The sequence below is a fragment of the Sphingomonas sp. RB1R13 genome (assembly GCF_036663775.1).
Lineage (GTDB): Bacteria > Pseudomonadota > Alphaproteobacteria > Sphingomonadales > Sphingomonadaceae > Sphingomicrobium.
Genome location: NZ_JAXOJM010000002.1, coordinates 511122 through 626464 on the forward strand (window position 1 = coordinate 511122; position 115343 = coordinate 626464).

A 115343-nucleotide genomic window follows, 5' to 3' on the forward strand; every position below is an offset into this window, starting at 1 on the left:
CACGCGGCCTTCGCCACCCGTTCGGCGTCGACATCGTCGGCGCTGACCCCAAACGCGATATTCATCGCCATGGTGTCATCAATCAGATAAATCGCCTGCGGAACATGCGCGATTTCCGCCTGCCACGCGGCACGCAGGCAGTCGTCGAGCGGCCGATCATCGATCAGGATCTGCCCCTCACTTGGCTCGAGCAACCCGAGCAATAAGTCCATCAAGGTGCTCTTGCCCGATCCGGTCGTCCCGGCGATACCGATCCGCTCGCCCCGGGCAATGGTGAAGTTGATGTCGTGGAGCACCGGCCCGCCACTTCGATACGTAAAGCCTAAGCGTGCGAAGCGGATCGAACGATTGAACACGCACTCGTCGGCGCCCGGTGGGGGCGACACCCGTTCCTCGAGTTTGAGCAAAGCAACGACATCGAAGACATTCTGGCGGTTGCCGAGAAAATTCGACCAGCCATTGTAGGACTGCTGGAGGAGAGGCAGCAGCCGTTGGGCGCCGAGCGCAAGCGCGCCAAGGATCGGGATTGCTCCGGTCACCCCGCCCGGTTGGCTAGCCAGGTACCAGGCATAAGCGCCAATCATCACCATCCCGACGGTTTCAATCATAATCCGCGGCGCCATGCTGATGAAACTGTTGGAGGCAAGGATTTTTCGAATCAGGTTGGAGGATTGCGCGTACTCGCGCTCGAACACCGCCTGTGACCGATCGAGCAATATGTCACGAATGCCCCCAAGCGCCTCCTGCACGCGTTTGACGCGCAACTCGCCATGGTGGCTGCCGACGATGGAATTGCGGCTCAAAAGGCCTCGCACAATAAGGCTGAACAGCAGATAGGCGCCAATCAAGATCACCCCCGACACTAGCGCGACTAGAGGGTTGAGCAACACTAGTAAGGCGATGAGCAGCACCGCCATAACACTCGAGATGAGCGCTTGGATACCTGACAATAAAACCGTGAAGGTAATCGTGTGGAGCTTCTCGAACTGGCTCAACGCCTCCCCGGAGTGGCGCTCTACATAATAAGGGTAAGGTTGTCGGATGAGCTTGGCGAAACCGATTACGCTAAGGTCGTGCGCGATGTTGAATGTCAGCGCCTGGCTAACCTTGGTCAGAAGCAGCCGGATCAGCCCGCTAAAAATGAATAAGGAGATAAACACCATCGCCGTCAGAGGTACAAGGTGGGTCCTTGGCGGCAGGCTCTGAATGAACCAACCGAGAAGTGGCACGGCGAACAGCCGCCTGGGATCCGTCAGCACCGCCAAGAAGGGCAAGATCGACCCGACCGACATCACTTCGACCAGCGACCCGAGCATCATCAGGCCAATCGTCAGCCACGCCTGGCGGCGGCGCACAGCGGGCAACGTGCGATACAGAATCCGTAATGCGGTCCCGCTGGTCATGACGGGTAAGGAGGCGATTGTACATTCATGATGCGCTGATTAGTCGCCAAACCCGCTTTGTGCACCCTTGTTTCGTAAGGACTTGCAATCTGCCTGAGGAACGACTGTAATCTATTGCCATGCGCTTGTTTCCCGTTCCAAAAATCCTTGCGCGAGCTAGGAAAGTCGTCGGCGTTCAGTGAGCATCAGCGTCGCTATTCCCGAAATAAAAAATTCGCCGGTTCTTAACCGCGACGTGGCATCGATTGTTGGCAATCCAGCACTTGCAAGGGTGCTAATTTACAAAAATGCGTTGATAGAGCTCGTAACTGAATTCGCGCGTCCCAAAGTGAGCCCTAACCCGGGCGTGCGAAATATCGGGTCAACCCGGGCCCGCCATGCTGCGACGCTCCACGCGACTCAGCCGTTCCAACCATACGTCAATGAGAACCACTTCGTCGCCGAGTGCACGCTTTCGCACAGAGTCAACACGGTGATTGCGGACGACCTCGATAAACTTAGCACGGACGTCGTCGCGGTAAGTGTTGATAAACCTGATGGGCGGCCCTTTGCTGCCCGAGCACAGAGGATGTCGGACGCCGCAGCGTTCTTTGGACCTCGATCATTGGCAACTAGCGCCGCGTCCGGAATTCACCGCGACACCTATCTCTCGGTGTTTCAGGGTTCCACCTTTCACCGCTATTCGAACGACGAGTACCTCAACCGTCGAATTTTCTTCGCTGCTCGGCGCATCGGCGCGTCCGAGGTAACCTTTCATTGTCATCTCGCGCCGCGCCGCTGGAGCTGTCAGGAAAAGGCTCTGGGCATCCTAACCTATGCCCAGTTGACTGCGCTGGCGGGTGGTGTTGCGCAGGGCAGCGACAAAGTGCGCATTTGCGGATCGCGCAACCAACTCGCGCAGTCAGTTGCCTTCCCCGCCGTGGCGACCAAGTACCCGAGCGCCCTCGCCGTCTTTCGGCAGGCCGTGTCCGAAGCTCGCCCTTTGCCCATTGCATGGCAATGTTTTTACCTACGCTACCGCGCCGTGTTCGTCGCGGCGCGGCTTGTCCTCGCGCTGCGCCAATGACCGCGACCGCAACCCCGCGCGCCACCCTGCTCATGCTTACCTACAATCAGCAGGAGGTGGTGGCAGACTCGGTTCGCGCCGCGCTGGCGCAGGACTATCCGAACCTTCAAATCATCGTCAGCGATGATTGCTCGTCCGACGCGACTTTTGCGACGGCCGCGCAAATCGGCGGAGACTACCTTGGCAAGCACCAACTGGTCGTGCGGCAACCTCCTCACAACCTCGGTCTCATTCCCCACCTCTACGATGCGGCGAGACTGGCCGAAGGCGAATTGATCATCGTCGCCGCCGGCGACGACATCTCTTATCCCCACCGAGTGAGCCGGCTGATAGGCGCCTGGCAGGACAGCGGCGCGTCGGCGCTGTGTTCGGGGTGGGACGTGTGCGATGCCGTAGGAGCGATCATCGAGCGCGACTGCGTTGGTGGGCGCTCCGATCTACGCTTCAACGCCTATTTTCCGACCCGCTCTTTCACGCAGATCATCGGCGCAACCGCAGCTTACATTCCCGACGTCTTCCGACTCATTCCACAACCACCTCCCGAAGTTTACGCTGAGGACCTGTATTTCTCTTTGGTTCTCGCGTGGCGCGGTCAGACAGTGTTCGAGGTCCCCGAACCACTGCTGGCTTATCGTCAGCACGCTTCGGCGATGACCCATATCGGCACCGAATGGCAGACGGTCGTAGATCAGGAACACCACTTCGCTAGGTCGAGCGCGCGCGTTGCTGCGCTATTAGAGGCGTTCGATCGGGCGACGGCCCAATCCTTCACCTCTGGCTTAGCCGGGCAGCACATCTTGAACCGCGAAGCCCTGCTGGAGGATATCGCCTTTAACCGCTATCGCGCCGGGTGGATCGGGTGTGGACCAATCGCGCGGCTGCGGGCTCTGGCGCGCTTTCGCAGCCCCGCCCACCGCCGGTGGCTTCTTCCGCGCCAATTGGGAATCGCCGCGCTGCGTCGCGGCAAGTCACTTCTCCGCTAATTCTACGCTAAGTGCAGAAGACGACGTCCGAGCTGCGTTCCCGCCGCAGCGTGTGGAGCGCGGCTTATCGGTGTCGGCGCAGACTCGTTCAATGGCTTCCGCCCCGTTCATTATCACTTTCAACGAGTGTGGGCAACCGACTACACGGCATAACTCACTCAGTCTCTGTGCATATCCAGCACGTGCCCTCGACGCCGCTCCCGCTCAACCTGACGTCCTCGTTGGCCAGTGCCTCGTCTCCGCCCTCAAAGCCGCTGCTTCCGGTGTACGACACGCTAAGGCGGCTCGCGCGATTGTTGCGCGGGACGTGGCGCTCGATTTAGACGGGTTCATTGACACCGACGGTTCGAACCCGAGGACGATTACTCCACATTCAGGGTCTTCAAGCGGAAGGCAGTACGAGCAATTCCAACAACTGATGCGGGCTGTCTCTAATGCGTTTACCTGGGGGACGTCGAGCCATATGGCCGCCTATATTGCCCCGGCGCTCGAATCGGCTAGGGAGCGGAAGTGCAAGAAGGCCTCGACTGATGTGTGGAATCGCCGGGATTTGGACGAAGCGCGGGCTCAGCGATCGCTTGATCTCGCGTATGGCTGACAGCCTTGCGCACCGCGGACCCAACGACCGCGGCACTTGGATAGATACTGATGCCGGGCTCGGCTTTGGCCATCGACGACTATCGGTCATAGACATTTCGGCGGCGGGCCACCAGCCGATGATCTCTTCATCCGGTCGCTACGTGCTGACATACAATGGCGAAATCTACAACCACTTGGACATTCGTTGCGCGCTCGAAGCCAAAGGGCACATAGAGTGGCGTGGCCATTCAGACACCGAGACTATCCTTGCGGCGATCGAGCAATGGGGGCTGCCCGCCGCTCTAGAACGGTCGGTAGGCATGTTCGCCTTGGGACTATGGGACCGCGAGAACAGGACGTTGTCACTCGCGCGCGACCGGATGGGCGAGAAGCCTCTTTACTATGGGTGGGTTGGCCGTCAATTCGCCTTCGCATCCGAACTTAAAGCCCTTCGGTTGGTGCCGGGGTTCAACAATGCAGTCGATTCCGGCTCTCTGGATTGCCTAGTTCGTAGTGCTTATGTTCCCGCGCCCCAGTCGATCTACCGCGGGGTATTCAAGCTCGTCCCCGGCGCAATCCTTCAAATGTCGGCCGGCGCCCGCGAAGCCACGTCGTCGACTTTCACCGGATTACCGGGCCAGTTCGAGCATCTTACAATCGAGCGTTTCTGGTCATTATCGGCGCTTGCTACCGAAGCTGCCTCCAATCTTCTCATCGACGAGGAGGAAGCGATTCGCAAGCTCGAGGAACTGCTGATCAAGTCGGTTACTCGCCAGTCGGTCGCAGATGTGCCTGTCGGGACGTTCCTATCGGGTGGCTATGATTCATCCATGATTGCGGCGCTGCAAAAGGCGCACAGCACATCAAGTGTTAAGACCTTCACCATCGGTTTCGACGAGGCAGGCTTCGACGAATCGCCTTATGCTCAGGCAGTTGCCTCTTACCTTGGCACCGACCACCATGAAGTGCGCGTTAGCGCAAGCGACACCTTGGCCGTCATTCCGCGCTTGGCCGAAATCTATGACGAGCCGTTCGCTGACTCATCTCAAATCCCGACGTTCCTTCTGAGCAAGCTGGCGAGGGAGCAGGTCACCGTCGCTTTGTCCGGCGACGGCGGCGACGAACTCTTCGGCGGCTACGGCCGCTATTTAGCGTTCAACCGGAGCCACCGTGCATTGGCGCGAATTCCTCCCGGGGTTCGTAAAGCTATGAGCGGGACCTTGAAACTCATTGGAAGCGACCGCGTCGATTGGCTCGGACGCTTGACCGGCCTGGATCGACGCTTTCCGCAGCCGGGCCACAAAGCGCAGAAACTGGCTAGCCTGATCGAGGCTGGCGGTAACCTCGAAGCGCTCTATCCGTTGTTGCTATCCCAATGGTCCCAAAGCGCCAATCCAGTGGCAAAAGTAGCTTTCCCGTTCCAACATGCGCAGCAAGAGCGTATAGACGGCGTTGGAGATGTCGCGCAGATGATGGCATGGGATTTGCTTGACTATCTTCCCGACGATATTTTGTGCAAGGTCGACCGGGCGTCGATGGCGGTGGGGCTTGAGACTCGAGCGCCGTTCCTTGACTATAGGGTGGTAGAATTCGCTCTCCGAACGCCAGTCTCTATGAAGATCCGTCCCGATGGTGGTAAACATTTGCTGCGGCGGCTCCTTTATTCCTATGTCCCACGGCACCTTCTTGATCGACCCAAGGCCGGTTTCGCCATCCCGCTGGGTCAGTGGCTACGAGGGCCACTACGCGATTGGGCGGAAGCAGGATTTGATAGCAAACGCCTAGCGGAGGGCGGGCACTTCAACCCGGCCGTGATCCAAGCGCAATGGCAAACTCACCTCAGCGGAAGGCGGGATTACTCCACCGCTTTGTGGCCGATCCTGATGTTCCAGTCGTGGCGGGACTCGACCTTGGGCAAAACCGAAACCGACTCCGATGCCTCTCCACTGGTAATCGGCGCGGTTGCTTGAGCGAATCTCCGCACGGAACAACATGGCGTTACTGCCTCCGATGAAGATCCTGATGCTCATTACCGAACTTGGCTACGGCGGAGCTGAGCGAGCCTTTCTCGGGCTTGCCGCTGAGCTGGCGAAGAGGCACGAGGTCGAAATTGTGCTCTACCAGCGCCATTATGCGACTGGAACTTACGCGCAGGAAGAGCAACCTGTGGCGTTGCCTATCCACTTTCTCGATGAAAGAGGCGGCTCCGGTCGGATCGCTCGGTGGCGGCGGCGGCTTACGCGACTTCGAATGATTAAAGATGCATTCCGGCCCGACGTAACCGTAAGCTTTCTTACGGGCCCCAACCTGCTCAATGTACTGACCCGGCGCCGTGACAAGGTGGTTGTGTCGGTGCGCGGCACGCGGCGCTACGATCTGAGTCAGCCGGCCTGCTCGCGGTGGGCGTACGTCTCGACCATTGACCCGCTGATCGTGCGAAGATCCGACCTCGTAGTCTCCGTCAGCGAAAGCCTGACCCGCGAAATTTCGGGTGCGCGGGGTATCAACATACCGGCGAAATTCAAGACTGTAAGCGGCTATGTGAATGCCGCAAAGCTGGTGGGAACCGCCTGCACCCCAGTCGAAACTGAAGTGGAGGCGCTTGCGCAATTTCCGTTGATTGTCGGTGCCGGTCGAATAGCGCCGGACAAAGGTTTTCAGCATCTAATCGCGCGGTTCGCTGCGGTGAAACGGAGCGAGCCGAATGCGAAATTGCTACTTGTCGGTGACGGCCCTGCAATGAAGATGTTGGTAGAGCAGGCCTGCGGCCTCAACCTGTTGGTCGCCGACGGAATAGCTGACGAACTTTCGCAATTCGATGTCATTTTCCTCGGCTTCCGGCCCGACCCCTATCGTTATTATCGGCTTGGGCGGGTATTCGTTTTGGCTTCGATGACTGACGGTTTTCCCAATACGCTGGCTGAAGCGCTGGCCACCGGTGTACCGATTCTGGCTGTCGACGCCCCGTGGGGTGCGCGCGAGGTACTCGGCCTACCCGCCGATCCTTTGAACCGCCCGTTCGCCACGCTCGTCCCCGAGGAGACCGGACTCGGCACGCTGATGCCGCGGATGGACCGGCCAGAGTTTGCCAGAATGTGGGAGGAGGTTCTGCTTGATCGACTACACAATGACCGCCGGTCAGTCGACCAAACGAGCCGCCAGCTTGATCGCTTGCGCCAGCTCGACGCATCACAGGCAGCGACGAAGTGGGAGGCTTTGCTGTTGAAAATGGTTGGTAATGAGTAACGCCCGATCGGTGCTCGTTACGGTTTCGGTGACCAAGGCGCTGGTATCGTCGCACGGCTGGCGGAATTGCTCGCCGAGCAGGTGGCGATATCGCTTGTGCTGCCGCGTGGGCACCCGCGTGTCTTCGAGCAGGCTGAATTCCGCCGCGCGGACCTCCTAATGCTCTGCCAGAGCGACGCTGCGCTGATTGAACACGTGCTGGGCGCCGCCAAAATTCAGGTTGGGGATCAGGAGCAGGATCTTCGAGCTTCGAGCCATTGGCGGCGAGCTTGTCATCTGGCGGGAGACGAAGCAAGGCCAACCCAACGGAGCTCCCGAGTTGCTTGAAGCATTGCCTAAAGACTTGCCTCTGGTGGCCATCCTCGATGGCTCGGTCGATGTCACAGGTGCGCTTAACAGCGCTCGCGGCCAAGCCCGTATGCTTCGCGACGACGCCCGCTTCGTCCTGTTCCTTCCGATCCAGAGCCACGCGATCCACGCCGCCGCCAGCGATTTCGAGGCGGTCGAACGCGTCAGGCTGCCCGAGTTGAAGCGGTCGCTGGGTGGCGTGCTCGGCTATCCGTTCGCCAGCCTCGCGTCGGCGCGGATGCTCGCCAGGCGGCTGCGCGAGCTGGACTGCGAGCGGCTCCAGATTAATGATTTCTACCTGCTGCCGGGGCTACTGACGCGATTGTTCGGCTTTCGCGGGCGGATCGTTACCTGGGTAAGGATCGATCCACGCCGCTATGGCCTAGCCGGAAAAATCTGGCTTTTCGCCGCGCAACGATTTTCGAACTTGATGGTCAGCGTCTCGAAGTACATTAGTGCTTGCTTGCCCCCTTCAGTGAAGACAAAACTGATCTACGACTCGTCACTACTCCGTGCCGTAACCGAGGCAAATCGCGACCCTCAGTCAATGCTATTTGTCGGCAATTATATTTTCGGCAAAGGTCAGCAGGAGGCGATCTCTGCCTTCCAGCTGATTGCCGACCGCTTTCCCTCTGCCACGCTGGTCTTCCACGGCGGCGACATGGGGCTGGGGAAGAACCGCGACTATCTCGCGGGGCTCCGATGCCAGGCAGCAGCGGGTCCGGGTACCGAGCGGATCCTGTTCGGGCCGTTCCTGTCCGACCTTGCTGATGCGCGCGGGCGGGCGGGGATGGCGCTCAACTTCTCGCACTCCGAAAGCTTTTCGCTGACCTGTGTCGAAGCCAGCGCCAACGGGCTCGCGGTGATTGCCACCCGCTGCGGAGGCCCGGAGGAAATTGTCGAGGACGGGGTTACCGGGCTGCTGGTCCCGGTCGGCGACACCGCGGCCATGGCCGAGGCGATGGCTGGGCTGCTTGGCGATCCGGACCGTGCCGCCACGATGGGCGAAGCCGGGTGTTACCTCGTCGCCGAGCGTTTCTCGCCAGCGGCCATACGCAGTTCACTAGTAAAGGCTCTGGGATTAGGCACCATCGGCAAGATTGGCTCGGCCCGCGATCGCTTGAAATAGCTCCACCAGCCGGGGCGCCTGTGATGCCAGCGAATAGGCATCGACCGCTCGGCCGCGCCCGGCGGCGCCCATTGACGAGCGAAGCGCCGGGTCGGCGATCAATCGTTCGAGGGCGGCCTCCCACTCGACCTCGCTGGTTGCCAGCAAGCCGTTGGCGGGATCGACAATCTCGCTGTTGACGCCGACCGGTGAGGCGACGACCGGCAGGCCGCACGCCATATATTGGATCAGCTTGTAACCGCTTTTACCGCGCTGGAACGGCAGGTCGAGCAGCGGCATGATGCCGATGTCCATCGCCTGGACGTCGCTGATCTCGCTTGCCTCGCTCCACGTAACGAGGTCCAGCCCATCGAACCGGTCGCGCTCGGCCTCGGCCCCCGCCCCGACCGCGCGGACGCGCACGCCATGTCGGTCACACATTCGCTGGAGCAGCGGCAGTAGCGGGCGGACATTGGGCCAGGTCGAGGGCGAGCCGATCCACCCAATCGTCAGCGGGCCTTGGTTCGTCCGGGGCGTCGGGACGTAGGCATCGGTATCGACCACTGTCGGGATAACGATGCTTTCTGGGCAGAACTGTTGAGCATACGAACGGAGATAAGGGTTCCCGCAGCAACAGGCCCGCGACCTTCGGAGCAAAGATTCGAGTTTCCTGCCGAGCAGGCGTCGGATCCAAGGACGTTCGGCGCGATCGTACATGTGGAAGATCGCATCGTCGAAATCGTAGATGATGGGTCGCTGCCAAAAGCAACCGAGTAGTTCAAATCCTGCAGGGAGATAAGGGAAAAGCTCGCAATGCACCCACAGAATGTCATAACGGCGCGCTGTTACAAGATCCAACACGCGCCGTGAGTATGATCGCAATATGTTCGCGGGATGCGCACGACGCCCCGCGACCAAGCGGCGAAGATGGGAGTCGTCAAGCAAAGGCGCGTAATCAATTTCAAACCCAGCCTTATTCAGCGCCGGTTCGAACGCGACGAAGCGCTGCCGGGTGCTAGCTGCAAGGCGACCATATTTCGGCAAGGCAAGCACGCGCATTGGATCAGGCTACCTTTATGCCGCAGGCCACCCAAAACGGCGTATCTTCCCGGAAGGCGATCTCGCTCAAACCCGCTTCAGTCATCATCGTCGATATCTGCTCACGCGTGAAGCGCTGCTCCAGACGCGTGCCAAACCGATCGAGCGCGTCGGTCCGCATCGTGTAGAAGCTGTGTTTGCGATAATAGTTTAACGGAAAATTCGAAGTGTCGTACCCTGCTCGCTCGGCGAGAAGCGCGGTACGTGCAAGAGGCCAATAAACAATGCCCGCAATAAAGTTTGTGAGTAGCTTACGAATCCCAAACGGAGCACGGGATATAAGCTTTCGAATGCTGTCACTTGCTCGCCATAATGCCTTGAACCAAGTTGGTTTTCCATCGAGCGCATAATAGATATACAGAAGAAAAGGTGCCCCGACTTTCAGTTTACTGACACAGTCACGAAGCGCTTTGGCTGTATCAGGTATATGATGCAGCACGCCCAGCGAATAGCCGAAATCCTGACTGCCGTCGGGCAATGGTATCAGATCAGCTGAAGCAACATGAAATCTTGCTGCTGGATACCCATCTAGCCGCCGTCTAGCCACCGCAAGCGCCTCGGGCGACGGGTCGATGCAATGAAGCGTACCGACTTTGTCGACCATTCCAGCCGCCCATCTTCCCGATCCACAGCCCAGATCAAATCCTTCAGCATTGCTCGGGAGTTTTTCGATCGGGAAAATCGAAAAATAGGCTTCGAAAAGGGCGCTATGTTCAGCCTCCGACAAAGCGGTTTGATCAAAGGCGGCCCATTCGGCACCGAAGCCATCAACGGTTTTTCGATCGATGTTTGCCTCATGCTGATCCGCAGAGTTGGTCAAATAATTACTCCTGAAGCCGTAGTATCGTGCATTGGCAAAGTTAGAAGGCGAAGATCCGCATCAGGCGGCGACGAGTCGGCGGATGACCTGCTCCAGCGAAGCATCGAAACTGTGCATGGCGCTGCCCCCGTCGCGAAGATATTTGGCCGTGTCGAGAGTGGAATTGCGCGGTCGCGGTGCCTTGGTCGGCCAGTCGGCGCTAGGGATTGGGCGGACTGTGGCGACGGGCTGCCCGAGCGCGCGGAGCCGTTCCATGACCTTGGCAGAAAGTTCGGCCCAGCTGATCGCGTCGGGGCCCGCGAGATGATAGATTTCGCCCTCACCTCCTGCATCGCCGCTGCTCCACCGCGCCGCGAGCGCGAGAATGGCATCGGCGAGGTCGAGCGCCGAGGTCGGGTTGCCATGCTGGTCGTCGACCACACTGACCTCGTCGCGTTCGCCCGCAAGGCGGACCATGGTGCGGACGAAGTTATGACCGAACGGGCTGTAGATCCACGCCGTGCGCACGATCGTCGCTCCCGGCAAGGCAAGGCGGACGGCGACCTCTCCCGCCAGTTTTGATTTGCCATAGACGCTGAGCGGGGCAACCGGGTCATCTTCGCGATACGGCCTGTCCGACGTGCCGTCGAAGACATAATCGGTCGACAGATGGATCAGCCGAGCGCCCGTCGACGCACAGGCGGCGGCGATCTCGCCCGCGGCATCGGCGTTGATGCGATACGCCTCGTCGGGGGAGTCCTCGGCGGCGTCGACCGCCGTGTAGGCGGCGGTATTGATCACGAAATCGGGGCGGACCGCGTCGATCAGCGCTTTGGCGCTGCCCAGAATGGCGAGGTCGAGGTCGGGCCGACCGGCGGTTAGCAGTTCGACCATGGGGAAACACTGCGCCCGCTCGACGAGGCTGGTCGCAACTTGGCCGGTGCGGCCGGTCACGAGAAGCTTCACTTGGCGATTCCCAGTCGCGCCCCGGCATAGCTGCCCTCGCGGATTGGCTGCCACCACCATTGGTTGGCAAGATACCAGTCGATCGTCGCGGCTAGCCCGCTGTCGAAACTCTCGCTCGCTCGCCACCCCAGCTCGCGCTCGATCTTCATCGGATCGATAGCATAGCGGCGGTCGTGCCCCGGGCGATCGGCAACAAAGCGGATTTGCGAGCGCCGCGCTTCGCTAGAGAGCAGCGGTACGCGCTGGTCGAGCAAGTCGCAGATCGCCTCGACCACCTGAAGGTTGCTGCGCTCGGCGCGGCCGCCGACATTATAGCTTTCGCCGACCCGGCCCTTCGTCAGTACCAGTTCCAGCGCGGCGGCATGATCGTCGACAAACAACCAGTCCCGGACATTTTCGCCGTGGCCATAGACGGGCAGTTCCTTCCCCTCGAGCGCGTTGAGAATGACCAGCGGGATCAGCTTCTCGGGAAAATGAAACGGGCCATAATTGTTCGAGCAGTTCGACATCACCACGGGCAGGCCATAGGTCTCATGCCAAGCGCGGACGAAATGGTCAGAGGCGGCTTTTGATGCCGAATAAGGCGACGACGGCGCATAGGGAGTGGTCTCGGTGAACACGCCATGGTCGAACGGCAGGTCGCCGAATACTTCGTCGGTCGACACATGGTGGAAGCGGAAAGATTCGCGCGCCTCGCCGTTGAGAGTCCGCCAATAGGCTAGCGCGGCGTTGAGCAGGCGGAAGGTGCCGACGACATTGGTTTCGACAAACACGCCGGGGCCATCGATCGATCGATCGACATGGCTTTCGGCGGCGAGGTGCATGATGCCGCCGACCCGTTCCTCCGCAAGCAGCGCGGCGATGCGGTCGGTCTCGTTGATGTCGCACTGGACGAAGCGATGGAGCGGAGAATCCGCGATGCTGGCAAGGCTGGCAAGGTTGCCCGAATAGGTCAGGCAGTCGAGTGTGATGACCCGCCGCCCCTGTCCGACCAGCCGGCGAACAACCGCGCTGCCGATGAAGCCGGCGCCGCCAGTGACGAGGATATTCTGCACGTATTTACCTTATCAAAAGCCCGACACGACGTCGGCCAGCAACGGCGCCGCGCGGTCCTTGTCGGACAGGATCAATTTGTCCGCCGCGACCGGCCAGTCGATCGCAATTGCCGGGTCGTCGAATCGTATCGACCGGTCATGATCTGCCGAATAGGGCCGGCTGACCTTATACTGGACCTCGGTGTCGGGCTCCAGCGTCAGGAAGCCGTGAGCAAACCCCTCGGGGATCAGGATCTGGTTCCAACTATCCGCCGAGACGAGAAGCGAGACATATTTGCCAAAGCTTTCCGAGCCCCGTCGAAGATCGACCGCGACGTCGAAGATCGACCCGCGCGTGACCCGGACCAACTTTTCCTGGGCGAACGGCGGCGTCTGGAAATGCAGCCCGCGGAGCACCCCGGCGCGGCGCGAGAGCGAGTGATTCTCCTGCACGAACTGCGTCGCCAGCCCGGCATTAGCCCAGCTGTAGGCGTTCCACACTTCGGAGAAAAAGCCGCGCTCGTCGGCGAAGCGCGTGGTGCGGATCTCGCACACGTCGGCAATATCGAGCGCGCGGACCTCAATCATTAGCGACCTCGTCGGCGCGGCGGCGCAGATAGGAGGCATAGTCGGTCTTGCCAAGCGCGTCGGCGCGGCGGCGGACGTCGTCGGGGGTGAGATAGCCAAGCTCAAGCCCGATCTCCTCGAGGCACATCACCTTGAGACCCTGACGATGCTCGATCGTGCGAACGAATGACGAGGCATCGTGAAGGCTTTCGTGGGTGCCGGTGTCGAGCCAGGCATGGCCGCGGCCGAGGCGGACGACATGTAATTCCCCCATCTCGAGATAGGCGCGATTGACATCGGTGATCTCGAGCTCGCCGCGCTCCGACGGGGCAAGGTCGGCAGCAATCCGGACCACTCGATTATCGTAGAAATAAAGCCCCGTAACTGCCCAGTTCGACTTCGGGGCGGTCGGCTTTTCCTCGATTGACGTCGCCGCGCCGCTGGCCAGGTCGAAGCTGATCACGCCATAGCGTTCGGGATCCTCGACCCGGTACGCGAACACGGTGGCGCCCGAACGTTGATCGGTAGCGGCGCGCAGCCGTTCGGCCAGGCCGGCCCCGTAAAAGATATTGTCGCCTAGGATCAGCGCGACGGGGTCGCTGCCAATGAACGAGGCGCCGATGATGAAGGCTTCGGCCAGCCCGTTCGGCGCAGCTTGCTCGGCATAGCTGAGCGTTATGCCATAGGTTGAACCGTCGCCCAGCAGCGCCTCGAACCGCGGCACGTCCTGCGGGGTCGAGATGATCAATATATCGCGGATGCCCGCCAGCATCAGCGCGCCGAGCGGATAATAGACCATCGGCTTGTCATAGACCGGGAGCAATTGCTTGGAGACCGCGATTGTCGCGGGGAATAGGCGACTTCCTGTCCCTCCTGCCAGAATGATGCCCTTCATGATCTTAACCCCCGAACAACGGATAGACCCGATACGGGATCGATGAGCTAGCGTTGACGCCATAGCCTAGGAACACAATCAGGATCAGCGCTGAATAACCGACGATCAGGATCGTCCACCCCTTAGCGTCGCGTCCATCCTTCGAAAACATCATCGGAAGCCAGCTGAGCGCATAGGTCTGCAGCGGAAACAGATAGAGACCAAAGCGATCGAGCGCGGTCGACGAGGTAACCACGGCAGCAGCGGGCAGGCAGGCGATCGCTAGCCACGACATGTTCGTCCAGAATTTGATCTCATGCTCGCCCAAGACCGGGAACCGCCTTCGAAGGATCAGATAAGGGATCGCCGCCGCCAAATTCATTAGCACCCGATAAATTGTTCCGGAGGACTGAATCTGCTTCGTGCCATAACGGATGGTATAGACGTCAAAAGTCGAGGACAGCACATAATAGCCGACGAGCGCGGTGAGCAGGATGATCAACGCAGCCTGAAATTTGTTGCGACTGAACGACAGGCCTGCAACCCCAAGCATCACGATCGCGCTGGCATGAAAACTGGCAGCCGCAAATAGCCACATGATCGCCGCGACGAGGCGCCGTTCGCGATAGGCAACGATCGACAGATAAAATAATCCGATTGCCGACGCCTGGCGAATGCCGCTCATCGCGATAACGAAGATCAGATAGGGCAAGGCAATGACCACCGTCAGCCACGGATTGGGCATTTCGCGCGCGAACCGGCCGAGCCCGACCATGAAGATGATCGCGCAGATGAGGTTGAGCAGCCACATCTCGACGTCGATCTGATGCAACGCCCAGACGAGGGTGTAGAAGCCGCGATCGATCGCCTCGAGCATCTTGCTCAGACTCAAAAACGTCGTGTTCTTGTAGATCAGCTCATAGCCGTCATAGTCGGCGCCGGTCTGATATCGCATGCCGACGAACAGGGTCAGGCCGCACAACAGGGCAAGCATCACCGGCCCCAGCCGGTGCCGGACCTCAAATCGATGGGAAATCGAACCCAGCGCGAATGGTAAAAACACAAGCCAGTAAGGAAGCATGTCGACCCTGACGTTTGCCCACCGGCACCTGTCTGAACGCGAGCTATAAGGGCCTCCGCCAGCCGATGTCCAGCGCGCCGACATCATCGCGGGGCTTGATTTGCCCAGCAGGAACATCGACATGGCGGATGGTCGCGCTGCGAAAACCCCTTTCGCCACGACCCCGACGGAGCCGAATCCTTGATCTATGAGCGCGCGACATTGTTGATGGAGGCAGAGCTTGGCGACGAGCTGGTCGGGCTCCAGCCAGACGCGGGCCTGTGCTATGGATTCAACGGTGTAGCCAAGCGGGTGTGGCGACTCCTCGATCAGCCGCAATCATTTGAAGCGCTCGAAACGGTTCTGCTCGATGAATATGACGTCGCGCCGGACAAGTGCGCCGCCGAATTGCGTGAATTGCTCGCCGATTTTATCGATAAGAAGTTGATAATCGCTCGTTAATGGACTACTCCCAAGCAAGCCTGTGAACATCGCGCTGGTCACATCCAGCCGTCATTTGAGTAAGGACGCCGTATGACCAAGAAAGTCTGGAACAAGCCCGAGCTCAAGAAGGTTTGGGACAAGCCCACGCTTTCGACCCTGTCGGCGGGTGCTGCCGAAAAAAGCAGCGCCAATAATCGTCCCGATGGCGGCACCAACAAATCCTAACTGGGCCTGCGCTGACATATCCCCACTGCTAGCGTGGCCCTTTTAACGGGTGCGGTCGATTTCGACAGTTCGTTGGACTTGCGCTCGATTTGCGAGCGAATCGATCTTGGTTTTGCAGCCGGAGATCCTCACGTTGAAACGTTTGAATCTGCGTATTTTTCGGCATCTGGCTCCAGCCGCGCACTCCATGGTAACGATCGAGCGCTGATATTGGCTGACGCCCGGCTCGATAACCGGGTTGAAGTCATGCGCGCGCTCGCGATGGACGGTAGTCCATCGGATGCGGAATTGATCCTGGCGGCCTGGAGCCATCTCGGCGCCAAGGCGCTGAACCTAATTGTCGGTGATTTCGCCTTCGCGATTTTCGATCGAGGATCGCGCAAGCTAATCCTGGTTCGCGACGCGGCAGGTCAACGCCCACTTTTCTACCGGTTCGGCGGTCGCGGCGCGGCTTTTAGCTCACTGGCTCACCCTCTGCGCTGGTTGGGCGGGGCGCCGCCCAGCCTGCGATCTCTTGCCGATAGCCTCCTCTTCCTCGGCAGTCCGGACCTGCCGACCTTCTTTAAGGACATATACTGCGTTCCGATCGGGAAAATGGTCGAGATCGACGCGACCGGCTGCCGGTACCATAATTGGTGGGACCCCCGGACCGACAGCGACGACTTTGCAAGAGACTTTCCGGATCCGATAGAAGCCTATCGAGGCATGCTCGACGATGCGGTGCGATGCCGCATGGGTTCGTCGACACCTGTCGCGACGCATCTGAGCTCGGGCTATGACAGTTCCGCCGTCACCGCCACGGCCGCGCGGCTTGCCAAGCACCCTGACGCTGTCCTTGCCTTCACTTCCGTTCCGGCCGCCAATTTCGAAGCGCCCTTCGTCAAAGGCAGGGTAGCCGATGAATTCAGAGTCGCCGCCACCGTCGCCGATCTATACGGAATTCGGCACATTCGCGTCCCGCCAAGACCCAATTTGTTCGATTTCATTCGCGATTACAGTCGGCGAGTTCATCGTCCGGTGTTCGTGCCGATCAACATTAGCTGGTGGACCGACATTCGCGAGCGAGCCGCCGAATTGGGGGCGGCGCATATCTTGACCGGCCAGAATGGTAATCTCAGTGTTAGTGCCGGGGGATATGCTGCCTTTTCCGACTATTTACAGCGACGCGACTGGTCCGGATTGCTCCGGGAGATACGCGCAGGCGTCAGGCGTCAGGACATGACGATGCGCGGGGTATTATTCAACAGCTTCAAACCGTGGATTCCGACCGTCTTTGCGACCCAACTTCGCCAAGCGTTTCTCGGTACCGATCTTGAAAACGAATTTCTGCGTCCTCGATGGCGCGATCCGGCGCGAATAGAAGCGGTCGAACGCCAGTTCCCCAAAACCTATGCCGCAACGCGGGTAGCCGTTTATCGATTGGATGACCCCGCCGTTCTGGCCAAAGAGGCGCTGATCGATCACGGGATCGAGGAAAACGATCCTACTGCTGACCGCCGGTTCGTCGAATTCAGCCTCAGATGGCCACCGGAATTACTGCTCTTTCGCGGCAAGTCTCGCGCCCTTGCTCGCGACGCACTTGCCGATCGTTTGCCCGCCGAGCTTCTCGATTCGCCGGTGCGCGGGTTGCAGTCGGCTGACTGGCACCTTCATGTCAGCCAGGTGCAGGCGCGAGACCTGCTCGCCGAAATGCGCGGCAACACCAATGCCGAGCGGCTGTTCGATCTCGATGTCATGTCGGAAGCGATCGATCGCTGGCCCGATCGCGAACTCGGTGATCCGGCAGTGCAATTTCGCTACGGCGTCCAGCTCGTGTCGGCGCTCATGGCTGGACTTTTCCTCGCCCAGCACTCCTCGCACCCCGACGACAACCGCCCTTCTATGCTCGTTTAGCGTTGCGCCGACATTCGCGACAATCCCCTCACATGATCGAGCAGCGCCGCATTTTCCTCATCTATCGCCGCCACGTCCCACCGCCGTCGCGCGAGGAACACCGGGACCGCCTGGATCAGCTGCAGGCATGACCGCCAGTGGGCTTCCTGCCCGCCGATGACCGCCAGATAGCCGCCGCGATAGCTGTGCGCGAACAGCGCCTGCGCCGCCGCTATCCCGACCAGCGGCTCGACCGCAAACGCGTCGCCCTGCTCAAGGACATAAAGCGCCGCCACCGGCAGCGGCGCATTGGCGCTCTTGGCGGCCGGCACCGCGACGTCAAACTTGTCATAGTCGTCGTCGCCAAAATAACTGCGCGGATGGTCGGCTGCGTCGCGTCCCGACCGCTCGAGCGCGTCGCGCCACAGGCGGTAACGCGGCAGCCCGGGCATCGCCAGCGGCCGTCCGTCCTCCCCGAACCCCACCACGCACACATCGTCCGACAGGATCCGCGCCCCGCGATCGTTCAACCACGCCGCCAGCGTCGACTTCCCCGCCCCGGACTTGCCAAGAAACGCCACCGCGCGGCCGTCGATCTCGATCGCGTTGGCGTGGAGCGGGAGCAACCCGCGCTGATAGATCAGGATCGCCGACGCCGAGCCGAGCAGGAACAGCCGGACATTGGCCTCCGGAGCGTCCGGCAGCGCGTCGATGGTGATCGTCTTACCGCCGACGACATGGAAGCGCGCAACATCAGGCACCTCCAGCGTCGCGCCGTTCCCGGCCACCGCCACGCCGTCGACTGCGCCCGGGCCCGCTGCGGCCACCGCACCACGAGCGATGGTCACGTCGACCGCTTCTCCATCCGGCTCAGCCTCGAATAATTCGGGCAGCTCAATTTCGCTCGCCACCCGCAGTCCGAACAATCGATAGCAGCACAAGCGCGGCGTCACGGGTAGGTCGCAACCGTCATGAAGATATTGTCGTGCTGCTCGCCGATCAGCGCGCGGCCATCGGCCGACACCCAGACGTGTGCCGCCAGCCGGTCGGTCTCGTCCTTGCCGATGGCGTAATGAAGCCGGGCATCGATTCCGCGCCGCCGCACCATCCGCTGGAGCGCCAGTCCCTGCTGGAAGCAGACGGTTCGAAACGGTAGGATCCGTGCTGCCGCCCCGACCGTCCATGACAACTCATCGGCCAGGGCAGTCGCATTTTCGCGCGGCTCGCCTAGCGGCACCGCGCCGAAATTGACCGCACGCCGAAAGGACAAGAAGCGGATCGCGGCGGCGGCGGCGGCCAATGCAGCAATTGCTTCGACCAGCAGCAAATTGCCCGACCAGCCCAGGCTTGCCACATGCCGTATCTGTCGGATCACTTTCATCCCTGTGGCGTTGGCGGCTCGCCACAATCAAGGCAATACAAATAAGCGGGCCAAGTCTAGGCTATTGGCATGGACCGCGCCCCTCCGATCATTGCTTGGACGCCGCCTTCCTTGTCGTCCGAATTTCGCCTACTGGCGCGCTGTTGCCACGCCAATTTCAAAAGTCGGATTACCCCTGGGGCAAGACCCGACCATCAGCTCGACTGGGCGACTTTCCTCGCGCTTGTGACCCGCCACCGGGCCGCGGGCCTTGCTTGGCATGGGCTCAAGTCGCTCGGCATCGAGGCGCCACAGGCAATCGCGGTGAAACTTTCGGCGGCCGCCGCCACGACCGCCGACCATGGCCTTCGTGCCGCCTTGCTAAGCGGTCAGCTGCGCGACGCGTTTGCCGCGCGCGACATCCCCCTGCTGTTCCTCAAGGGACTGGTGGTCGGCGCGCTAGCTTATGGCGACCCGTTTCGGAAAATGGCTTGGGACATCGACATTTTCGTTGCGCCTGACCGGCTGACCGACGCATGCGCGGTGTTGCGCGACATGGGTCATCGCCCGGCTCACCCCGCTGGCAGCGACGACGACATCGTCCGCTGGCACAAACAGTCAAAGGAATCGATTTGGACCAGTGCCGACCGGCGGATGACGGTCGAGCTTCACACCGGGCTGAGCGACCATGCCGCGCTGTTACCGGCGATGGGCATTCCGGCGCAGCCCACGCTGGTCGAGATCCTGCCCGGCTCGTCGCTCGCCACCCTGCCGTCCGACGAGCAATTCGCCTATCTGTGCGTCCATGGCGCGTCGAGCGCCTGGTTCCGGCTGAAATGGATCGCCGATCTCGCCGGAACGATCAGTGGCGCGTCGGAGCTCGAGCTTGGCCGGCTGCTCGTCTCGGCGAAGCGGCTCGGCGCGGGTCGATCGGCGGCGCAGGCCTTGCTCCTCGCCTGTTGGCTGTTCCCGATCCTTGCCGAAGACGCGCCGCTCGCCCGGGCGCTGCGCTCGGATCGCGTCGCGACCTGGCTCGCTGCTCGCTCGCTGGCCCAGCTCTGCGGGCCCGAGCCTAGGTCACGCCGGTTCGGCACCGCGACCATCCACCTGACCCAACTTATGCTCACCCCGCGCGTTGGCGATGGCCTCGCCGAATTTGCCCGGCAGTTGCGCGCGCCGCTCAGACGACGCGCCTTCAGGTTCGACGATTAAACCACCACGTGGCGGGTCGGGCGGAGCTGTTTTTCGCTGTTGGCCGATCGTCTGGGTTGGACCAGCATCGACAGCGCCATGGCGAAACTTGCCGCAATGGCGCTGGTCCGCAGCGGAAAATCGACCAGGCTGTGGACCATGATCATCCCCGCGGCGATCGCACCTGCAACCGCGAACGGATCGCGGCCGGCGCCGCGCCACAACGACACGCACATCATTCCGAACCAGCCGAGGAAGGCGACCACCAACAGCATCCCCGGGATCCCGGTCTCGATCAGCAGTTCGAGATAATCGTCATGGGCATGATTGACGAAGATGGTCGGGTCGATCGCCTGGGGGTTTTCCTTCATCCGATAGACGCGCTCGAAGCTGCCTATACCCGATCCGACCGGCAGATAATCGCGCGCGACCGCCATTCCGGTCGTCAGGAAGGTCTGCCGGGTCGACAGCGACACCGCCGTGTCATGATCGACCTGTCGACCGTCAAGCGGCACCGCGAGTAGCGTGACGAAGGCGAGACACGCGACCAGCGCGCCCGCGCCAATCCCGACGCCAAGCCACTTGGGCGGCTTGACCACGATCAGTGCGCTCAGCAGCACCACCGGGATCGCCAGTCCAAGCCCGGCCAGCGACTTGTTGAGCAACAGCCCGACAAGGACCAGCAGGATACCGGCCACCGAAATCACCAGAGCCGCCTGGCGCCGCTGGGCCGATCGCGCCGATTCGTTCAACCGCGATCGAAGCAGCGCCGCCAGGAACGGCAAATTGGCCAGCAGCAAGGTCGCCATGAAATTGGGATTGGCAAAAAATCCGCTCGCGCCGTTGAGGTCGTATTCGGGCTGGAGGTAAAAACGCCCGGTCGAATTCGCCCCGCTCGTCTGGAGCAGGCCGAGCCCCAGGCCGAGCACCGCGCCGATCAGCAGCGCCACCGCTAGCCCGGTCCGTGTGTAGGCACGCAGCCACAGGATCGCGACGAGCAGCGCGAGCGGCGGCAGCAATGCCCGCCCCGCAGTAATCGTGTCATAGGGCGCCAGCGACAAGGGCTGCCACCCCGGCTGCAGTCCCAATAGTTTCAGTCCGTCGGCTACCGGCTCGCGTCCCGGCAAGGCATTCCACAGTGCCGGCGGCAATGGCACAAGGTGGATCGCGACCAGCACCACCATCGCCCCGGCGAACCACAGCAATTGGCGCACTTCCACGCCGAGTGGCCGCTGCTGCCACTCGACCACTCCCCAGGCAAGAATCGCCAGTGCGGCCAGCTGCAGGATCAGGCCGAGCCACACCGTCTGGGTACTCCCGCCAAGCAGCAGGCACGCCAAAAGATAGGCGGGGGCGACCAGCGCGCGCAGTTTTCCGCCGCTCATGACCATTTTTTATCTTTCAAGGAACACGCCTCAGGTCGATCGGCGACAGCGTTACATCAAGCGTCTCGGGCATTTCGCCCGGGGTAGAGACGAGCGCGACCTGCTGCGCGCGGCAATCGCCAGGCACTTCGATCCGCCCCAGTGCCCCGCCTCGCCCGATCGCGACCGAGCCAATCTTGCGCTGTGTGCCAAGGCAGGTGAACTGCCAGCTCAGGACCGCCGGATCGCCGCTGCCGGGCGACACCTTCTGCGCGAACACATAGGCCCCCGGCGCGAGCAGCGCGGTCTGGGACAATATGCCCACCGCGTCCCCGCCGTAGGAGGTAAGGTGAAGACCTCCCGCCGGGTCGGCAACGGCCTCGCCCGCCGTCCCAATACCGACCGTCCAGCCAAAGGGCGGCGGCAATTCCAGCCTGAAGCCGGGATCGAATATCAGCGGCCGGTTGGCAAGGGCAACTCCATGCGCCGAGGCCCACAAGGCGAACGCGCGATCATATTGGCCCGCGCCGACCAGGCTCGCCGTCATCACCGGCACCCAGTCCTTCGAGCTTTGCGGTGTTCGCAGGCCCATCACATAATCGAGATTGGCGGCGTCGGTCGACAGCGCGCGCATCACATTGTCGCGCAGTTCGGGGTTCTGGGCGACCAGCGCGCGGACCATCCCCGGCCCACCCGCCTGCTTGACGACCTCGGCGATTTTCGGCGCCAGTGCGCCGGCGCTGTTCGGCACGAGATGGATCAGCCGGCCAAGTTCGGTCAGGCTTTGCGTGGGCTGTCCGACTGTCTGATAATGCGCCGACAGAAATAGGTGCGGCGCAGTGGCGCGCGGATCGCGGTCTGCGGCGGCGACCAGCAACGGCCCTGCGGCCGCTTCATGGCCCGATGTCTGAGCCTTAACCGCCGCCACAAGGAACGGTTCGATCCGCAGCGGCGAGCGCCGCACCGCCTCGATTACCGGGTCGGTCAGGGCATCGTCGACCGGGCGCTTCGCTGCGGCCGCCTGCCCAATCGCCGTCATGCGCTCGGCGATAAGCGCGTCGGGATGTCCCGGCCACGCCAACAGCGCCTGCGCCGGGCGGTCGGGCATGCTTGCCCTGACCACGGCGTCACGGATGACGACCAGACCGACTAAGACCAGTCCGGCAAGCGCGAACGCCTGACCCTTGTTCACGATCTGCTCCGACCGGTCAGGCGGGAAGGTCGGCGTTGGCATCGGCATCGGCCGCGCTTGGGAACATCATGATCTCGCGGACCGCCCGTTCCTCGATCGTGGCCTGCTTTTCCTTATAACCATAATAGCCATAGCGACCCATGTCACCGGTTGCCTTGGTCAACACCGCGCCGAGCACATGCGCACCGGTATTGCGCAGCATCGCCAGCGACTCGAGCGCGCCCGCCGTCCGTGTCTTGCCGCTCTCGATCGCGAACAGCACGTTGTTGGCAATTGACGCGAGCAGCAGCGCATCGGCCAGCCCCATCACTGGCGGGGAGTCGACCACGACCATGTCATAGCGCGTTTCCAGCTCGCGCAGCAGCGCTGCCGCCCGGCGCGACGACAAGAGGTCGGCTGGGTTCGGCGGAATCGGTCCGGCGGGCAGGAGGTGGAGGTTTTCGAACTGCGTTTCCGAAATATGGTCGGCCGCGTTGCGTGATTCCCCGGTCAGCAAAAACGTCAGACCGACATCGTCGCTCGCCGCCTTGAACACTGGCTTGCGCAAGTCGGCGTCGATCAGCAGCACACGATAGCCGAGCCGCGCGAGAATTTGCGCAAGCGCAAGGCTGGTCGACGACTTGCCTTCGCTCGGCCTTGTGCTGGTGACCATCATCGTGCGCGGTAGCCCTTCTTCGGTGCTGAACCGAAGCGAGGTAAGCACCGAAGCATAGGCCTCGCTAATTTCCGACCGCTGGTTTTTAAGGCTGTTGGCGAATTCCTTGCTGTCGATCTTCGGAATCGCGCCCAGACACGCCATGTTGAGCTTCACGCGGACATCCTCGCGCGTCTTGACGGTGTCATAGAGCGTCTCGAGCGCAATTGCCGCGCCGATGCCGGCCAGCAATCCGATGATCAGGCCGATCGCCAGGTTCTTGAGCAGGTTAGGCTTGAACGGTCCACCGGGAACTTCGGCATGATCGACGATCGACACTGGCGACGAACCGATCCCGGCGGCGACACCAACCTCCTTGTAGCGCTGGAGAAGCGCATCATAGAGGCTCCGATTGGTGTCGGCCTCGCGCTGGAGAATATTATACTGGATGCTGCGCCCGCGCAGGTTGAGCACCGATCCCTTGAGCGAAGATACTTTGGACTGGAGCGCGCGCTCGGCGGCGGCAGCGCTGCGATATTCACCGAGAAGCGTATTGCTGCGGCTCGACGACACTTGCGACGATTCGCGGGCGATCTGGCGATCAATCTCGTTGATCTGCGCCTGCAGGCTCAGCATGTCGGGGTGGTCGGGCTTCATCAGCGTGCGCTTCTGCTGATATTCCGCCTGAAGCCCGGCACGACTTCCACGGAGGCCCGACGTGCTCGAGGTGACGTCAGACGTCGCGCCGACGGAGGTTCCTTGGCGATAGGCGCTTTCAGCCTCCATCCGCTTGGCCGTGGCCGCACCCAGCGCCGAATTGATCGCGACCAGCGATTCGCCCTGCAGCGAATTGACGTCCCCGGTCGATCCCCCGTTCTTACCGGCGCCACCGGTGTTGATGATGCCTTCGGACTGGGCATAGGCAACCAGGTCTCGCTCGGATTTTTCCAGGTCGCCGCGGGTCTTGGCGATCTGCTGGCTGAGGAATTTTCGTGCATAGGAAGAGGCGTCATAGCGCCGCTGGAGTCCGCTGCTGATGAAGCTGTCGGCAATCTGGTTGGCAACTGCAGCCGCCAGTTGCGGGGATCGCGAAGTGTAGCTGAAGTCGATGAGTTCGCCGGTTTCGGGCGTGCTGACCTTGATCCCCGACGCCACGACATCGGTCGCGCGCTTCAGCCGGTCATTGGCGTCGCCGCCGGTCCCGACCACATCCTTGTTGCCCGCAAGGCCAAGGTCGCGCGCCGCGCGCTCGGCGATCGCGCGGCTCTTCAACAAGCCGATCTGCGTCGCGAGCATGTCGGTGCCATTACCGCCCTGTACAGTCTGGGGCGAATCCTTGCTGTCGGTAATCTGCACCGTCGGCGGATTTACCTCCATCGTGACCGTCGCGCGATACAGCGGAGTCGTCAGCATCGTCGCGACGATCCCCAAGACGATCCCGACCACGGTTGCGCCGGCCACCAGCCAGCGCCAGTGATACAGCGCGCGCGTAATCGCCGCGAGGTCGAGCCCGTTGCCCCCGTCACTGTCCGTATTCACATTCTCGAACGAAGGCGAGCGTTCGGTCCCCTCGTGGGGAACGATCCATTTCCCATCGGGCGATACGGGCATGTTACGGTTCACGACGTCTCACTTGAATGTCTTGTGTACGGGATCAAGTCGCTCGGCCCAAAAAAAGCAAAAGCCCTTCCGGACCAGGCTTAGAAGGGTTTGAAGATCGAGAACAAAGGCAAATTCTGGAAGATCTGCTTTTGCAGCGCCTTGATGCTTGACCCATCGATGATGATGATGTCCCCGGCATAGACCGGCGGATCGACCGCTTCGCCGCGACGGATCGCGACCAGGTCGAACGACGCCGCCTGGCGCTTGCCCCCGACCTGGCGGAAGATTGCGATACGGTGAGGATTGGCATCGGTCGTTGCGCCGCCGGCGGTCGCCACCGCCTGAAGGAGCGTGGTCGGCCCGTTGATCGGGAAGCTCCCGGAATGATTGACCGCGCCGTCGACCGTCAAATTGCGCCGCGTCGATGACTTGATTGCCACGCTGACATCGGGATGCTCGAGATATTTGGCGCCGAGCTTCTGCGCGAGTTTGTCATGAAGCTCGTCGGGGGTGAGGTCGGCGGCGAGAACGCTGCCGATCAAAGGCATCGAGATTTGCCCCATCAGGTCAACTTCATAGTCCCCCGACAGGTCGGGCATTTTAAACACCTTGATCCCCAGCGTATCCATCGGCGCGATCCGATAGGAGGACTCGAGCGGCACGAGCTTGGGCGCATCGGGCGCGCCGAGCGTCACATCATAGGGGATCGGCCCGCCACGCTTGTCGGCACAGGCGCCCAGCATCAGGCACAGCGTTGCTCCGCCAATACCCATTGCGGCGCGGCTCAACATCTTGGTCGAATGGAGATTATTGGTGGTCATGAGCGCTCCCGCAGAACCGTTTCGCAACCGACGATCCGTTCAATTCGGCTCTAAGCATATGAATCCCCTAAAGCAATGCAGCTAGCCGGGCGCCCCGGCCGCTTCGATCAGCCATCGCTTGTCGCCCTCCAGCCCGAGCGCGGTCAGGCGTCCGGTGGCATAGGCGCCCGTGTCGATCCCGATGCGGTTGGGCCGTTCGGCTACTTCGTCAGTAATGGTGTGGCCGTGGACAACAATGAAACCATGGTCGGAGTCGTCGCCAAGGAACGGTTCACGAATCCATCGCAGATCGCTTTGGCGCTGTTCGGCCAGGTCGACCCGCGGCCGGATCCCGGCATGGACAAACAGATAATCGCCGATGCGGATCGTGTCGGACAAGGATCGAAGGAACGCCTGGTGCTCGGGCGGGATCGCCGTGCGGATCAGTTGCATTCCAGCCTCGTCGCTCACTGCCTGCACCGCCTGGGGTTCGACGCCATAGCTTTGCAGGGTCTGGGCCCCGCCATATTTGAGCCAGCTCGGGATCAGCTCATATTCGCCTTCGAGCAGCCGCAGCAGAACCTCTTCGTGATTGCCGCTAAGAATGTGGAGCTCGGTATCGCGATCGGCAAAGCCGCGCAGCCGGTCGATTACCCCGCGCGACTGTGGCCCGCGATCGATGAGGTCACCCAGCATCACGATATGATTTCTGTCGTTGGGCCTGGCGACGATTTCAATGCGGATCTTGGCGAGCAACTCGTCGAGCAGGTCAAGCCGACCGTGAACATCGCCGATCGCATAGGCACGCACGCCGGCCGGGACGCGCGGCGTCGTGGACGAGCTGCGCTCGGCCTGGTCCTCGCGGCGGCGGAACTTCGAGAAAAACATACGTGCGATCACCGGATCATTCCAGTTCAGTCAGAGCCTTAACATAGGCCTGCGCTACGAGTTCCTCGCTGAACCTAAGCTCAACCATTTCCCGCGACCGCTGTCCCATCCGCGCGCGCTCGGCGGGGTTCGTTCGGGCCATCCTGACCATCGCGTCGCGCAAAGACGTCACGCTTCGAACGTCGCACAGCAAGCCATTGATTTCATGGGAGACGACATCCCGGCACCCGGGAACGTCGGTGGCAATCAGCGGTCGCCCCATCGCCGCCGCTTCGAGCAGGGTTCGCGGCAGGCCCTCGCGATACGACGGCAGCACCACCACGCTCGCCGCCGCAACATGGGGTCGAACGTCGCTCGCCTCACCAAGATAGTCGATCACCCCCTCGCCGACCCATTGGTCGAGTTCGGCCTGCGCGATCGCGGTACGATTGCCGTCGTCGATCGGGCCGAGCAGCGCGAACCGGGCATTTGGAAGCACACCTCGCGCCATCCGTGCCGCCGCGACATATTCTCGGATGCCCTTGTCACCGAGCAGCCGCGCGACCAACAGGAAACGCGTGACGTCACCGCTCGGCAAGGGCACCACTGCAAAGTGGGTCACGCTGATCCCCGACCCTGGCAGCAGCCGCGCCTGCTCCGCCCGTACCAACCCCGCATCGAGGAACAGCGCGCGGTCGTCGCCATTCTGAAAGAACACGACATGCGCGCGTCGGAAGGCGGCCTTGTATAGCAGCCGAACAAACCCGCCTAACAGCCGCCCGCCAAGGAAAGCAGTCCCCAACCCGCTGACGTTGAGGATCGCCGGTACCCCCGCCGCGCGCGCCGCCAGCGCGCCATAAAGATTCGGCTTGATCGTCCAGCCGAGGTAGGCGGTGGGGCGAACGGCTCGAAACAGGCGGCGATATGCACGCAGCAGCGTAAAATTTTCGACTGGGCTCATCCCCGACCGATGGATCTGGATCGGCACCACCTGCGCGGGCAGCGCAAAGCGTTCGCACTCGGCCTCGCCGGCAGGCGCCGCGACCACCAGCTCCCATCCCGCGCACGCAAGCGAATTAACCAGGTGAGAACGGAAATTCACGATATTCCATAGCGAGTTGGACGAGAGCAGTAAGCGTCCGCGCACCGGCGAGGAAGCTTTGGTCGGGGTCGAATTGAACGCGAAGTCCGGGTCAAGATGGCGTGGTGGCGTCATCTTCTGGCTCCTACCGTCACGGGAAGGCATGAAGCAATGGAATCAGCAGCGCGCTACAGCCATTCCCAGCCGAAATAATTCGGCGTTGCGCCTTCGGATGCGTCAAGATGCTAGCAGATAGAAATTAGCAGTTTGGATGCGAGCCACATCGTGATAAATAAGCCGCATCAAGCAAGTTTCGGCAAAAATGGTGCGCTGCGGCAGCACTTGGGTGGAACGAGTGGCTGTAATCGGTGTTTCTAGATAGAGATTTAAGGCGTGCGGGCTGGACACACCAACTCACTCTTGATAGTGGCCTGTGTTAGGGAGTTGAATACATGGCTAAAAAGTTAAACAGGTTGACGGCGCTTGTAGCGTTCATGTCGCTGACCTCAATGTCGACCTCTTCGTTTGCGGCCGACAATAGCGCTTCATGGGCAGCCCTCAGCGCGGCCACGACGTCGAGCGAGCAGAGCACTTGTTCCGCACATGTCGATGGCTACCCTGATCCCTGCACGCCCTTCTCTGCTTGGCTCCCGCTCGGCATCATCATCGGTGCCGTAATCCTTGGCATCGTCCTTGCTACCAGCAAGAATGGCCGTGGACGCGGTCGTGGTTTCAGCCCCAGCTGAGACATTCGATCTTTTGATCGGTACGAAACACCCGTCATGGCCCGTCCCTGGCGGGTTTTTTGTGTGCGCCGTTCAGGCGACAAGGATCACGCCGCCGGGCCGATCAGCGCGAAGGTCGGGATCACGACGTCGAACCAGTCACCATCTTCCTTCAGCATCGAATAGGAGCCACTCATGCTCCCGGTCGCAGTCGCCAGTGGGCATCCCGAAACATAATCGAAGCTTTCGCCCGGCGCGATCACCGGCATTTCGCCGACCACGCCCTCGCCGCTGACCAGCTGCACCGCCCCGCGTCCGTCGGTAATACGCCATTCGCGCGCCATCAGCTGCACGGGCTCACGCCCGCCATTCTCGATGCGGATATGATAGGACCAGAACCACCGCCCCGCCGAGGGGTCCGACTGGTCGGCAAGATAGCTGACCGCGACCCGGACGATGATGTCCCCGGTGCTGCTGTGATAGGGAAACAGGATCGCCAGCGAGGCGGTGGTCGGGGAACGGCTCATCGCGAAACGCTAGGCGAGTGCCGCCCACGCGACAACTGCCAGTCGCACACAAGCGCATGATCCCTACCCCGCCGCGCGCTCCATTCGCTCGACCAGCCGAGCCCTCGCCTCGCCGATCGGCGCCGCGCGATCGGTCACCACGTCGCGCATCAGGAAATGCCCGGTTAACGCCAGCCCGTCGATGATATCGGGCAACCCCGCCGCCCCGCCCTCGACCAGGAAGCGCGGCAAGGGCAGCAGCTTGCCCGCGAACGGCGCCGCCTCCGCCCGACTCACCGCCCGCCCCGACCGCGGACTGACCGCGACCAGATCCCCGGCCGCCCCACTCATTGCGCATTGCTCAAGGTCGAGCCCAAACCCCAGTTCGGCCAGCAGCATCAACTCGTACAGCACCAGCGCCGCGCCCCACCCGCTCGCCGCTGGCGCCGCCTCGATTGCCGCCAGCAACCCGTCGAGCGCATCATGGAGTCGCGGATAGGGCTGCCCCTCGGGCAGCGCGGTCGCGGTCAGCGCGCTGACCCATTCTATCGCCGCCGCCGGCAACGGCTCGGCGAGCAGCGGCGCCCGACTGTGGGTCAGCTCGATCTCGGCATGTGCCAGCTGCTCCTCGCTTCGTGCCGACAGCCGCACCTCGACCAGATTGCCCGCGATCAACACCGGCCGCATCCGCCGCCCGCGCGCACCGCGCACATAGGCCGCCTGCAACCCCGCCCCCGGCGTCATCATCCGCACCACAGCGCCATGCTCGCCATGCTGTCGCAGCGACAGGATGATCGCGGGCGTGGTCAGCCGCAATGGCCGCGCCCCTCACGCATTGGGATGGAAATAATCATGCAGCTGGCGCGCCGTGCCCTTGCTGATCCCCGGCGCCCGCTCAAGATCCTCCAGCGCCGCCCCCTTGACCGCTTTCGCCGTCCCGAAATGCATCAGCAGCGCCCGCTTCCGGTTGGGCCCGATCCCCGGCACCTCGTCCAGCGTGCTGGTCGTCAGCGACTTCGCCCGCTTCGCCCGGTGAGTGCCGATGGCAAAGCGGTGCGCCTCGTCGCGTAGCCGCTGCATGTAAAACATCAGCGGCGCATTGGGCGCCAGGCTGATCTCGCGCCCGTCGGGAAAGTGAAAAATCTCGCGCCCGTCGCGACCATGGAACGCCCCCTTGGCGATGCCGATTATCGGCACGTCATGAACGCCCGCGCTCTCCATAATCTCGCACACCGCCGACAATTGCCCCTTGCCACCGTCGATCAGGATGAGATCCGGCCACTCCCCCGTGGACCGATCGGGATCCTCCTTCTCCAGCCGCGCGAACCGCCGCTCCAGCACTTCGCGCATCATCCCAAAATCATCCCCCGGGGTAATGTCCGACTTGATGTTGAACTTGCGGTAGGCATTTGTCCGGAATCCCTCGGGCCCGGCGACGATCATCGCCCCGGTCGCATTGGTCCCCATGATATGGCTGTTGTCATAGACCTCGATCCGCTTGGGGATGTCGGGCAGTTCGAACGTATCGGCCAGTTCGCGCAGCAATTTGCCCTGCGTCGTTCCCTCGGCCAGCCGCCGCTCGAGCGCTTCCTCGGCATTGCGCGTGGCCTGCTCGACGAGCTTCTTGCGGTCCCCGCGCTGGGGCCGCTCGATCGACACCTTGTGCCCCGCCCTCTCGCCCAGCGCATCGGTCAGCAGCTCGGCTTCCTCTAGGTCGCGGTCGACCAACAACCGCTTAGGCGGCGGCATATCTTCGTAAAACTGGACCAGAAATGACGTTAGCACTTCGTCCTCGGGCACTTCGTTGGTGTGCGCCGGGAAGAAGCTACGATGACCCCAATTCTGCCCGCCACGAATGAAAAAGGCCTGGATGCACATCTGCCCGGCACTGCTCGCCAGCGCAAAAATGTCGGCATCGCCCAGTCCTTCGGCATGAACCGTTTGGCTCCCCTGGATATAAGTCAGCGCGCGCAACCGGTCGCGATAGACCGCCGCCAGCTCATAATCCTGCGCCTCGGCGGCCGCGGCCATCGACTTGCCCAGCCGCGCCTGGACCCCGGTCGACTTGCCGCTCAGGAACTGCTTGGCGTCCTCAACCAGCTCGGCATAGGCAGCCTCCTCGATCCGCCCGACGCACGGCGCCGAACAACGCCGGATCTGGTAGAGCAAACACGGTCGCGATCGGTTGGCGAAGAAACTGTCCGAACAGCTCCGCAGCAAAAATAGTTTCTGCAACGCGTTGAGCGTCCGCGTCACCGACCCCGCGCTTGCGAACGGCCCATAATATTGCCCCTTCGCGCGCCGCGCCCCGCGATGTTTCTGGACCCGCGCGAAGGCGTGATCCTCGCGCAGCAGGATGAACGGGAAGCTTTTATCATCGCGCAGCAGCACATTATACGGCGGCCGGAACCGCTTGATCAGCTGCGCCTCCAGCAACAGCGCCTCGGCCTCGGTCCGGGTCGTGACGATCGTCATGCCCCGTGTCTGGGCGATCATCCGTTGCAATCGCTTCGACAGCCGCGCGACCTGGGTATAATTGGTTACCCGTTGCTTTAGCGCACGCGCCTTGCCGACGTAGAGCACGTCGCCGCGCGCATCCTGCATCCGGTACACTCCGGGCCGCGCTGGCAATGTCTTGAGCACATTGCGGATCGCCGCGACCCCGGCCTCGATGTCAGGCGCCTCAGCCCCACCGCGCACAGTACAGGTTGCCTTGTCCTCGTTGAACCTATTCTGATCGCCGGGGTTCGTCACGAAGGCGATCTAGGGACTTCCCCCCTCAACCGCCAGTGGTCAAGTTTTTGTAGCGAAGAACCGTGCCGATCGTACTCTACAAAATCCACTAATTATGCGATTGGCGCGAGCTTCGTGGCCGACATCGTCGGTAAACGCGGCGAGCATTCCCCGGGAAACTCGACCGAGCTGCTCGTCGAGGCACTGACAATAGTAGCCTGAGAAAGCTGGAGCCGGCGACGCTATCCTTGGCGAAGCGAGCGACGCAGGTCGGCGAGCGCTTCGAACAGGGCGTCGCTCGCATCGGGGACTGCATGCGGCGCCGTCCCGGGTACGGGCGGCGCCGGATGCGCCGTCAGATGCGCCGCAATCCGCTCCTGCAACTCACCCGCGGTCGGCACTTCGTCGGCCCCGAACAGGCTCACGACGCGGCGCGCGACTAGATTAATCTCCACCGGCTGGTCCAGGATCAGCACATCGTCGTCGGTGGCTTCGGGTTCCGCGAGCTTGATCGCCTCGAACGCCACCGCGCCAATCGCGAACTCGGGCAGCGCCAGCCGCGCCGTCCCGCCGCCCGCGCCGCGCACGAACAGCCAGCCCAGCACGCCGCCGACCAACGCCACGCCCACCACCACCGGCTGCCGCGCCTCGACCAGCATCGGGGTCGCGATCCATGCTGACACCGCGCCGCCAAGCGCCAGTGCCAGCGCTCCGCCAAGCTCCGCCGCGCGTTCCATTTGCTCTATTGCCGCCCTGCCCATCGCCCTGCCCTAGCGCGCAAAGCTTGGCGGACCGTTAAACTCGCCCCACCAAATCGATCATCGCCGCAGTGAACGCTGCCACATCATCGGGCGATCGGCTGGTCACGATCATCCCGTCGGTCACTGCCGCCTCGTCGACCACTATCCCCCCGGCATTGCGCAAATCGGTCAGGATCGACCGCCACCCCGTGACCCGCCGCCCGCGCAACACATCGGCCTCGACCAGCAACCACGGCCCGTGACAGATCGCCCCGACCGGCTTGCCCGCCGTCACGAACGCCCGGACTAGCGCCACCGCCTTGGCGTCGCCCCGTAGCGCATCGGGGTTGATCACACCGCCGGGCAAGATCAGCGCATCATGCTCCGCCACCACGACATCCCCGATCACCATGTCCGGGCGGATCGTCCGCCCCGGATCGTCAATCACCGTCGCCTGGATCGGCGCCAGTGTCGGCGACGCCAGCGCCACCTTCGCGCCCCGCTCCATCAGGATCGCGCGCGGCCCGAACAGCTCGCTTTCCTCGAACCCGCTGGTCGCCATGATCAAGAAACGCGCTCCGTCGATTGCCGTCACTTGTCGCTCCTCGCCGGCCAGGCGGAACTTCGCCCCTGCCCCGTCATTACGCCCCCGAACCCTATCTCACGCCACACTTTTCAGGAAAGTGCATAAATTGCGCCATTCCAACGCCAGCGCCCCGGGCATCACTCGCAGCAAGCAAAAGCTCGGCTGGGCTTATTACGCCCCCGACGGCACGCGCATCACTGACCGCGAGGAGATTGATCGGCTGAACAAGGTCGCCCTCCCCCCGGCCTACACCGACGCCTGGTACTGCCCCCATCCCGACGGCCATCTGCAAGCCACCGGGATCGACGCCCGCGGCCGCAAGCAATATCGCTATCATGATGATTTTCGCGCCCGCCGCGACAAGTCGAAGTTCGGCACGATGATCGAATTCGGCGCCGCCTTGCCCAAAATTCGCAAGCGCGTCGAGGCGGACCTCAAGCGGCGTGCGCTCGGTCGGGACACCGTCCTCGCCGCCGTCGTCCGCCTGCTCGACACCCAGTATATTCGTATCGGCAACGAACAATACGCCCGCTCGAACAAAAGCTTCGGCGCCACCACCCTGCGCAACCGCCACCTCGTCAAGCAGGGCGGCAAGCTGCGGATGAAGTTCACCGGCAAGCATGGCATCGTCCACGAAGTCGCCGTCACCGACGCCAACCTCAAGCGAATCGTCACCAAGTGCCAGGATCTCCCGGGGCAGAACCTCTTCCAGTACCTCGGCGACGACGGCGAGCCTCACGCCATCACCTCCGCCGACGTCAACGCTTACATTCGCGACGCCTCGGGGGGAGAATATACCGCCAAGAGCTTCCGCACGTGGGGTGCCAGCGTCATTGCCTTCGAACAGATGCTCGACAAGGAGGAAGGCGCCCGCCTGTCGGTCAAGACGATGGTCGAGCCCGTCGCCGAGGCGCTCGGCAATACTGTCGCGATAAGTCGCAAGGCCTATGTCCACCCGCGCTTGATCGAAGCCGTCCAGGCCGATCCGCGCAACGCACTGGCGGGGGCCAAAATCCCGCGCGGTCGCCGCTGGCTGTCGAGCGCAGAAGCCGGACTGATCGCCTATCTGAAGTCGAAACCCAAGCGCCGGAAACCCGCCAAGGCTTGATCCGCTTCGCCGCACCCGCCACACGCCGCCAATGACCTACTTCACGCGAACCTATGACTGGTTCACCGCCAATGCCGACGCGCTGCTGATCGGCGGGATCGTCGCCGCGCTGCTCGTCCTTGCCATGCTGGCCCTGCGCTGGCTCGGCGGCAAGATGGTCGCGCGCGATCCCCGCGGTCACCACTGGAAGGGCGTCGTCGGCCGGGTCCTGTCCAGGACCTCGATCTGGTTCATGGTCGCCGCCGCGCTCGATGTCGTCGCGCGCTATGCCGACATGCCGCCTCGGCCCGAACATCTCTTCTACGCCTTGTTCACCATCGCCGCCGCGCTTCAGGCTGCGGTCTGGGCGCGCGAATTGATCCTTGGCGTCGTCCACCGCAATGCCGGCGAGGATCCCGGCGGCTCGACCCTCGGCAGCGCCACCGCCGTCATCCGCGTGCTGGTTTCGGTCGCGCTGTTCGGGCTCGCGCTGGTCGCCATCCTCGACAATCTCGGGGTCAACGTCACTGCGCTCGTCGCCGGGCTGGGCGTCGGCGGCATCGCCATCGGTCTCGCCGCGCAGGGCATTTTCTCCGACCTGTTTGCCGCGCTCGCCATCCTGTTCGACCGCCCATTCCGGCGCGGCGACACGATCCGTTATGACACGACCACCGGCACCGTCGAGCGCATCGGGCTCAAGACGACGCGCCTCCGCTCCCCCTCGGGCGAGCAGGTTGTCATGGCCAATACCAAGCTGCTCGAGCGCGAAATACACAATCTCGCCGAAGCCCATAGCCGCCGCGTCGCCATTCCCTTCGGCCTCGGCCTGCGCACGCCCCCCGCGCGCCTCGCCGACGTTGCCCCGATCGCCACCGTCGCCCTCGCCAGCGTCCCCGGCTGCACCCTCGTGCGGTGCGTCCTCGTCGGGATCGGCAGCTCCAGCCTGGACCATGAATTGCTCTACGACGACGACAGCCTCGATCCCGACGCCAACGCCGCGCGCAAGGCCAAGGTAATCGCCGCCCTCCTCACCGGCCTCGACAGTGCCGCCCTCCTCCTCGCCACCCCAACCCAGACCGCCTTCAGCGCAGCCCCTGACGGCACCTTGATCCTGCCTTGGGCGCCGACGACCGGACGGGGCGAGGCCTAATCGGCAATCACCATGTCGCCACTGTCGACGAAGCCGTTGGCAAAGGCGCCGCCGCCCGGACGCGCGATTCCGGTGAAGCGCGTCGGCACCCCCTCGCTTCGATCATTGGGCCCGTCCATTCTTTGAAAATGGAGATGCGGGAACAGTGCCGATCCCGACGCTCCAACCCTGGCGATGGCTTCGCCGGTCCTCACCCGCGCGCCGATCTTGGGGACCACGCTTCCCTGCTGGACATGCCCATACATCGAAAAACTGCCGTCATCATGAGCGATGACCACGTAATTGCCGTACATCGCGTTGGGGATGGCGACCGTCGCGACATCGAAATTGCGGTCGTCGGCCTGGTCTTCGCGCAGCGCAACGACGCGGCCGGGGCCAACGCTTCGCACCGGGGCACCGAACGATGTCCAGTTGGCGTTGACGTCCTCGTTGCCGGTTGACCTCCTGCCTTCGGCATCGACCAAGATCAGGTCCATGCTGTAACGTGCCGCGATGCTTGCGAACCCCGCCCCCGCCAGCACTGGGTGAACATAATTCCAGCGCCGATGATGCGATGCAAAATCATGTCCGTCCCATACCAGCGTGCGCCCCTTGAGCGGAAAGGCGAAGCGTCGCACGGGTTCGGCGCGCGGCGTCATACTGACGGGCAGCACCAGCCGCTTTTCTCCTGGCCCCTGGAAGGTCAGCCGGTAATCGAGCCGGGCCGGATGGACGTCCGCAGCAAACCGCGCCAGCGGGTTGAAGATGAGCAGGCTCTTGCCCGCCGCTACAATCCGCTCGGTGACCAGATTGATGCTTGGCGATGTGCCGTTTTGATTAAGCTCCTTGCGCTGGATCAACCGCCCTCTGGGGTCGCGCACGTCTAACGCCAGTTCGACTAATTCCCACGCCGCGTTGCCGCTGTTGCGGATCAGAAGATCGCCATCCACTTCGACCCCGCTCGCGCCAAGCTCGGCATAAGGATGAAGCGGCCGCGGATCGGCGGTGAGCTCCAGGACAGGCGGCGCGGCGGCGACGGCGGCGGCGACAATAAGCAGGAACATCATATCTCCAGACTGTATTGCATCAATAATACACTGCTTCGTGCGACGGTCAACCCGCGCTTCCGTAGCGTCGCCTGCCGGGGGCTTGTCAGGGGCTTTGCGCCGCGCCTAGGACAGCCCATGCCCATCGCCACTCTCGACCAGATCCGCGCAAAAATCGGCACCGACATCGGCACCTCCAACTGGATCACTGTCGACCAGTCGCGCATCCAGGCCTTCGCCGACGCGACCGAGGATCAGCAGTTCATCCATGTCGACCCGGCCGCCGCCGCCCACACCCCGTTCGGCGGCACCATCGCCCACGGCTTCCTCTCGCTATCGTTGCTCAGCCGAATGGCCGCCGACGTCATGATGTCCCCCGACAATCTCAAGATGGCGGTCAATTACGGCCTCGACCGGGTCCGCTTCATCGCCCCGGTCCGTTCAGGCAAGCGCGTGCGCGGTCAGTTCACCCTCGACAGCCTTGACGAAAAAGCCCCCGGCCAAATCCTCACCCGCCACACCGTCACCGTCGAAATCGAAGGCGAGACCAAGCCCGCGCTGACCGCGCAGTGGCTCGGCCTGCTGTTCGTCTGACCACAAGAAATATCAGGAGAGAGAATATGTCCGTTCGTGACGCCGTCATCGTTTCCACCGCCCGCACCCCCATCGGCCGCGCCTATCGCGGCGCGTTCAACGCCACTCCGTCGCCGACCCTCGCCGCCCACGCCATCCGTGCCGCCGTCGAGCGCGCCGGGGTTGCTCCGGCCGATATCGAGGACGTCGTCATGGGCGCCGCGCTGCAACAGGGCGTCCAGACCACCATCGGCCGCACTGCAGCCCTGCGGGCGGGTCTCGGTGTCGGCGTCGCCGGCCTGTCGATCGACCGCCAGTGCGCCAGCGGCCTCGTCGCCATTGCCACTGCTGCCAAGCAGGTCATCGTCGACCGCATGGACGTCTGCGTCGCCGGCGGGGTTGAGAGCATCTCGCTGGTCCAGACCGGCGAAATGCGCGTCGGCGCTGACCCCGAGCTGCTCGCCATGCACAATGGCGTCTATATGCCGATGATCGACACCGCCGAAGTCGTCGGCAACCGCTACGGGGTCAGCCGCGAGCGTTGCGACGAGTATGCCCTGCAATCGCAGCAACGCACCGCCGCCGCGCAGGCCAACGGGACGTTCGCCGACGAGATCATCCCCGTCACCGCCACCATGGGCGTCAAGGACAAGGAAACCGGCGCCGTCTCGATGCACCAGGTGACGATCGAAAAGGACGAGGGCAACCGTCCCTCGACCACGCTCGCCGACCTCCAGAAGCTCCAGCCGGTGCGCGGCACGCCCGAAAACATCATCACCGCCGGTAACGCCAGCCAGCTTTCCGACGGCGCCTCGGCCTGCGTCATCATGACCAGCGCGATGGCCGCCGAGCGCGGGCTTACCCCGCTCGGCCGCTACCTCGGCATGGCCGTCGCCGGAACCGAGCCTGACGAAATGGGCATCGGCCCGGTCTATGCCGTCCCCCGCCTGCTCAAGCGCTTCGGCCTGCAAGTCGCCGACATCGGCTTGTGGGAACTCAACGAGGCGTTCGCGGTCCAGGTCCTCTATTGCGCCGACACGCTCGGCATCCCGATGGACAAGCTCAACGTCAACGGTGGCGCCATCTCGATCGGCCACCCCTACGGTATGTCGGGCGCCCGTCTCACCGGCCACGCCCTCCTCGAAGGCAAGCGCCGCGGCGTGAAGCATGTCGTCGTGACGATGTGCGTCGGCGGCGGCATGGGCGCGGCGGGATTGTTCGAGGTTCTCTAATCCCGGCGGTGAACGGCGATCCTCCGCCCTCGCCGAATCGAGCAGCACGCTTGTTCGGTCCATCGAAAGGCCATGCCCCATGATCGTCGTTCACCACCTTGGAGTTTCGCAGTCCGACCGAATCGTCTGGCTGTGCGAGGAACTCGGCCTCGACTATGAACTGGTTCGCCACGAACGCGATCCGGTCACCCGGCTCGCCCCGCCGTCCTACCGCGCCCTCCATCCCTCGGGGACCGCACCCGTCATCACCGATGGCGATCTGACGCTGGGCGAATCCGCTGCGATCATCGAATATCTGGCGCGCAAATATGGCGGTGGTCGGCTGTTCGTCTCGCCCGACGAGCCCAATTTCGCCGACTTCCTCTACTGGTTCCACTTTGCCAATGGCTCGATGATGCCGTCGGCCATGATGCCGATGGTGGTCAGGATGGTCACCGGGGGCATCGACAAGCCCACGTTCGCGTCAGAGCGTCTGGAACGCAATTACGCCATGCTGGAAGGCCGCCTCGGCGTGGTGCCGTGGCTTGCGGGGGACGACTTCACCGCCGCCGACATCATGATCGCCTTCCCGCTGACGACGATGCGGCTGTTCTCGCCCCGCGACCTTTCGTCTTATCCCAACATTCGCGCCTATCTTGCCCGCATTGCCGCACGCCCGGCATTCACGCGGGCAATGCACCTCGCCGATCCGGATCTGGTCTTGCCGATGGCCTGACCGGCCCCGGCTGCGCACTGGGTTTGCTGCGGGCGATGGGGCGGGAATTGACAATAATGCCCTCGTGGGACCGTGTTAAATTTAGTACAACGTGTATTTGGTAACTAAATGCTGCACCCGGCGTTGAGCCGCCTAGAGTAAGCATTTGATCACCCGCCTTTTCCCTCACATCCCGCAGTTCCTCGTCGCCTGGGGGGTCTTCGTCGCGTGCGGGCTGATCTATTATGTTATCCGCCAGGTCCGCTCGGGGGCCCGCTTCAGTCTCAAATCGCTTTACCACCAGATTATCCCGTTCGACGTCCGATCAGAACGAAGCTTTCACGCCGATATGAAAGTCTATGCGATCGACAGCTTCACGGGGGTGCTTTTTGCTGCCCCCGGATTGTTGTTGACCGGTGCGATCGGCTTGGCGGTCTATCGCCGCATGTCCGATCTGGTCGCACTGCCAACGGCCAGTTTTCCGCTTGTGGCGGCGCCGGCCTGCGCCATGATCATGTTTGTCCTGGCCGAATTGTCGGACTGGTTTTTCCACTATCTCGAACACAAGGTTCCCGAACTGTGGGAGCTTCACAAGCTCCACCACGCTGTCGAGCTGCTCAACCCCTTCACCGCGCGTCGGCTTCACCCGGTGTCGCTGATCCTGAACGGGCTTGCACGCGGCCTGATCAGCGGCGTGCCAGCCGGGCTTCTGATGTTCATCTTCGGTATCACCATCGCCGAGATTTTGGCGCTTTCGCTGGTCGCCTCGAAGATTTTCTCGGTGACATCGCTCAATCCGCTCAAGCATTCACATCACCCGATCAGCTTCGGCCCCTTCGACCGCCTGCTGATAAGCCCCCATATGCACCAGGCGCACCACAGCCGGCTGGACGCGCACATCGACAAGAATTTCGGGACCAACCTGGCAGTTTTCGACTGGCTTTTTGGCACCGCACACCAGCCGCAGCCGGGCGAGTTGATCGAATTTGGACTTAGCGGCTACGACAGCACGCACCTCGAGGAATATTTCAGCCTGCGCGGAGCCTATCTGCAACCCCTGATCAACAGCGCCGCGCTATTCCAACGACGCATGGCCTCGCGCAGATATAGTCGCTCGTAGGACGCCCTGCTTCGCCGCCTGAAGCTGCACCGAATATCCCCCATCGATCGGCAGCATCATCCCAGTCACGAACTCCGCCGCCTCGCTTGCCAGGACACCACCGTCCGGCGCATACGTCCGCAAGACAATTTTTCACAAAAGCCTGTCCTACAGCAACCTGATTATGCTTGGCTTCTTCCATGCCAATTCGCGACATTCCCGGGCAAAGGTCACAGATGGACGGCGAAGGTCACACGCCGATGCCTGCTGTGCGCCCGCTATCCGCCGATCCACAGAGGGGAGCACGCCAAAAGGGCGCAACCCGCGGAATCGCGCCGCATTGTCTAGCGTGTCCAAAACGCCTTTCGCCCGGCGTCGCGACTCGGCAAGTCAGGCAGGTCTCCGCCAGATCACTCCGCTGCCTGAAGCTGCTCAAACTCCTGCGCCGCCAGAAACCGCTCGGCATCCAGCGCCGCCATGCACCCAGTCCCCGCTGCCGTCACCGCTTGCCGATACAGCTTGTCCATCACGTCGCCGCACGCGAATACGCCCTCGACGCTGGTCCGGGTCGACCCTGTCTCGACCGCGATATAACCGTCGCTGTCGAGGTCCAGCTTGCCCGTGAACAGCTCGGTCGCCGGATGATGCCCAATCGCGACGAACGCGCCGTCGACCTCCAACCGCGAGATCGCCCCGGTCCGCACGTCGCGCAAATCGAGCCCGACCAGCGCCTCGGGAGTCCCCCCAGCGACGAACTCGGCAACTTCGCTGTGCCAGATGACCTTGATCCCGGGATGCGCGAACAATCGGTCCTGCAAGATCTTCTCGGCGCGCAAGCTGTCGCGGCGATGGATCAGCGTGACGTCATGGCTGTGGTTGGTCAGGTACAGCGCTTCCTCTACTGCGGTATTGCCGCCGCCGATCACCGCGACCTTCTTGCCTCGATAGAAAAAACCGTCGCAGGTCGCACAGGCCGACGCGCCCTTGCCCTTCATATGCTCTTCGGATGGCAGCCCGAGCCACTTGGCCTGCGCCCCGGTCGCGATGACCAGCGTGTCGCACGTGTAGATCGTCCCGCTGTCCCCCGTCAGCCGGAACGGCCGCTGGCTGAAATCGACGTCCGAAATATGGTCCCACTCGAAGCGCGTACCCACATGCTCGGCCTGCGCCTGCATTTCCTCCATCAGCCACGGCCCCTGGATGACGTCGCGGAAACCGGGATAATTTTCGACATCGGTGGTGGTGGTCAGCTGGCCGCCGGGCTGGATTCCCTGGACGACCACCGGGCTCATCCCCGCGCGCGCAGCATAGATGGCGGCGGTAAGGCCGGCGGGGCCCGATCCGAGGACGAGCAATCGAGTGGAAATGGTCTTGGTCATGGGCGGCATTTAGGGATGGCGTGCGCTCGCCGCAATCGCCAAGCGGAACTTCGCCGCGTGACAATCGCTCGGCCCTGACCATCCCCATCGGAGAACCGCAAATGGCCGAAAAGCAAGCCACCCTCTACCGCATGGTTCTCGATAACCATGAATGCCCGTTCGGCCGCCGCGCCAAGGAAATGCTCGAGGCGGCAGGATATGAAATCGACGAGCATATCCTCGCCATGCGCGAAGACGTCGATGCCTACAAAGCCAAAGAAGGCGTCTCGACCACTCCGCAAGTGTTCATCGACGGTGAGCGCATCGGCGGCAGCGACGCGCTGGAAGCCTATCTGGCAAAACAGGAAGCATAAACGTCACCCCGGACTTGATCCGGGGCCTGCCTTCATCTTTTTGCAAAAAGAAGACGGGTCCCCGGTCAAGCCCGGGATGACGGTTGCGCTACACCACCCGCCGACCGCGAATGAAGTGAAGCACGAGCACGACGATCCCGATCAACAGCAGGATGTGGATCAGCGCCCCGCCGAGATGGACCACGAAAAATCCAAGCAGCCACAGGACAATCAGGATGATGGCAATGGTCGCGAGCATGGGCGCATTCCTTTCGCGTTGATGTACGCCGACAACCGCCGCCCGCTCGAAGCGTTCCGTCGCCCCTTATTCCAGCCGGAAACGAAGGAAGCCCATCGCTCCCGTAGGGTTCCGGCCGCCATAGGCGGCCGCCAGCGCTTGCGGCACGAAATTGACCGACACCAGCCCGCCGATCCCGACGCTGACATGCTCGGCAACCCTGACGTCGCGGATCAGCCCGAGGCTCGCCTTACCGACCGTATAGGCCGGGCCATGCTCGACCGACGCGACCAGCTCGCGGTTCTGGGTCACCTCGCCGCGCCCGAACAGCGTCCAGCCCTGGCGCTTGACCGACGCTTCGGCGGCAAAGGCATCGTCGCTCTTCCCGTCGATCGTCTTGCGACCCCATGCCAGCGTCGTCGCCAGCCTGTATCCCGGCGCAATCTCATCGGCGAACAGCACACTCGCAGACAGCCGTTTCTGGTCGACCCCGGGTTCGAGCTGCTCGGCATCCTTGAACTTTGCCCAGCTCCCCTGCAGCGCCAGCGTCCGCGTCGGATTCCACGACAGCCGCACCGCCGTCGAATCTAGGGGTCCGGTCTCGATATTATACCGAAACTGATCGGGCTCGCGGGCATTGAACCGGCTCACCTCGACCTTGGCCCGCCCCACCACCAGCCCCGCAGTTAGCACCCCGAAACTGATATGGGTCGAATCGAGCCAATGATGGGTGATCGGCGCCTCGGGCGAATCGAGGATCGCCTCGCGGTGCATGAACGCCGGCGGGCCAAACGCCGGCTCCCCGGGCAGCCCGCCATAAAGAAAGACCGACGCCCCCTTCCCGATCGGCTGGGACACGCTGGCCGACAATTCCATGAACAGGTCGTGCGGATGCTGGCGATCGACCAGCCGGTTCATCCCGTCCGCCGTCTCGCCCGACGCCAGCAGCAGCGGATAGCCCGCCTTGCCCATCAATGGATCGGGGCTGAGCATCGCCTTGAACTGCAACATCCCGTTGCCCAGCGGGCGCTGCGCCATTCCCATCACCATCCCCGACACGAACAGCTTGTCGTCCCCGCGAGGGCTCCCCTGGCTGTCCGCGACCAGGTTGATTGTCGAATGCACCATCAGCATCCACGGTCCGGCCTGCCTCATCAGCCCCTGGTGCTGCGACGCATCGGGCTGCCACGCCGTCCCCGACGCCTCGCGCGTCCCCGGATAAGCGCCCAGCGCGCCCGCCATCGAATGCACCATCCCGGACATTGCGCCATGCTCCGCTTCGGGCATTGCGCCATGCTCGGTCGCGGCAGGCATCGCCATCCCCGGCATCACCGAATGATCGACCGGCGCCGCACCAGCGGAGGGCGGCGCGCCATGAACCATCGTGGTCCCGTCGGGCATCACCATCGCCGGCATCGGCTCGACTGGCCTGGCTACCACGCGCCGCCTCGCCACCGTCGCCTTGCGCACCGGCTTCGTGGCGACATCTTTCTTGGCCACGCCCTGTTTCTTGGGCGCGACCTTTTTCACAATCGCCTTCTTCGCGGGCATCGCCATCCCGGGCATTTCCATTCCGGCCATCGACTGGGCGGCGGCTGCGGTCGTGAAGGCAGGCAGCGTCAGCGCGCTTGCCGCCAAAAGCATCTTCAACAATGTAATTCTCCATTATCCACCAAGGCGTGCCGTCGGGCACGCAATTGCAGCGGGTCAGGCGGTTCGTGGAGGACGAAGCTCGATTTGAGGGCGCGCGATCAAAACCAGAACCGGCACGACCCCAACCGGTGTCTCGGGCGCCATCCTGACCGGCTCGGCAACTTCGGCCACTTGGTCGGGCAGCGACGGCATCGCCGATGCACCGCATTGACGCTCGCCGGTGACGTCGTTGTTCGGACCGTCGTGATGCGCCGCCATTGATGCGCAATGCTCGGCGACAACGGGCACCGCCATCGCCGGAGCGACCGGGCCGATCACCAGCGCCAGCAGCGCGAACAGGGCGAGGAACAAGCGCAAGTTCCAGAGATAGGGCTCGAGGCGCCCCATCACAACCGCGTCAGACCAAACGACTCTGCTTCAGTGCCGCGCCGATGAACCCGGCGAACAGCGGATGCGGGTTGAACGGGCGGCTCTTGAGCTCGGGGTGAAACTGCACCCCGATGAACCACGGATGGTCGGGCCGCTCGACAATTTCGGGCAATGTCCCGTCGGGCGACGTCCCCGAAAAGATCAGCCCGCCCTGCTCCAGTGCCTCGCGATAATGAGTGTTGACCTCATAGCGATGGCGGTGCCGCTCGCTGATTTCAGTCGTGCCGTAAATCGACGCGACCTTGCTGTTTCCGCCCAGCGTCGCGGGGTATGCGCCCAGCCGCATCGTGCCGCCAAGGTCACCCCCGGCGGCGCGCTGCTCGAGCCCCTTTTCGCTCATCCACTCGGTGATCAGCCCGACCACCGGTTCGTCGGTCTCGCCGAACTCGGTTGTCGATGCGCCCGATATTCCGGCGGTATTGCGCGCCCCCTCAATGCACGCCATCTGCATCCCCAAGCAGATGCCGAAGAACGGCACGTCGCGTTGGCGCGCGAATTTCACCGATGCAATCTTGCCCTCGCTGCCGCGCTCGCCGAACCCGCCCGGTACCAAAATCCCGTGGACCGACTCCAGCTCGGCGGCAAGCTCGGCGCTGTCGCCCTCGAACAATTCGGCGTCCAGCCAGCGGATATTGACCTTGATCCGGTTGGCCAGCCCGCCATGGACCAGCGCCTCGCGCAGTGACTTGTAGGCATCGGGCAGCCCGACATATTTGCCGACCACGCCGATCGTGACCTCACCCTCATGATGGTCGAGCCGGTCCATAATGTCTTCCCAGCGGCTGACATCGGGCTGCGGCGCCTCGATGCCAAACACCTTGAGGACTGCGTCGTCGAGCCCTTCGGCATGATAACGCAGCGGCACATCATAGATCGACCGCGCGTCGAGCGCGGGGATCACCGCCGACACCGGCACGTTGCAGAACAGCGCAATCTTCTCGCGGTCGCTTTGCGGCAGTGGCCGGTCGCAGCGGCACAGCAGCACATCGGGCTGGATGCCAAGGCTGGTCAGCTCGCGCACCGAATGCTGCGTCGGCTTGGTCTTGAGCTCGCCCGCCGCCGCGATCCACGGCACCAGCGTGGTATGGACCGACACCGTCCGGTCGCGGCCAAGGTCGTTGCGCAGCTGGCGAAGCGCCTCGATGAACGGCAGGCTTTCGATGTCGCCGACCGTGCCGCCGACCTCGCAGATGATGAAGTCGATTCCGTCGGTCTCGCTGAGCGCGAATTCCTTGATCGCGTTGGTGACGTGCGGGATGACCTGCACCGTCGCGCCAAGATAGTCGCCGCGCCGCTCGCGGGTGATGATGTCGCGATAGATTCGCCCGGTGGTGATATTGTCCGACTGCTTGCCGTCGACCCCGGTGAAGCGCTCGTAATGGCCCAGGTCGAGGTCGGTCTCGGCGCCGTCGTCGGTGACGTACACCTCGCCATGCTGATAAGGCGACATCGTCCCCGGATCGACGTTGAGATAAGGATCGAACTTGCGGATGCGAACGGAGAATCCACGCGCCTGGAGAAGCGCGCCGAGCGATGCGGCGAGCAGGCCTTTTCCAAGTGAGGAGACCACGCCGCCGGTGACGAATATATACCGGGTCATGGGAGGATAGCCTTAGGGATAGGGGGGCGCGGGTGGCAAGCGCGCGAATCAGATTTATTCCAAACCGGGCAGCTTAAACTGTCCCTGTTTGCGCGGCCCTCTCGCGATACGATTTTGCTGTCCTACAGCCGGGCAGACCTGTCACAGGGGCGATGCCGATTCGTCGGCAACGTTCTTTTCAAAGATCGATTCAATTTTTCTCCGGGGACTGGCCGAGGAAAACATCGTCACGAGCACGAACATGTGTGAACATTCGCCCGTCTAAATACTGATAAGTTCTTGATTACTGGGTAGGAACCACAGGAACCGAGCCCTTGGCCGGCAACTGGCCCGCCGCCGTCTGCTTGGCATTCGGGACGCCGCCGGTCTCGGCCGGGGGCACGGGCCGCTCGCCGAACGCCGGAGCCGGGCCGGTCGGGATCGTCTGCTGCCTAACCAGCGAGGTATCGACCTTGGTCGGTCCTGCGGTCGCCCCCGCGATCGCCGCGAGCAGAATCGACAGGACGATGAACAGCGCGCCCAGCACCGAGGTCGCCCGGGTCAGGAAATCGGCCGCACCGCGCGCGGTCATGAAGCCCGACGACGACCCTCCGACGCCAAGCCCGCCGCCTTCCGACCGCTGCATCAGGATCGTCGCGACCAAGCTGGCGGCGACGAGCGTCTGGACGATGAGCAGGAACTTGAACATGGAACGGCTTTCAACGGGATGGAGGCGCGCAGATAGCGCCGAGCGCCCGATTGTTCAACGGCCCGACTACTTAACGGATAGTGTCGGACGCCTATCCGCCGCTCACCACCGGCAACGCTACATAGCTCGCCTGTCCCGGCGCGTGATAGACACGCTGGGTCGCCTTCACATAGTCCGCCGGCTTGGCGAAGAAGATGTTGGGGACATAGGTCTGCGGATTGCGGTCGTAGAGCGGGAACCAGCTCGACTGGACCTGGACCATGATCCGGTGACCCGGCAGGAAGACATGGTCGGCGGTCGGCAGGTCCAGCTTATACTCGACCACCTGGTTCGACGGGATCGGACTCGGCCTCGCCGGGTCGTCGCGGTAGCGGCCACGCAAGATGTCCATGCCCACGCCCAGCTCGTAACCGCCCATTTCGGGCTTGAGCGGATACTGGTCGGGATAGACATCGATCAGCTTGACCACCCAGTCGCTGTCGGTCCCGCTGGTCGACGCAAACAGGTGCGCCACCGGCTGGCCGGCGATATGCACCGGGGCTGTCAACACCTCGCTTGTGTAGCTCAGCACATCGGTCCGGCCCGACGCGAAGCGCTGGTCGTCGACAAGCCACTTCGACCAGGTCGATCCTTCGGAATAAGGCGCGGCATTGGGCCGGTTGCGATAAGTTACCGGCTTGGCCGGGTCTGAGACATATTCGTCATATCCAGCGGCGCCCGGTGCGAAAGACAGGGCGGAGTTAGCCGTGAGGTAAAGCGGCTTCAGTCCCTGCGCTAACGGCCAGCTCGAGTAGGTGCGCCAGGCATTGGTCCCGGTCTCGAACACCGACACCGCCGGTGTCGCCACCGCCGGACCATTGTCCTTCAGGTTGGCATCAAGGAACGGGATCATTGTGCCCGTCCGGAACGCCTTGGCGGTATCGAAGCCATAGTCGAGCACGCCCAGCGACGACGCCTCGCGATTGGCCTCGCCATGATACCACGGCCCCATCACGAAATGCGCGTTGGGGCTCGCCTTGACCGCCGCATAGGCCGCCGGCGCGCCATAGATATCCTCCTGGTCCCACTGCGAATCGACGAACAGGGTCGGCACGGTCAGCGGCGAACGGGCAAGGATCTTGTCGACCGCCTGGCCCTGCCAGAAAGCATCGTAAGCGGGATGCTGGGTCAGCCGCTTCCAGAACGGCAGCTGGTCCATGCCCATCGCCGTGCCATAGGCTCCGGCGGATCCGTAATGCATGAAGGTCGCATAATCGTCGCGGCGGTTGCTGAACCACTCTTCGCCGCTGTCGGTCTTGGCGGTCTGGCCGTAGACATAGCTCATCATTTCCTGGCGGAAGGCGCCGTTGTGGAACCAGTCGTCGCCCTTCCACACATCAACCATCGGATTGATCGGCACCGCCGCCTTCAACGCCGGATGCGGGTTGACCAGGCTCATCAGCACCGTGAACCCGTCATAGCTGGTCCCGATCGTGCCCACCCGGCCGTTTGACTCGGGGACGTTCTTCACCAGCCAGTCGATCGTGTCATAGGCGTCGGTCGAATGATCGACCTTCGTATTGTTCAGCGGCCCGACGATTGGCCGGTTCATCACATAGTCGCCCTTGGAACCATACTTCCCGCGGACGTCCTGCGCGACCATGATATATCCGGCATGGGCCAGCTCGGCGTAGCCCGGGAACAGTGCATCCTCCAGCTGAGGCCCGCCGCCGCCGCGCGCCATCAGCTTGCTTGCCGAGTAGGGCGTGCGGTCGAGCATCATCGGCGCGAGCTTCGATCCGCGCGGGATCAGAATCACCGTGTGCAGCTTCACCCCGTCGCGCATCGCGATCATGACGTCGCGTTTCACATAAGAAAAGCTGTCCTTGACCGGCACGAACGTCGCGGGAATGTCACCGCCTTTGGGAAAGACCATGTCCTGGGCAGCGGCGCTGGCGGAGATCAGCGACAGTGCGGTCATCGCGGCGAACAGCTTCAGTCGGGTCAATGTCTTACTCCGCTTGTTACAGTGGCAACCTGTGCGTCGCTGATTGTCGGCTGGCAAGAGCGATCAGGCAGCGGCCGCCGCCTCGACGATCGGCAGGAAATCGGCCGCGGTCAGGCTCGCCCCGCCGACCAGCGCGCCATCGACGTTGGGAATCGCGAAAATCTCCGCCGCATTGCCCGGCTTGACCGACCCGCCATAGAGCAGGCGCACCCGGGCGCCCGCCTCGCCATAAGCCGCCACGAGCCGCTCCCGCAGCGCCGCGTGCATGTCACCAATGTCCTGAAGCGATGGCACCAGTCCCGTTCCGATCGCCCAGATCGGCTCATAGGCGACCGCCGTCGGCGGGATCGGCGTGAGCGAAGCGTCGAGCTGGGCCGAGACCGTGACGACCGCCCTCCCCGCCTCGCGCACGTCGCGGGTCTCGCCGACGCAGATGATCACTTCCAGCCCTGCCGCCATCGCCGCGATCGCCTTGGCCGCGACCACCGCATCGGCCTCGCCATGCCCATCGCGCCGCTCGCTGTGGCCGACGATGGTGAAACTGGCGCCGGCATCGTGCAGCTGGTGCGCCGCCACGTCCCCGGTGAAAGCGCCGGCGGCCTCGATATGGACATCCTGGGCACCTATGGTAAAGCCCGGCACGGCGCGCGCCGCCCGCTCGATCAGCGTCGCGGGAAGGCACAAGACGACGTCGACCCCGCGCGGCACGGCGGCCGCGATCTGGACGATTTCGGCAATGCTTTGGGCAGTCCCGTGCATCTTCCAATTGCCTGCAACGAGCTTGCGATGTTCCATTTGATCCTCCGTATGTCATTGCCGCCTAGCAAGACCTCCGCCTTGCGCCAATCGCCCGTCCCGCCCTAAAGCCGCCCTTTCAACTTCCCAGCGTTCGCAAGAGGCCCCCGCGTCATGCTCGACAGTTTCCGCCGCCTGTCCAAGTCCAAGATCGGCACCGGCATATTGGTGCTCGTCCTCCTGCTCATCCTCGGCAGCTTCGCGATGGGCGACATCAACTCGATCAAGGGCGCGAATTTCGGGCTCGGATCGACCACGCTCGCGAAGGCCGGCGACGAGGAAGTCAGCGATCGCGACATCACCGAGGCGATGGACCGCGCGCTCAACCAGCTGCGCCAGCAGAACCCGGCTGCGACCTATGCCGACCTCGCCCCGCAATTTAATCAGATCATCGATTCGATCATCCAGGCGCGCTCGTTGAGTGCCTTTGCCAGGGACAATGGATTTGTCCTGTCGCAGCGGCTGGTCGGGGCTGCGATTGCCCAGATCCCCGCCACGCGCGGGCTTGACGGAAAATTCTCCGATGCCTCCTATCGCCAGTTCCTGGGCCAGCAGCGACTGACCGACGAAGGCCTGCGCCGCGTGCTGGGCCAGCAGATCATCCAGCAGATGTTCCTTGCCCCCGCCGCCGCCAACGCCCGCCTCACGGTCGGGCTCGCCGCGCCTTACGCGTCGATGCTGCTGGAGGAACGCGAGGGCGAACTGGCGATCATTCCGGTCAGCGCCTTCACCGCCGGCCTTGCCCCGACCGACGCCCAGCTTTCCGCTTATTACGCCACTAGCAAGGCGCGCTATACCGTGCCCGAGCAGCGCAGCCTGCGGATCGCCCGCTTCGGCCAGGCACAGGCCGTTGCCACGCCACCCTCGGCGCAGGAAATCGCGACCTATTATACCGCGCACCAGGCCGATTATGGCGCCAGCGAGACTCGCGTCCTGAGCCAGGCCGTTGTCGCCGATGCCGCCGCCGCCAATGCACTTGCCGGTCGCGCCAGGACCAGCCCCTTCGCCGCTGCAGCCCAACCCGCCGGGCTCAGCAACGCAGACGTCTCGGTCGGCCCCCAGACGCTCGCCCAGTTCACCGAGCTGGCCGGCGCCAAGGTTGCCAGCGCGGTGTTTAATGCCACGGCCAAGCCGGGGGCAATCGTCGGCCCGATCAAGTCCGATCTCGGCTACCACATCGTCCGCATCGAGAGCATCAAGGCGAGCGCGGGCAAGAGCCTGGCCGCCGCCACGCCCGAAATCATCGCGAAGCTATCCGTCGACAAGCGCAAGGATGCCCTCAGCGACCTGGTTGACCGGATCCAGACCGAGATTGAGGATGGCGGCAGTTTTGCGGATGTCATCGCGCGCAACAAGCTGGCGGTGGTCGAAACCCCGCTCATCACCGAACAGGGCAAGCAGCTCGGCAACCCTGCCTTCACCCTTCCACCCGAGCTTGGCGGGGCGCTCAAGTCGGGCTTCGAACTGACCGCAAACGACAAGCCGGTGGTTGAAACGCTGCCCGCCGACGCTGGATTTGCGCTGGTCTCGGTCGGCCAGACCGTTGCTTCTGCGCCCGCGCCGCTGGCCCAGATCCGCGCCCGCGTCGCGGCCGACTGGACTACCCAGCAGGGCCTGGCGCGCGCCAAGCTTGCCGCCGAGGCGATCGCGGCCAAGGTCGCCGGTGGCCAGAGCTTCGCCCAAGCAATCGCCGCCGCCGGGGTCAAGCTGCCTCCCGCCTCGCCGATCCACGCCCGCCGTGCCCAGCTTCAGCAGGCCCCGCCGCAAATCCTTCCGCCGCTCAAGATGCTGTTTAGCCTCGCCCAGGGCCGCAGCCGGATGGTCGCGATGCCTGACGCCAATGCCTTTGCTGTCATCCGCGCGGTCAAGGTCATCCCCGGCAATGCGCTCAACCAGCCCGCGCTGATCGCGCAGGTCCAGGGCCAGTTCCAGGAAGGCGCGTCGCAGGAACTGGCTGACCAGTTCCTCAAAGCGGTCCAGGCCAAGGTCGGGGTGGTACGCAACGAGGGCGCGATTGCGGCGACCCGCCAGCGGCTCGTCAACCCGGGTGCGGCCGCGCAATAAGCGCATGTCCGCCCGGCTGTTGATGGTCGACTATGACGACAGCTTTACCTTTATGCTGGTCGACCTGCTGCGCGTCGCCGGGGCGCAGGTCAGGGTCGTGCGTGCAAGCGAGATCAGCGTCGGCGACGCAATGGCCGACGATGTCGACGGCATCATCTTGTCCCCAGGTCCAGGCCATCCGCGGGACGCGCCGACCGCCATCGCCATCGCTGCCGCCTGCATCAGCGCCGGGCGTCCGCTGCTCGGCATATGCCTCGGCCACCAGGCGATCGCCCTAAGCGGTGGCGGAACGATCCGCCGGGTTCGCCCGGTTCATGGCATGAGCAACGCGGTCAATCACCACGGCGCGGGATTGTTTGCGGGACTTCCAGCGCGGTTCAATGCCACGCGCTACCACAGCCTGGCGGTCGATATTCTGCCCCGCGAATTTACTGCAAACGCGTGGAGCGACGATGGCACGATCATGGGCTTCAGCCATCATACGGCGCCAATACACGGGCTTCAGTTCCACCCCGAAAGCATTGCCAGCGAATATGGTCCGGCGCTCGTCGGGGCGTTTGTCGGCGTGGCTGAAAAGGGCGCTTGACGCGGTCGGCGACGTTGCCTACACGTTCCGTATCTGTTCTTACTGGAACCTTAGAGGACGCGCCCATGCTCACCGCCAAGCAGCATGAACTTCTCAGCTTCATCAATCATCGCCTGGGCGAGACCGGGATCAGCCCGAGCTTCGACGAGATGCGCGAGGCACTTGAGCTAAAGTCGAAGTCGGGAGTTCACCGGCTGATTTCGGCGCTCGAGGAACGGCAATTCATCCGTCGGTTGCCTAATCGTGCGCGCGCGCTCGAAATTTTGAAGATGCCCGATCTCGCGGTCGCGAAGCCCGCGCCGATCGTTGCGCCAACGCGGATCCGCGCAGCGGCGAATGACCTTATCGAAATTCCAATGCACGGCCGGATTGCGGCGGGAACGCCGATCGAGGCCTTGCAGGGTACCGAAGCGTTCGCAGTGCCCGCCGCACTGCTCGGGCCGGGCGAACATTATGCGCTCGAAGTGTCAGGCGATTCGATGGTCGAGGAAGGCATACTCGACGGCGACTATGCGCTCATCCGAAAGGTTGACACGGCGCGCGAGGGGGAGATTGTCGTGGCCCTGATCGATGCCGCCGAGGCAACGCTCAAGACATTCCGCCGTGAAGGCCAGATGATCCGCCTCGATCCGGCCAATCGACATTATCAAGCCCAGCGTTATCGTCCCGAGCAGGTCCAGATCCAGGGCCGGCTGGCGGGCCTGATCCGGCGCTACTGAGGATGGGCGACGAACCGGCGGGAATTCGCATCGATTATGTCGAGCTGCCCAGCCTGACGGCGCATGAACTGACCCGCGCCTTCTACACCAAGGCGTTCGGTTGGCGCTTTGCCGATTACGGCCCCGACTATTCGGCGACCGAAGGCGGCACGGTCGATGTCGGGCTCAACGGCCAGCATGACGACGCGCTGTCGGCACCGCTTCCGGTGGTTCGGGTCGAGGATCTCGACAAGGCGTTCGACGCCGTGGCGGATTCAGGCGGAATCATTGCCCGACCGATCTTTGCTTTTCCGGGCGGGCGGCGATTTCACTTCATCGATCCGTCGGGCAATGAGCTCGCGGTGTGGAGCACGCGCTAGGCTCTCGCTAGCGAACCCCCGACCATGGATGCTGCCCGACGCGGTCAGCGACGCTCTCGACCTGTGGTTCCGCGCCAAGGACAAGCGACAGGCCACCGCTCTGGCCAAGCGAATCTCGGTCCAGCTTGAGCCAGCGCGGGGTGCAGCCGCGCGGCAGGCGGCGCTCGGCGACAACGATGTCGGCGCGGGCACAGGCGGCAACTGTATCGGCCCAAGGTGCAAGATAGGCCGAGCGGAAGGCGAGGATGTCGAATCGGCGGCCGTCTCGCTCGATCGAAAAGGCGCAGGCGTCGTCATTGCAGCGTGACGAACGATCGTCCTCGATCCAGCCCGTCTCTCCGTCGAAGCCGGCACTTTCGGCGAACAGGCTGCGGGTAAAATCACCAGCACGTTCGCGCAGCATCTGCGGCGCGCCGTCGGGACCGATGACCGCGACATGGCGACCGTCGCCGCTGACCAGCAAGTCGGGCGTCGCGACGCTGATCGCGGCCAGGGCACCGGCGGCCAGCGGCGCAAGCCCCCATGCCCGTACCCTGCCCCGCCACAGGCAACACCAAAGTCCGCCCAGCACCATCGCCACGAACGCTGCGGTCGGCATTGTCGGCAGCATCGCGACCGCACCAGGCAATCCCGCGACACGGTGCGCGATCCACAGCAGGGCATCGAGCGACCAGCCCGTCGCGACCCACAACGGGTGCCCAAGCCCGACCGCGTCAAGCGCTAGCGCTGCGGCCTCGAGCGGCATCGACACAAAAGTTGTCAGCGGGATCGCCACGAGATTGGCGATCACCCCGTAGAATCCGGCGCGATGAAAATGATACAGAGCGAACGGCATAAGCGCGAATTCGACCGCCAGCCCGGACAGCAGCAATGACGATATCCGCCGCCCGAGACGCTGGAGCGGATGCTCCTCCCGCGCCGCGAGGAAGCGTTTGACCGGGCTGAACTCGTGGAGCGCGATGATCGTCGCCACCGACGCGAAGCTCATCTGGAAACTCGGCCCCACGACCGCCTCGGGGACGAACAGCATGACGATCACGGCGCCGGTCGCAACCAGGCGCAGGCTCATCGCTTCTCTCCCCAGCGCCATCCCCGCGAGGACGAGCAACGCCGCTACGCAGCTGCGAACCGTCGGGACCTGCGCACCCGTCAGCAGCGTGTAGCCGATCCCGGCTGCGGCCGCGGCCGCGGCGGATACCAGCATCAGGTTGAACCGAAGTGCCAGCACTTCGCTCAGCGCGAGCAGGCGCAGCGACAGGAACATCGTCGCCGCGACCACTGCGGCGATGTGCAGCCCGCTGACCGACAGGAGATGGGCAAGCCCCGAGCGGCGCATGGCGTCAGCGTCGAGCTTGGAGATGGCGTTCTGATTGCCGGTGGCAAAAGCAGTGGCTACGCTTCCCGAGGGGCCCGGGAGCGAGGCCTGGATATGCGCGTCGAGCCGGCTGCGTAGCCCATCGAGCCCCGAAAGCGGCGCCGAACGGGTTACGACGACCTCCCCAAGCGACTTGCCGACCGCGCCGAGCCCGTTGAACCAGGCGTCGCGGGCGAAATCGTGCCCCCCGGGGAGGGCCATCGGTGGCGGGGGCGCGAGGCGCGCGCGAAGCTGCACCGTGACGCCGCTGTTGAGGCCGGACGGCGCTTGGTCGAGGTCGAGGGTCACGCGGACCAGAGGTGGCAATTTGGCGTCTGCCGGGGCGAGTGTAAGGCGCAGCTTGCCGTCGGCGACGCGCGGCTCAACCTTGGTCACGGTCGCGGCAAAACTGGCGATGACCGGGCGATCGATGCGCGGCGCGGCGACCGTCGCCGAGCGCGTCCACGCCAACCCGACGCCGAGTGCAATCAGCGCGCCGAGCCAGGCCAGCACCATCCCGCTACGGCCGGGTACAACCAGTAACCCGGCGAGCAGCGCGGCAGCGGCGATGCACAGCAAGGCTTCCCACTGGATTGGGCCAGCCAGCCAGAACCACAGCCCAACGCCGAGTCCCAGCGCGACCGCCGCCCACAATGGCAGCTGGTTGCGCTGGCGCTCGAGGAACAGCTCCAGCCCGCCATGGACGCGCGCCATTTGCCCGCGGATGTGCAACGCTGCCAGTGGCAGCGGGGAACCTGCTATGCTACGGGCGCTCGCCCACTCCATGATGCCCCCAAGACAAAGGATCGGCCGCTTGACCGCAAGGCCAGTAGTTACACGGTTCGCGCCATCGCCAACCGGTTTTCTTCATATCGGCGGCGCCCGCACTGCCTTGTTCAACTGGCTGTTCGCGCGGCACCATGGCGGGCGCTACCTGCTCAGAATCGAAGACACTGACCGCGCTCGATCGACCCAGCCAGCGATCAACGCGATCATCGACGGGCTCGACTGGCTCGAGATCGGCGGCGACGAGCCTCCGGTGTTCCAGTTCGACCGCGCCGGACGTCATGCCGATGTAGCCGAGGAATTGCTCGCCAAGGGGCAGGCCTATCGCTGCTATCTGACGTCCGAAGAACTCGCCGAACGGCGCGCGACGGCACAGGCCGAAAAGCGCCCGTTCCGCTTGGTAAGCGAGTGGCGCGAGCGCGACGCCCCCGCCGATGGCCGCCCGTTCGTGGTGCGGATCAAGGCGCCGACCGATGGCGAGACAGTAATCGAGGACCTCGTTCAGGGCCGGGTGACCGTTGCCAACGCCGAGCTCGACGACATGGTCCTGCTGCGCTCTGACGGGTCGCCGACCTACATGTTGGCAGTGGTGGTCGACGATTCCGACATGGCGGTGAGTCACGTGATCCGCGGTGATGACCATTTGAACAATGCCTTTAGGCAGTTAACGATCGTTCGCGCGATGGGATGGGAGGAACCCGCCTATGCCCACATTCCGCTTATCCACGGACCCGATGGCGCCAAGCTGTCGAAGCGGCACGGCGCGCTGGGGGTCGATGCCTATCGCGACGAGCTGGGGATACTGCCGGAGGCGCTCGTCAATTATCTGCTGCGGCTTGGGTGGGGTCATGGCGACGACGAAATCTTCACCCGCGATCAGGCAGTGGAGTGGTTCGACCTCGATCATGTCGGCAAGGGCCCGGCGCGGATGGACTGGAAAAAGCTGGAAAGCGTCAACGGCCACTACATCCGCCACGCCGACGACCGTCGCCTCGCCGAGTTGGTTGCACCAGCCCTCGGAACTGACGCAGCGGGGCGCGAACGGCTCGTCGCCGCCATGCCCGAGCTCAAGGCCCGGGCGCATGATCTCAATGGCTTGGCCGATGGTGCTCGCTTCCTGTTCGAACAACGACCGCTGACGATCGAGCCTGCCGCCGTCGCCCTGCTGACGGGCGAATCGCGGGGTTTACTGGCCATCACGAGTAAAGCCTTCGCCGCGCTACCCGACTGGAGCCTTGAAACCATTGAAGGAGCGGTTCGCGCCGTCGCCGAAGAGACCGGCCAAAAACTGGGGAAGATCGCCCAACCGCTGCGCGCTGCGCTCACGGGGCGCACGACCTCACCCGGAATCTTTGACGTCCTCTTGCACCTCGGGCAGGGCGAAAGCATTGACCGCATCAACGACCAGTTGGAGCCGACCGAATGACCGAGCCGACCACCATCAAGACCGGTAGCAGTGAAAAAGCCTACACTACCCTGCCCGGCACGGTGGGCCCGGAAGTCGTCGATATCCGCAAATTCTATGCCGACACCGGCATGTTCACCTACGATCCGGGTTTTACCTCGACGGCATCATGCCAGAGTGCGATCACCTACATCGATGGCGATGCCGGGATATTGCTCCATCGCGGCTATCCGATCGACCAGCTGGCTGAGCAGTCGAGCTTCATGGAAGTCAGCTATCTGCTGCTTCACGGCGACTTGCCGAGTGCGACCGAACTCAAGGACTTCAGCTGGACAATCTCCCGCCACACCATGGTCCACGAGCAATTGTCGACTTTCTACCGTGGCTTCCGCCGCGATGCACATCCGATGGCGATCCTGTGCGGGGTGGTTGGCGCGCTGTCGTCATTCTATCATGACTCGACCGACATCACCGATCCCAAGCAGCGCATGATCGCGTCGCACCGGCTGATCGCCAAGATGCCGACCCTAGTCGCGATGGCGCATAAATATTCGGTCGGACAGCCGTTTCTCTATCCGCAAAACGACTTGTCCTACACCGGCAACTTCCTGCGCATGACCTTTGGCGTCCCGGCCGAACCCTATGAGGTCAATCCGATCATCGAAGCGGCGATGGACAAGATCTTCATCCTCCATGCCGATCATGAGCAAAACGCCTCGACCTCGACTGTCCGGCTGGCGGGATCGTCGGGTGCGAACCCGTTTGCCTGCATGGCGGCGGGCATCGCCTGCCTGTGGGGACCCGCGCATGGCGGGGCCAACGAGGCTGCGCTCAACATGTTGCGCGAGATTGGCGACGTGAAGCGAATTCCCGAGTACATCGCGCGGGCAAAGGACAAGAACGATCCGTTCCGCCTGATGGGCTTCGGCCACCGTGTCTACAAGAATTTCGACCCGCGCGCGAAGGTGATGAAGGCGACTGCCGACGAGGTGCTGAAAGAACTTAACATTACCGATCCGGTGCTCGACGTTGCCAAGGAGCTTGAGCATATCGCGCTCAACGACCCCTATTTCATCGAGAAGAAACTCTATCCCAATGTCGATTTCTATTCGGGTGTGATCCTCAACGCGATCGGTTTCCCGACCGAGATGTTCACCGCCTTGTTCGCCCTGGCCCGCACCGTCGGCTGGGTTGCGCAATGGAACGAGATGATATCGGACCCCGAGCAAAAGATTGGACGTCCGCGCCAACTCTACGTCGGGCAGACCGCGCGCGACTACATGCCGGTCAGCAGCCGTATCGGCTAAAGTTTATTTCAGTCGAATTGGTGCCGACTCATCTTGGGTGGAAAAGACCCTAGGCCAGCGGCAATTCTAGAGTGAACCGCGCGCCGGTGCCTGGCGCGCTGTCAAGCTGGACTTCGCCGCCCATCGATTGCGCTAGGCGGCGGGCGATAGCCAGGCCCAGCCCGGTCCCTCCGGCGTCGCTGTCGAGCCGTTCGAACCGCTGGAAGATTCGCTGCTGGTCAACGAGCGGGATGCCCGGGCCCTGGTCGGATATTGTCACCCGAGCGACGGCGACATCTGCGACGATCGAGATGGTCACGGCCCCCTCGTTCGGCGAATGACGAACCGCATTGCCGAGGATGTTGACGAGTATCTGGACCACTCCGCGTTCCTCGCCCTCGGCAAAAATGGCTGTTGATGGGTTGATGGAAACACGGACCCCGCGGGCTTCGGCACTGGCGACGGTAATTGCGATCGCTTCATTGGCACAGCCGCGCAGATCGACGCGGTGCGAGGCAGCAGCGCCCTCGCTCATCGTGCGGATGACCGACATCAGGTGGCGCCCGGCGGCGGCGATGTCGGTCGCGTAATTGGCATAGTCGCTGCGCAACGGGCCATCGCTGCGCTCGACGATCTTGTCGGCGGCGGCAATAATCCGGTCGAGCGGTGAGCGAAGCGCGGCATCGAGCCCGGCGGTAAAGCCTCTCCCCTCTGGCGCGGCGACGGGGACAACCGACAGCGATGGCGCGGGCGGCAGGGCGCGCCCGGCGAATCCAGCAAATTTGCCCGCTTCGTCGCGAAGCACTTCTCCCGATAGCAGGAGCGACACACCATCGCCGCTCCGTGGGCTCGCCTGCTGTCCAGAGAAAGGCGCGCGAGCGGCCAGCCCAGCGAGCAGCGGCAGCGTGCCGTCGTCATCCTCGTCGAGCTTAAGGTAGCGAGTCAGCGGCTGGCCCATGGCGTCGACCGGGTCAATCTTGAGCCGCTCGGCCAGATCCGGCGCGAGCGCAGTGAGTTTCAGCTCTGAATCGGTCGCCCACTCGCCCATCGCCGGATCACGCGCGACGGTCGCGTCATCGTCGGCGGCGAGGACAAGGTCGAGGCGCGGGGCGGCGGCGGGGCGCGGACGCCAACCTTCAATCTCCAGCGCGACCTCGTCGCCGTCGAGCGTGGCGCGGACCCACAAGTCATAATCATGGTTCGCGCCGGCGGCCGTAACCGGGCGTGACAGTGGCACCCCAAGTTCGCGGGCGAGGCGCACCACTGCGGCAATCTGCGGCAGCGCAAGGCGGCCGCCAAGCGACGACCCGGCCTCGAGCTGGAGCGCGGCCAGCGGCGGATCGGCTGCCACCAGTCGGCCTGCGGCATCGACTCGGCCTGTGACGATTTGCGGATCATCGGGCGCGCTAGCCATTGCGCAGGACCCGGCGAGCATCGCGATAGGAAGCAGGCAGTCGCCACTCGCCGCGCCGATCCTCGACGGCCTCTTCCCCGAACTGATCGAACATCGCCATTTCGGCGGCGGGATCGGCAATCCCCGTCAGCGCGCCGAGATCGGCCACGAGCCGCGCCGCTGTCGGTCGAGCAAGCCCGGCAAGCCGCGCGAGCAGCACCAGCCGCCCCTCGCCGCCGGCAATGAGATGATCCCAGCTGCGGTCCTCGGGAAGTCCCCCGCGCCGCGCAAGGATCGCCGCGAGAAGCGCCGTCTCACCCTCGGCGGCGGCGTCTGCCACCAATGCATCGTCGAGTCGGCCAGCGCGTTCGAGCATTCGCACTAGCGCGGCAAGCATCGCGTCGATCCGCTGATTTTCATCATGGCGCGAAAGCAGGGTTCCAGCCCCCGCAGCGAGCGCGCGGTCGATTCCGGGATGTGCGGGGAGCGGCTGGCGGATGCCAGCGGCAACTGCATTGACCACCGCGACGGCTTCCTCGGCGGGAAGGTCATCGAACAGCAGGCGGCCTTGGCCATAGCGATCGCGGCGTCGGCCGCGCGCGATCACCAGGGCCATGGCGCAGGCCGCGAGCTCGCCATCGCTGTCTGCAACCCAGCGCTGGACGAGCGGCGGACGGCCGGGCTGCTGGCGCAGCTGGAGGTTGGCGGCGAGGCGCTGCTCGTCGGCGCGCCGCAGGAGCAAGGACACAAGTACCGGGCGATCGAGCAGTCCGCTCGACCACAGCCGGGCGATCAGCGCATCATGTCCCTCGGCGGCGATCGAATCGAGCCCATCGGTGAGCCCTGCGACAAGTTCGTCGGCAATAGTCGAGACGAGATCGTCGAGCATCGTCGTCATCAGCGCCCGCTCCTGCTCGGACAAGCGCGCTGCGGGATCGAGGAAGAAGTCGCGACGGACGGTATCTAGCCGGATCCACCCCGCGCGGCGCGCAGGGTCGACCGGGCGGTCTGCTGCTCGGGCAGCGATCGGCCATTCCTCAGACATCATCATCATCGGCGACCATTAGCCGATTGAAGTTAACGCCGCCTCAATCCGCTTTGGGGCGGTTTCAGTCGCCAACAATGCGGTGGCGCAAATGCTGGACGAGAAAGAAGCTGCTCGCGGCATAGAGGACCAAAACGGCGAGCAGGCCATTCCACCAGCCTGCGACGGCAAAGGGCAGCGCCAGGAAAATGGCATTGCGGCGCGAGAAGATCCACGGCTCGAACGGCGCTGGCTGTCCCGCGCGCTCGATCCGCAGCGCCTGGGCGAACCCGCATGCCGACAGCGCCGCAATGAGCGGTCCCCACCCGCCTCCGCCGTGGCGAAAACTGTCCCATCCCAGAGCCAGGAGCGCAGCCCCTGCAGCGGGCCACAATGCGCGCTTGGTCCACAACGCCCGCGACAGGGGTTTCAGCCGAAGCGTTCCGAGCCTCGTCGCGACAAGATCGAGCGGGGTCGAAAGGACCAGCATGGCAAGCGCTTGCCACAACCAACTTCGCGTAAAGGCAAAGGCCGCGGCCAGCGTCAGGGACAGCGCGGCGCCAACCAGCCACTCCGGCCTGAGCCGCGTTTCCATCAGCCGTTCGGTCGCGAATTCCTCAATTATCGGCAGCAGGAAGCGGCTGGCGACGTCATGCCGCTGCCCCCGCGACGCGAGCAGCAGGCGTTTTTCGAATCCGCCCAGCGCCTCGGCATTGTCGGCAAGCAGCGGCCCACCCCCCGGCCCATCGAGCCGGATCAAGCGCGCCCCGCCCTGCACCGAACGACGCAGCAAGGTCGACTGAAGGTCCCAGTCGCCAAGCATCGCCGCTGTCGAGCCGAGCGTCGAGCTGCTTACCAGCGCAATGCCCGCCCAGCGATTGCTGCTGTCGATCCGCTCATACGCCGCATGGGCTTCATCGTCGGGCAGAGTCGCGATCGCGGGTTCGTCGAGCTCGACCAGTCGAGCAATGTCGCCAACGTCGGGAGCAATGCCGTCGGCCAGCTCGAGGATCAGCGTGCCCGCCTCGAACCGCGACGCTGCCTCGTTGCCGTCGCTGACCGGGATGACGCTGATCCCTTCCTGGCGCAGCCGATCCATCGCGTCCTGAAGCGCGACGGGAACGCGCTCGACCAGGATCACGATCGGCGCCGCGCCCGCCGCTTCGACACAGCGAGCCTGATATTCCAGCAGGGTCCGGCCGGCGAGCGGAAGCAGCGCGCGAAGCTCGCCGCGGTCGTCTTCCTGATAAGCGCCGATCAGCGCGCCCAACGTCATGCCCGTCCCCGTATCCCTCTGGGTCCGCCTTAGGCCAAGGCACGGGCGCAAGGCCAGCCTGACCGGCACCACTTTGTTCGCTTTGACTTAGAGCCGAAGATGGTAAACTATCCCTTATGGAACCGCACCCACTCCGCTCCGCCCCGTCCGAAGGCTCGCGCGATGAGGTGCCGCTTGGCGCCTACGCCGATCCAGTAATCGACGAGGTCGGCTTCAACGTCGGCCAGTGGGAAGAAACGCGTGCCGAACATGATGGCGCGGGCGGGCGGATGGTGCTTGGCTGGGCGCTCGCGGTGCTGGCGACGCTGTGGCTGGCCTACAGCGCATGGTCGGCCGGGCGAGCCCTTGGCGGCGTGCCTCTCGATGCCCCGGCGCTGGCGCAATGGATTGCGGTCGTGACCGGGCCGTTGGCGCTGCTCGGGCTTGGCTGGCTGATGTTCGGGCGGACCCGCCGCAAGGAGGCCGAACGCTTCACCCGATCGGTGATCGCGATGCGCAACGAGGCGCGTTCACTGGAAGGGCTGTTGGCGGTGCTTGGCACCCGGATCAGCGAAAGTCATGACGCGCTTCGGTCGATGTCGGCGCAGTTGATGACCTTGGGCGAGGAAACTGCGCAACGCCTTGGCGGCGTGACCCGCGAACTCGACGAGGGATCGCAGCGATTGTCGCAGCATGGCGCCGCGCTCGATCAGGCAACCAATGCCGCGCGGACCGATATTGGGGTGCTGCTCGCCGACCTACCCGTGGCCGAAGCGCATGCTGTATCGATGGCTGCGCGGCTTCGCGATGCAGGCACAGACGCCGCGCGCCAAGCCGAACTGTACGCGGCACAAATTGCCACGCTGACCGAGCGCACCGCAGCAGCCGACGTCGTGGTTGGCGATGCCTCCGGCCGGCTGGTCACCCACCTCACCCACATCGAAAGCGCCAGCGCCGCCGCGCGCGCCCAGCTCGAGGAAGTCGCCGCCTCGCACCGCAGCGAAATCGAGAGCTTGCTCGGCCACGCCGCCGACGCGCTCGACCAGATCCGCAGCGGAATCGACGCGCAGGCCGCGACCGTCGCCGCCCTCGTTGCACAAGCGTCGGCTGGACTCGGCCAGGCCGGGATCGAATCGGCACAGGCGCTCGGCAGCCACCTCGGCTATGCTACCAATGCGCTTGACGGCCTGTCGAGCCGGGTTGCCGAACAGGAACGCGCATCGCAGCGACTGATGGCCGATCTCGACACCGGGCTAGCCTCGCTCGATGAGCGATTCCAGCAACTTGCGCAGGATGGCGATCACCGCGCCACGACCATGCTCGGAGCACTTGGCCGGGTCCGCGGGGAATTGGCCGCGCTTGGCGAACTGGCGAGTGGGCATGACGGACTGGTCGACCAGCTCGCCCACCGCACCGATGCCATGCGCGGCGCGGTCGAGGAATTGACCGATCATGTGCGCGATGCGCTGACCACGGCGCTGACCGAGGCCGAGAGCGGTGCTGCACGCCTGGTCGGGCAAGTCGAAACCACCCGCCCCGCGATCGGCGAAGTCCGCGATGCGGCGGTCGAGGCGAGCGAGCGACTGGCGAGTGGCGCCGGGGCGATCGAGGCACAGCATGATCGACTAGCCGCGCTGCTGGCGGCGGTTGACACCGGAATTGGCGGCGCGGAAACGCGGCTTGGCGAGCTTGGCGGTGCGATCGCTGCAGCAACCGCCGATGCCGACCGGTTGGCGCATGAAACCGGCCCGGCACTGGTCGCGGCGATGATGCAGGTACGCGAAGCCGCTGCCCACGCCGCCGAACGAGCGCGCGACGCCATCGCAGCAGTTATTCCCGAAAGCGCCGCAAACCTCTCCGCCGCTGCCCGAGCGGCGCTCGAGCAGGCGGTCCAGGCGACCGTCGCCGAGCAGTTGCGCGACGTCGAGCGGGTCGCGGTGCGCGCGGTCGAAGCGGCGCATGGCGCGTCCGAACGACTGACCCGCCAGATGCTGACGATCGGTCAGAGCGCGTCTGCACTCGAAGCGCATATCGAGCGCAATCACGACGCCCAGCGCCAGAATGACAGCGACGAATTCGCCAAGAAAGTCGCGCTGCTGATCGATTCGCTTCACTCGGCCTCGATCGACGTCGGCAAAATCCTGTCCGACGAAATCGACGACAAGAACTGGACCGCTTACCTCAAGGGCAATCGTGGGGTGTTCACGCGCCGCGCGGCCCGGCTGCTGGGCGGCGGAGAAGCTCGCGCGATCACCGCGCACTATGACAATGACCGCGAGTTTGCGGGCTCGGTCAATCGCTACGTCACCGACTTTGAATCGATGCTCCGCCGCGTCATGGCCGAGCGTGACGGCGGCATCATGGCGGTGACGCTGATGTCGTCGGACGTCGGCAAACTCTATGCGGCGCTCGCTGCGGCGGTCGACCGCAAGCGGTGATCCGGCAAGGGCTTAGCCTTGGTTGCCGAAGATCCGGTGGTAAAAGTCGAAACTCTCGGTGCCGACCCAGCCGTAGACCCAATTGAGGTCGTAGAGCGTGAACAATGCCGTCGCGATGATCGCCGACCGGACGGCGTGGCGCTTCACATCGAACCGATGCGGCGCGCTGTCGGCCTGACCCGCGACCTTGGCGGTACCGGCTTCCTCATCAGTCCTGACTCCGAATGACAGCGACACGAACGCCACCGCGACGAAGAACAGGAACCAGATCGCGATCGACGCGCCGATGCTCATCGCGTCAATTCAATTCGATCAGGCTGACGTCGATCGTCGGCTTCTTGCCAGTCCACAAGGTGGCGCAACGGCGGACTGCCAGACGAACCGCCTCAAGCGTCTTGGCGGGGTCCTTGCCTGGCTCCCATGCGCGGGTCGCGGCATCGGTCGCGTCGACGATAAAATCCTCAAGGTCGGCCTCGACTGGCACCCCGAACGCCCGGATCAGCGGACGCCCCGCCAGCTTGCGCCCCTGCCCAACCGGGAGCGCGACTGTCATCAACCCGTCGCGCGACAGGCGGCGGCGGGTGTTGATGGTCGTCCCATCGGCCGGAAGGATAACGTCACCGTCCAGCACGAGGCGTCCGACCCGCTCGGTACCGATCTTCTTTGGTCCATTTGGCGACAGGCGGATGACGTCGCCATTCTCCTGCTTGATCGCCTTGGGGATACCGTTGGCGAGCCCCCAGCGGGCATGTTCGGCGAGATGGCGCGGCTCGCCATGGACCGGCACCAGTATCTCGGGCCGCATCCACTCGAACATCTTGGCAAGCTCGGGTCGCCCCGGATGGCCCGACACATGGACATGCGCCTGGCGCTCGGTGACCGTCAGCACGCCGAGCTCGCTCAGCTGGTTCATGATCCGGCCGATGGCGAGCTCGTTGCCCGGGATTTGCTTCGACGAGAAAATTACCGTGTCGCCCTCGCCCATTTTGATCTCGTGAGCCCCGCCGGCGATGCGGCCGAGCGCGGCGCGGGGCTCGCCCTGCCCACCGGTCGCGACGATCAGGACATCGCCCTTTGGCAGGCGCATCGCCTCGTCGAACCGCACGACATCGGGGAAGTCGAGCAGATAGCCCGTTGCCTTGGCGACCTTCAAAATCCGGTCGAGGCTTCGCCCCGCCACGCACACGGTACGCCCCGCTTCGGCGGCAACCCGCCCGATCGTGGCGAGCCGCGCCGCGTTGGAAGCAAAAGTGGTCACGAGCACGCGGCCCTTGGCCTTGCCAATCTCGGCTGCAAGTCCGGCGGCCACGCTTTCTTCGCTGCCCGACACGGTTTCCTGGAAGACATTCGTCGAATCGCACACCAGAGCGAGGATTCCCTCGTCGCCAATCTTGGTCAGCGTCTCGGCCGAAGCAGGATGACCAAGCACCGGGGTCTCATCGATTTTCCAGTCGCCGGTGTGGAAAATCTTGCCATAAGGCGTCTCGATCAGCACGCCATTGCCCTCGGGAATCGAGTGGGCGAGCGGGACGTAAGTGACACGGAACGGCGCGAGATCGACTGATCCCCCACGCTTGATGATGTTGAGCTTGACCTTGCCCGACAGCCCCTCTTCCTCAAGCTTGCCGGCAATCAGCCCTGCCGTGAACGGGGTCGCATAAAGCGGCACGCCAAGGTCAGCCGCCATATAGGGCAGCGCGCCGATATGGTCCTCATGGCCGTGCGTCAGGACAATCCCGACAAGGTCCTTGCGGCGCTTCTCGATAAACTCAAGCTCGGGCAGGATCAGGTCGATGCCCGGCGTGTCACCGTCGGCGAAGGTCAGGCCTAGGTCGAGCATCAGCCATTTGCCGTCGCACCCATAAAGGTTGACGTTCATCCCGATCTCGCCCGACCCCCCCAGCGCGAGGAAGAGAAGTTCTTTGCCGGGGGTGGTCATGGACGAGCTTTCTGGGCGAGCAGGGCAAGGCCCTGGATGGTGAGATCGGGTTCGATTCGATCGAACGCGTCGGTGTGTTGGTCGAACAATGTGGCAAGGCCGCCAGTTGCAAGGACAGTGACGGGACGACCGATCTCGGCCTTGAGCCGCGCAACCAGTCCCTCGATCATCGCAATATAGCCCCAATAGATGCCGATCAGCATCTGGCTTTCGGTCGTGCGGCCAATCACGCTGGTGTTTGCCGGCGCCTCGATCGCGATCCGGGGCAGCTTGGCGGCGGCGGCGACCAGCGCGTCGAGGCTTAGGTTAATGCCTGGAGCAATGATCCCGCCCTTGTAGGCGCCGCTGCCGTCGACCACGTCAAACGTCGTCGCGGTTCCGAAATCGATCACGATCAGGTCTCCGGCTTGAATGTTATGTGCGGCAATCGAATTGAGGGCACGGTCCGCCCCGACGCTTTTGGGTTCATCGACGTCGAGCGCGATATCGTAGGGCGCGGAGGCAGACCCGGCGATCATCGGCGTCACGTGGAAATATTTCTCGGCCAGCACTTCCAGATTATGGAGCGCGCGCGGAACGACGGTGCCGATGATCACCGCGCTGACGTCGCTGCGGCCGTAACCCTCGAGTTCGAGCAGCTGGTGGAGCCACACGGCATATTGGTCGGCGGTGCGGCGGGCGTCGGTCGCGATCCGCCAGCGGGCGCGGATCGTCCGCGTCTCATCGACCAGGGCAAAGACGAGATTGGTGTTTCCGGCGTCGACAGCAAGCAGCATGGCGCGGCCCTAGACCGGTTGGTCCAAGAAGGCGAGCATCAGTCGAGAGTGACGTCACCGGCGCGGACGATCTCGATTGCCCCCCCATCGAGCCGCAGTCGAAGCGAGCCATCGGGGTCGAGCCCCTCGAAGTGCCCCGCCAGTCTTTTCCCGGATCCGTCATGAACGCTCAGCGCGGTCCCGACCGGATGCGCACGGGCTAGCCAGGCGCGGCCGAACCAGACGGGGTCCGACGCGCGCCACAGGCCGATGAGGCGCGCCATGCTTGCCGCCAGGATCGGCGCGAGTGCTTGCGGAGTGATCACCCGTTCGAGGCTGGCGGTGGCGCGTCCCTCGATTGCCGGGGCCTCGGCAAGATTGATCCCAAATCCCGCAACGATGCGGTCTCCCGATCGCTCGAGCAGGATCCCGGCGAGCTTCGCCTGCCCCAGCAACAGGTCATTGGGCCATTTGAGCAGCGTCGCCGCGCCCGGCGCGACGGCGTCGATTGCCTCGATCAGGGCCAGCCCGCACGCCAGCGACAGTCCCGGCGCTGGGGGATCGTCGTGGCGGAGCTGAATGATTGTCGATCCGGCAAAATTGCCATCGAACGAAGACCAGGCCCGACCCTGGCGGCCCCTGCCCTCGTCCTGCGCCAGCGCCACCAGCCAGTCGCCCTCGATTGCGCCATGGTCACCCAGCAGGACGGCATTAGTCGATCCGACGCAGTCGACGACGCGGATCCTGCCCATCTCTTGCGAACCGATCAGAAAAGGCTGCTCGCGGCATTGCCGGTCAGGCGGGTGATGGGGCCGATCAGAAGATAGCCGAGCGGTGAGATAAAGATGGCCAACATCGTGATCAGCGCTCCCTCAAGTGGCGCACGAACCTTGCCGAGCGGGGCGGCGGGCGCGTCAAAGTAAAGGATTTTGACGATCTTGATATAATAATAGGCGCCGACCACCGTTCCCAAAATGCCGATGACCGACAGCCAGATCAGCCCGGCATGAACCGCGGCGATAAACACGGCCAGCTTCGACCAGAAGCCAAGGAAGGGCGGAATGCCTGCCAGGCTGAACGTGAAGAAGGCCAGCGCGGCGGCAAGGCCGGGACGCGACTGCGACAGGCCCGAAAGCGCCGACAATTGTTCGACCGGCTGGCCATCCTCGTCGCGCAAGCGAAGCACGCACAGGAAGGCGCCGAGCGTCATGGCAAGATAGACCGCCATGTAGAACAGCACCGAACTCGCACCCTGCAGCCCGCCTGCGGCGAGCCCGATCAGTGCGAAACCGACATTGTTGATGGACGAGTAAGCAAGCAGTCGCTTGATGTTGGTCTGGCCGTAGGCGGCAATCGCGCCGAGCAGGATCGAGGCGACCGCGACGACGATGACGATTTGGCGCCACGCATCGATCGCTGGGCCAAGCGCGCCAAGGCAGACCCGGGTCGCGAGCAGGACCGCCGCGACCTTGGGGGCCGAGGCGAAGAAGGCGGTCACCGGGGTCGGCGCGCCCTCGTATACGTCGGGGGTCCACATGTGGAACGGCACGGCGCTGATCTTGAAGGCGAGGCCAGCGAGTAGGAAAACTAACCCAAACAGCAGACCGAGCGAGTGCGGTCCCTCGCGCAGGAACGCCCCGGCGATGCCGCTGAACTCGGTCGTCCCGGTAAATCCGTAAAGCAGCGAAATCCCGTAGAGCAGGATCCCCGAGGCCAGGCTTCCCAGCACGAAATATTTGAGACCCGCTTCGGCCGAGCGCGCATCGCTGCGGCGATAGGAGGCGAGCACATAGGCAGCGAGGCTCTGCAGCTCCAGCCCGACGTACAGCGTGATCAGGCTGGTCGCCGAGACCATCACGGCCATGCCGATGCTCGAAAACAGGATCAGCACCGGATATTCGGCGCCGTGCTGGCCCTCGCCATCCTCGCCGACCATCTGCCCGAACCAGCCATGCGCGCCGATGATCGCGACCGCAGCACCTAGGAAGATCAGCATCTTGCCGAACGCCGAAAAGCCATCGGCAGCGACAATCCCGCCGAACAATGGCCCGCTCTCCTGCGGCGCGCCGATCAGCATGATCGTGGCCGCGACCAGCAGCGCGACCGCGCCGCCACTGGTGATCGCCCCGGCCTTCCTGACGAAGGCAGCGACCATCATCAGCGCGATCGCGCCGACCGTCAGGACGAGTTCGGGGAGGAGCGCGGCGAAGTTCATTCTGTGGGCGCCCCGTGGGTCGTCGGCAGGACCGGCTTGCCCGGCATGAAGTGCGAATCCCCGGCGGGGGTCGCGGGATGAAGTCGGACGAGCAGCCGCCCGACATCGGCGCGCATCGGCGCCATGAAGCTTTCAGGGTAAACCCCCATCCACAGCACCACTGCGGCAATCGGCGCGAGCAGCCAATATTCACGCGCGTTTAGGTCGGGCATCGCGGCGGCATCAGCATTGTCCGACGTCCCGAACACGATCCGGCGATAGAGGTAGAGCATATAGGCCGCACCGAGAATAATCCCCGTCGTCGCGACCACCGCGCCCCAGCTTGATGCACGGTAGGTACCGGTCAGCGCCAGGAATTCGCCAACGAACCCGCTGGTACCTGGCAAACCGACGCTCGCCATGGTGAACAGCATGAACAGCAGCGCATAGCCCGGCATGTTGTTGGCGAGCCCACCGTAACGCGCAATCTCGCGGGTGTGGAGACGGTCATAGATGACGCCAACACACAGGAACAGGGCGCCCGAGACGAGCCCGTGGCTGAGCATGACGATCAGCGCGCCTTCGATCCCCTGCCGGTTGAAGGCGAACAACCCGAACGTCACGAACGCCATGTGCGCGACCGACGAGTAAGCGATCAGCTTCTTCATGTCTTTCTGCACCAGCGCGACCAGGCTGGTGTAGACGACCGCAATCCCGCTCATCACGAAGACAAGGGGCAAGAAGTGCGCCGAAGCCTCCGGGAACATCGGCAGGCTGAATCGAATAAATCCGTACCCGCCCATTTTGAGCAACACACCAGCCAGAATCACTGATCCGGCAGTCGGTGCCTGGACATGGGCGTCGGGCAGCCAGGTGTGGACGGGCCACATCGGCATCTTCACCGCGAAGCTGGCGAAGAAGGCCAGCCACAACCAGGTCTGAAGTCCCGGCTCGAAGTTGTAGGCCATCAGTGCGGGGATATAACTGGTACCGGTGATGCCGATCATGACCAGCATCGCGATCAGCATCAGTACCGACCCGGCGAGGGTATAGAGGAAGAATTTATAGCTCGCGCGGATCCGCTCGACCCCGCCCCAGATACCGATAATGAGGTACATCGGGATCAGCCCGGCTTCGAAAAAGATGTAGAACAGCAACAGGTCCTGCGCCGCGAAGACGCCGATCATCAGCGCTTCCATCAACAGGAACGCCGCCATATATTCGGGCACGCGCTTCTCGATCGAGCGCCATGACGCACCTATGCAGATCGGCATCAGGAACACGCTGAGCATGATTAGCATCAACGCGATGCCATCGATCCCGAGCGCCCAGCTAAGGGAGTTTCCCGCCAGCGCATGATGTTCGACGAACTGCCACTGCGGTCCGCCGGTGACATATTGCGACCACATCAGGATGCCGAGCGCGAGATTTAGCAAGGTTGCGGCAAGCGCAATCCAGCGCGCGCTGCTTGCCGACGCGAACAGGCAGGCCACGCTGGCAACCAGCGGGATCGTAATCAAAAGGGTGAGAAATGGCACGCTCATCGGGCCCACCACATCGCCCAGGTCGCCGCCCCGATCAGCCCCAGTAGCATGACCAGCGCATAGCTGGTGACATAGCCAGACTGGACCCGGGCAGTCACCCGGTTGCCGAGGCCGACGAGCGTCGCCGCGCCATGCGGTCCAAAGCGGTCGATCGTCTGCTCGTCCCCGCGATGCCAGAAGAAGCGGCCAATGGCGAAGGCGGGGCGGACGAAGATCAGGTCATAGAGCTCGTCGAAATACCATTTGTGCATCAGGAAGTCGTGAAGCCCCGGGAAGGTCGCGACGAAGCGGCCCGGAGCCCCCGGATCGCGCAGATAATTGTTCATCGCGATCGCCAGCCCGATCAGCATGACGATCGTTGGGGTGAAGCTGACGAGGAACGGCACGGCATGTGCCGCGTGGGCGAGATGCTCGTTGAAGGCGAGGCTCCCGCGCCAGAACTCGCCCGCGCCCTCGGGCGAGACGAAATAATGTTCGAACGCAAAGCCCGCGAATACCGCCCCGACCGACAGCAGCACCAGTGGCGTCAGCATCGACCACGGGCTTTCATGCGGGTGATAGCCGCCGGTGCCCGAACTCGCATGGACGCCGTGATCATGCGCGCTGTCATGGTCGCTGTTGTCCATGCTCTCCTGCTCGTGATCGCCGTGGAGGGCATGCTGGATATGCTCCGACGCCGCCCAGCGCGCATCGCCGAAGAAGGTCAGGAAGATCAACCGCCACGAATAAAAGCTGGTCAGCAGCGCGGCAAAGGCACCGAGGAAGAAGGCGATATTGCCATGGACCGTCCCGCTGGCGAACGCGCTTTCGAGGATCGAATCCTTCGAATAGAAGCCGGCGAACCCAAACAGCCCGGCGATCCCGACCCCGGTGATTGCCAGCGTGCCCGCGACCATCGTCCAGAAGGTGATTGGGATCTGCTTACGCAGCGCGCCATAGTAGCGCATGTCCTGCTCATGGTGCATCGCGTGAATCACCGAACCGGCGCCGAGGAACAGCAACGCCTTGAAGAAAGCGTGGGTGAAAAGGTGGAACATCGCCGCCCCGAATGCGCCCGACCCTGCCGCGAAGAACATGTAGCCAAGCTGCGAACAGGTCGAATAAGCGATCACCCGCTTGATGTCGTTCTGGACGCAACCGACCGTCGCGGCGAAGATGCAGGTCGCGGCACCAACATAAGTCACGACCGTCATCGCCGTCTCGCTGGTGATGAACATCGGCGACAGGCGGCAGACCATGAACACGCCCGCAGTGACCATTGTTGCGGCATGGATCAGCGCCGACACTGGCGTCGGCCCCTCCATCGCGTCGGGCAGCCAGGTGTGGAGCCCCAATTGCGCCGACTTGCCCATCGCCCCGACGAACAGCAGCAGGCAAAGGATCGTCATCGTGTTCGCGGTCATGCCCGCAAAGTGGAGCGTCGATCCCGCCATGCCGGGGGCAGCAAGCAAAATCGCCGGGATCGAGACTGTCCCGAAAACCAGGAAGGTGCCGAAAATGCCGAGCGAAAAGCCGAAGTCGCCAACGCGGTTGACGACAAACGCCTTGATCGCGGCGGCGTTCGCGCTCGGTTTATGATACCAGAAACCGATCAGCAGATAGGATGCGAGGCCCACCCCTTCCCAGCCGACGAACATCTGCACCAGCGTATCGGCGGTAACCAGCATCAGCATCGCGAAAGTGAACAGCGACAGATAGGCGAAAAAGCGCGGTTGGCTGTCGTCCTCCGCCATATAGCCCCAGCTGTAGAGGTGGACGAGGCTCGACACCGAAGTGACGACGACCAGCATCACCGCCGTCAGCGTGTCGACCTTCAACGCCCAGTCGACATTCATCCCGTCCGATCGGATCCAGTCGAGGACATGGACCGTAGTCGGCTCGGCTGTGCCCATGAGGAAGCTGATGAAGATCGGCCACGACAGCGCGCACGACGCGAACAGGGCGCCGGTGGTGACGAATTTCGCCGGGACCTTGCCGATAATCCGCCCGCCAAGCCCGGCGACGAGCGCGGCCAGCAGGGGCAGGAATACAATGAGAATGATCGGGTGCATCACCCGTGCATCCGGTTGGCGTCGTCAACCGCGATCGTGCCGCGGCGGCGGAAGAAAATAACGAGAATGGCGAGCCCGATTGCCGCCTCCGACGCCGCCACGGTCAGCACGAACATCGCGAAAATCTGCCCGACGAGGTCACCGGCAAAGGCGCTGAACGCGACCAGGTTGATGTTGACCGCGAGCAGGATCAGCTCGATCGCCATCAGCATCAAAATGATGTTCCGGCGATTGAGGAAGATGCCGAGCACGCCGATGGTGAACAGGATCGCAGCAACCGCGAGATAGTGGAAAAGACCGATCACAACACGACCCCTTCGCCGACGGTCGGCTGGGTATTGCGCGTCGCTTCCGACGGCACGCGGGCAATCTGCCGTGCGATGTTCTGGCCGCGGGTGTCGCTGCGGCTGCGGTGGGTCAGCACGATCGCCCCGATCATCGCGACGAGCAGGATCAGCCCGGCGATTTCGAACGGATAGAGGAAGCGGCTGTAGAGCATGGTTCCGATGCCCACGATGTTGGGCTGGACCGGGCCAGTGGCGGCGACAGCGTGGGGCACGAGTCCGGCGTTGGGCCCGGCACTGCGCACTCCGGTCGCGATCACGATCTCCGCGAGCAGGACCAGCGCGATCAGCAGCCCGAACGGCATGTTCTTGGTGAACCCGCTGCGCAGCGCAGCAAAGTCGATGTCGAGCATCATCACCACGAACAGGAACAGCACCGCGACCGCGCCGACGTAGACGATCACCAGCAGCATCGCGATGAACTCGGCGCCCAGGATCAGCATCAGCCCGGCGGCATTGAAAAAAGCCAGGATCAGCCACAGCACGCTATGCACCGGGTTGCGCGCGAAAATCACAAGCAGCGCGGGCGCGATGGTCAGCGTCGCGAACAGGTAAAAGGCGATGGTGGTGATCATGGGCTGGGCGGGCGCTTAACGGTAGGGCGCATCGGCGGCAAGGTTCGCCGCGATCGCCTGTTCCCAGCGGTCGCCATTGGCGAGTAGCTTGGCCTTGTCGTAAAGCAGTTCCTCGCGCGTTTCGGTCGCGAACTCCAGGTTGGGCCCCTCGACGATCGCATCCACCGGGCACGCCTCTGCGCACAGCCCACAATAGATGCACTTGACCATGTCGATGTCGTAGCGGGTCGTGCGGCGGGAGCCGTCCTCACGCGGTTCGGCCTCGATCGTGATCGCCTGCGCCGGGCAGATCGCCTCACACAGCTTGCACGCGATGCACCGCTCCTCGCCGTTGGGATAACGGCGCAGCGCATGCTCGCCACGAAAACGCGGGCTCTGCGGGACTTTTTCGTACGGGTAGTTGATCGTCACCTTGGGCTTGAAGAAATACTTCAAGGTCAGCGCGTGGGCGCGCAGAAACTCCCACAAGGTGAACGCCTTGAGCGTGCGCGCGATCATGCCACGGCTCCATAACGAGTAAGCATCAGCCATCCGGACACGAGGACGACAAACAGTAGGCTGAGCGGCAGGAAAATCTTCCACCCGAGCCGCATCAGCTGGTCGTAGCGGTAGCGCGGCACGGTCGCCTTGACCCAGCCGAAAATGAAGAAAAACACCATCATCTTGGCGAACAGCCAGATGATGCCGGGCACCCAGTAGAGGAACCCGATGTTCAGCGGCGGCAGCCACCCGCCCCAGAAGATCAGCGCGTTGAGCGCGCACATCAGGATGACGTTGCCATATTCACCGAGCCAGAACAGCGCGAAGGACATGCTCGAATATTCGGTCTGGTGCCCGGCTACGAGCTCGCTCTCCGCCTCGACCAGGTCGAACGGGGTGCGGAAGGTCTCGGCCATCGAGCTGATCAGAAACACCACCGCCATCGGGAACAGCAGCGGGTTGAACCCGAAGCCGTTCAAGAGCCCGAACCCGATATTGCCACGCTGGGCCAGCACGATCTGCGTCAGGTTGAAGCTATCGGCGTAGAGCACGACGGTAATCAGCACGAAGCCGATCGCGACTTCGTACGACACCATCTGCGCCGTCGCGCGCAACGCCGAGAAGAACGGATATTTGGAGTTGGACGCCCACCCGGCGATGATCACGCCATAGACGCCGAGTGACGACGCCGCGAGGATGTAGAGCAGCCCGACGTTGATGTCGGCGACGACCACATCGAGTTGGAACGGCACCACCGCCCACACGATCAGCGCGGTCGTGAAGGTAATAATCGGCGCGATCAGGAACAGCCCCTTGTTGGCGCTGGTCGGGATGATCGTCTCCTTGAGGAATACTTTGAGCCCGTCGGCAAAGCTCTGCAGCAGCCCGAAGGGCCCCACGACATTGGGCCCGCGCCTGAGCGCAAACGCCGCCCAGATCTTGCGCTCGGCATAGATAACCATCGCCACCGCCAGCATCAGCGGCAGCGCGATGACCAGGATGCCGATGATCGTGGCAAGGAACCACGCCCAGCCGAATTGCATCCCCCAGGACTGAAACAGCGCGGTCATTCGGCCGCCTCCGCAAAGGCTTCGCCGTGGATCAGTTCCTCCGAACAACGGTGCATCGTCGGGCTCGCCCGACATATCGCGTTGGTCAGGTAGAAGTCGGCGATCGGATAGCCGACCGGGCCCGATGCCTTGGCGTCAAGCTTGGGCGGCGACCACGGCAGGTCAACCAAGCCATCGCGCGCCAGCGCCGGCGTATCGGCATGCATCGCACTGCGAAGCTGGTCGAAGCGGTCGAATGGCAGCGGCTGGCCGATTAGGTCCGACACTGCACGGAAGATCGTCCAGTCCTCGCGCGCGTCACCCGGCGCAAAGGCGGCGCGCTCCGAACGCTGGACGCGGCCCTCGGTGTTCACGAACGTACCGTGCTTTTCGGTGTAGGCGGCGCCGGGGAGGACCAAGTCCGCCCCCGCTGCACCCTTGTCGCCATGATGCCCGACGTAGACGGTGAAGATCCCCGCGAGCCGATCGCCCAACTCGTCCGCGCCCAGCGAAATCACCAGCTCCGGCTTGGCCGCAACGATGTCGGCAATCCCGCCCGCCTGCGCATAGCCAAGCAAAATCCCCGCCATCCGCGACGCCGCGGTGTGGAGGACGTTGAACCCGTTCCAGCCATCACGCACGAGGTTAAGGCTCGCAGCCGCTGCCAATGCCGCCCCCATCGCACCCTTCGCCAACCCACCCGGGCCAAGGATCAGCGCGGGCTTCACCGCCGCCGCGAACGTATCCGCAGCGACCTTGGGCAAATTGCCGACCAGCGACAAATCGTCGCCAAGCCACGTCACGCGATAGCCAAGGTCGACCTCGGGCCCGATCCCGAAAATCTTGGCACCCTTCCGCGCGGCCTTGCGCAGCCGCGTGTTGATCAGCGGCGCTTCCCAGCGAATATTGGTCCCCACCAGCAGGATCGCATCCGCGCTTTCGATCCCGGCAATGGTCGAGTTGAACGCCACCGCCGACAGGCTGGTGACATCATAATCAAGCCCAGTCTGCCGCCCCTCGAGCAACACCGACCCCTGCCCCGCGAGCAGTGCCTTGGCCGCATACATCGTCTCGGCATCGACCAGGTCGCCGGCAATCGTAGCCACCTTCGCGCCCGCCGCTTTCAGCCTGTCTGCGAACAGCGCCAGCGCCTCAGGCCATTCCGCCGCGCGCAATTTCCCGTTCTCGCGCAGCCAGGGCCGGTCAAGCCGTGCGCGCACCAGTGCATCGACATGATGCCGCGCCTTGTCCGAGATCCACTCTTCGTTGACGTCCTCGTTGATCCGCGGAAGAATGCGCATCACCTGGCGCTGGCGCACGTCGAGCCGGATGTTCGATCCGACCGCGTCCATCACGTCGATCGCAGGAACCTTCTTGAGCTCCCACGGACGAATTTCAAAGCTTTGTGGCCGCTGCAACAGCGCCCCCACCGGGCAGATATCACCCAGATTGCCCGACAATTCGCTGGTCAGCGCTTTCTCGAGATAGGCGGTAATCTGCGAATCCTCGCCGCGGTACAGCATCCCGATCTCGGGTGTCCCGGCGACCTCCTCCGAAAAGCGGATGCAGCGCGTGCACTGGATGCAGCGGGTCATCGCGGTCTTGATCACCGGGCCCATATATTTGTCTTCGACCGCGCGCTTATTCTCGTCGAAGCGCGACGCGCCGCGGCCATAGGCCATCGCCTGGTCCTGAAGGTCGCACTCCCCACCCTGGTCGCAGATCGGGCAGTCGAGCGGGTGGTTGATGAGCAGAAACTCCATCATCCCCTCGCGCGCCTTCTTGACCATCGGCGTGTCGGTGCGAATGACCTGCTTGTCAGCAGCAGGCAGCGCACACGACGCCTGCGGCTTGGGCGGCCCGGGGGACACTTCGACCAGGCACATCCGGCAATTGCCCGCGATGCTAAGACGTTCATGATAGCAGAAGCGCGGGATCTCCTTCCCCGCAAGCTCGCAAGCCTGAAGCACGGTGGCTCCCCGCGGAACCTCAATCTCGACGCCGTCGACGGTGACTAGTGGCATTATCTTTTGCCGACCAATTGGGCCGCCCGGGCCTCACGATAGTAAGCCTCCGAAATCGCGGATGAAAGACTGGCTTTCGATAGTGCGACGGTGTTGCCGGGGGCTAAACATTGATTGAGGTGCGGCCTCAAGGCGCGGACCGCTTCGCCTTCTGCCTTACTTCCTGCGGTCGAAATGATCAGGCTCAGGCTTGTCCGAACATCCAGTCGGATCACGCAATCAGCGAAGGCAACCATCCCGGCGTTGCGGCCGGTCGCGGATAATGGTGGCGCAACGAATTCCAGCGGCACTCTGGCGAAATTCTTCTTTACGTAAACCTTGAACAACGAGCTCCGAAAGGAAATCGGATTGGTTGTCATTTCGACGTCCATTCCGCCAGCCATATGGCGCATTCCGCCACCGGTCGTCCAGCATTCGGGATCGAGAATTTTGTAGAGTGCCGCATACTGCTCTTCACTATCTGAAGGCATTGAAAGAGCTTTGCCCACCGCTGCGTAGTGTCGATTCAAGACGCAAGTGGCGAACTGATCTCCGATTTCCCTTGCCTCGTCTCCCGTGAAGCGTCCCTCTCGCGAGAGGGTTACTGGCTGGTCGAGGTTGGTGATCGAGCCGGTGACGCTGCTTTGCCCCATGGCAGATGTGGACGACACGATGGCCAGCAAGATGACTAACATTCTCATTCCGCTGCCTCCAACATCGGGCCATTGCGCTCGATGATCCGCCGCTCGATCTCGGGCCGAAAATGCTTCACCAGTCCCTGGATCGGCCACGCCGCCGCGTCGCCCAGCGCGCAGATCGAGTGACCCTCGATCTGCTTGGTGACGTCGAGCAGCCGGTCGATCGTGCCGATATCGGCGTCGCCGGTGCGCAGCCGCTCCATTGTCCGCCACATCCAGCCAGTACCCTCGCGGCAAGGGGTGCACTGGCCGCAGCTTTCGTGCTTGTAGAAATAACTAATGCGGGCGATCGCGCGGACGATATCGGTCGACTTGTCCATGACAATCACCGCCGCCGTGCCGAGGCCCGAGCCGAGCGCCTTTAACCCGTCGAAGTCCATTGGCGCATCCATGATCTGCGCAGCCGGGACCAGCGGCACCGACGACCCTCCGGGGATCACCGCGAGCAGATTGTCCCACCCGCCGCGCACGCCGCCGGCATGGCGATCGATAAGCTCGCGAAAGCTGATCCCCATCGTCTCTTCCACGACGCACGGCGTGTTCACATGGCCGCTGATCTGGAACAGCTTGGTTCCTTCATTCTTCGGATTGCCGAACCCCGCGAACCACGCCGCGCCGCGCCGCAGGATTGTCGGCACGACCGCGATACTCTCGACATTATTGACCGTCGTCGGGCAGCCATAGAGACCCGCCCCGGCCGGGAACGGCGGCTTCAACCGCGGCTTGCCCTGCTTGCCCTCGAGGCTTTCGAGCATCGCCGTCTCTTCGCCGCAAATATAAGCCCCCGCGCCGCGATGGACGAACACGTCGAAATCGAACCCGGCGCCCGATGCGTTCTTCCCGATCAGCCCCGCCGCATAAGCCTCCGCCACCGCCTTGCGCAGTGCCTCGGTCTCGCGAATAAACTCGCCGCGCACATAGATATACGCCGCCCGCGCGCGCATCGCGAAGCCAGCGATCAGCGCGCCTTCGACCAGCTTGTGCGGATCATGCCGCAAGATCTCGCGGTCTTTGCACGATCCCGGCTCGCTCTCGTCGGCGTTGATCACCAGAAAATTGGGTTTGCCCGGCTTGGGCTCCTTGGGCATGAAGCTCCACTTCATCCCGGTCGGGAACCCCGCCCCGCCGCGCCCGCGCAGGCCTGACGCCTTGACGATCTCGATGATGCCTTCTTCGCCCAGCTTTATCAGGTCGAGCGTCTTGTCCCAATCGCCCCGCGCCTGCGCCGCCTTCAGCTCTGGCGACTGGAATCCATAGACGTTGGTGAAAATGCGGTCCTTGTCCGCGAGCGGCGTCACGGTCATCGCGCAATCCCCAGGAAATAGATGGCCGCGATCACGATCGCCGCAATCAGCGCGAACTTGATGATTCCCTTGACGAATTTGAACGCGATGAAGGCGAGCACCAGCGCAATGACGAGACCGACGATCATGCCCGCTGTCCCCGATAATCGTAATTGCGCTCGGCCATTTTCTTGAGGCTCGTCGGTCCGCCCTGCGGACAGCTCGTCTGGCGATCGACTTGCGGCCCCGGCTTGGGCGTCTCCCCCCGCGCAAGCGCATCGAGCACCATCCCCATGCTGTCCTCGGTCAAATCCTCATAATTATCGTCGTTGATCTGGACCATCGGCGCGTTGGTGCAGGCGCCGAGGCACTCGACCTCGGTCAGCGTGAACAGCCCGTCGAGGGTGGTGTGGCCCTTCTTCAGCCCGCGCGCCTTGCACGCTGCAAAGACATCGTCCGACCCGGCCAGCATGCACGGCGTCGTCCCGCACACCTGGACATGGAAGCGGCCGACGGGGGCCAGGTTGTACATGGTGTAGAAGGTCGCAACCTCGAGCAGGCGGACCGGCGGCAGGTCGAGGTGCGCGGCGACATATTCGATCACCGGGATCGGCAGCCAGCCTTGCGTATTGGTCTCGGCCCCGACCTGACGCTGGGCGAGGTCGAGCAGCGGCAGCGTTGCCGACTGCTGGCGCCCCTCGGGATAGCGCGAGATGATGTCCGCCGCGGCCTTGGCGTTGGCCGGCGACCAGGCGAACCCGCTCCACTTGGCGCGGAGTTCGGGCGTGTCGGGAGCGAAGGTGCGCTCAGCCATTGCGTTTTTGCCAAACAAACACGATTTCGCCCCTGCGCCAAGCTACGATTGTCCAGATGATTACCACAATCCAACCTACGGCAAGGGCTACGTAAAACGCCCGATTACCGATGCTCTCGGCAATCCGATGACCAAGGTACAGTGACGCCAAAATTGAAATGAGTTTGTCGGCGCGCTTCACCGGTCACACTCCCCGAACACGACATCGATCGCACTCAGCACGGCGGTTGTATCGGCCAGCATGTGGCCCTTCATCATGAAGTCCATCGCCTGCAAATGGCTGAACGCCGTCGGCCTGATCTTGCACCGATACGGCCGGTTGGTCCCGTCGGCGACCAGATAGACACCGAACTCGCCCTTGGGGCTTTCGGTCGCGACATAGACCTCGCCGGCGGGGACATGATAGCCTTCGGTGTAGAGCTTGAAGTGGTGGATCATCGCTTCCATCGAGGTCTTCATTTCGCCCCGCGTCGGCGGGAACACCTTGCGATCCTCGCTGCCGATCGGCCCCACGGGCATCTCGTTCAGGCACTGCCGCGCGATCCGCGCCGACTGCCGCACTTCCTCGACCCGCACCATGAACCGGTCATAGCAATCCCCGCGAGTGCCGACGGGAACGTCGAACTCCATCCGGTCATAGACGTCATAGGGCTGCGACTTGCGCAGGTCCCACGGGATCCCCGCTGCGCGAATCATCGGCCCCGAGAAGCCCCACGCGATCGCGTCTTCCTTCGACACCACGCCAATGTCGACATTGCGCTGCTTGAAGATGCGATTGTCGGCGACCAGGCTGATCGCGTCCTCGAAGATCACCGGGAACTTGTTGAGGAAGTCGCCGATCTGGTTGAGCACCTTAGGCGGAATGTCCTGATGGACCCCGCCGACACGGAAATAATTGGCGTGCATCCGCGCGCCCGACACGCTCTCGTAAATCTGCATCAGATCCTCGCGGACCTCGAACAGCCACAGGTTCGGAGTCATCGCGCCGACGTCCATGACGTGGCTGCCAAGATTGAGCATGTGGTTCTTGATGCGCGTCAGCTCGGCCATCATCACGCGAATATATTGCGCGCGAATGGGCACTTCGATCCCCATCAACTTCTCGATCGCCAACACGAAGCTATGCTCCATGCACATCGGCGAGCAGTAATCGAGCCGATCGAAATAGGGGATCGCCTGGGCGTAGGTCTTGTATTCGATCAATTTCTCGGTGCCGCGATGGAGTAGCCCGACATGCGGATCGACCCGCTCGACGATCTCGCCGTCAAGTTCCATGATCAGCCGCAGCACGCCATGCGCGGCGGGATGCTGCGGCCCGAAATTGATCGTGTAATTCTGGACGACATCGTCCCCCGGGGTCAGCCCCGTGGCGGCCAGCGGCGCGCCGACTTCAAGCGTGCGCGTGCTCATACCCCTGCCCCTTTCGGCGCATCATCGCTCTTCTTGACCGACTCCGCATTGGCTGCAGCACCGGCACCTGTATCGCTCGGCTTCTCCGTCACCTTGGGCGTTCCCGGTGGCGGCGTCGCGGGCACGGCATTGGTCGCCGTCGGCGCCGCAGCAGGCGTCGGACCAGCCCCCTGCCCTTCGGCCTTCTCGTCCCCGGGAAGCCTGTACTCAGGCCCCTCCCACGGCATCAGAAAGTCGAACGTGCGGAAATCCTGGGGCAGCTTGACGGGCTCATACACCACCCGCTTCTCGGCCTCCGAATACCGCAGTTCGACAAAGCCCGTCAGCGGGAAGTCCTTGCGCTGCGGATGACCCTCAAAGCCGTAATCGGTCAGGATCCGGCGCAGATCAACATTCCCTGCAAAGGTCACGCCATACATGTCATACACTTCACGCTCGAGCCATCCGGCGACCGGCCACAGCGCGGTCACGCTCGGCACCGGGGTCCCCTCGTCGGTCGCGACATGAAGCCGCACGCGGTGATTGTGGGTCAGCGACAGCAGGCAATAGACCACCTCGAACCGCTCGGGCCGCTCCGGGAAATCGACCCCCGCAATTTCCATCAGCTGCTGATAGCCAAACTCGTCGCGCAATGCCGTAATCACGTCGATCAGGTCACCGCGCTTGACGTCGAACGCCGTCTCCAGCCCCTCGCGCACCGTCGCGGCGAGGCCCGAGAAATCGGCAGTCGATGCCGAATAGCGGGGCGCAGTCCCGCCGCTCATCGCGCAATCGTCCCTTCGCGCCGGATCTTGCGCTGCAACTGCATGATTCCATACAGCAGCGCCTCTGCCGTCGGCGGGCAACCGGGCACATAGATATCGACCGGCACGATCCGGTCACAGCCGCGAACGACCGAGTAGCTGTAATGATAATAGCCGCCGCCATTGGCGCAGCTGCCCATCGAAATGACATATTTCGGCTCGGGCATCTGGTCGTAGACGGTGCGCAGCGCCGGGGCCATCTTGTTGCACAGCGTCCCGGCGACGATCATGACGTCCGACTGGCGGGGTGACGCGCGCGGCGCAACACCAAATCTTTCAAGGTCATAGCGCGGCATGTTGACATGGATCATCTCGACCGCACAGCATGCCAACCCAAAGGTCATCCACCACAGCGAACCGGTCCGCGCCCACGTCGTCAGGTCGTCGATCGACGCAGTGATGAAGCCCTTGTGGTCGAGGTCGGCGCGCATCTGGAGAAAACGCGCTTCCTCTTCGCTGCCCGCGATCAGCCCGGCCTGGCGCGCGATATCCTCTTCGGTCGGCGCGGGATTGAGCATCACTCCCATTCGAGTGCCCCCTTCTTCCACGCATAGGCCAGCCCCAGCGCCAGTTCGGCGAGGAAGCCCATCATCGCGATCCACCCGGTCCAGCCAGTGAATTTCAGGCTCACCGCCCACGGAAACAGGAATGCCGCCTCCAGGTCGAACACGATGAACAGGATCGCGACGAGGTAGAAGCGCACGTCGAACTGCGCACGGCTGTCCTCGAACGCGGGGAAGCCGCACTCATATTCGGCCAGCTTGGCCGCGCTGGGCTGGTTCGTCCCCGCCAGCCGGCTGACCAGCATCGGCAGGAACACAAACGTTCCCGACAGCGCAAGCGCGATCCCCAGGAACAGGAGGATCGGCAAATATCCAAAGGCAACGCTGGCCAAGTGGTACTACTCCGGGGGCGAATCTTGGCCGCGCTTTAGGACAGGGGAACAGAGCGGGCAACACCTGCTCAGCGTTAGCGAAGCGCGCCCGCCAGCAACTTGTGCAACTTGCTGTGCAAATCGCCGTTCGCCGCCAGATATTCGCGCCGTTCGAACATTTTCGCCTGCCCGCGATAGTCGGTCACATAACCGCCCGCTTCGCGCACCAGCAGCACGCCCGCCGCCGAGTCCCAGATGTCGAGATCGTCTTCCCAGAAACCGTCCATCCGCCCCGCCGCGACCCACGCCAGGTCAAGCGCGGCCGAACCGAACCGCCGCATTCCGGCGACTTCAGGCGCGATCGCCCCGAAAATCCGCGACCATTGCGCCACATTGCCGCGCCCGAAATGCGGAATCCCCGTCCCGATCATCGCCTCGTCGAGGTTGCGCCGCGACGACACGCGGAGCCGCCGGTCCTGCAACCAGGCGCCGCGCCCCTTCTCGGCCCAGAAGCTCTCGTCGGTCAGTGGCTGGTGGACCAGCCCGTGCGAAATCTCGGGGGTCCCGTCGGCTTTCTTGTCCTCGACCGCGATCGAGATTGAAAAGTGCGGCACGCCGTGAAGGAAGTTGGTCGTCCCGTCGAGTGGATCGACAATCCACCTCGGCTTGGACGGATCGCCCTCGATCACCCCGCCCTCTTCCAGGATCATCCCCCAGTCGGGACGCGCATTGCGCAATTCCTCAACGATCGTCTGCTCCGACCGCTTGTCGGCGATCGTCACGAAATCGCCCGGTCCCTTCTGCGACACCTGAAGCTGCTCGACCTCGCCGAAATCACGACGCAGTCGCGGCGCCGCCTTGCGGGCCGCGCGCTGCATCACGGTGATCAGTCCTGAATGGCTTACCATGATTTTTTGGCCATCAGTCGGCCCGCCGCACATAGGTTTGCTCATAGACATCGACGACGATTTTCGTCCCCGCGCCGATATGCGGCGGGACCATCACGCGCACGCCATTGTCGAGGATCGCGGGCTTGAACGACGACGATGCCGTCTGCCCCTTCACCACCGCATCGGCCTCGACGATCATCGCCTCGATCGTGTCGGGCAATTGCACCGAAATCGGCCGCTCGTCATACAGCTCGAGTACGACCTTCATCCCGTCTTGAAGGAACGCCGCAGCATCGCCCAGCAGGTCGCGGGGCAACGAAATCTGCTCGTAATTGACCTCGTCCATAAACGTCAGCGCGTCGCCCTCGGCATAAAGGAACAGGAAATCCTTGGTATCGAGACGGACCCGCTCCACCGTCTCGGCCGAGCGGAAGCGGACGTTGTTCTTGCGGCCGTCGATGAGGTTTTTCATCTCGACCTGCATATAGGCGCCGCCCTTGCCGGGCTGGGTGTGCTGGATCTTGACCGCGCGCCAGATGCCCTTCTCATATTCGATGATGTTGCCGGGACGAATGTCCACGCCGCTGATCTTCATGTGATCCGCCTATATGCCAGTGAGTGAAAAGAGCCGGGCCATCAAAAGTTGACCAGTCAGGCCGTCCCACTACCGATTAGCGCTCTTTCCCGCAAGCAGTGGGTAGGGATTGATCGGGGTGCCGTTGTACCATTTCTCCCCCGCCACCATCTGGTTGACCGCGAAATGGAGGTGCGGCCCGTCGGGGCTGGCGTCACCGGTATGCCCCACAAAGCCGATTGCCGACCCGCGCTCCAGCTTCTGCCCCTCGGCCAGCCCCGGCGCATAGCCCTGCAAATGCGCGTAATAATAGACCCACCTGCCGTCCTGCGACCGCTCGTAAACCGTCAACCCGCCCTTGCCGACACTCTCGTAGATCTTCTCGACCGTTCCCGGCGCGGTGGCATAGACCGGGGTGCCCTCGGCGGCCATGATGTCGATGGCGTCATGCCGCCGCGCCCCGCCCGCCCGCGCCTGGGTAAAGGTGTCGGTCAGCTGGCTTGCTTTGACCCCGGCCACCGGGATCGCCAGCCCCGCTGGCCCGACCTCGACGCTCTCCGCCACCGCCAGCGGGGCGCCTCCCCTCGACTGGACGATCGTCTTGTCGCCCTTGCCCTCGACGCGCCCATTGGCCCGCGCCGCGTCACCCTCCGGACTGCGCGTGATTCCGAAGGCGAAAATCCAGAACGCGCTGGTCAGGATTGCGGTCAGCACGACCGTGGCGATTGTCTTGATCATCAGCTGGTGAACACCGCCTTGAAGCCCGGCTTGAGCATCTGCGACAGGCGCAGCACATCCCAATTGCTCAGGCGGATGCAGCCGTGACTTTCGGCCCGCCCGATCGTGTCCGGACTCGCCGTGCCATGAATGCCATAATGCTCCTTGGTCAGGTCGAGCCACGCGAGGCCGACCGGTCCATTGGGGCCGGGCTTCAACCGCTTGTCACCGCCCTCGGGGTCCTTGGCGTCCCAGAACAGGTCGGGCTGGTAATGGAATGGCGGAAGGAAGGCATAGGTCGTCACCTTCCACAGACCGAACGGCAGCGGGTCGTGGCTCGACCCCATCGTCACCGGGAATTGTGCCACCACCTGGCCCTGCCCCAGATCCTTCGGCGCCGCATATTTGGCGCCCTTGCCGCGGTCCTTGGTCAGCGCGCCGGCCGGCGGCGTTCCCTTCATCACGCGCAGCACGCCTTCCTTCTTCGACACTACGATATAGTCCCCCTGGACCGCGCCGGCATCGACATTCAGCCTTGCGAACCACGGCTTGATATCATCCTTGACCCCGTCATATTTCTGGTTGGCAGCGACGACGTTGGGCAGCTTCAGCGTTTCGCCCACACCAATCTTCGCGTCGGGACCGTTAAGCGCGACGATCGTGTCGGGAGTGGTGTGAAACTCCTCGGCCACTTCTTCCAGCATGTTGCGATAACCCATGAAGGCCAGCTTGGCCTGGTCCTCGGGCATCTTGGGAAAGGGGTTCACAAACGGCCCGGCGACCTGGTCGGCCGTCAGCTTGACCTCGATCAGCGCCGGCCGGTTCTGCGCCAGCAGCGCGGTCCGCGTCGCATCGTCCAGCTGGCCAGTGTCGGGCAAATTATGTGCCTGCTGGAACCCGCTGATCGACTTGGCGAACACCGCGCCCTTCTTGCCGTCGATCACCCCCGACGGAAATCCGGCGACGTCGAGCAAAACCTGCGCATGGAAAATCGACCCGTCGACCGGCGATCCCGGAGTCCCCGGCGGCACCCATCCTTGTCCGGCAGGCTTCATCATCGCCGGCTGCCCGGGCGCGGGCGTCGGGGTCGATGCATTCGCCACGGTCACCACCGCCAGCGCCACTGCGCCAAGTCCAGCCATCAATATCGCCTTGGGGGTCACGCCACTTCTCCTGATCGACCGATGATTTGTTAGAGCGGTGAACGTCGCACCGCCACATTCTTTCCATCGCCGCAACGAAAGTGGACAAAGCGGGCCCGCCGGGCTGTCGACTTCACCTTCGCCGCCGAAGATTTTCTGCTTTATTTGATTGCCGCAGCGGCTATGGGCGCGATCCTCAGCGTAGCGGGAAGCCAGCCCATGTCGGCCGATCACGATCACCATCACGGCGGCCATAACTATGCCCCCGCCAGTTTCGGGCGCGCCTTCCTCATCGGGACGTTGCTCAACCTCGGCTTCGTCGCAATCGAAGCGGTCTATGGCCTCGCTGCCAATTCGATGGCGCTGCTCGCCGACGCCGGTCACAACCTCTCCGATGTCCTGGGACTGCTGATCGCATGGGGTGCCGTGTCAATCTCGCGCCGCGCCCCGACCCAGCATTATTCCTATGGCTTCCGCCGCACCTCGATCCTCGCCGCCTTGTTCAACGCGCTGTTCCTGCTCGTCGCGATCGGCGCCATCGCGTTCGAGGCGATCCACCGCCTCGGCAACCCGCAGCCGGTCATGGGCAAGACCGTCATGGTCGTCGCCGCCATCGGCATCCTCGTCAACGGCGTTACCGCCTGGCTGTTTGCGCGCGGGCGAAAGGGCGACATCAACATTCGCGCCGCCTTCCTCCACATGGCCTCCGACGCAGCCGTCTCTGCAGGCGTCGTCGTCTCGGGGCTGCTCATCATCCGCACCGGCTGGACATGGCTTGACCCGGTCACCAGCCTCGCCATCGTCACGGTGATTTTCTTCGGCACCTGGGGGCTGCTCAAAAGCTCGGTTGCCATGTCGCTCGACCGCGTCCCCGACGGCATCGCCCCGGCCGATGTCGAGCAAAGCCTCGCCGCGCTCCCCGGCGTCGCCCGGGTCCACGACCTCCACGTCTGGCATTTGAGCACGACCGATGTCGCCCTCACCTGCCATCTCGTCATGCCCGGCGGCTGCCCCGGCGACCGCTTCCTCCACGAAGCCGGAGGAATGCTCCACGACCGCTTCGAGATTGGCCACGCCACCATCCAGGTCGAGCGCGGCGACGACGAAGCTTGCCGTCAGGCCGCCAGCCACACCGTCTAGAGCCTGATCGTCTGAGGTGGTTGCGTTTCGCGCTTCCACCGAAGGCGTGAATCAGGTTCTAAACACAGACTAGTGGCGCTTACCCTTCAACACATCGCCGAACGCCGCCACCGCCGCGCCCGAATCCTGCGCTCCGAACACCGCCTGGCACACCGCGGCAAAATCGGCTCCCGCTGCTACCAAGGGCGCGACATTGGCCGGGGTAATTCCGCCGATCGCGACACACGGCACTTCGAACAGCGCCGACCACCACGACAATATCTGCGGGTCGGGGCGATAATGGCTCGGCTTGGTCGTCGTCTCGTAAAACGCCCCGAACGCTACATAGTCCGCGCCGTCCTCGCCCGCCTGCATCGCCAAGTGGCGGCTGTCGTGGCACGTCCGACCGATCTGGACGCTCGGCCCTAGCTCGGCCCGCGCCTCGCGCAAATCCCCGTCCGACTGGCCAAGGTGAAGCCCGTCTGCCCCCAGTCTCTTGGCCAAACTCACGCTGTCATTGACGATGAACGCGACATCGGCCTCGTCGCAGATGCGCTGCAACGGCTCAGCCAGCGTCGCCAACTCATGCTCGCCGACACCCTTCACCCGCAACTGGAACGCCGCCACCGGCCCTCCGCCCAGCGCCGCGCGCAACCGATCGGGAAACACCCCCCCCACTTCCTGCGGCGAGATCAGGTAAAGCTCACACGGTCGGGTCCGCCGCGGCGCGGGAAAAACCGTCAGGTCGGCTTCGTCGAGATAGTCTTGCACGGGATCATTCATCCGCCGCTCATTAGCGAAGCGGCAGCGTTCGTCCAATGAGAACCCCCCTGCCTTTGTTCGCTGCCCTTGCGCTTGGCGCTTGTGCGACCTTGCCGCCAAAGGCGCCGACGACCACCGGGACCGCGACCGCCAGCTATGGGCAAACCGCCAACGTCGGCCCGCTGCTGATCCAGCCGATCGCGCTGGTCGAGGATAGCCGCTGTCCGATCAATGCGCGCTGCATCTGGGCCGGGCGGCTGGTCATCAAAACCTGCGTGACCTTCCACGGCGGACGCGAGCAAATGCTGACCAACATAACTCTCGGCACGCCGCTTACCATTGGCGCCGGGCAGGTGACATTGGTCGCCGGGGAACCGGGCCGACTGGCAGGCGCGCAAGGCAATCCCCCGGCGAACCGCTTCACCTTCGATTATGCGGCAATGCGCTAGGCATCCTCGACCACGACGTCGATTTTCCTGTCCTACAGCAGCCTTGCGGGAGCAAGGCCGATGCCATGCGACCCTCGACTCGTCCCGCTCCCACCATTGTGTCCATCAGGCACGAACGATCACGCTCGCCCGACATTTGCGCCACACTGTCCAGCGTGTCCAAAACGGGGCGGCAAGGGTCAAAGCGCTGTGCACTTCCAGTGTCGGCGACGGTTCGCGCGACACTGTCTACCTTGTCCAGAACGCCCGCCCAGCGCGACATTTCGCCTCAAGCCTTGACCGTCGATGCCGCGTGTATGTCCCTGATCGCGCCGCCCAGCGAGGCGTTGAACTCGTCGTCGCTCATCTGGTCCTTGAGGTCGGACAGCAGCGCGCGGCTGAAGCTGGCGATCATGCCCTTGTTCCTGGCCAGCTCGCGGCACGCTTCTTCGCGACTATACCCGCCCGACAGTGCGACCAGCTTGAGCACCGCGCGATGCTCGACCAACGGATCGAACAGTCCAAAGTTGGCGGGAATGGTCAGCTTGAGCATCACCCGCTCGCCCTGCGGAACGGCGTCGAGCGCTTTCAGCAACTCATCGCGCAGGATACGGTCGCACTCGGCCCGCTCGGGGCTCTTGATCGACACTTCGGGCTCGATGATCGGCATCAACCCATGGCGGTTGATCTCGGCGGCGACAGCGAACTGCTGCTCGACGATGGCGGCAATGCCGGTCGGGCTCGCGCGCTCGATCACCGATCGCATCTTGGTCCCGAACACACCCCTGGCCTTTGCCCGTTCGAGCAACTCGCCAAGACCGCCGATCGGCTTCATCAGCTTGACCCCGTCGACCTCGTCCTCAAGTCCCTTGTCGACCTTGAGGAAGGGCACCACGCCGCGCTCCCACAGCAGCTCGGGCACCGGCTTGCCCCCCGCCATCCCGTCCATCGTCCGCTCGAAGAGGATCGCGCCAATCACCTTCTCGCCGATGAAGCAGGGCGAGGTCATTACCCGCTCGCGCATAGCGTGGATCAGCCCGAACATTTCCTCGTCGTTCGAAAAGCGATCTTCGCCGATGCCATAGCCCTTGAGCGCCCCCGGGGTCGACCCGCCCGACTGGTCGAGCGCAGCGATGAAGCCGTCCCCCTTTTCGATCTGGGCGAGCATTTCCAGACGGTCGGCATTGGTATCAACGGTCATTGGGGCCCCTTCAGGCAAACCTGCATACGTATGCGGCAGGCTCTAGCGAGCCCGGGGGTGGCAGACAAGAATGGGGGAGTGAAAGCTTGACGCACCTTCCATTTGCCATGAAGCTGCTGAAAATAGGGGACTTCGCTTGAAACGAATAATCACCGCGATCGGCTTTTCGATGTTGCTCCTCGCGCAGCCCGCGGCCGCTACCAAGGTCAAGGTCGGAAAGCTCGCCCCCGATGCGACGCTCAACCTTGTCAATGGCCAAAAGGTGACCTTGTCTTCGCTTCGAGGGCAAGTCGTCGTGCTCAACTTCTGGGCAACGTGGTGCGTGCCGTGCCGCGCCGAATTGCCGACGATCGACGCTTATTACCGGGCCCAGCGGCGGTTTGGGCTGCGGATATTCGCCGTCACAACCGAGGACAGCGTGCCCCTCTCGGCGATGACCAACCTGTTCTCGGTCATGGCGATCGAACCGGTCAAGCGCGTGCGCGGTCCCTATGCAGAGGCCGACGCCGTGCCGACCAACATCATCATCGATCGCGCCGGAGTCGTGCGTTACTTTGCAGCGGGCGCATTTTCGCTGGACGACCTCAATAGACTGCTAGTCCCGCTGCTTCGTGAACCCGTTTCAGTCCAGACCGCATCAACCAGGAACTGACAGCAACGGCGAAAAGTCAGCGCTGCAGAGCGGCAACCCCGGGCAACTCGCGCCCTTCCATCCATTCCAGGAACGCCCCGCCCGCCGTCGAGACGAAGGTGAAGTCGGGCACGACGCCCGCAAGGTTGAGTGCAGCGACGGTATCTCCACCGCCCGCGACCGAGATCAGGCTGCCATCCTGCGTCAGCGCCGCCGCAGTCCGGGCAAGCGCCACCGTCGCGGCATCGAACGGCGGAGTTTCGAACGCGCCAAGGGGGCCGTTCCAGACCAAAGTCCGGCAATTCTTGAGCACATCCGACAACGCCTCGACCGCCGCCGGGCCGATATCGAGGATCATCTCGTTGGGCGCTACTTCATGCACATTAATGGTTCGCAAACTCGACGGATTGGCTACAAATTCCTTCGCCACGACAACGTCGTAGGGCAAATGGACGGTGCAATTCGCCGCCTCGGCCTTGGCAAAGATCGCCTCCGCCTCGCCGACCAGATCATGCTCGCACAATGATTTGCCGACATCGACGCCCCGGGCCGCAAGAAAGGTATTGGCCATCCCGCCGCCGATGATCAAATGATCGACCTTGCTGACCAGATGCCCCAGCACCGCCAACTTCGACGACACCTTCGCCCCGCCAACCACCGCCGCGACCGGCCGTTCGGGGTTGCCCAGCGCCTTCTCCAGCGCGGTCAGCTCGGCTTCCATCGCCCGCCCGGCGAACGACGGAAGAAAGTGCGTCACCCCCTCGGTCGAGGCATGGGCCCGGTGAGCGGCGGAGAAAGCATCGTCGACATAATAGTCCGCCAGCGCCGCCATCGCCCTCGCCAGCGCAGGGTCGTTGGCCTCCTCGCCAAGGTGAAAGCGGGTGTTTTCCAGCACGCCGATCGAGCCCGCCATCATCGTCCCGATCGCCCGCTCGGCCTCGGGTCCCTGGCAATCCTCGATAAACCGCACCGGGCGTCCGGTAATGAGATGAAGCGGACGAACCACCAGCGCGGTCGACATGTCGGGACGGACATGTCCCTTGGGCCGCCCCATATGCGACAGCAGCAGCACGATCGCGCCCTTGTCGCTTAGCTCGGCTACCGTCGGCACCAATGATCGCAACCGCGTGTCGTCGGCCACCGCACCCTCGTTCATCGGCACGTTGAGGTCGACGCGGACCAGCACGCGCTTGCCGGTCAGGTCGGAGGGAAGATCGTCGAGGGTCTTGAACGCAGCCATGATGTCGCCCGCCGGAAAAGGAGTTGGCGAGCGACTAGCGGCGGCGGCTGGTCAGGACAAGGCGGCGAGATGCTCCTGCCGAAGCGTGTCGATCTCGGCCAGCGTGCCGCCGCGCTCGATGTGCCAGAAGGTCCAGCCATTGCACGACGGCGCGCCCTGCAGGCTCGCCCCGACCTTGTGGATCGACCCGACCGTGCCTTGGCACTCGATCGATCCGTCGGCGCGCACCGTCGCCGACCAGCGGCGCTTGGCATCGTTCAGCACCGATCCCGGCGCAACCAGCCCGCTTTCGACCAGCACCCCGAACGCCACCCGTGGCGCCGATCGTTTCTCCGCCATAACCGTCATCGCGCTTTCGTCGAGCGGCAGGCTCGCCGCGATCCGACGCCGCGCCACCTCGACATATTTGCTTTCACGCTCGATCCCGATCCACCGCCGCCCAAGCCTTTTCGCCACCGCGCCCGTCGTTCCCGTGCCGAAAAACGGGTCTAGCACGACATCGCCCGGCTTGGTGCATGCTAGAAGGATGCGGTACAATAGCGCCTCGGGCTTCTGTGTCGGATGCGCTTTATGCCCGTCCTCCCCCTTCTCCCGCTCTCCGCCAGAGCAGATCGGGAATAGCCAGTCCGACCGCATCTGGATGTCGTCATTAAGGGACTTCATCATCGTATAGTTGAACGTATACCGCGCCCCCTCAGACTTCGCGCACCAGATCAGGGTTTCGTGGGCGTTGGTGAAGCGGGTGCCGCGGAAGTTGGGCATCGGGTTGGTTTTGCGCCACACCACGTCGTTGAGGATCCAGTAGTCGGCGTCCTGCAGCAGCGATCCGACGCGGTAGATATTGTGATAGGACCCGATCACCCAAATGGTGCCGTCGTCCTTCAGGATGCGCCGCGCCTCGGCCAGCCATTTGCGAGTGAACTCGTCATAGACTGCGAGGCTGGCGAACTTGTCCCACTCGTCGTCGACCGCATCGACCCTGCCGCCCTCGGGGCGGAACAGGTCGCCGCCAAGCTGGAGATTATAGGGCGGATCGGCGAAGATCATGTCTACCGACTTGTCGGGCAGCCCTGCCATGGCGGTGATGCAATCGGCCTGGATGACGCTGTCGAGCGGCAGCGCCGGCGGTGCCAGCTTGAGCGCGGGCCGTTTCGCCGTGGGCCGCGCACGGCCCTGCTTCTCCTTAAGTGGCGCGATCAAATTCATGCGGTCCCCCTGCTTGACCTGCAGGTTGAGTCAGCGCGGACTCGCGGTCAAGCAAAGAGCAGTTAATAGTCTCTCTTCGGCGACAGGAACGAAGCGAGTCCAGCGCCTTGCCGGCACAACATATGGAGTCATGGCAGTCCAAGAGGACTCAACCGGTGGTAGTGTGACCCAAAGGACTCGCCAGCTCCATTTCGTGCTGCCGCCCCATCGCCAGCCGCTCGCGAACCAAGTTGAAGCTGCGCCGATGGAGCGGCGTGCAGCCCAATTCGATCAGCGCGCGGCAATGATGCGGGGTCGGATAACCGCGATTAGTCTCCCAGCCATAGCCCGGATACGTCCGGCTATGATCGAGCATGATCCGGTCTCGCGTGACTTTGGCGACAATCGAGGCGGCGGCGATCGAGCGGCATTTGGTGTCACCGGCGACGATTGCTTTCGCGTCCGTTCGCTCCCACCCCGGCAGGCGGTTGCCGTCGACCAGGACGAACGCCGGTTCGAATCCGAGCGCTTCGACGGCGCGCTGCATCGCCAGCATCCGCGCCCAGAAGATGTTGATGCTGTCGATTTCCTCGACCGAAGCAATCCCGACCCCGATCCGGGCGACCTTCTGCAAACGGCCGAAGATCGCCTCGCGCGAAGCAAGGTCGAGCTTCTTGCTGTCGTCGATCCCGCGCGGAAAATGGTCGCGATCGAGCACGACGGCAGCCGCCACGACCGGCCCGGCAAGCGGCGCGCACCCCGCTTCATCGACCCCCGCAAGCGGCTGGGCAAATTCGCGCTCGATCTTGAAACAGGGTCGCTTCATGACGGCGTGCAGATCCACAAATCGAGGATGCCTTCAAGATCGATGCGGTGAATGGTGCGGACGATCTCGCGGCCCATTGACATGGCCTCGCTGGGAAAAGTTGCCTCTGCGAAGGCCGCGTCGCGAGTCGCCCTGTCAGGCCATCGCGCCAGCGCGGCAAAATTTCCGGCATCGGTGCGGAACAGGGCCGAGCCATGAGAGTCCCGGGTAAGCAAAACGCGCGTTGCTACTTCCCAGGCAGCGGTGAACGCGGCTTCCCCGCCTTGGCGTATTTCCCATTCAAAATAAGTGGCGAAGCTCATTCGTCGTCCATCCGCCACGGCGGGAAGCGGCGTGCCTCGCCTGCCTTGTAGAGGAACACCGTATTTCCCGCCGGATCGCGCAGCCGTGCCTCGCGCCACATCCATGGCTGATCGCGCGGGCCATGCTCGAACGCCATTCCAGCTCGCGCCAGTCGTTCGACCCGCTGATCGAGATCGTCGCATTCGAAATAGACTGCGGTCGATTCGGATGTCGCTTCCTCAGGGTCGATCTGGACCGAGAAGGTGGCGCCGCCGCCGGTTTGGAAGCGGGCGTAATTATTGGTCGGCGCATCGACAATCTGGATGAGGCCGATGGCGCGGTAGAAGGCGACCATTGCGGCATAATCCTTGCCCGTCACGGTCACCTGATTGAGCCGTGGCAAGGGGCCGCACCCGCTGCTGGTATCGAGCCTGACCGACTGCTGGCCAAGCGGACCCTGCCCCTGCCCCAGTCCCGGCGCCTCGTGGAGCGCCATGCGGACGAAGTGCCGCGCCTGTTCGACCGCCCTTGCCAGGCGGTCGCCGCACCCCAAATGAAAGGCGATTGCGCTGGCCAGCGTGCAACCGGTGCCATGGGTGCTGTTCGTTGCGATCCGCTGACCCTGCCAGCTGGTGAGATTATCCTCCTCGATCAGCGCATCGGCAAGCGCATCGCCTTCCTCATGCCCGCCCTTGACCAGCACCGCGCAGCCATGGCGCGAGACCAGAGCCAGCCCCGCCGCGATCGGATCCTCCTCGCCCGTCAGCCGCGCCAGCTCGGGCAGGTTGGGGGTTGCCAGCGTCGCGAGGTCCATCAGCAGGCCGAACGCCGCGATCGTCGCCTCGTCGGCCAACGCGGCGCCGCTGGTCGCGACCATCACCGGGTCGAACACGATCGGCACGTCGAGGCTGGCGAGCCGCAGCGCCACCTGGGTCGCGGTGAAGGCGCTGCCGATCATCCCGATCTTGACCGCATCGACGCCGATGTCGACAATGACGGCGTCAATCTGGGCGAGCACCATCTCGGTCGGAACGGGGTGAACCGCGCTGACGCCGAGGGTGTTCTGCGCCGTGACGGCGGTGATCGCGGTCATTGCGTGGCCGCCGAGCATGGTGATCGTCTTGATGTCGGCCTGAATGCCCGCACCGCCGCCTGAATCCGATCCGGCGATGACAAGAATGCGTGCGGTCTTCACGACGCGAATTTCCGCTCGGTCGAAGCGGGGTGCTTTGCCAGATTGGCCTTCGAGCGCGTTGGCCGATCGGTCAGCTCCCCCTTGCAATTGGGGCAACGGTCATCGAGCGCTTCGGCACAGGGCGCGCAAAAGCTGCACTCGAACGAGCAGATGAATGCGCCGGGGGCACTGGCCGGAAGGTCGGCGCCGCAGCGTTCGCAGTCGGGGCGCATTTCTAGCATTTGGCCCTCGATCCGCGTCGGAAGTTCACGAAGTTCACACTAGTCCCTCACGATGGCCGTCCGGCGGTTAGAAATTGGTAAAGGGCCCGGTTGGCGGCGTCAGGCAAGGCACGAATGGTTTTGCCGCATGGCCGGGAGCCTAGACAGGTTATGGCCCTGTAGGACAGAAGTTTCGTGATGGTGAATTGTGGTGGGAAGCAGACATTCGCTCAGTCCCTAGTCTTGCATCCGGGCTGACCGATTTGCACGGCAATGCCGTGCTGGAGAAGGGAAATCCAACGGCCGGGCTTGCAGTCATTCACGTCTGCCCACGTGGCTTCCACATCGCGGACTGAACCATCGGGGAGCCGCACAGCGAGTATCGGCAGATCGCCTCCAGCGACGCCCCCCACCGGGTGCATTCCGAGACGCAGCACTTCTGCCTTCACGACTCGTCCATCGGTAAAGACAGTGCCAAACGGGAGAAGCCAAACTGCAAATAGAAACGCAGCCACAAGGGCGAGAGCGGCTGCCCTCACGATGTTCCCCCGAAGAGCAAGAGTTCGAAATGGATCGGCCATCTGCTGACGATGTTCGAATAATGAAATGTCCGCAACGGGTCGGAAGCGGACAAGCGACTACCCCGCCGCTTCCCGCACCGCATCGCAGATGCCGTCGACCAGCGTTTCGACCATCGCCAGGTCGTCGCCTTCGGCCATCACGCGGATGAGGGGTTCGGTGCCCGACTTGCGGATGACGAGGCGGCCGCGGCCTTCAAGTTGGTGCTCGGCATCGGCGATCGCGACCTTGACCGCGGCAGCTTCCAGCGGCTGGCCACTAGCGAAGCGGACGTTCTTCAACAGCTGCGGGACCGGTTCGAACAGGTGAAGCAGCTCGCTCGCCGGCTTCTGGTGATCGATCAAGGCGGCCAGCACTTGCAGCCCCGCGACAAGCCCGTCGCCGGTGGTCGAATGATCGGACAGGATGATGTGCCCCGACTGCTCGCCGCCAAGGTTCCGCCCGCGCGCGCGCATCGCCTCAAGCACATAGCGGTCGCCGACCTGGGTCCGTTCGAGTGTGATCCCGTCCTGCGCCAGCCGCCGCTCGAGCCCGAGGTTGGACATGACCGTCGCGACCACGGCGTTGCCCTTAAGCTTGCCATGGCGGTGCAGTTCGAGCGCGATCAGCGCCATCAGCTGGTCGCCGTCGACAATCTCGCCCTTTTCGTCGACCACGATCAGCCGGTCGGCATCACCGTCAAGCGCGAGCCCGATATGTGCGCCTGAGGCGACTACCGTTTCACGCAGCAGCATCGGCTCGGTCGATCCGCAACCGTCGTTGATGTTGATCCCGTCGGGGTGGATGCCGAGCGGGATAACGTTGGCGCCAAGCTCCCACAGCGCTTCGGGCGCGACCGAATAAGCCGCGCCATTTGCACAATCGAGCACCACCTTGAGCCCGTCGAGCCGCAATCGGTCGGGAAAAGTCGATTTCGCGAAATGGACATAGCGGCCGCGGGCGTCGTCGATCCGCTTGGCGCGGCCGATCTTGTCGGGCGCAACCAGGATCGGGATCTGCTCGAGCCGCGCCTCGATCGCCAGCTCGTCTTTATCCGACAGCTTGTAACCATCGGGGCCGAACAGCTTGATGCCATTGTCGAAAAATTTGTTGTGACTGGCCGAGATCATGACGCCAAGGTCGGCCCGCATCGACCGTGTCAGCATCGCCACCGCCGGGGTCGGCATCGGCCCGACCAGCACGACGTCCATCCCCACGCTGTTGAACCCGGCGACCAGCGCCGATTCCATCATGTAGCCCGACAGGCGGGTGTCCTTGCCGATGACCACCCGATGGCGGTGGTCGCCGCGCAGGAAATGCGCGCCCGCGGCCTGCCCCACCTTGAGCGCCGTTTCGGCGGTCATCGGGGGGGTGTTGGTTAGCCCACGGATACCGTCGGTGCCGAAGAATTTGCGGGTCATGGGGCCGCCTTAGCGGCTCATGCCAGCCAACGCCAAGGGCCTGCGCCGATCGCGCCATGGGCATAGGTCGCCAGCAGGAACAGCAGCGTCCCGCCGATCAGTGCAAAGGCGCCGGGCGAGGCAAGGCCGCGACCGAAGGGGACGAAGCTGGTCCGGGCTTGCCAGTCGCGCCATGCTTCACCGATAAGGCGCGCCTTCTTGACGTCCTGGCCCGCCGCACCACCAAGCGCGAGGATCGCGATAGCCGACGACAGGATCAGGTTCGCAGCTGTCGGGGCAACTAGCGCATGGGTCATCGACCAGGCCGCGAAGCCCCACATCATCGGATGGCGCGTGATGGCGAACACGCCAGTCGCGGGACCGATCCGCTCGACCGTTCGGCCCGCCGTGGGAAAGGCCGGGTTGCGGCGAAGCGACCCGACGAACAAAATCGATCCGGCCCACATCAACAGGCTGCCGACGACCCACCCCGCATCGCCCACGTTCCAGCGATAGCTCGCGTCGGCGTGAGCCCGCGAAAAGGCGAACGCCATCGACGCGAAGGCGACCAGGCTGACGAGCGAGTAAAGGATGGCAAAACCGCCCTCGCCCAGTCGAGCGACCATGGCCGCGCGCAGCGGATGGGACATGGCAAAATGCGTGCCGACGAACGTGATCCCAGCCAGTGTCAGGGCGAAGAGTGGCGTCACTGGGGAAGCTCCACTGTGGGCATTACGCCTTGCTCTCGCCCGTGGTGTCGATCCCCGCCGCCTGCGGTTCGGCAAGTTGGGACTGCCCGGCGAGCTCACTGTCCTTGAGCGTGTCGAGGTGCATCAGCTTTTTCACGAGCGGCGACACCAGCAGCACGGCGACCCCGATCGCGACGGTAATCCAGCCGATCTGATTGTAGATCGAGAGCGTACCTTCCTTGCTCATTTCGCCGCCCTCGCCGCCGGTCGCCTCGCCGATCTTTCCAGCGACGAACTGACCGACCGCGGTCATGTAGAACCAGGCCCCCATGATCAGGCTGGCCATGAAGCGCGGCGCGAGCCGGTTCATCGCGCTTAGTCCCACGGGCGACAGGCATAGCTCGCCCGTGGTCTGCAGCAGATAGATCAGGAACACGAACACCACCGGGGTCATTGCCGCTGGTCCGACCGAATGTGCGCCGAGCACGAACACCAGGAAGGCGGCGCCGACCTGGAGCAAGGCGAGGCCGAACTTGGCCGGGGCCGACGGCTCCAGCCCCTTCTTGCCGAGCATCGTCCACAGCCATGCGAACAGCGGCGCCAGCAGGATGATGTAAATCGGGTTGATCGACTGGAACAGCGACGCCGGAACCCCCGACCGGTCGACGAAGCGATCGGTGTAGAGGTTGAGCGATCCGCCGCCCTGCTCGAACAATCCCCAGAAAATGGGGTTGAGCGCGATCAGGAACAGGATTGCGAAAATCCGGTCGCGGGCATGCGGCTCGAGCTTGAACGCCTCGTAAAGCACATAGAGCAGCAGAAGGACGCCCGAGATGATCAGCAGATTCTGGATCACCGACTGATATTGGATCAGCGCCCAGATCACCCCAATCGAGGCAACCGAAATGCCGTAGATCAGCCCCTGCTTGTTGCCCGACAGCGCAACCGGCGCTTCGCCGGCGCCGTTGAGCGTCTTCTTGCCGAGGATGAACACGACCAACCCAAGCAGCATGCCGACCCCGGCCGAGCCAAAGCCGTATTTCCAGCCATAGGTCTCGCCCAGATAGCCCGCGAAGATCGTCCCGATCGCGGCGCCGACGTTCACCCCCATGTAGAAAATGGTGTAGGCGCCGTCGCGACGCGGATCGGTCAGCGGGTAAAGCTGCCCCACCATCACCGAGATATTGGCCTTGAGGAAGCCCGATCCGACAATGATGAACGACAGCGCCAGCCAGAAGATGTTGATCGTCGGGTCGGACTGCCCGCCGCTGCCCTCGAACGCCATCATGAAGTGGCCTATTGTCAGCAGCACCGCGCCGAACATGACCGCCTTGCGCTGGCCAAGGTAGCGGTCGGCCAGATAGCCGCCGAGCAACGGGGTGATGTAGACCAGGCTGCCATAGGCGCCGTAGATGAGGTTCGACTTGCCGTCATCGAACAGCCAGTGCTTGGTCAGGTAGAAAATCAGCAGCGCGCGCATGCCGTAATAGGAGAAACGCTCCCACATTTCGGCGAAGAACAGCATGTAGAGGCCCTTGGGATGACCCAGGAACTCGGGCTCCTTCGACGCTGCAACCATCGCCCCCCCGCCAAGCAGGAACAGCAGGAATACACCCGCGATCAGCGGGATTATGGTTTCAGGGGTCACTCGCACGCTCCTCATGGTAGGCGCCGCTTATCGTCGACGGCTTGCCCAATTGGCGCGTACCGTAACGATTGAAACGACCTTGTGAAGTATTTGTTGTCGGGCGTTCAAGACGATAGGAGCATTGGCCATGCTCAACGACCGCTCTTCGACCCTCGCCCTGCTCGCCACCCGCCGATCGGGCAAGCCGCGCGAAATGGTGGCGCCCGGGCCCGATGCCGTCGAGCTCGACACCATCCTCGCCATCGCCGCGCGCACCCCCGATCATGGCAAGCTTTTCCCATGGCGGATGGTCGTCGTCCCCGCCGACCACCGCGATGCGCTTGGGCGGTTGCTGCTCGATGCACTGGCGGTCGAAGATCCCGACTGCCTCGCCGCCAAGCGCGACGCTGCAATCGAATTCGCTACCCAGGCGCCGGCGCTCGTCGTTCTCGTCTCGGCCCCGGTGGTCGGGCACAAGATCCCCTTGTGGGAACAGGAACTGTCGTCGGGCGCCGTTGCCATGAACCTGCTCACCGCAACCCACGCTTTGGGCTTCGTCGGTGGCTGGATCACTGGGTGGCCGACCTATAGCGAAATCGTTCGCGCCGCTTTTTGCGAGCCCGGCCAACGAATCGCGGGCTTCTTCTTCCTCGGCTCGCCGGGGCGTCCGCTCGAGGAACGGCCCCGCCCCGACATGGGCCGCATCGTCAGCATCTGGACCGGCGGCGACAAAGGCTGAGCTTGCGACTTGGCGCGCCGTGCTGTATTAGCACAGCATGACGCTCCGTTCCGCTCCCGACAAACCGGTCTACATCCGCCTTCGCGAAGTCATTACCGACGCGATCCTCACCGGGCGCTTCAGCGATGGTGACTCGCTTCCGTCGGTGCGCGCGCTCGCGGCCGAGGAAGGCGCCAACCCTCTGACCGTCGCCAAGGCCTATCAAGGGTTTCAGGACGAAGGGCTGGTGCTCGTCCGGCGCGGGATCGGCATGTTTGTAGCCCCCGGCGCCCGCGCCCGGCTCCGCGAAAGCGAGCGCGAACAGTTCATCAAGTCCGACTGGCCGCAGATCGCCGAGCGCATGAAGCGCCTCGGCATCGAACCCGCCGACCTCGTTGCCGAGGTTTAGCCCAGCGCTTCCGCGGCCACGGCGTAGAGCGTCGATGCCCCGCCCCCTGCCGCCGCCGCCAGCCCCAGCGCTTCGGGCACGATTGCCTCGATGAAATAGGCTGCGGTGCTGCGCGTGCGTTGCTCGAACACGTCTTCTCCCGCAGTCGCCCGCGCGATTCGCTCCAGCAACCAGCCCGCGACCACCACGGCGTTCATTGTCAAAAACGGATAGCTTCCCGCCAGCCGGTCCTCGGCTCCCGACGCCCGCATCGTCGCCGCGATCCGCTCGACCGCCTCGACCAGCGCGATCAACCGCGCATCGCTCACCTCGCTGCGAATATCGGCCAGCAGCGCATCATAGGCCGAACCGCCGTCCAGCCCCAGCTTGCGCCCCACCAGGTCGGCCGCCTGAATGCCGTTGGTGCCTTCGTAAATCGGCGCGATCCGGGCGTCGCGCAAATGCTGGGCGGCCCCCGTTTCCTCGATAAACCCCATCCCGCCATGGACCTGAACGCCGAGGCTGGCGACTTCGCAGCCGACATCGGTAGCCCACGCCTTGGCCAGCGGGGTCAGCACTTCGGCGCGAAGGCCCGCCGCCGCATCCCCCGCCAGATTCCGGTCAAGCTCGCCGAATGCATAATAGGTCAGTGCCCGCGCGCCGCTGGTCAACGCACGCATCCGCACCAGCATCCGCCGGACGTCGGGATGGTCGGCAATCGCGCGTCCCAACTGCCGCCGGTCGAGCGCATAGGCCACCGCGCGCTGGGTCGCCCGCTCACCGATCCCCACGCCCTGAAGCGCGACGTTGAGCCGGGCATTGTTCATCATCGTGAACATCGCCTTCATCCCCGCGCGCTCGTCGCCGATCAGCCAGCCGGTTGCGCCGCCATGATCGCCGAAGCTCATCACCGCCGTCGGCGAGGCGTGGATCCCCAGCTTATGCTCGATCGACACGCAGCGCAGGTCGTTGACGCTGCCATCGGGCAATATCTTAGGCACCAGGAATAGCGAAATCCCCTTCGTCCCTTCAGGCGATCCCGGCGTCCGCGCCAAGACCAGATGAATAATATTCTCGGCCAAATCATGGTCGCCGAAAGTGATGTAGATCTTGGTCCCGCTGATCTTCCACGACCCATCGGCCGCAGGCTCAGCCCGCGTCTTGAGCGCCCCGACGTCGCTGCCGGCCTGGGGTTCGGTCAGGTTCATCGTCGCGGGCCACTCGCCGCTGACGATTTTTGGCAGATAATCCGCCTTTTGCTGCGCCGAGCCGTGCGCCTCCAGCGCCTCGATCGCCCCCATGCTGAGCATCGGGCACAGCGCAAAGCCGATGTTCGCCGCGTTCAGATCTTCCATCAAGGCCGCCGACAGCGCCAGTGGCAGCCCCTGCCCGCCCGCCTCAGTGGGTGCAGCCAGCGTCATCCACCCGCCTTCCACAAACGCCGCATAAGCCGCGTGAAACCCCGCGGGCATGGTCACCCCCTCGGTGCTCCACTTGGCCCCGACGGTATCGCCGATTCGATCGAGCGGCGCGAACTCGCCTTCGGCAAACTGCGCCGCCCCTTCGAGCACCGCGTCGACCGTATCCGACGTCGCGTCGGCAAAGCGTGCCGTAGCGGCAAGCTCGCCGATCCGCACGACATGGTCGAGAACAAGGCGCTGGTCGCGGACCGGGCAGGCGAAACTCATGCGGGTTTTCCTTGGATTATCGTGGCGCGGGCTATAGCCGCGAGCTTGTGTCCCCGCCAGCCATCCTCCCCCCGGCGCCAGCCATTCTCCCGGCATCTGACGCCGCCATTGCCGAGGCCGCGCGCCTCGTCGCGAGTGGCCAACCCGTCGCAATGCCGACCGAGACCGTCTATGGCCTCGCCGCCGACGCGACCAATGCGGCGGCGGTGGCGCGGATTTACGAAGCCAAGGGCCGCCCCGGCTTCAATCCGCTGATCGTCCACGTCGCGGACCTCGCCGCCGCTAAGCTCATCGGAGAATTTGATGACGCGGCCCTGGCGCTCGCGAAGGCCCATTGGCCCGGCCCGCTGACCCTGGTCGTCCCCCACCGTGCCGACAGCGGGATCGCCGCCATCGTCACCGCCGGCCTGCCGACGATTGCACTGCGCGTCCCCGCGCACCCGGCGATGCAGGCACTTCTCGCCGCAACCGGCAAACCCCTCGCCGCCCCTTCCGCCAACGCCAGCGGCAAGATCAGCGCCACCCGCGCGGAGCATGTCACCGCCAGCCTCGGCGCCCGCATCGCGCTCATCATCGACGGCGGGCCCTGCGTGCGCGGGCTGGAAAGCACCATCGTTGCCGCGACTGGTGGCCCGCTCCGCCTGCTCCGCCGCGGCCCGATCGAGATCGACGCCGCCGAGGACATGCGCGGGATCGAGGCGCCGGGCCAGCTGGAAAGCCATTATGCGCCCGGCAAACCCCTCCGCCTCGACGCGACGGAAGCCGACCCCAGCGAATATCACATCGGCTTCGGCGCCATCCCGGGGGACGATTCCCTAAGCCCGACCGGTGACCTGGTCGAAGCTGCCGCGCGCCTGTTCGACTTGCTTCACAAGGCAGACGCCGCCCCGCACCCGAAGATCGCCGTCGCACCGATCCCGGGGGAAGGCCTCGCCGCCGCCATCCGCGACCGCCTTAAACGAGCCGCCGCGCCGCGCTAGGCATTGCTCTTCAATTTCGCCTGGCTTTTCCGCAATTTCGCTAGCTTGGGCGGGATCGTCGCCAGGCAATAGGGGTTTCGCTGCCCCTCGCCGTCCCAGTAATTCTGGTGATAATCCTCAGCCGGATACCAAGTCGCATTGGGCTCGATCACGGTCACCACCTTGCCGCCATGAACCTCGTTGGCGCGGGCAATGGCCGCCTTCGCCTCGGCCAACTGCGCGTCAGACTGCGGAAAGATCGCCGACCGATATTGGGTGCCGACGTCGTTGCCCTGACGATTGAGCGTCGTCGGATCATGAGTCGCGAAAAACACGTCGGCCAGATCGCCAAAGCTCAGTTCGGCTGGATCGAACACGATCTTCACCGCCTCGGCATGGCCGGTATCGCCGCCGCACACCTGCTTGTAGGTTGGCGCGATGACGTCGCCGCCGATGTAGCCACTCTCGACCGACTTCACTCCGTAGAGGTCCAGAAAAATCGCTTCGGTGCACCAGAAGCAGCCCCCGGCGAGGATCGCGGTTTCGTCAGTCATTACAGTCTCCTTAAAGGCCGATATGGGGTCGGCGATCAGGTCCGCAAGGTGAATGGCGAAAGGTTGGTGCCCTCGTCAAAGACGTCGATCCCTTCCTTGCGCTTCAGCCAGCCGACGATGGCGTAGGTGACGGGGGTCAGCACCACTTCCCAACCCACCTTGAGCACGAACTGGGTCGCCATGATCTTGCCCAGCGTCCCCGCCGGCCACCCCGCCACGCCCCAGAAGGCGAGCGGATAGAAGATCAGGCTGTCGAGCCCTTCGCCGACCACGGTCGATCCGATCGTCCGCGTCCACAGCATCCGGCCCCGGGTCCAGATCTTCATCCGCGCCAGCACCACAGAATTGGCGAACTCGCCGATCCAAAAGGCGCAGATCGACGCAAACACGATTCGCGGGACCTGGCCGAAAACCTGTTCGTACGCGCCCTGCCCGGTCCAGCCGGCGTCGGGCGGAAGCGCGACGACGATCAGGCTCATCGCGACCATGAACAGCATCGCCGCAAAGCCCGCCCAGATGCAGCGTCGGGCGCGACCGTAGCCATAGACTTCGGTCAGCACGTCGCCAAGCAAATAGCTCAACGGGAAGAACAGGATCCCCGCCCCGAACGGCCACGGTCCGATGAACGGCAGGTCAATTACTGCCCGTTTGCCCGCGCCGATGACGTTCGACAGCAGCAGGATAACGACGAACGCGACCATCATGAAGTCGAAATAGCGCATCGACCGGCCACTGAGCTCGCTGGCCGCAACCGCGCGGATCGCAGGCGGGGCATCGTCCCGAGAAATTGTCATCGCCTCACCCCCGACGTCGTCGGTGCAAGGCTAGCGCCCCGCCTGGCAAATCGCCAGCGGAACCCGTGCTCCGCTAATCGCGCTTGATGCTGGCTTTCAGCGATGCCATTTCGAGCCGCTTGCCCATCCATTCGGCGAGTTCCTCGAACTTCAACGGCTCGTCGAACACAATCCCGGCGCGGCGATCCGAGAACCAGCGCACTTCGCCCTTCACCGGGCGAAGGCTTTCGACGATCACGACGACTTCCTTGCCGAGGCAATATTCCTCAATCGGCTCGACCTTGATCCCGCCGAGGGAAAGATCGTGGACGTCGACGGTATAATAGGTCTTGCCGAGGCGAAGACTGGCCTTGCACTTAACCTCAAGCCGCGGCGGGCGCGGGCGGAATCCATGACGCGGCTTGCGGCCAGCAAGGAGCTCACCAAGATCGACACTCTGGTCGAACTTCAGTCCGCACATGCCTTCGCGCTTCCACACCACGGTGGAGGGGATTTTCTGGGTCCCGATCTCGAGCGAACAGATGTCGCCGACGGTCAGTCGCTGGCCATGTTCGGCCGACAGCCCGCCAGCCGACATGTTGCGGACCCGTATAAGCTGCTCGCCGTCCTCGCCGATCAGCTTGGCCACGCGTAGCAAAGCCGGCATGCGATCGTTATCGCGTCGCTCGATCGGGCGCGGGACCGCCGTGGTCAGCGAGAAAGTGGTCGAATCGAACGCAGCTTCATCCTGTCCAAAGGAGCGAGCTGGCTTGCGACGGATGAGTGCGCCGAACATGATACCTCACAATTGTTCGCCTGAACGGCTACTTCTACCAGCACGAGCGTTAAGAACATGTTGCCTTTCCGCTGGCCCTGCAGGCCGCTGTGCGCGTATCTTTCGATCGTGAGGACCGAATGACACGACGCGCGACGCCAAAATTATTGTTGATCGACGATGAGCCGGCGCTTGCCGCCTACCTCGCCGAGGCCGCGCGACTGAGCGGTTACAAGCCCCTGGTCGCCATCGACGACCAGGATTTCAAGGCTCGGCTTGTCGCCGAACGCCCGCAAATGGTGGCCCTCGACCTTGGCATGCCGGGGATGGATGGGGTCGAACTGCTCCGCTTCCTGGCTGATGAGCGCTTCGCTTTTCCTGTCCTGATCATCAGCGGGTTTGACCGCCGCGTGCTTGAAAGCGCCTTCCGCCTGGGCGAGGCACTCGGGCTGCAGATGGTGGGGCCGCTCGAGAAGCCGACTCGGCTCGATGACATCGCCGACATATTAAACGCGTTGCGGCCCCAGCTCGTGTCATGATCGCCGCGGCCGACATAGGGATGCTCGACGGCTTCGAGAGGGCCTTGATCAATAATCGGCTCCATCTTGCCTACCAGCCCAAGATCAGCCTCACCGACGGAAAGCTCAAGCGGGTCGAGGCGCTGGTCCGGTGGGATGATCCGGTGCTTGGCAGCGTACCGCCGTCGCGCTTCGTGCCGTTGGCCGAGCGCAATGGGCTGATCGATCCGCTGACCCAGTGGGGGCTGCGTTGTGCGCTTCGCCAGTGGCGCGAATGGCACGCCGCGGGGATCGACATCTGCCTGGCGTTTAACATTTCGGCGGTAAGCCTCGATCAGCTCGATTTTCCTGACTTGGTCGAACGACTGTGCCGCGCGCTCGAGGTGCCGACCGAACGGCTGGTCCTCGAACTGACCGAGGGGGCGACCCAGCCGCTGATCAAGTTGATGGACACGCTGACTCGGTTTCGGATCAAGGGCATCGGGCTTGCGATCGACGATTTCGGGACGGGTTATTCGACGCTGATGCAATTGCGCCAGCTGCCCTTCACCGAGCTCAAGATTGACCGATTTTTCCTGACCGACATGATCGCCAGCGCCGACAGCCGGCTGATCGTCAAGACGATGATCGACCTGGCACACGGGCTCGGCCTGACCGCCACTGCGGAGGGGGTCGAGACCGAAGAGCAGCTGCTTCTTCTGCGCGAGCTCGGCTGCGACGTTGCGCAGGGCTATCTGATTGCGACCCCGCTTGCGCCCGAGGCACTTGGCGACTGGTATCGCGCCTGGCGCCAGCGCTGGCCTGCGCTGGTGGGGGACGTCCCTCCAGAAGCGGAACAAGCGTCAGCAACTCACGCGGCCCGGCGTTCCCGTTCAGCGACTACGCATCGATTACGTCCTCCGCGCTTGGCCTCATAGAGCGCTTCATCGGCGGCAACGAGCCATTGATCAACGCTCTCGTCAGTGGCCATCGCCATGCCGAAGCTTGCGCTGACCACAGGACAGCCCAGCGCGGGATTAAGCTGAATCGCAGCGCGGAGGCGCTCGGCGCAGGCCCGCGCCGGTCCAGCCTCGGTGTCTGGCAATAGCACTGCGAATTCTTCGCCTCCGAGACGTCCGAATAAATCGCCCGGGCGTAGTGCGGCGCGACAGGCATCGGCGATGCCCTTGAGAACTTGATCGCCGGTGCCGTGGCCAAAGCGATCGTTGACTGCCTTGAAATGATCGACGTCGAAGGTCAGCAACGCGGCCGGCGATCTGTCGCGAGCATGCTGGCCAAGCGCAGCGCGCGCGCGCTCGCAAAAAGCCCGACGAGTTAGTGCGTTCGTAAGAAAATCCTGATGCGCCAGTGTGCGCAGTTCAAGCTGTTCGACAACCAGGCCCGAAAAGCGTTCGAGCAGCGCTCGCTGGCTGGCGTCGAACGAGCGCGGCTTGCGATCGATCGCGCACAGCGCCCCTAATTGATAGCCATCGGGCGTGACGAGCGGCGCGCCGACATAACTGCGGATAAGCGGATCGCTGGTCACCAACTCGTTGCCAGCGAAGCGGGCGTCCGCCGTTGCGTCGTCCACTTGCATCACGCCGCGCGCTCTGATCGTGTGGTCGCAAAAGGCTTGTTCGCGCGGAGTCTCCGAGACGTCGAGGCCCGCGATCGATTTGAACCATTGGCGCTCTTCGTCCACCAGGGACACCGCGCAGATCGGCACGTCAAGCACCGAACACACAAGCGACGTAATGGCGTCGAAGTTCTGTTCTCGTCCGCTGTCGAGTACGCCGTACCGCTTCAACGCAAGGATACGGCCGGGCTCGTCCATCAATTTCTCGTCTGACATATTGGTCTCCGATCGCCCGAATAAGGAGGTAGCGCCGAACGGACCGTAAATAATTACTCCGAAATGGGACGAACGAGCACGACGGGCGGCTCCCCGTCCGGTCCTACCAGCGATCTCATTAGGAACTGATTGATCGCCTCGCCCGTCAGCACGCTTGCATGGCCCACCATTTGTGGCATCCTTGGTGGCAGAGAGGAACGCGTTTGTCCGGTTTATCGTTGCGCGATGTTCGCAAGGCCTTTGGTGCGATCCCGATTCTCGACGGCATCACGCTCGACACTGAAGACCGCGAATTCATTGCTTTTCTGGGCCCATCGGGATCGGGCAAGTCGACCCTGCTGCGAATCATCGCTGGGCTTGAAACTGCCGATTCAGGCGAAGTGCTGCTCGATGGCCGGCGCATCGATCAACTGCCCCCTGGCGACCGCGGCGTGGCAATGGTGTTCCAAGCATATGCGCTTTATCCGCACATGAGCGTGCGCGACAATATGGCGTTTGGCCTGCGCAATGCGAAGCTTCCCGAAGCCGAGATTTCCACTCGTATCGCCGACGCCTCGCGGATCCTGGAGATCGAGCCGTTGCTCGACCGCAAGCCGTCGCAATTGTCGGGCGGCCAGCGCCAGCGGGTCGCGATCGGCCGGGCGATCGTCAAATCGCCCAAGCTGTTCCTGCTCGACGAGCCATTATCCAACCTTGATGCCGCGCTTCGCCTACGGACGCGGGTCGAGCTGGCGCAACTCCGCCAGCGGGTCGACGCGGTGGTCATCATGGTCACCCATGACCAGGCCGAGGCAATGACGCTCGCCGACCGCATCGTCGTCATCAACGACCGCCAGGTGCAGCAAGTCGGGCCGCCGATGGAGGTCTACAGCCGCCCCGCCAACCGCTTCGTCGCACGCTTCGTCGGCTCGCCCGCAATGACCATCCTACCCGCCACGCTGGTTCCCGGTGAAGGGCCGGCGATGGTCAAGCTTGGCGACGGCTCGGTGATTGCTACTCGAGTGCCACGCGAGAAACTTCCCGATGGCGCCCTCGAGATCGGGCTTCGCCCGGAAAGCGTTCAAGTTGCTGCGCCCGGCCAAGGCAATCTGCATGCGACGATCGAGCTGGTCGAGCGGCTTGGCGAACGTACCCTGGTCTATTGCCGGCTCAGCGACGGAACCCCGGTTACTGCCGAGGATGAAGGCATGTCCAACCTGTCGATCGGGGACAAGATCGACCTCAAAATCGACGGCGCCCGGGCGCATCTGTTCGGGTCCGACGGTACCGCGTTCCACGCTGCAACCGATCGATGAAGCAGGTTCGTTCAGCGTCGGGTTTCGCCTTTGTCGCGCCGTTTTTGCTGCTCTATGCCTTTCTCCAGCTTTACCCGCTGGTGCGCGGGATCATCATCAGCCTGCACCGGGTCGACCTGTTCGGCGGCGGTCACTTTGTCGGGCTCGCAAACTATGGCGAGATCCTTGGCGATCCGGTGTTCGGGCAAGCCGTGGTCAACACGCTGCTCGTGACGTTGATGATCGTCCCGCCGCTGACCGTGCTCGCGTTGCTTCTTGCGCTTGCGCTTAACAATGCGACGCGCAGCTCGGCAATTTACCGTGGGCTGTTCTTTTCCTCCTCGGTGCTGTCGGTGACGATTGTCACGTTGATCTGGCGCTTCGTCCTGGCGCCCGATTCGGGCCTCGTCGGCGAAGCGCTCAAGGCGACGGGGCATGAGCCCCTGCCCTTTCTGAGTGACGCGCACCTCGTCCTGCCGGCGATCGCGCTGACCACCATCTGGTGGTCGATTGGTCTGCCGATGATCCTGTTCCTGGCCGGTCTGCAGCAGATCCCGGCCGATATGTACGAAGCCGCCGCGCTGGATCGATCGAGTCGCTGGACGACGCTTCGTAAAATCACGCTGCCGGCAATCCGCCGCACGACCCTGCTAGTGGTGATGCTCCAGACGGCATCTCAACTTCAACTGTTCGGCCAGTCGCAATTGCTGACCGCAGGCGGACCGGGCGGTGCGTCGCGGACGATGGTGTTCTTCATCTACGAGACGGCCTTCGTTCGCTGGCAGCTTGGCTATGCCGCGGCTGGCGCCGAGATATTGTTCGTGATGATCCTGATGGTCACGCTGATCCAGTATGTCACCATCAATCGCGATCGGGAGGAGGCGCGATGACTCGCCGGGCGCCGCGCCTGTCCCGAATCGCCGTCCTGCTCGGCGCCGCGGTGATGCTCGCGCCATTGCTGTGGACCTTGCTCCTGTCGCTCAAGTCGAACGAGCAGTTGATGCAGTCGAGCGGGACGGCGTTCCACGCCCCGTGGACGCTTGCCAACTATGTCGCGATCTTGGGCAACAGCCAGGTGCTGGGGTGGCTGGCGAACAGCCTCATCGTGTCGCTCGGAACGACCGCTGGAGTGCTGATCCTGTGCAGCCTCGCCGGTTATGGATTTGCCCGGCTCGATTTTCCGTTTCGGCGGTCCTTGTTCATTCTCGTGCTCCTTGGCCTTGCCATTCCGGAGCAGGCGGTCATCCTGCCACGCCATCAATTGTTTGCCGAGCTTGGCCTCCACAACAGCTATCCGGGGCTGATCCTGCCTGGCCTAGTCGCCCCGTTCGGGGTATTCTTCATGACCCAATATTTCCGTTCGATCCCGATCGATCTGGACGAGGCAGCGGCGCTTGACGGGGCATCGCGATGGACGATTTTCTGGAAGGTGCTCCTGCCCAATACGCTCCCTGCGCAGTCGGCGCTGGCGGTGTTCACCTTCCTTGGCTCGTGGAACGATTATTGGTGGCCGCTTATTTCGGCCACGCGCAGCTCGCGCTTCACGCTGACGGTGGGGCTTGCGTCGAGCCAGATGAATTATGCGCAGACCAGCGGGCTCGGCTATCTGATGGCACAGGCCGTGTTTGCCTCGGTTCCGATCCTGATCGTCTATCTTCTGTTCCAGAAGCAGATTGTTCGCGCCATGTCGGGGGCGGCGGCGAAATGAAGCGCGCGCTGATCATTCTGTTGGCGTTGATCGCGGCGAGTTGCGCGCCGGCCGACAAGCGAACCCATATCAACCTGCAACGCTTTTTCGGGGAATGCGGGGCGGCCTATGGGCACAGCATCGATGTCGCCAAAGCCGATGGCGAATGCGGCATTATGACGGTGCTCATCAACCGCTTCAACGCCGAGAACCCCGATATTATTGTCGATACCAATGTCGTCGCGTGGCCCGGCTATGCCCAGTTGACGGCGCAGATCGCGGCGCGTGATCCGCCCGATCTTGTCACCATCCACCAGGGCGTGCTGACTGATTACGCCGCACGCGGACTGGCCGAACCGATCGAGCCGATCTTGCGTCAAGCCGGGATTTCGCCCGACGCCTTTACCGATGCGGGACGCCGCGGAGTGACCAAGAATGGCGTGATTTACGCTATGCCGTGGGATACCATCGGCGGTCTGTTCCACGTCAATACCGCGCTGTTTGCCAAAGCCGGGCTGATGCGCAACGGCAAGCCTGTCCTGCCAACCTCGCCTGCCGAGCTCCTCGACCAGGCGCGGCAGTTCAAGGCGCGGACGGGCAAGCCCTATTTCATCCAGAGCCAGGTCAACGACCCCGCGACCCACGTCCGCAATCTCTATACTTATCTGTTGGCGCAGGACGCGGTGATCTTCCCCGACGCCACCCACATCCGCCTGGCAACCCCCCAGGCGGCGGAGATCGTCAACCTGTTCCGCACGATCAATGCCGAGGGACTGTCGACCCTCAACCAGGACACGCCCGCCGCGATCAACAGCTTCCTCAACGGAGAGGGCGGCATTTATCCGACCGGCACATGGATGATCGGCAGCTTCGAAAAGGAAGCCGAAACCCCCGGACGCCCGCTTTACAAAAGCTATGGCGTCTACCCCTATCCCCGCCTGTGGGGCCATCCTGCGGCGTTCGTCGACGGGCACAGCTGGGTCATGCCGAAACGAAGCCGCACCGCCGCGACCCGCGCCGCCATCGCGCGCTTACTGAAGTTCATGTCCGACCATAATTTTGACTGGGCACGCACCGGCCATGTGTCGGCGATGAAAGCGGTTGTCGCCTCGCCCGCGTTCGCCGCCTTGCCCCACCGTGCCGATATTGCTCCCCTCGCCGTCGTCGGACGCCCACTTCCGGGCAATATCCGTCGGCAAGGCGCGATCGAGGGGATATTGGGTGAGGAGCTCGCCGCCGCAGTCAGCGGGCAAAAGCCGGTGGCCCAAGCGCTTGCCGACGCCGAGCGCCGCGCCAACCGCCTGCTCGCTACAATCGATTGATATTTGTTGGTGACGCACTTTGGCAACACCCTCGCATTAAATAGTACGAGTTATAGGGCTACAGCTTGTCAGCCCGTTTGGGGGAGCGCATAAATTCCGCGCGAAGGCCACGTCGAGATGGTCCACATAACCTTCAGGGGGCTGCCATGTTGAAGCCATTATCCACGCTCGCATCTTCTTCGGCGCTCGCGCTCGTATTTGCGATACAACCCGCAGACGCGCAGTCGTCTGCGGCGACGCCCGCCACAACCGCCCAAACGCCAGGCGACTCCGCGACGACCGCCCCCGTGACTGATCAAGACGCCGGCTCGATCGTCGTGACCGGCATTCGCAAGTCTCTCCAGTCGGCGCAAAACCTTAAACGCAACAGCAACCAGATTGTCGATGCGATCGTCGCCGAGGATATTGGCAAGCTGCCCGACATCGCCGTGTCCGACACCGCCGCACGAATCCCCGGCGTCCAGGTCGAACGCGGCGGCGGCGAAGCGGGCCGGGTACTCGTCCGCGGCCTTCCCGATTTCACGACGACCTTCAACGGTCGCGAGATTTTTACCGCCGAGACACGCCAAGTCGCGCTCCAGGATTTTCCTGCCGGCGCGATCGCCGCGGTCGAAGTATTCAAGACCTCGTCGGCCAATCTGGTCGAAGCGGGCCTGGCCGGCCTGATCAACGTCCGCTCGCGCCGCCCATTCGATTTCAAGGGGCGGGAGATCGCCGGTTCTCTTTGGGGCGTCTATCCCAATGTCAGCCGTGACTTTGCGCCCAACGGGCAATTGCTGCTGAGCGACCGCTGGAAAGCCGGCGACGGCGAATTCGGGGCGCTGATCAACTTCAGTTATACCAAGCTCCATTATCGTGACTCGACTCGCCGAAATACGGACTTCGTTGCTCCTGGACCGAACGGCAGTCGCTTTCCTGATATTCAGCGGGTGACCTATGGCGAGGGTGTTCGCTCGCGCCCGTCAATCAATGGCGCGCTGCAATGGCGCCCCCAGCCCGGGCTGGAATTCTACGTCGATGGCCTGTGGCAAGGGTTCCGCAACAAGCTCAGCGACCGCGAATTGTCGGTCCCACTGTGGGGCGGTCAACAGTATAATAACCTGACCTTCCGTGACGGCACCAATTTGCTGACCGGCGGAACGGTGGTCAATCCGTTCCGCCCCGACGGCTATCAGGGCGGGACCTATAACAAGACCAACACTTATCAGTTCGCAGTTGGCGGCAGCTGGGATTCGGGGCCGCTGAAAGTGTCGGCTGACCTCGCCCGGACGACGAGCCGCTTCACCGGGTCGACCGAGAGCGTTGATTTCGCTTTTGCCAATCCGCAAACGATCGACTTTATCACCAACGTGCCGGGTAGTGACGGCCCCAGCTTCACGATCCGCAACTTTGATCCGGCCAATCCGGCCAACTATGTCTATCGCGGTCTTTACGAGCAGGCCCAGGTCGCCAAGGGTAAGGACGTCCAAGCCCGCCTCGATGCCGAATATGAGACGGGTATCGACGCCATTTCGAAGATTGAAGCCGGAGTTCGCTACGTTAATCGTGACGCGGATCGGCAGTTCGGCGATCGCTACAGCACGCAAAACGGCGGCAGCGCACTGAGCACTGTGCCGCTTGAATATGAACTGTTCGCACCCGGCTTCCGCGGTGACGACATGAAACCCTTCCCGTCGACCTGGCTTGCCCCCACCTACGACAGTATCCGCAGCAATATCGAGCAATTGCGCACCTACGCCGGCTACCCATCGGGAGCGCCACCATATAATCCGCGCGAAGCCGTGTTCGCCAAAGAGAAGTCGACCGCAGCCTATGCCCAGCTGAGCTACAAGTTTGGGCTAGTCGATGGTCAGGTCGGGCTTCGCTATGTCCGCACCCACGACAATCTGCGGGGCAACCAACTGTTCTTCGGCCCCGATCCCGACGGCGCCGGCCCGTTGCCGCCGCCAGCCGGCGTGTTCCGCGAGGCCGATGTCGATCGCAGTTATAGTGACTGGCTACCCAATGCGAGCGCGCGCTTCAAATTCACGGACAAGCTCCAGCTTCGGCTCGCCGCAACGAAGACCCGGACGCGGCCCAATTTCCGCGATTTGAGCCCGTCGTCCACCATTGACCAAGTTCCAGCGTGCTTCAGCCAGACTCCGGTCCAGCCGGGCTGCACCCTGACAGGCGGAGGCGGCAATCCCTTCCTGGAACGACTGAAGTCGAACAATTATGATGCCAGCCTCGAATACTATTTTGGACGCACCAGTTTTGCCTCTGTAGCTGCGTTCCGTCGTGACATGACCGGTTTCATCGAAGGCGGCACAACCGACGTGATCGAACCGATATCCGGCCGTCCGCTACGACTCGGAGGTCCGATCAATTCTGGCAAGGGCAAGATTCAGGGCGCCGAAGCCCAGTTCACCACTTTCCTTGATTTCGGTGGCACACCAGATTGGCTCCACGCCTTCGGCGTCCAGGCCAATGTCACATACATCGATGCGAAAGCGGACTTCGCTCAAGGCATCGGCAGCCCACCAGCCGTCGTAACGCGGCGTCTGCTCGGCGTCTCCAAATGGACCTACAACCTCGCTGCCTTCTATGAGAAGAACGGCTTCAACTTCCGGATGTCCTATAATTATCGGACGCCGTGGATGACCTCCTACCAGCCACGCAACGATTTCTCGTCCGGCGGGCAACCCTATCTGTTCGAGACAAAGACGCTCGGAGTCGGCCGACTCGACCTGTCGACGAGCTACAATATCAAAGACAACATCACCCTGTTCTACGACTGGACCAACATCCTCAAGCGACCCTATCGCGCCGAACTTATCCGGACCCAGGGCAACCTCGTCGAGCAGTTCCCGCTCGACGTCCGCTTTGAGGAGTCGGTGATGTCGGGAGGTATCCGCTTCAAATTCTGATCGGAAACGATATTGGCGAACCACAGGCCGGGGGACTGTCGTCTCCCGGCCTTTTTCTCGAGGTCGATGCGTGAGCGAAGCCAGCCCTTCCGACCAGCCCAAAACCCGCGTCGTCGTCCTCGGCGGGGGAACTGCTGGCTGGATGAGTGCCGCCGCTCTCGCTAGTCAGCTGCCTCACGCGGCCAGCGTGACGCTTATCGAAAGCGATGAGATCGGCATCGTCGGCGTCGGCGAGGCGACCCTCCCGCATATTCGCAATTTCGTCGAGATGCTCGGGCTCGACGAAGCCGAGTTCATTGCCGCGACTCACGCGACCTGCAAACTAGGCATCGACTTCCGCGATTTCGGCAGCATCGGCACCAGCTACCTTCACCCCTTCGGAAGCTTCGGCACTCCACTCAACGGCGTTCCCTTCCACCATTGGTGGCGCCGCGCGGGGCTCGAGTCCCAGGCACTATTCGACTGCTCGATCGCCAATATCATGGCCGAGCAGCGTCGCTTCGAACGCCCCTCGACCGACACCAATTCGCTGCTTTCAACCTATAATTACGCCTATCAGTTCGACGCGACCCTGTTTGCCCCCTATTTGCGCAACTGGGCGACCAGCCATGGCGTCACCCGCATCGAGGCGCGCGTCACGTCGGTCGAACGTGATCCCGGCAGCGGTGACGTCACTGCACTTCTGCTCGACCGGGGCGAGCGCATCGCGGGCGACCTGTTCATCGACTGCTCGGGTTTTCGCAGCATGCTGCTGGGCCAGACGATGGCGGCAGGATGGGAGGACT

Annotated in this window: 112 protein-coding genes (2 of these 112 cut by a window edge); 36 read left to right on the top strand and 76 right to left on the bottom strand. The window is 63.5% G+C overall.

The annotated features are described in order from the left end of the window. Positions 1-1403 carry the 5' portion of an ABC transporter ATP-binding protein gene (locus tag U1700_RS08690; RefSeq protein WP_332751962.1) on the bottom strand. It extends 355 nt beyond the left edge of the window, so 1403 of the gene's 1758 nt are visible here — the first part of the coding sequence; its start codon is at positions 1401-1403; its stop codon lies beyond the left edge, outside the window. A gap of 178 nt (positions 1404-1581) precedes the next feature. Between U1700_RS08690 and U1700_RS08695 the strand changes: the two genes are divergently transcribed. From U1700_RS08695 to U1700_RS08715, 5 genes are all read left to right on the top strand, one after another. After that, positions 1582-2469, top strand: coding sequence for a hypothetical protein (locus U1700_RS08695; RefSeq protein ID WP_332751964.1), 888 nt, complete (start codon positions 1582-1584; stop codon positions 2467-2469). Beyond that, the gene (locus U1700_RS08700) at positions 2466-3452 is read left to right on the top strand and encodes a glycosyltransferase (protein ID WP_332751966.1); all 987 of its coding nucleotides are present in this window, start codon (positions 2466-2468) and stop codon (positions 3450-3452) included. Before U1700_RS08695 ends, U1700_RS08700 begins: the two co-directional genes overlap by 4 nt. A gap of 530 nt (positions 3453-3982) precedes the next feature. Next, positions 3983-6001 carry an asparagine synthase (glutamine-hydrolyzing) gene (gene asnB / locus U1700_RS08705; protein ID WP_332751968.1) on the top strand — a complete coding sequence of 673 codons (2019 nt, stop codon included), beginning with the start codon at positions 3983-3985 and terminating at the stop codon, positions 5999-6001. 40 nt (positions 6002-6041) lie between these two features. After that, positions 6042-7277, top strand: coding sequence for a glycosyltransferase (locus tag U1700_RS08710; protein ID WP_332751969.1), 1236 nt, complete (start codon positions 6042-6044; stop codon positions 7275-7277). A 352-nt stretch (positions 7278-7629) separates the two neighbouring features. Continuing rightward, the gene (locus U1700_RS08715) at positions 7630-8754 is read left to right on the top strand and encodes a glycosyltransferase family 4 protein (RefSeq protein WP_332751970.1); all 1125 of its coding nucleotides are present in this window, start codon (positions 7630-7632) and stop codon (positions 8752-8754) included. Here the strand turns inward: U1700_RS08715 and U1700_RS08720 are convergent. The 8 genes from U1700_RS08720 to U1700_RS08755 all read right to left on the bottom strand — a co-directional run bounded on the left by U1700_RS08720 (position 8707) and on the right by U1700_RS08755 (position 15635). Then, a complete protein-coding gene (locus U1700_RS08720) occupies positions 8707-9297 on the bottom strand; it encodes a glycosyltransferase family 4 protein (protein ID WP_332751971.1) in 591 nt (196 codons plus the stop codon). The two genes, U1700_RS08715 and U1700_RS08720, sit on opposite strands and share 48 nt — an antisense overlap. A gap of 499 nt (positions 9298-9796) precedes the next feature. Then, entirely contained in the window at positions 9797-10651 is an 855-nt protein-coding gene (locus tag U1700_RS08725) for a class I SAM-dependent methyltransferase (RefSeq protein WP_332751972.1), read from the bottom strand. Positions 10652-10711: 60 nt separating this feature from the next. Beyond that, positions 10712-11596: a dTDP-4-dehydrorhamnose reductase gene (gene rfbD / locus U1700_RS08730; protein ID WP_332751974.1), complete on the bottom strand. Its 885-nt coding sequence runs from the start codon at positions 11594-11596 to the stop codon at positions 10712-10714. Beyond that, the gene (rfbB, locus tag U1700_RS08735) at positions 11593-12651 is read right to left on the bottom strand and encodes a dTDP-glucose 4,6-dehydratase (protein WP_332751976.1); all 1059 of its coding nucleotides are present in this window, start codon (positions 12649-12651) and stop codon (positions 11593-11595) included. Before rfbB ends, rfbD begins: the two co-directional genes overlap by 4 nt. A 12-nt stretch (positions 12652-12663) precedes the next feature. After that, positions 12664-13218, bottom strand: a complete 555-nt coding sequence (rfbC, locus tag U1700_RS08740) for a dTDP-4-dehydrorhamnose 3,5-epimerase (RefSeq protein WP_332751977.1) — start codon at positions 13216-13218, stop codon at positions 12664-12666. Next, positions 13211-14092, bottom strand: a complete 882-nt coding sequence (rfbA, locus tag U1700_RS08745) for a glucose-1-phosphate thymidylyltransferase RfbA (protein WP_332751979.1) — start codon at positions 14090-14092, stop codon at positions 13211-13213. The genes rfbC and rfbA overlap by 8 nt, the downstream gene beginning before the upstream one ends. 4 nt (positions 14093-14096) lie before the next feature. Further along, positions 14097-15470 (bottom strand): EpsG family protein, encoded by a 1374-nt coding sequence (locus U1700_RS08750; protein WP_332751980.1) that lies wholly within the window; start codon positions 15468-15470, stop codon positions 14097-14099. Continuing rightward, the gene (locus tag U1700_RS08755) at positions 15471-15635 is read right to left on the bottom strand and encodes a hypothetical protein (protein ID WP_332751981.1); all 165 of its coding nucleotides are present in this window, start codon (positions 15633-15635) and stop codon (positions 15471-15473) included. It abuts the gene before it with no gap. A gap of 30 nt (positions 15636-15665) precedes the next feature. On the opposite strand from U1700_RS08755, the gene U1700_RS08760 reads away from it, so the two are divergent. Beyond that, entirely contained in the window at positions 15666-15800 is a 135-nt protein-coding gene (locus U1700_RS08760; RefSeq protein WP_332751982.1) for a hypothetical protein, read from the top strand. A 33-nt stretch (positions 15801-15833) separates the two neighbouring features. Then, on the top strand, positions 15834-17693 hold the full coding sequence (locus U1700_RS08765; protein ID WP_332751984.1) for an asparagine synthetase B family protein: 1860 nt from the start codon (positions 15834-15836) through the stop codon (positions 17691-17693). Here U1700_RS08765 and U1700_RS08770 read toward each other — a convergent pair. After that, complete coding sequence (locus tag U1700_RS08770; protein WP_332751986.1) at positions 17690-18583, bottom strand: hypothetical protein; 894 nt, start codon at positions 18581-18583, stop codon at positions 17690-17692. The genes U1700_RS08765 and U1700_RS08770 overlap by 4 nt on opposite strands. A 38-nt stretch (positions 18584-18621) precedes the next feature. Beyond that, a complete protein-coding gene (locus U1700_RS08775; RefSeq protein ID WP_332751988.1) occupies positions 18622-19053 on the bottom strand; it encodes a lasso peptide biosynthesis B2 protein in 432 nt (143 codons plus the stop codon). A 69-nt stretch (positions 19054-19122) separates the two neighbouring features. Between U1700_RS08775 and U1700_RS08780 the strand changes: the two genes are divergently transcribed. Continuing rightward, on the top strand, positions 19123-20244 hold the full coding sequence (locus tag U1700_RS08780; RefSeq protein ID WP_332751990.1) for a nucleotidyltransferase domain-containing protein: 1122 nt from the start codon (positions 19123-19125) through the stop codon (positions 20242-20244). Here the strand turns inward: U1700_RS08780 and U1700_RS08785 are convergent. From U1700_RS08785 to U1700_RS08835, 11 genes are all read right to left on the bottom strand, one after another. Then, a complete protein-coding gene (locus U1700_RS08785; protein WP_332751992.1) occupies positions 20241-21608 on the bottom strand; it encodes an O-antigen ligase family protein in 1368 nt (455 codons plus the stop codon). The two genes, U1700_RS08780 and U1700_RS08785, sit on opposite strands and share 4 nt — an antisense overlap. A 16-nt stretch (positions 21609-21624) precedes the next feature. Then, positions 21625-22827 (bottom strand): hypothetical protein, encoded by a 1203-nt coding sequence (locus U1700_RS08790; protein ID WP_332751993.1) that lies wholly within the window; start codon positions 22825-22827, stop codon positions 21625-21627. Continuing rightward, a complete protein-coding gene (locus U1700_RS08795; protein WP_332751995.1) occupies positions 22796-25036 on the bottom strand; it encodes a GumC family protein in 2241 nt (746 codons plus the stop codon). The genes U1700_RS08790 and U1700_RS08795 overlap by 32 nt, the downstream gene beginning before the upstream one ends. A 77-nt stretch (positions 25037-25113) precedes the next feature. Continuing rightward, positions 25114-25836: a polysaccharide biosynthesis/export family protein gene (locus U1700_RS08800; protein WP_332751997.1), complete on the bottom strand. Its 723-nt coding sequence runs from the start codon at positions 25834-25836 to the stop codon at positions 25114-25116. Between the two features lie 81 nt (positions 25837-25917). Then, positions 25918-26715, bottom strand: a complete 798-nt coding sequence (locus U1700_RS08805) for a metallophosphoesterase family protein (protein ID WP_332751999.1) — start codon at positions 26713-26715, stop codon at positions 25918-25920. Between the two features lie 4 nt (positions 26716-26719). Next, positions 26720-27898, bottom strand: a complete 1179-nt coding sequence (locus U1700_RS08810) for a glycosyltransferase family 4 protein (protein ID WP_332752000.1) — start codon at positions 27896-27898, stop codon at positions 26720-26722. A gap of 697 nt (positions 27899-28595) precedes the next feature. Then, complete coding sequence (gene apaG, locus U1700_RS08815) at positions 28596-28988, bottom strand: Co2+/Mg2+ efflux protein ApaG (RefSeq protein ID WP_332752289.1); 393 nt, start codon at positions 28986-28988, stop codon at positions 28596-28598. A 90-nt stretch (positions 28989-29078) separates the two neighbouring features. After that, positions 29079-29810 (bottom strand): DNA repair protein RecO, encoded by a 732-nt coding sequence (gene recO / locus U1700_RS08820; protein ID WP_332752002.1) that lies wholly within the window; start codon positions 29808-29810, stop codon positions 29079-29081. A 12-nt stretch (positions 29811-29822) separates the two neighbouring features. Further along, positions 29823-31748, bottom strand: a complete 1926-nt coding sequence (uvrC, locus tag U1700_RS08825) for an excinuclease ABC subunit UvrC (protein ID WP_332752004.1) — start codon at positions 31746-31748, stop codon at positions 29823-29825. A 221-nt stretch (positions 31749-31969) separates the two neighbouring features. Continuing rightward, complete coding sequence (locus U1700_RS08830; protein WP_332752005.1) at positions 31970-32464, bottom strand: hypothetical protein; 495 nt, start codon at positions 32462-32464, stop codon at positions 31970-31972. Between the two features lie 58 nt (positions 32465-32522). Next, positions 32523-33062 (bottom strand): type 1 glutamine amidotransferase domain-containing protein, encoded by a 540-nt coding sequence (locus U1700_RS08835; RefSeq protein WP_332752006.1) that lies wholly within the window; start codon positions 33060-33062, stop codon positions 32523-32525. Positions 33063-33159: 97 nt separating this feature from the next. Here U1700_RS08835 and U1700_RS08840 point away from each other — a divergent pair, with 97 nt between their 5' ends. After that, a complete protein-coding gene (locus U1700_RS08840) occupies positions 33160-34161 on the top strand; it encodes a DNA topoisomerase IB (RefSeq protein ID WP_332752008.1) in 1002 nt (333 codons plus the stop codon). A gap of 31 nt (positions 34162-34192) precedes the next feature. Next, entirely contained in the window at positions 34193-35290 is a 1098-nt protein-coding gene (locus U1700_RS08845) for a mechanosensitive ion channel family protein (protein ID WP_332752009.1), read from the top strand. On the opposite strand, the gene U1700_RS08850 is transcribed toward U1700_RS08845, so the two are convergent. After that, positions 35287-36336 carry a M23 family metallopeptidase gene (locus U1700_RS08850; RefSeq protein ID WP_332752010.1) on the bottom strand — a complete coding sequence of 350 codons (1050 nt, stop codon included), beginning with the start codon at positions 36334-36336 and terminating at the stop codon, positions 35287-35289. The genes U1700_RS08845 and U1700_RS08850 overlap by 4 nt on opposite strands. 117 nt (positions 36337-36453) lie before the next feature. On the opposite strand from U1700_RS08850, the gene U1700_RS08855 reads away from it, so the two are divergent. The 4 genes from U1700_RS08855 (at position 36454) to U1700_RS08870 (ending at position 39934) form a co-directional block, all read left to right on the top strand. After that, positions 36454-36909, top strand: a complete 456-nt coding sequence (locus tag U1700_RS08855; RefSeq protein WP_332752011.1) for a MaoC family dehydratase — start codon at positions 36454-36456, stop codon at positions 36907-36909. Positions 36910-36935: 26 nt separating this feature from the next. Next, positions 36936-38120 (top strand): acetyl-CoA C-acyltransferase, encoded by a 1185-nt coding sequence (locus U1700_RS08860; RefSeq protein WP_332752012.1) that lies wholly within the window; start codon positions 36936-36938, stop codon positions 38118-38120. 79 nt (positions 38121-38199) lie between these two features. After that, positions 38200-38835, top strand: coding sequence for a glutathione S-transferase family protein (locus U1700_RS08865; protein ID WP_332752014.1), 636 nt, complete (start codon positions 38200-38202; stop codon positions 38833-38835). 145 nt (positions 38836-38980) lie between these two features. Further along, positions 38981-39934: a sterol desaturase family protein gene (locus tag U1700_RS08870; RefSeq protein WP_332752016.1), complete on the top strand. Its 954-nt coding sequence runs from the start codon at positions 38981-38983 to the stop codon at positions 39932-39934. 389 nt (positions 39935-40323) lie between these two features. Here U1700_RS08870 and trxB read toward each other — a convergent pair whose 3' ends face one another. Next, positions 40324-41292, bottom strand: a complete 969-nt coding sequence (gene trxB, locus U1700_RS08875) for a thioredoxin-disulfide reductase (RefSeq protein WP_332752018.1) — start codon at positions 41290-41292, stop codon at positions 40324-40326. Positions 41293-41393: 101 nt separating this feature from the next. Between trxB and U1700_RS08880 the strand changes: the two genes are divergently transcribed. Beyond that, positions 41394-41645, top strand: coding sequence for a glutaredoxin domain-containing protein (locus tag U1700_RS08880; protein ID WP_332752020.1), 252 nt, complete (start codon positions 41394-41396; stop codon positions 41643-41645). 88 nt (positions 41646-41733) lie between these two features. Here U1700_RS08880 and U1700_RS08885 read toward each other — a convergent pair whose 3' ends face one another. The 7 genes from U1700_RS08885 to tpiA form a co-directional block, all read right to left on the bottom strand. Next, positions 41734-41883, bottom strand: coding sequence for a lmo0937 family membrane protein (locus tag U1700_RS08885; RefSeq protein WP_332752022.1), 150 nt, complete (start codon positions 41881-41883; stop codon positions 41734-41736). A 66-nt stretch (positions 41884-41949) separates the two neighbouring features. Continuing rightward, on the bottom strand, positions 41950-43512 hold the full coding sequence (locus U1700_RS08890; RefSeq protein ID WP_332752023.1) for a hypothetical protein: 1563 nt from the start codon (positions 43510-43512) through the stop codon (positions 41950-41952). Between the two features lie 57 nt (positions 43513-43569). Further along, positions 43570-43872, bottom strand: a complete 303-nt coding sequence (locus U1700_RS08895; RefSeq protein WP_332752024.1) for a hypothetical protein — start codon at positions 43870-43872, stop codon at positions 43570-43572. A 40-nt stretch (positions 43873-43912) separates the two neighbouring features. Beyond that, complete coding sequence (locus U1700_RS08900) at positions 43913-45544, bottom strand: CTP synthase (protein ID WP_332752026.1); 1632 nt, start codon at positions 45542-45544, stop codon at positions 43913-43915. A gap of 283 nt (positions 45545-45827) precedes the next feature. Then, the gene (gene secG, locus U1700_RS08905; protein WP_332752028.1) at positions 45828-46232 is read right to left on the bottom strand and encodes a preprotein translocase subunit SecG; all 405 of its coding nucleotides are present in this window, start codon (positions 46230-46232) and stop codon (positions 45828-45830) included. Between the two features lie 91 nt (positions 46233-46323). Continuing rightward, the gene (locus U1700_RS08910) at positions 46324-48192 is read right to left on the bottom strand and encodes a CocE/NonD family hydrolase (protein WP_443025921.1); all 1869 of its coding nucleotides are present in this window, start codon (positions 48190-48192) and stop codon (positions 46324-46326) included. Between the two features lie 90 nt (positions 48193-48282). Then, positions 48283-49014 carry a triose-phosphate isomerase gene (gene tpiA, locus U1700_RS08915; protein WP_332752030.1) on the bottom strand — a complete coding sequence of 244 codons (732 nt, stop codon included), beginning with the start codon at positions 49012-49014 and terminating at the stop codon, positions 48283-48285. A 114-nt stretch (positions 49015-49128) separates the two neighbouring features. Here tpiA and U1700_RS08920 point away from each other — a divergent pair, with 114 nt between their 5' ends. The 4 genes from U1700_RS08920 (at position 49129) to U1700_RS08935 (ending at position 52742) form a co-directional block, all read left to right on the top strand. Beyond that, entirely contained in the window at positions 49129-51078 is a 1950-nt protein-coding gene (locus U1700_RS08920) for a SurA N-terminal domain-containing protein (RefSeq protein ID WP_332752033.1), read from the top strand. Then, the gene (locus tag U1700_RS08925; RefSeq protein WP_332752035.1) at positions 51062-51664 is read left to right on the top strand and encodes an anthranilate synthase component II; all 603 of its coding nucleotides are present in this window, start codon (positions 51062-51064) and stop codon (positions 51662-51664) included. Before U1700_RS08920 ends, U1700_RS08925 begins: the two co-directional genes overlap by 17 nt. A gap of 65 nt (positions 51665-51729) precedes the next feature. After that, positions 51730-52383 (top strand): transcriptional repressor LexA, encoded by a 654-nt coding sequence (lexA, locus tag U1700_RS08930; RefSeq protein ID WP_332752037.1) that lies wholly within the window; start codon positions 51730-51732, stop codon positions 52381-52383. A 2-nt stretch (positions 52384-52385) separates the two neighbouring features. Beyond that, the gene (locus U1700_RS08935; RefSeq protein WP_332752039.1) at positions 52386-52742 is read left to right on the top strand and encodes a VOC family protein; all 357 of its coding nucleotides are present in this window, start codon (positions 52386-52388) and stop codon (positions 52740-52742) included. Positions 52743-52749: 7 nt separating this feature from the next. On the opposite strand, the gene U1700_RS08940 is transcribed toward U1700_RS08935, so the two are convergent. Beyond that, entirely contained in the window at positions 52750-54810 is a 2061-nt protein-coding gene (locus U1700_RS08940) for a ComEC/Rec2 family competence protein (RefSeq protein WP_332752041.1), read from the bottom strand. A 73-nt stretch (positions 54811-54883) separates the two neighbouring features. On the opposite strand from U1700_RS08940, the gene gltX reads away from it, so the two are divergent. Next, positions 54884-56308, top strand: coding sequence for a glutamate--tRNA ligase (gltX, locus tag U1700_RS08945; protein WP_443025922.1), 1425 nt, complete (start codon positions 54884-54886; stop codon positions 56306-56308). Further along, complete coding sequence (locus U1700_RS08950) at positions 56305-57594, top strand: citrate synthase (RefSeq protein ID WP_332752044.1); 1290 nt, start codon at positions 56305-56307, stop codon at positions 57592-57594. Before gltX ends, U1700_RS08950 begins: the two co-directional genes overlap by 4 nt. Positions 57595-57643: 49 nt before the next feature. Here the strand turns inward: U1700_RS08950 and U1700_RS08955 are convergent, their stop codons facing one another. From U1700_RS08955 to U1700_RS08965, 3 genes are read right to left on the bottom strand one after another with little or no spacing between them, the layout of a single operon-like run. Next, complete coding sequence (locus U1700_RS08955) at positions 57644-58987, bottom strand: sensor histidine kinase (RefSeq protein ID WP_332752045.1); 1344 nt, start codon at positions 58985-58987, stop codon at positions 57644-57646. Further along, positions 58980-60020, bottom strand: coding sequence for a DUF2336 domain-containing protein (locus U1700_RS08960; RefSeq protein ID WP_332752046.1), 1041 nt, complete (start codon positions 60018-60020; stop codon positions 58980-58982). The genes U1700_RS08955 and U1700_RS08960 overlap by 8 nt, the downstream gene beginning before the upstream one ends. A 55-nt stretch (positions 60021-60075) precedes the next feature. Beyond that, complete coding sequence (locus U1700_RS08965) at positions 60076-61266, bottom strand: hypothetical protein (RefSeq protein WP_332752048.1); 1191 nt, start codon at positions 61264-61266, stop codon at positions 60076-60078. A 116-nt stretch (positions 61267-61382) separates the two neighbouring features. On the opposite strand from U1700_RS08965, the gene U1700_RS08970 reads away from it, so the two are divergent. Beyond that, on the top strand, positions 61383-63683 hold the full coding sequence (locus U1700_RS08970; RefSeq protein ID WP_332752050.1) for a hypothetical protein: 2301 nt from the start codon (positions 61383-61385) through the stop codon (positions 63681-63683). A 12-nt stretch (positions 63684-63695) separates the two neighbouring features. Here U1700_RS08970 and U1700_RS08975 read toward each other — a convergent pair whose 3' ends face one another. From U1700_RS08975 to U1700_RS09095, 25 genes are all read right to left on the bottom strand, one after another. Next, entirely contained in the window at positions 63696-63977 is a 282-nt protein-coding gene (locus tag U1700_RS08975) for a DUF1467 family protein (RefSeq protein ID WP_332752052.1), read from the bottom strand. A 4-nt stretch (positions 63978-63981) separates the two neighbouring features. Next, positions 63982-65622: a ribonuclease J gene (locus U1700_RS08980; RefSeq protein WP_332752054.1), complete on the bottom strand. Its 1641-nt coding sequence runs from the start codon at positions 65620-65622 to the stop codon at positions 63982-63984. Continuing rightward, positions 65619-66398, bottom strand: coding sequence for a type III pantothenate kinase (locus U1700_RS08985; protein ID WP_332752056.1), 780 nt, complete (start codon positions 66396-66398; stop codon positions 65619-65621). Before U1700_RS08985 ends, U1700_RS08980 begins: the two co-directional genes overlap by 4 nt. Before the next feature lie 38 nt (positions 66399-66436). After that, the gene (locus U1700_RS08990) at positions 66437-67129 is read right to left on the bottom strand and encodes a biotin--[acetyl-CoA-carboxylase] ligase (RefSeq protein ID WP_332752058.1); all 693 of its coding nucleotides are present in this window, start codon (positions 67127-67129) and stop codon (positions 66437-66439) included. 14 nt (positions 67130-67143) lie between these two features. After that, positions 67144-68592: an NADH-quinone oxidoreductase subunit NuoN gene (gene nuoN / locus U1700_RS08995; RefSeq protein WP_332752060.1), complete on the bottom strand. Its 1449-nt coding sequence runs from the start codon at positions 68590-68592 to the stop codon at positions 67144-67146. Continuing rightward, positions 68589-70115 (bottom strand): NADH-quinone oxidoreductase subunit M, encoded by a 1527-nt coding sequence (locus U1700_RS09000; RefSeq protein ID WP_332752062.1) that lies wholly within the window; start codon positions 70113-70115, stop codon positions 68589-68591. The genes nuoN and U1700_RS09000 overlap by 4 nt, the downstream gene beginning before the upstream one ends. Continuing rightward, positions 70112-72166, bottom strand: coding sequence for an NADH-quinone oxidoreductase subunit L (nuoL, locus tag U1700_RS09005; protein ID WP_332752064.1), 2055 nt, complete (start codon positions 72164-72166; stop codon positions 70112-70114). Before nuoL ends, U1700_RS09000 begins: the two co-directional genes overlap by 4 nt. After that, positions 72166-72471 (bottom strand): NADH-quinone oxidoreductase subunit NuoK, encoded by a 306-nt coding sequence (gene nuoK, locus U1700_RS09010; protein WP_332752066.1) that lies wholly within the window; start codon positions 72469-72471, stop codon positions 72166-72168. The genes nuoL and nuoK overlap by 1 nt, the downstream gene beginning before the upstream one ends. After that, complete coding sequence (locus tag U1700_RS09015) at positions 72468-73085, bottom strand: NADH-quinone oxidoreductase subunit J (RefSeq protein ID WP_332752068.1); 618 nt, start codon at positions 73083-73085, stop codon at positions 72468-72470. Before U1700_RS09015 ends, nuoK begins: the two co-directional genes overlap by 4 nt. A 15-nt stretch (positions 73086-73100) precedes the next feature. Then, positions 73101-73583, bottom strand: coding sequence for an NADH-quinone oxidoreductase subunit NuoI (nuoI, locus tag U1700_RS09020; protein WP_332752070.1), 483 nt, complete (start codon positions 73581-73583; stop codon positions 73101-73103). Next, a complete protein-coding gene (gene nuoH, locus U1700_RS09025; protein ID WP_332752071.1) occupies positions 73580-74635 on the bottom strand; it encodes an NADH-quinone oxidoreductase subunit NuoH in 1056 nt (351 codons plus the stop codon). The genes nuoI and nuoH overlap by 4 nt, the downstream gene beginning before the upstream one ends. Beyond that, positions 74632-76638, bottom strand: coding sequence for an NADH-quinone oxidoreductase subunit NuoG (gene nuoG / locus U1700_RS09030; RefSeq protein WP_332752073.1), 2007 nt, complete (start codon positions 76636-76638; stop codon positions 74632-74634). The genes nuoH and nuoG overlap by 4 nt, the downstream gene beginning before the upstream one ends. After that, positions 76638-77312, bottom strand: a complete 675-nt coding sequence (locus U1700_RS09035) for a hypothetical protein (RefSeq protein WP_332752074.1) — start codon at positions 77310-77312, stop codon at positions 76638-76640. The genes nuoG and U1700_RS09035 overlap by 1 nt, the downstream gene beginning before the upstream one ends. 2 nt (positions 77313-77314) lie before the next feature. Then, a complete protein-coding gene (gene nuoF, locus U1700_RS09040; protein ID WP_332752076.1) occupies positions 77315-78619 on the bottom strand; it encodes an NADH-quinone oxidoreductase subunit NuoF in 1305 nt (434 codons plus the stop codon). Continuing rightward, positions 78616-78747, bottom strand: a complete 132-nt coding sequence (locus tag U1700_RS09045) for a hypothetical protein (protein WP_332752077.1) — start codon at positions 78745-78747, stop codon at positions 78616-78618. The genes nuoF and U1700_RS09045 overlap by 4 nt, the downstream gene beginning before the upstream one ends. Next, positions 78744-79412 (bottom strand): NADH-quinone oxidoreductase subunit NuoE, encoded by a 669-nt coding sequence (gene nuoE / locus U1700_RS09050; RefSeq protein WP_332752078.1) that lies wholly within the window; start codon positions 79410-79412, stop codon positions 78744-78746. Before nuoE ends, U1700_RS09045 begins: the two co-directional genes overlap by 4 nt. Then, complete coding sequence (locus U1700_RS09055) at positions 79405-79593, bottom strand: hypothetical protein (protein WP_332752079.1); 189 nt, start codon at positions 79591-79593, stop codon at positions 79405-79407. The genes nuoE and U1700_RS09055 overlap by 8 nt, the downstream gene beginning before the upstream one ends. After that, a complete protein-coding gene (locus tag U1700_RS09060) occupies positions 79590-80822 on the bottom strand; it encodes an NADH-quinone oxidoreductase subunit D (protein WP_443025914.1) in 1233 nt (410 codons plus the stop codon). The genes U1700_RS09055 and U1700_RS09060 overlap by 4 nt, the downstream gene beginning before the upstream one ends. Beyond that, positions 80819-81586, bottom strand: a complete 768-nt coding sequence (locus U1700_RS09065; protein ID WP_332752081.1) for an NADH-quinone oxidoreductase subunit C — start codon at positions 81584-81586, stop codon at positions 80819-80821. The genes U1700_RS09060 and U1700_RS09065 overlap by 4 nt, the downstream gene beginning before the upstream one ends. Beyond that, positions 81583-82056, bottom strand: a complete 474-nt coding sequence (locus tag U1700_RS09070; RefSeq protein WP_332752291.1) for a NuoB/complex I 20 kDa subunit family protein — start codon at positions 82054-82056, stop codon at positions 81583-81585. Before U1700_RS09070 ends, U1700_RS09065 begins: the two co-directional genes overlap by 4 nt. Positions 82057-82142: 86 nt before the next feature. Further along, complete coding sequence (gene ndhC, locus U1700_RS09075) at positions 82143-82520, bottom strand: NADH-quinone oxidoreductase subunit A (protein WP_332752083.1); 378 nt, start codon at positions 82518-82520, stop codon at positions 82143-82145. A gap of 74 nt (positions 82521-82594) precedes the next feature. Then, the gene (locus U1700_RS09080) at positions 82595-83407 is read right to left on the bottom strand and encodes an inositol monophosphatase family protein (RefSeq protein ID WP_332752084.1); all 813 of its coding nucleotides are present in this window, start codon (positions 83405-83407) and stop codon (positions 82595-82597) included. A 13-nt stretch (positions 83408-83420) separates the two neighbouring features. Then, entirely contained in the window at positions 83421-83984 is a 564-nt protein-coding gene (gene efp / locus U1700_RS09085; RefSeq protein WP_332752086.1) for an elongation factor P, read from the bottom strand. 69 nt (positions 83985-84053) lie between these two features. Continuing rightward, entirely contained in the window at positions 84054-84701 is a 648-nt protein-coding gene (locus U1700_RS09090; RefSeq protein WP_332752089.1) for a M23 family metallopeptidase, read from the bottom strand. Continuing rightward, a complete protein-coding gene (locus U1700_RS09095) occupies positions 84701-85843 on the bottom strand; it encodes a L,D-transpeptidase family protein (protein ID WP_332752090.1) in 1143 nt (380 codons plus the stop codon). Before U1700_RS09095 ends, U1700_RS09090 begins: the two co-directional genes overlap by 1 nt. Before the next feature lie 198 nt (positions 85844-86041). On the opposite strand from U1700_RS09095, the gene U1700_RS09100 reads away from it, so the two are divergent. Beyond that, positions 86042-86962, top strand: coding sequence for a cation diffusion facilitator family transporter (locus tag U1700_RS09100; protein WP_332752092.1), 921 nt, complete (start codon positions 86042-86044; stop codon positions 86960-86962). A 69-nt stretch (positions 86963-87031) separates the two neighbouring features. On the opposite strand, the gene thiE is transcribed toward U1700_RS09100, so the two are convergent. After that, the gene (gene thiE / locus U1700_RS09105) at positions 87032-87724 is read right to left on the bottom strand and encodes a thiamine phosphate synthase (RefSeq protein ID WP_332752094.1); all 693 of its coding nucleotides are present in this window, start codon (positions 87722-87724) and stop codon (positions 87032-87034) included. A 35-nt stretch (positions 87725-87759) separates the two neighbouring features. On the opposite strand from thiE, the gene U1700_RS09110 reads away from it, so the two are divergent. Further along, a complete protein-coding gene (locus tag U1700_RS09110; RefSeq protein WP_332752095.1) occupies positions 87760-88152 on the top strand; it encodes a hypothetical protein in 393 nt (130 codons plus the stop codon). Between the two features lie 268 nt (positions 88153-88420). On the opposite strand, the gene U1700_RS09115 is transcribed toward U1700_RS09110, so the two are convergent. Beyond that, positions 88421-89299 (bottom strand): fructose bisphosphate aldolase, encoded by an 879-nt coding sequence (locus U1700_RS09115; protein ID WP_332752293.1) that lies wholly within the window; start codon positions 89297-89299, stop codon positions 88421-88423. Between the two features lie 169 nt (positions 89300-89468). Here U1700_RS09115 and U1700_RS09120 point away from each other — a divergent pair, with 169 nt between their 5' ends. Next, positions 89469-89984 (top strand): TlpA family protein disulfide reductase, encoded by a 516-nt coding sequence (locus tag U1700_RS09120; protein ID WP_443025915.1) that lies wholly within the window; start codon positions 89469-89471, stop codon positions 89982-89984. A gap of 16 nt (positions 89985-90000) precedes the next feature. Here the strand turns inward: U1700_RS09120 and U1700_RS09125 are convergent, their stop codons facing one another. The 9 genes from U1700_RS09125 to U1700_RS09165 all read right to left on the bottom strand — a co-directional run bounded on the left by U1700_RS09125 (position 90001) and on the right by U1700_RS09165 (position 99117). After that, positions 90001-91203, bottom strand: a complete 1203-nt coding sequence (locus tag U1700_RS09125) for a phosphoglycerate kinase (protein ID WP_332752097.1) — start codon at positions 91201-91203, stop codon at positions 90001-90003. 51 nt (positions 91204-91254) lie between these two features. Then, the gene (locus tag U1700_RS09130) at positions 91255-92409 is read right to left on the bottom strand and encodes a site-specific DNA-methyltransferase (protein WP_332752099.1); all 1155 of its coding nucleotides are present in this window, start codon (positions 92407-92409) and stop codon (positions 91255-91257) included. 148 nt (positions 92410-92557) lie between these two features. Beyond that, complete coding sequence (locus tag U1700_RS09135) at positions 92558-93214, bottom strand: ribonuclease HII (protein ID WP_332752101.1); 657 nt, start codon at positions 93212-93214, stop codon at positions 92558-92560. Then, entirely contained in the window at positions 93211-93516 is a 306-nt protein-coding gene (locus tag U1700_RS09140) for a hypothetical protein (RefSeq protein WP_332752102.1), read from the bottom strand. Before U1700_RS09140 ends, U1700_RS09135 begins: the two co-directional genes overlap by 4 nt. Continuing rightward, a complete protein-coding gene (gene thiD / locus U1700_RS09145) occupies positions 93513-94691 on the bottom strand; it encodes a bifunctional hydroxymethylpyrimidine kinase/phosphomethylpyrimidine kinase (protein ID WP_332752103.1) in 1179 nt (392 codons plus the stop codon). Before thiD ends, U1700_RS09140 begins: the two co-directional genes overlap by 4 nt. Beyond that, complete coding sequence (locus U1700_RS09150) at positions 94688-94912, bottom strand: DUF1272 domain-containing protein (protein ID WP_332752105.1); 225 nt, start codon at positions 94910-94912, stop codon at positions 94688-94690. Before U1700_RS09150 ends, thiD begins: the two co-directional genes overlap by 4 nt. A 617-nt stretch (positions 94913-95529) precedes the next feature. Then, a complete protein-coding gene (gene glmM, locus U1700_RS09155) occupies positions 95530-96870 on the bottom strand; it encodes a phosphoglucosamine mutase (protein ID WP_332752107.1) in 1341 nt (446 codons plus the stop codon). Positions 96871-96887: 17 nt separating this feature from the next. Next, complete coding sequence (locus U1700_RS09160) at positions 96888-97559, bottom strand: NnrU family protein (protein WP_332752109.1); 672 nt, start codon at positions 97557-97559, stop codon at positions 96888-96890. Positions 97560-97581: 22 nt separating this feature from the next. Next, positions 97582-99117: a peptide MFS transporter gene (locus tag U1700_RS09165; protein WP_332752297.1), complete on the bottom strand. Its 1536-nt coding sequence runs from the start codon at positions 99115-99117 to the stop codon at positions 97582-97584. A gap of 196 nt (positions 99118-99313) precedes the next feature. Here U1700_RS09165 and U1700_RS09170 point away from each other — a divergent pair, with 196 nt between their 5' ends. Beyond that, entirely contained in the window at positions 99314-99904 is a 591-nt protein-coding gene (locus tag U1700_RS09170; RefSeq protein ID WP_332752110.1) for a nitroreductase family protein, read from the top strand. A gap of 37 nt (positions 99905-99941) precedes the next feature. Beyond that, positions 99942-100292 carry a GntR family transcriptional regulator gene (locus tag U1700_RS09175; protein WP_332752112.1) on the top strand — a complete coding sequence of 117 codons (351 nt, stop codon included), beginning with the start codon at positions 99942-99944 and terminating at the stop codon, positions 100290-100292. On the opposite strand, the gene U1700_RS09180 is transcribed toward U1700_RS09175, so the two are convergent. Then, positions 100289-101959 (bottom strand): acyl-CoA dehydrogenase, encoded by a 1671-nt coding sequence (locus tag U1700_RS09180; protein WP_332752114.1) that lies wholly within the window; start codon positions 101957-101959, stop codon positions 100289-100291. The genes U1700_RS09175 and U1700_RS09180 overlap by 4 nt on opposite strands. A 62-nt stretch (positions 101960-102021) precedes the next feature. Here U1700_RS09180 and U1700_RS09185 point away from each other — a divergent pair, with 62 nt between their 5' ends. Continuing rightward, entirely contained in the window at positions 102022-102939 is a 918-nt protein-coding gene (locus tag U1700_RS09185) for an L-threonylcarbamoyladenylate synthase (RefSeq protein ID WP_332752299.1), read from the top strand. On the opposite strand, the gene msrA is transcribed toward U1700_RS09185, so the two are convergent. From msrA to U1700_RS09200, 3 genes are all read right to left on the bottom strand, one after another. Further along, positions 102936-103472, bottom strand: a complete 537-nt coding sequence (gene msrA / locus U1700_RS09190; protein ID WP_332752116.1) for a peptide-methionine (S)-S-oxide reductase MsrA — start codon at positions 103470-103472, stop codon at positions 102936-102938. The genes U1700_RS09185 and msrA overlap by 4 nt on opposite strands. A 35-nt stretch (positions 103473-103507) precedes the next feature. After that, positions 103508-104266 carry a queuosine precursor transporter gene (locus tag U1700_RS09195; RefSeq protein WP_332752118.1) on the bottom strand — a complete coding sequence of 253 codons (759 nt, stop codon included), beginning with the start codon at positions 104264-104266 and terminating at the stop codon, positions 103508-103510. Between the two features lie 73 nt (positions 104267-104339). Then, on the bottom strand, positions 104340-105041 hold the full coding sequence (locus U1700_RS09200) for a PilZ domain-containing protein (protein WP_332752120.1): 702 nt from the start codon (positions 105039-105041) through the stop codon (positions 104340-104342). A 149-nt stretch (positions 105042-105190) separates the two neighbouring features. Between U1700_RS09200 and U1700_RS09205 the strand changes: the two genes are divergently transcribed. Together U1700_RS09205 and U1700_RS09210 are read left to right on the top strand one after the other, a co-directional pair. Further along, the gene (locus U1700_RS09205) at positions 105191-105559 is read left to right on the top strand and encodes a response regulator (RefSeq protein ID WP_332752122.1); all 369 of its coding nucleotides are present in this window, start codon (positions 105191-105193) and stop codon (positions 105557-105559) included. Continuing rightward, positions 105556-106455: an EAL domain-containing protein gene (locus U1700_RS09210; RefSeq protein ID WP_332752124.1), complete on the top strand. Its 900-nt coding sequence runs from the start codon at positions 105556-105558 to the stop codon at positions 106453-106455. Before U1700_RS09205 ends, U1700_RS09210 begins: the two co-directional genes overlap by 4 nt. Here U1700_RS09210 and U1700_RS09215 read toward each other — a convergent pair. Then, the gene (locus U1700_RS09215; RefSeq protein ID WP_332752126.1) at positions 106389-107369 is read right to left on the bottom strand and encodes a sensor domain-containing diguanylate cyclase; all 981 of its coding nucleotides are present in this window, start codon (positions 107367-107369) and stop codon (positions 106389-106391) included. The two genes, U1700_RS09210 and U1700_RS09215, sit on opposite strands and share 67 nt — an antisense overlap. Positions 107370-107572: 203 nt before the next feature. Here U1700_RS09215 and U1700_RS09220 point away from each other — a divergent pair, with 203 nt between their 5' ends. The 6 genes from U1700_RS09220 to U1700_RS09245 form a co-directional block, all read left to right on the top strand. After that, positions 107573-108664 carry an ABC transporter ATP-binding protein gene (locus U1700_RS09220; RefSeq protein ID WP_332752128.1) on the top strand — a complete coding sequence of 364 codons (1092 nt, stop codon included), beginning with the start codon at positions 107573-107575 and terminating at the stop codon, positions 108662-108664. Further along, a complete protein-coding gene (locus U1700_RS09225) occupies positions 108661-109533 on the top strand; it encodes a carbohydrate ABC transporter permease (protein ID WP_332752130.1) in 873 nt (290 codons plus the stop codon). Before U1700_RS09220 ends, U1700_RS09225 begins: the two co-directional genes overlap by 4 nt. Next, positions 109530-110351, top strand: a complete 822-nt coding sequence (locus U1700_RS09230) for a carbohydrate ABC transporter permease (RefSeq protein ID WP_332752132.1) — start codon at positions 109530-109532, stop codon at positions 110349-110351. The genes U1700_RS09225 and U1700_RS09230 overlap by 4 nt, the downstream gene beginning before the upstream one ends. Next, on the top strand, positions 110348-111652 hold the full coding sequence (locus tag U1700_RS09235) for an ABC transporter substrate-binding protein (RefSeq protein ID WP_332752134.1): 1305 nt from the start codon (positions 110348-110350) through the stop codon (positions 111650-111652). Before U1700_RS09230 ends, U1700_RS09235 begins: the two co-directional genes overlap by 4 nt. A gap of 287 nt (positions 111653-111939) precedes the next feature. Further along, positions 111940-114558 (top strand): TonB-dependent receptor, encoded by a 2619-nt coding sequence (locus U1700_RS09240; protein WP_332752136.1) that lies wholly within the window; start codon positions 111940-111942, stop codon positions 114556-114558. A 70-nt stretch (positions 114559-114628) separates the two neighbouring features. Then, a protein-coding gene (locus U1700_RS09245; RefSeq protein WP_332752138.1) for a tryptophan halogenase family protein crosses the window boundary here: on the top strand, positions 114629-115343 show its 5' end (the start). 794 nt of this gene lie beyond the right edge of the window; only the first 715 of its 1509 coding nucleotides appear in the window; the start codon lies at positions 114629-114631; its stop codon lies beyond the right edge, outside the window.

What these genes read in the sequence shown, in the direction of transcription:
- U1700_RS08700 (WP_332751966.1), top strand. Translation starts at nt 2,466, where the DNA reads ATGACCGCGACCGCAACCCCGCGCGCCACCCTGCTCATGCTTACCTAC.
- asnB (WP_332751968.1), top strand. Translation starts at nt 3,983, where the DNA reads ATGTGTGGAATCGCCGGGATTTGGACGAAGCGCGGGCTCAGCGATCGC.
- U1700_RS08710 (WP_332751969.1), top strand. Translation starts at nt 6,042, where the DNA reads ATGAAGATCCTGATGCTCATTACCGAACTTGGCTACGGCGGAGCTGAG.
- rfbC (WP_332751977.1), bottom strand. Translation starts at nt 13,218, where the DNA reads ATGATTGAGGTCCGCGCGCTCGATATTGCCGACGTGTGCGAGATCCGC.
- rfbA (WP_332751979.1), bottom strand. Translation starts at nt 14,092, where the DNA reads ATGAAGGGCATCATTCTGGCAGGAGGGACAGGAAGTCGCCTATTCCCC.
- U1700_RS08760 (WP_332751982.1), top strand. Translation starts at nt 15,666, where the DNA reads ATGACCAAGAAAGTCTGGAACAAGCCCGAGCTCAAGAAGGTTTGGGAC.
- U1700_RS08775 (WP_332751988.1), bottom strand. Translation starts at nt 19,053, where the DNA reads ATGAAAGTGATCCGACAGATACGGCATGTGGCAAGCCTGGGCTGGTCG.
- U1700_RS08780 (WP_332751990.1), top strand. Translation starts at nt 19,123, where the DNA reads ATGGACCGCGCCCCTCCGATCATTGCTTGGACGCCGCCTTCCTTGTCG.
- U1700_RS08785 (WP_332751992.1), bottom strand. Translation starts at nt 21,608, where the DNA reads ATGAGCGGCGGAAAACTGCGCGCGCTGGTCGCCCCCGCCTATCTTTTG.
- U1700_RS08790 (WP_332751993.1), bottom strand. Translation starts at nt 22,827, where the DNA reads ATGCCGATGCCAACGCCGACCTTCCCGCCTGACCGGTCGGAGCAGATC.
- U1700_RS08800 (WP_332751997.1), bottom strand. Translation starts at nt 25,836, where the DNA reads ATGACCACCAATAATCTCCATTCGACCAAGATGTTGAGCCGCGCCGCA.
- U1700_RS08810 (WP_332752000.1), bottom strand. Translation starts at nt 27,898, where the DNA reads ATGACGCCACCACGCCATCTTGACCCGGACTTCGCGTTCAATTCGACC.
- U1700_RS08830 (WP_332752005.1), bottom strand. Translation starts at nt 32,464, where the DNA reads ATGGAACGCGCGGCGGAGCTTGGCGGAGCGCTGGCACTGGCGCTTGGC.
- U1700_RS08845 (WP_332752009.1), top strand. Translation starts at nt 34,193, where the DNA reads ATGACCTACTTCACGCGAACCTATGACTGGTTCACCGCCAATGCCGAC.
- U1700_RS08850 (WP_332752010.1), bottom strand. Translation starts at nt 36,336, where the DNA reads ATGATGTTCCTGCTTATTGTCGCCGCCGCCGTCGCCGCCGCGCCGCCT.
- U1700_RS08855 (WP_332752011.1), top strand. Translation starts at nt 36,454, where the DNA reads ATGCCCATCGCCACTCTCGACCAGATCCGCGCAAAAATCGGCACCGAC.
- U1700_RS08860 (WP_332752012.1), top strand. Translation starts at nt 36,936, where the DNA reads ATGTCCGTTCGTGACGCCGTCATCGTTTCCACCGCCCGCACCCCCATC.
- U1700_RS08865 (WP_332752014.1), top strand. Translation starts at nt 38,200, where the DNA reads ATGATCGTCGTTCACCACCTTGGAGTTTCGCAGTCCGACCGAATCGTC.
- trxB (WP_332752018.1), bottom strand. Translation starts at nt 41,292, where the DNA reads ATGACCAAGACCATTTCCACTCGATTGCTCGTCCTCGGATCGGGCCCC.
- U1700_RS08880 (WP_332752020.1), top strand. Translation starts at nt 41,394, where the DNA reads ATGGCCGAAAAGCAAGCCACCCTCTACCGCATGGTTCTCGATAACCAT.
- U1700_RS08885 (WP_332752022.1), bottom strand. Translation starts at nt 41,883, where the DNA reads ATGCTCGCGACCATTGCCATCATCCTGATTGTCCTGTGGCTGCTTGGA.
- U1700_RS08900 (WP_332752026.1), bottom strand. Translation starts at nt 45,544, where the DNA reads ATGACCCGGTATATATTCGTCACCGGCGGCGTGGTCTCCTCACTTGGA.
- secG (WP_332752028.1), bottom strand. Translation starts at nt 46,232, where the DNA reads ATGTTCAAGTTCCTGCTCATCGTCCAGACGCTCGTCGCCGCCAGCTTG.
- U1700_RS08910 (WP_443025921.1), bottom strand. Translation starts at nt 48,192, where the DNA reads ATGACCGCACTGTCGCTGATCTCCGCCAGCGCCGCTGCCCAGGACATG.
- tpiA (WP_332752030.1), bottom strand. Translation starts at nt 49,014, where the DNA reads ATGGAACATCGCAAGCTCGTTGCAGGCAATTGGAAGATGCACGGGACT.
- U1700_RS08920 (WP_332752033.1), top strand. Translation starts at nt 49,129, where the DNA reads ATGCTCGACAGTTTCCGCCGCCTGTCCAAGTCCAAGATCGGCACCGGC.
- lexA (WP_332752037.1), top strand. Translation starts at nt 51,730, where the DNA reads ATGCTCACCGCCAAGCAGCATGAACTTCTCAGCTTCATCAATCATCGC.
- U1700_RS08935 (WP_332752039.1), top strand. Translation starts at nt 52,386, where the DNA reads ATGGGCGACGAACCGGCGGGAATTCGCATCGATTATGTCGAGCTGCCC.
- U1700_RS08940 (WP_332752041.1), bottom strand. Translation starts at nt 54,810, where the DNA reads ATGGCGCGCGTCCATGGCGGGCTGGAGCTGTTCCTCGAGCGCCAGCGC.
- gltX (WP_443025922.1), top strand. Translation starts at nt 54,884, where the DNA reads ATGCCCCCAAGACAAAGGATCGGCCGCTTGACCGCAAGGCCAGTAGTT.
- U1700_RS08950 (WP_332752044.1), top strand. Translation starts at nt 56,305, where the DNA reads ATGACCGAGCCGACCACCATCAAGACCGGTAGCAGTGAAAAAGCCTAC.
- U1700_RS08955 (WP_332752045.1), bottom strand. Translation starts at nt 58,987, where the DNA reads ATGGCTAGCGCGCCCGATGATCCGCAAATCGTCACAGGCCGAGTCGAT.
- U1700_RS08960 (WP_332752046.1), bottom strand. Translation starts at nt 60,020, where the DNA reads ATGATGATGATGTCTGAGGAATGGCCGATCGCTGCCCGAGCAGCAGAC.
- U1700_RS08965 (WP_332752048.1), bottom strand. Translation starts at nt 61,266, where the DNA reads ATGACGTTGGGCGCGCTGATCGGCGCTTATCAGGAAGACGACCGCGGC.
- U1700_RS08970 (WP_332752050.1), top strand. Translation starts at nt 61,383, where the DNA reads ATGGAACCGCACCCACTCCGCTCCGCCCCGTCCGAAGGCTCGCGCGAT.
- U1700_RS08975 (WP_332752052.1), bottom strand. Translation starts at nt 63,977, where the DNA reads ATGAGCATCGGCGCGTCGATCGCGATCTGGTTCCTGTTCTTCGTCGCG.
- U1700_RS08980 (WP_332752054.1), bottom strand. Translation starts at nt 65,622, where the DNA reads ATGACCACCCCCGGCAAAGAACTTCTCTTCCTCGCGCTGGGGGGGTCG.
- U1700_RS08985 (WP_332752056.1), bottom strand. Translation starts at nt 66,398, where the DNA reads ATGCTGCTTGCTGTCGACGCCGGAAACACCAATCTCGTCTTTGCCCTG.
- U1700_RS08990 (WP_332752058.1), bottom strand. Translation starts at nt 67,129, where the DNA reads ATGGGCAGGATCCGCGTCGTCGACTGCGTCGGATCGACTAATGCCGTC.
- nuoN (WP_332752060.1), bottom strand. Translation starts at nt 68,592, where the DNA reads ATGAACTTCGCCGCGCTCCTCCCCGAACTCGTCCTGACGGTCGGCGCG.
- U1700_RS09000 (WP_332752062.1), bottom strand. Translation starts at nt 70,115, where the DNA reads ATGAGCGTGCCATTTCTCACCCTTTTGATTACGATCCCGCTGGTTGCC.
- nuoL (WP_332752064.1), bottom strand. Translation starts at nt 72,166, where the DNA reads ATGCACCCGATCATTCTCATTGTATTCCTGCCCCTGCTGGCCGCGCTC.
- U1700_RS09015 (WP_332752068.1), bottom strand. Translation starts at nt 73,085, where the DNA reads ATGATCACCACCATCGCCTTTTACCTGTTCGCGACGCTGACCATCGCG.
- nuoI (WP_332752070.1), bottom strand. Translation starts at nt 73,583, where the DNA reads ATGATCGCGCGCACGCTCAAGGCGTTCACCTTGTGGGAGTTTCTGCGC.
- nuoH (WP_332752071.1), bottom strand. Translation starts at nt 74,635, where the DNA reads ATGACCGCGCTGTTTCAGTCCTGGGGGATGCAATTCGGCTGGGCGTGG.
- nuoG (WP_332752073.1), bottom strand. Translation starts at nt 76,638, where the DNA reads ATGCCACTAGTCACCGTCGACGGCGTCGAGATTGAGGTTCCGCGGGGA.
- U1700_RS09035 (WP_332752074.1), bottom strand. Translation starts at nt 77,312, where the DNA reads ATGTTAGTCATCTTGCTGGCCATCGTGTCGTCCACATCTGCCATGGGG.
- nuoF (WP_332752076.1), bottom strand. Translation starts at nt 78,619, where the DNA reads ATGACCGTGACGCCGCTCGCGGACAAGGACCGCATTTTCACCAACGTC.
- U1700_RS09045 (WP_332752077.1), bottom strand. Translation starts at nt 78,747, where the DNA reads ATGATCGTCGGTCTCGTCATTGCGCTGGTGCTCGCCTTCATCGCGTTC.
- nuoE (WP_332752078.1), bottom strand. Translation starts at nt 79,412, where the DNA reads ATGGCTGAGCGCACCTTCGCTCCCGACACGCCCGAACTCCGCGCCAAG.
- U1700_RS09060 (WP_443025914.1), bottom strand. Translation starts at nt 80,822, where the DNA reads ATGAGCACGCGCACGCTTGAAGTCGGCGCGCCGCTGGCCGCCACGGGG.
- U1700_RS09065 (WP_332752081.1), bottom strand. Translation starts at nt 81,586, where the DNA reads ATGAGCGGCGGGACTGCGCCCCGCTATTCGGCATCGACTGCCGATTTC.
- U1700_RS09070 (WP_332752291.1), bottom strand. Translation starts at nt 82,056, where the DNA reads ATGCGCGCCGACCTCGACCACAAGGGCTTCATCACTGCGTCGATCGAC.
- U1700_RS09080 (WP_332752084.1), bottom strand. Translation starts at nt 83,407, where the DNA reads ATGGTAAGCCATTCAGGACTGATCACCGTGATGCAGCGCGCGGCCCGC.
- efp (WP_332752086.1), bottom strand. Translation starts at nt 83,984, where the DNA reads ATGAAGATCAGCGGCGTGGACATTCGTCCCGGCAACATCATCGAATAT.
- U1700_RS09090 (WP_332752089.1), bottom strand. Translation starts at nt 84,701, where the DNA reads ATGATCAAGACAATCGCCACGGTCGTGCTGACCGCAATCCTGACCAGC.
- U1700_RS09100 (WP_332752092.1), top strand. Translation starts at nt 86,042, where the DNA reads ATGTCGGCCGATCACGATCACCATCACGGCGGCCATAACTATGCCCCC.
- thiE (WP_332752094.1), bottom strand. Translation starts at nt 87,724, where the DNA reads ATGAATGATCCCGTGCAAGACTATCTCGACGAAGCCGACCTGACGGTT.
- U1700_RS09110 (WP_332752095.1), top strand. Translation starts at nt 87,760, where the DNA reads ATGAGAACCCCCCTGCCTTTGTTCGCTGCCCTTGCGCTTGGCGCTTGT.
- U1700_RS09115 (WP_332752293.1), bottom strand. Translation starts at nt 89,299, where the DNA reads ATGCTCGCCCAGATCGAAAAGGGGGACGGCTTCATCGCTGCGCTCGAC.
- U1700_RS09125 (WP_332752097.1), bottom strand. Translation starts at nt 91,203, where the DNA reads ATGGCTGCGTTCAAGACCCTCGACGATCTTCCCTCCGACCTGACCGGC.
- U1700_RS09130 (WP_332752099.1), bottom strand. Translation starts at nt 92,409, where the DNA reads ATGAATTTGATCGCGCCACTTAAGGAGAAGCAGGGCCGTGCGCGGCCC.
- U1700_RS09135 (WP_332752101.1), bottom strand. Translation starts at nt 93,214, where the DNA reads ATGAAGCGACCCTGTTTCAAGATCGAGCGCGAATTTGCCCAGCCGCTT.
- U1700_RS09140 (WP_332752102.1), bottom strand. Translation starts at nt 93,516, where the DNA reads ATGAGCTTCGCCACTTATTTTGAATGGGAAATACGCCAAGGCGGGGAA.
- U1700_RS09150 (WP_332752105.1), bottom strand. Translation starts at nt 94,912, where the DNA reads ATGCTAGAAATGCGCCCCGACTGCGAACGCTGCGGCGCCGACCTTCCG.
- glmM (WP_332752107.1), bottom strand. Translation starts at nt 96,870, where the DNA reads ATGACCCGCAAATTCTTCGGCACCGACGGTATCCGTGGGCTAACCAAC.
- U1700_RS09165 (WP_332752297.1), bottom strand. Translation starts at nt 99,117, where the DNA reads ATGGTTGCAGCGTCGAAGGAGCCCGAGTTCCTGGGTCATCCCAAGGGC.
- U1700_RS09170 (WP_332752110.1), top strand. Translation starts at nt 99,314, where the DNA reads ATGCTCAACGACCGCTCTTCGACCCTCGCCCTGCTCGCCACCCGCCGA.
- U1700_RS09175 (WP_332752112.1), top strand. Translation starts at nt 99,942, where the DNA reads ATGACGCTCCGTTCCGCTCCCGACAAACCGGTCTACATCCGCCTTCGC.
- U1700_RS09180 (WP_332752114.1), bottom strand. Translation starts at nt 101,959, where the DNA reads ATGAGTTTCGCCTGCCCGGTCCGCGACCAGCGCCTTGTTCTCGACCAT.
- msrA (WP_332752116.1), bottom strand. Translation starts at nt 103,472, where the DNA reads ATGACTGACGAAACCGCGATCCTCGCCGGGGGCTGCTTCTGGTGCACC.
- U1700_RS09195 (WP_332752118.1), bottom strand. Translation starts at nt 104,266, where the DNA reads ATGACAATTTCTCGGGACGATGCCCCGCCTGCGATCCGCGCGGTTGCG.
- U1700_RS09200 (WP_332752120.1), bottom strand. Translation starts at nt 105,041, where the DNA reads ATGTTCGGCGCACTCATCCGTCGCAAGCCAGCTCGCTCCTTTGGACAG.
- U1700_RS09210 (WP_332752124.1), top strand. Translation starts at nt 105,556, where the DNA reads ATGATCGCCGCGGCCGACATAGGGATGCTCGACGGCTTCGAGAGGGCC.
- U1700_RS09215 (WP_332752126.1), bottom strand. Translation starts at nt 107,369, where the DNA reads ATGTCAGACGAGAAATTGATGGACGAGCCCGGCCGTATCCTTGCGTTG.
- U1700_RS09225 (WP_332752130.1), top strand. Translation starts at nt 108,661, where the DNA reads ATGAAGCAGGTTCGTTCAGCGTCGGGTTTCGCCTTTGTCGCGCCGTTT.
- U1700_RS09230 (WP_332752132.1), top strand. Translation starts at nt 109,530, where the DNA reads ATGACTCGCCGGGCGCCGCGCCTGTCCCGAATCGCCGTCCTGCTCGGC.
- U1700_RS09235 (WP_332752134.1), top strand. Translation starts at nt 110,348, where the DNA reads ATGAAGCGCGCGCTGATCATTCTGTTGGCGTTGATCGCGGCGAGTTGC.